At 67.1% G+C, this 112,672-nt stretch carries 109 protein-coding genes and 1 tRNA gene (2 of these 110 cut by a window edge); 46 read left to right on the forward strand and 64 right to left on the reverse strand.

The window, feature by feature from the left end; translation table 11 throughout:
- Window positions 1-46, reverse strand: partial view of a hypothetical protein gene (locus PQ455_RS07515; protein WP_273690575.1) — the 5' portion only. 299 nt of this gene lie to the left of the window's left edge; 46 of the gene's 345 nt are visible here — the first part of the coding sequence; its start codon is at window positions 44-46; its stop codon lies beyond the left edge, outside the window.
- Window positions 47-118: 72 nt separating this feature from the next.
- A complete protein-coding gene (locus PQ455_RS07520; RefSeq protein WP_273690577.1) occupies window positions 119-514 on the reverse strand; it encodes a helix-turn-helix domain-containing protein in 396 nt (131 codons plus the stop codon).
- A 160-nt stretch (window positions 515-674) separates the two neighbouring features.
- Here PQ455_RS07520 and PQ455_RS07525 point away from each other — a divergent pair, with 160 nt between their 5' ends.
- Window positions 675-956 (forward strand): hypothetical protein, encoded by a 282-nt coding sequence (locus PQ455_RS07525; RefSeq protein WP_273690578.1) that lies wholly within the window; start codon window positions 675-677, stop codon window positions 954-956.
- 58 nt (window positions 957-1,014) lie between these two features.
- On the opposite strand, the gene PQ455_RS07530 is transcribed toward PQ455_RS07525, so the two are convergent.
- Together PQ455_RS07530 and PQ455_RS07535 are read right to left on the reverse strand one after the other, a co-directional pair.
- On the reverse strand, window positions 1,015-1,293 hold the full coding sequence (locus tag PQ455_RS07530; RefSeq protein ID WP_273690580.1) for a BrnA antitoxin family protein: 279 nt from the start codon (window positions 1,291-1,293) through the stop codon (window positions 1,015-1,017).
- The gene (locus PQ455_RS07535) at window positions 1,283-1,546 is read right to left on the reverse strand and encodes a BrnT family toxin (protein ID WP_273690583.1); all 264 of its coding nucleotides are present in this window, start codon (window positions 1,544-1,546) and stop codon (window positions 1,283-1,285) included. Before PQ455_RS07535 ends, PQ455_RS07530 begins: the two co-directional genes overlap by 11 nt.
- Window positions 1,547-1,753: 207 nt before the next feature.
- Here PQ455_RS07535 and PQ455_RS07540 point away from each other — a divergent pair, with 207 nt between their 5' ends.
- Window positions 1,754-2,518, forward strand: coding sequence for a Mom family adenine methylcarbamoylation protein (locus PQ455_RS07540; RefSeq protein ID WP_273690585.1), 765 nt, complete (start codon window positions 1,754-1,756; stop codon window positions 2,516-2,518).
- Between the two features lie 447 nt (window positions 2,519-2,965).
- Here the strand turns inward: PQ455_RS07540 and PQ455_RS07545 are convergent, their stop codons facing one another.
- From PQ455_RS07545 to PQ455_RS07560, 4 genes are all read right to left on the reverse strand, one after another.
- Entirely contained in the window at window positions 2,966-3,262 is a 297-nt protein-coding gene (locus PQ455_RS07545; RefSeq protein WP_273690587.1) for an STAS-like domain-containing protein, read from the reverse strand.
- On the reverse strand, window positions 3,256-4,134 hold the full coding sequence (locus tag PQ455_RS07550) for a hypothetical protein (protein WP_273690589.1): 879 nt from the start codon (window positions 4,132-4,134) through the stop codon (window positions 3,256-3,258). Before PQ455_RS07550 ends, PQ455_RS07545 begins: the two co-directional genes overlap by 7 nt.
- 69 nt (window positions 4,135-4,203) lie before the next feature.
- Window positions 4,204-4,497: a hypothetical protein gene (locus PQ455_RS07555; protein WP_273690590.1), complete on the reverse strand. Its 294-nt coding sequence runs from the start codon at window positions 4,495-4,497 to the stop codon at window positions 4,204-4,206.
- A gap of 323 nt (window positions 4,498-4,820) precedes the next feature.
- The gene (locus PQ455_RS07560) at window positions 4,821-5,108 is read right to left on the reverse strand and encodes a YozE family protein (protein ID WP_273690592.1); all 288 of its coding nucleotides are present in this window, start codon (window positions 5,106-5,108) and stop codon (window positions 4,821-4,823) included.
- A 149-nt stretch (window positions 5,109-5,257) separates the two neighbouring features.
- On the opposite strand from PQ455_RS07560, the gene PQ455_RS07565 reads away from it, so the two are divergent.
- Window positions 5,258-5,701, forward strand: a complete 444-nt coding sequence (locus tag PQ455_RS07565; RefSeq protein WP_273690594.1) for an HIRAN domain-containing protein — start codon at window positions 5,258-5,260, stop codon at window positions 5,699-5,701.
- A 235-nt stretch (window positions 5,702-5,936) separates the two neighbouring features.
- Here PQ455_RS07565 and PQ455_RS07570 read toward each other — a convergent pair whose 3' ends face one another.
- Both PQ455_RS07570 and katG read right to left on the reverse strand, forming a co-directional pair.
- Window positions 5,937-6,368 carry a DUF5990 family protein gene (locus PQ455_RS07570; RefSeq protein ID WP_273690596.1) on the reverse strand — a complete coding sequence of 144 codons (432 nt, stop codon included), beginning with the start codon at window positions 6,366-6,368 and terminating at the stop codon, window positions 5,937-5,939.
- A gap of 79 nt (window positions 6,369-6,447) precedes the next feature.
- A complete protein-coding gene (gene katG / locus PQ455_RS07575) occupies window positions 6,448-8,640 on the reverse strand; it encodes a catalase/peroxidase HPI (protein WP_273690599.1) in 2,193 nt (730 codons plus the stop codon).
- Window positions 8,641-8,856: 216 nt separating this feature from the next.
- Here katG and PQ455_RS07580 point away from each other — a divergent pair, with 216 nt between their 5' ends.
- Window positions 8,857-9,186 carry a hypothetical protein gene (locus PQ455_RS07580; RefSeq protein ID WP_273690601.1) on the forward strand — a complete coding sequence of 110 codons (330 nt, stop codon included), beginning with the start codon at window positions 8,857-8,859 and terminating at the stop codon, window positions 9,184-9,186.
- Window positions 9,187-9,314: 128 nt separating this feature from the next.
- On the opposite strand, the gene PQ455_RS07585 is transcribed toward PQ455_RS07580, so the two are convergent.
- The gene (locus PQ455_RS07585) at window positions 9,315-9,683 is read right to left on the reverse strand and encodes a VanZ family protein (RefSeq protein WP_273690603.1); all 369 of its coding nucleotides are present in this window, start codon (window positions 9,681-9,683) and stop codon (window positions 9,315-9,317) included.
- A 73-nt stretch (window positions 9,684-9,756) separates the two neighbouring features.
- Between PQ455_RS07585 and PQ455_RS07590 the strand changes: the two genes are divergently transcribed.
- Window positions 9,757-10,698, forward strand: a complete 942-nt coding sequence (locus tag PQ455_RS07590) for an XdhC family protein (protein WP_273690604.1) — start codon at window positions 9,757-9,759, stop codon at window positions 10,696-10,698.
- Between the two features lie 175 nt (window positions 10,699-10,873).
- On the opposite strand, the gene rpmE is transcribed toward PQ455_RS07590, so the two are convergent.
- From rpmE to rpsB, 12 genes are all read right to left on the reverse strand, one after another.
- Window positions 10,874-11,104 carry a 50S ribosomal protein L31 gene (rpmE, locus tag PQ455_RS07595; RefSeq protein WP_273690605.1) on the reverse strand — a complete coding sequence of 77 codons (231 nt, stop codon included), beginning with the start codon at window positions 11,102-11,104 and terminating at the stop codon, window positions 10,874-10,876.
- A 127-nt stretch (window positions 11,105-11,231) separates the two neighbouring features.
- Window positions 11,232-11,627 carry a 3-hydroxyacyl-ACP dehydratase FabZ gene (gene fabZ, locus PQ455_RS07600; RefSeq protein ID WP_273691302.1) on the reverse strand — a complete coding sequence of 132 codons (396 nt, stop codon included), beginning with the start codon at window positions 11,625-11,627 and terminating at the stop codon, window positions 11,232-11,234.
- Between the two features lie 77 nt (window positions 11,628-11,704).
- Window positions 11,705-12,328: an OmpH family outer membrane protein gene (locus PQ455_RS07605; protein ID WP_273690607.1), complete on the reverse strand. Its 624-nt coding sequence runs from the start codon at window positions 12,326-12,328 to the stop codon at window positions 11,705-11,707.
- Window positions 12,328-14,952 (reverse strand): outer membrane protein assembly factor BamA, encoded by a 2,625-nt coding sequence (gene bamA / locus PQ455_RS07610; RefSeq protein ID WP_273691304.1) that lies wholly within the window; start codon window positions 14,950-14,952, stop codon window positions 12,328-12,330. The genes PQ455_RS07605 and bamA overlap by 1 nt, the downstream gene beginning before the upstream one ends.
- Before the next feature lie 134 nt (window positions 14,953-15,086).
- On the reverse strand, window positions 15,087-16,214 hold the full coding sequence (gene rseP / locus PQ455_RS07615) for an RIP metalloprotease RseP (RefSeq protein ID WP_273690609.1): 1,128 nt from the start codon (window positions 16,212-16,214) through the stop codon (window positions 15,087-15,089).
- Window positions 16,214-17,368, reverse strand: a complete 1,155-nt coding sequence (locus PQ455_RS07620; protein WP_273691306.1) for a 1-deoxy-D-xylulose-5-phosphate reductoisomerase — start codon at window positions 17,366-17,368, stop codon at window positions 16,214-16,216. Before PQ455_RS07620 ends, rseP begins: the two co-directional genes overlap by 1 nt.
- A 2-nt stretch (window positions 17,369-17,370) precedes the next feature.
- Window positions 17,371-18,153, reverse strand: coding sequence for a phosphatidate cytidylyltransferase (locus tag PQ455_RS07625; protein WP_273690611.1), 783 nt, complete (start codon window positions 18,151-18,153; stop codon window positions 17,371-17,373).
- A 1-nt stretch (window position 18,154) separates the two neighbouring features.
- On the reverse strand, window positions 18,155-18,823 hold the full coding sequence (locus PQ455_RS07630; protein ID WP_273691308.1) for an isoprenyl transferase: 669 nt from the start codon (window positions 18,821-18,823) through the stop codon (window positions 18,155-18,157).
- A gap of 86 nt (window positions 18,824-18,909) precedes the next feature.
- Entirely contained in the window at window positions 18,910-19,467 is a 558-nt protein-coding gene (gene frr, locus PQ455_RS07635) for a ribosome recycling factor (RefSeq protein WP_273690612.1), read from the reverse strand.
- Between the two features lie 26 nt (window positions 19,468-19,493).
- Window positions 19,494-20,216: a UMP kinase gene (pyrH, locus tag PQ455_RS07640; protein WP_273690615.1), complete on the reverse strand. Its 723-nt coding sequence runs from the start codon at window positions 20,214-20,216 to the stop codon at window positions 19,494-19,496.
- A 138-nt stretch (window positions 20,217-20,354) separates the two neighbouring features.
- Complete coding sequence (tsf, locus tag PQ455_RS07645; RefSeq protein WP_273690617.1) at window positions 20,355-21,278, reverse strand: translation elongation factor Ts; 924 nt, start codon at window positions 21,276-21,278, stop codon at window positions 20,355-20,357.
- Between the two features lie 115 nt (window positions 21,279-21,393).
- A complete protein-coding gene (gene rpsB, locus PQ455_RS07650; RefSeq protein ID WP_273690619.1) occupies window positions 21,394-22,146 on the reverse strand; it encodes a 30S ribosomal protein S2 in 753 nt (250 codons plus the stop codon).
- Window positions 22,147-22,388: 242 nt separating this feature from the next.
- Here rpsB and PQ455_RS07655 point away from each other — a divergent pair, with 242 nt between their 5' ends.
- A complete protein-coding gene (locus PQ455_RS07655) occupies window positions 22,389-22,619 on the forward strand; it encodes a hypothetical protein (RefSeq protein WP_273690621.1) in 231 nt (76 codons plus the stop codon).
- Here PQ455_RS07655 and PQ455_RS07660 read toward each other — a convergent pair.
- Both PQ455_RS07660 and PQ455_RS07665 read right to left on the reverse strand, forming a co-directional pair.
- Window positions 22,561-23,388: a CDP-alcohol phosphatidyltransferase family protein gene (locus tag PQ455_RS07660; protein WP_273690623.1), complete on the reverse strand. Its 828-nt coding sequence runs from the start codon at window positions 23,386-23,388 to the stop codon at window positions 22,561-22,563. The genes PQ455_RS07655 and PQ455_RS07660 overlap by 59 nt on opposite strands.
- A gap of 13 nt (window positions 23,389-23,401) precedes the next feature.
- Entirely contained in the window at window positions 23,402-24,136 is a 735-nt protein-coding gene (locus PQ455_RS07665; RefSeq protein ID WP_273690625.1) for a phosphatidylserine decarboxylase, read from the reverse strand.
- 143 nt (window positions 24,137-24,279) lie between these two features.
- Between PQ455_RS07665 and PQ455_RS07670 the strand changes: the two genes are divergently transcribed.
- A complete protein-coding gene (locus tag PQ455_RS07670) occupies window positions 24,280-25,500 on the forward strand; it encodes an NADP-dependent isocitrate dehydrogenase (RefSeq protein ID WP_273690627.1) in 1,221 nt (406 codons plus the stop codon).
- A gap of 58 nt (window positions 25,501-25,558) precedes the next feature.
- Here the strand turns inward: PQ455_RS07670 and PQ455_RS07675 are convergent, their stop codons facing one another.
- Window positions 25,559-26,191, reverse strand: coding sequence for a ribonuclease HII (locus PQ455_RS07675; protein WP_273690629.1), 633 nt, complete (start codon window positions 26,189-26,191; stop codon window positions 25,559-25,561).
- A 191-nt stretch (window positions 26,192-26,382) separates the two neighbouring features.
- Between PQ455_RS07675 and PQ455_RS07680 the strand changes: the two genes are divergently transcribed.
- Window positions 26,383-27,765, forward strand: a complete 1,383-nt coding sequence (locus tag PQ455_RS07680; protein ID WP_273690631.1) for a sugar transferase — start codon at window positions 26,383-26,385, stop codon at window positions 27,763-27,765.
- A 68-nt stretch (window positions 27,766-27,833) separates the two neighbouring features.
- Here PQ455_RS07680 and PQ455_RS07685 read toward each other — a convergent pair whose 3' ends face one another.
- A complete protein-coding gene (locus PQ455_RS07685) occupies window positions 27,834-28,181 on the reverse strand; it encodes a hypothetical protein (protein ID WP_273690632.1) in 348 nt (115 codons plus the stop codon).
- A gap of 178 nt (window positions 28,182-28,359) precedes the next feature.
- A complete protein-coding gene (locus PQ455_RS07690; protein ID WP_273690634.1) occupies window positions 28,360-31,182 on the reverse strand; it encodes a M16 family metallopeptidase in 2,823 nt (940 codons plus the stop codon).
- 240 nt (window positions 31,183-31,422) lie between these two features.
- On the opposite strand from PQ455_RS07690, the gene PQ455_RS07695 reads away from it, so the two are divergent.
- The gene (locus PQ455_RS07695; RefSeq protein WP_273690636.1) at window positions 31,423-32,976 is read left to right on the forward strand and encodes a GMC oxidoreductase; all 1,554 of its coding nucleotides are present in this window, start codon (window positions 31,423-31,425) and stop codon (window positions 32,974-32,976) included.
- A 15-nt stretch (window positions 32,977-32,991) separates the two neighbouring features.
- Here the strand turns inward: PQ455_RS07695 and tgt are convergent, their stop codons facing one another.
- The 3 genes from tgt to PQ455_RS07710 form a co-directional block, all read right to left on the reverse strand.
- Window positions 32,992-34,110, reverse strand: coding sequence for a tRNA guanosine(34) transglycosylase Tgt (gene tgt / locus PQ455_RS07700; RefSeq protein WP_273690638.1), 1,119 nt, complete (start codon window positions 34,108-34,110; stop codon window positions 32,992-32,994).
- 122 nt (window positions 34,111-34,232) lie between these two features.
- Window positions 34,233-35,339, reverse strand: a complete 1,107-nt coding sequence (locus PQ455_RS07705) for a sphingomyelin phosphodiesterase (RefSeq protein ID WP_273690640.1) — start codon at window positions 35,337-35,339, stop codon at window positions 34,233-34,235.
- A gap of 297 nt (window positions 35,340-35,636) precedes the next feature.
- Entirely contained in the window at window positions 35,637-36,647 is a 1,011-nt protein-coding gene (locus PQ455_RS07710; protein WP_273690642.1) for an NAD(P)H-dependent flavin oxidoreductase, read from the reverse strand.
- Between the two features lie 164 nt (window positions 36,648-36,811).
- On the opposite strand from PQ455_RS07710, the gene PQ455_RS07715 reads away from it, so the two are divergent.
- The 4 genes from PQ455_RS07715 (at window position 36,812) to PQ455_RS07730 (ending at window position 41,896) form a co-directional block, all read left to right on the forward strand.
- Entirely contained in the window at window positions 36,812-37,279 is a 468-nt protein-coding gene (locus tag PQ455_RS07715) for a MarR family winged helix-turn-helix transcriptional regulator (protein ID WP_273690644.1), read from the forward strand.
- A gap of 142 nt (window positions 37,280-37,421) precedes the next feature.
- On the forward strand, window positions 37,422-38,861 hold the full coding sequence (locus tag PQ455_RS07720; protein WP_273690646.1) for an aldehyde dehydrogenase: 1,440 nt from the start codon (window positions 37,422-37,424) through the stop codon (window positions 38,859-38,861).
- Between the two features lie 48 nt (window positions 38,862-38,909).
- Complete coding sequence (locus PQ455_RS07725; protein WP_273690647.1) at window positions 38,910-39,746, forward strand: p-hydroxycinnamoyl CoA hydratase/lyase; 837 nt, start codon at window positions 38,910-38,912, stop codon at window positions 39,744-39,746.
- Between the two features lie 14 nt (window positions 39,747-39,760).
- On the forward strand, window positions 39,761-41,896 hold the full coding sequence (locus tag PQ455_RS07730; RefSeq protein ID WP_273690648.1) for an acetate--CoA ligase family protein: 2,136 nt from the start codon (window positions 39,761-39,763) through the stop codon (window positions 41,894-41,896).
- A gap of 47 nt (window positions 41,897-41,943) precedes the next feature.
- Here the strand turns inward: PQ455_RS07730 and pobA are convergent, their stop codons facing one another.
- Window positions 41,944-43,119: a 4-hydroxybenzoate 3-monooxygenase gene (gene pobA, locus PQ455_RS07735; RefSeq protein ID WP_273690650.1), complete on the reverse strand. Its 1,176-nt coding sequence runs from the start codon at window positions 43,117-43,119 to the stop codon at window positions 41,944-41,946.
- Window positions 43,120-43,229: 110 nt separating this feature from the next.
- Between pobA and PQ455_RS07740 the strand changes: the two genes are divergently transcribed.
- Window positions 43,230-44,114 carry a helix-turn-helix domain-containing protein gene (locus PQ455_RS07740; protein ID WP_273690651.1) on the forward strand — a complete coding sequence of 295 codons (885 nt, stop codon included), beginning with the start codon at window positions 43,230-43,232 and terminating at the stop codon, window positions 44,112-44,114.
- A 3-nt stretch (window positions 44,115-44,117) separates the two neighbouring features.
- Here the strand turns inward: PQ455_RS07740 and PQ455_RS07745 are convergent, their stop codons facing one another.
- A complete protein-coding gene (locus PQ455_RS07745; RefSeq protein WP_273690654.1) occupies window positions 44,118-45,761 on the reverse strand; it encodes a Na+/H+ antiporter in 1,644 nt (547 codons plus the stop codon).
- A 151-nt stretch (window positions 45,762-45,912) separates the two neighbouring features.
- On the opposite strand from PQ455_RS07745, the gene PQ455_RS07750 reads away from it, so the two are divergent.
- The gene (locus PQ455_RS07750; RefSeq protein ID WP_273690657.1) at window positions 45,913-47,379 is read left to right on the forward strand and encodes a serine hydrolase domain-containing protein; all 1,467 of its coding nucleotides are present in this window, start codon (window positions 45,913-45,915) and stop codon (window positions 47,377-47,379) included.
- Between the two features lie 83 nt (window positions 47,380-47,462).
- On the forward strand, window positions 47,463-48,536 hold the full coding sequence (locus PQ455_RS07755) for a sensor histidine kinase (protein ID WP_273690659.1): 1,074 nt from the start codon (window positions 47,463-47,465) through the stop codon (window positions 48,534-48,536).
- Here PQ455_RS07755 and PQ455_RS07760 read toward each other — a convergent pair.
- Window positions 48,523-49,083, reverse strand: coding sequence for a hypothetical protein (locus PQ455_RS07760; RefSeq protein WP_273690660.1), 561 nt, complete (start codon window positions 49,081-49,083; stop codon window positions 48,523-48,525). The two genes, PQ455_RS07755 and PQ455_RS07760, sit on opposite strands and share 14 nt — an antisense overlap.
- Before the next feature lie 192 nt (window positions 49,084-49,275).
- Here PQ455_RS07760 and PQ455_RS07765 point away from each other — a divergent pair, with 192 nt between their 5' ends.
- From PQ455_RS07765 to PQ455_RS07775, 3 genes are all read left to right on the forward strand, one after another.
- Complete coding sequence (locus tag PQ455_RS07765; RefSeq protein WP_273690662.1) at window positions 49,276-50,346, forward strand: sensor histidine kinase; 1,071 nt, start codon at window positions 49,276-49,278, stop codon at window positions 50,344-50,346.
- A 68-nt stretch (window positions 50,347-50,414) separates the two neighbouring features.
- Window positions 50,415-51,182 (forward strand): LytR/AlgR family response regulator transcription factor, encoded by a 768-nt coding sequence (locus PQ455_RS07770; RefSeq protein WP_273690664.1) that lies wholly within the window; start codon window positions 50,415-50,417, stop codon window positions 51,180-51,182.
- A gap of 371 nt (window positions 51,183-51,553) precedes the next feature.
- On the forward strand, window positions 51,554-52,111 hold the full coding sequence (locus PQ455_RS07775) for an outer membrane protein (RefSeq protein ID WP_273690666.1): 558 nt from the start codon (window positions 51,554-51,556) through the stop codon (window positions 52,109-52,111).
- Window positions 52,112-52,162: 51 nt separating this feature from the next.
- On the opposite strand, the gene PQ455_RS07780 is transcribed toward PQ455_RS07775, so the two are convergent.
- Window positions 52,163-52,960, reverse strand: a complete 798-nt coding sequence (locus PQ455_RS07780) for a PAS domain-containing protein (protein WP_273690667.1) — start codon at window positions 52,958-52,960, stop codon at window positions 52,163-52,165.
- Window positions 52,961-53,251: 291 nt separating this feature from the next.
- Between PQ455_RS07780 and PQ455_RS07785 the strand changes: the two genes are divergently transcribed.
- The 5 genes from PQ455_RS07785 to PQ455_RS07805 all read left to right on the forward strand — a co-directional run bounded on the left by PQ455_RS07785 (window position 53,252) and on the right by PQ455_RS07805 (window position 59,864).
- Entirely contained in the window at window positions 53,252-53,704 is a 453-nt protein-coding gene (locus PQ455_RS07785) for a TadE/TadG family type IV pilus assembly protein (RefSeq protein WP_273690668.1), read from the forward strand.
- A gap of 3 nt (window positions 53,705-53,707) precedes the next feature.
- Window positions 53,708-55,360 carry a TadG family pilus assembly protein gene (locus tag PQ455_RS07790; RefSeq protein ID WP_273690669.1) on the forward strand — a complete coding sequence of 551 codons (1,653 nt, stop codon included), beginning with the start codon at window positions 53,708-53,710 and terminating at the stop codon, window positions 55,358-55,360.
- Between the two features lie 175 nt (window positions 55,361-55,535).
- Window positions 55,536-56,447 carry a non-homologous end joining protein Ku gene (gene ku / locus PQ455_RS07795; protein WP_273690670.1) on the forward strand — a complete coding sequence of 304 codons (912 nt, stop codon included), beginning with the start codon at window positions 55,536-55,538 and terminating at the stop codon, window positions 56,445-56,447.
- A gap of 2 nt (window positions 56,448-56,449) precedes the next feature.
- A complete protein-coding gene (gene ligD / locus PQ455_RS07800; RefSeq protein ID WP_273690672.1) occupies window positions 56,450-58,948 on the forward strand; it encodes a DNA ligase D in 2,499 nt (832 codons plus the stop codon).
- A 46-nt stretch (window positions 58,949-58,994) separates the two neighbouring features.
- The gene (locus tag PQ455_RS07805) at window positions 58,995-59,864 is read left to right on the forward strand and encodes a TraB/GumN family protein (RefSeq protein ID WP_273690674.1); all 870 of its coding nucleotides are present in this window, start codon (window positions 58,995-58,997) and stop codon (window positions 59,862-59,864) included.
- A gap of 24 nt (window positions 59,865-59,888) precedes the next feature.
- Here the strand turns inward: PQ455_RS07805 and PQ455_RS07810 are convergent, their stop codons facing one another.
- Window positions 59,889-60,578 (reverse strand): cytochrome b, encoded by a 690-nt coding sequence (locus PQ455_RS07810; RefSeq protein WP_273690676.1) that lies wholly within the window; start codon window positions 60,576-60,578, stop codon window positions 59,889-59,891.
- A gap of 150 nt (window positions 60,579-60,728) precedes the next feature.
- Here PQ455_RS07810 and PQ455_RS07815 point away from each other — a divergent pair.
- Window positions 60,729-60,804: transfer RNA gene (locus tag PQ455_RS07815), tRNA-Glu, on the forward strand.
- 541 nt (window positions 60,805-61,345) lie between these two features.
- Here PQ455_RS07815 and PQ455_RS07820 read toward each other — a convergent pair.
- Window positions 61,346-61,744 (reverse strand): VOC family protein, encoded by a 399-nt coding sequence (locus tag PQ455_RS07820; RefSeq protein ID WP_056422467.1) that lies wholly within the window; start codon window positions 61,742-61,744, stop codon window positions 61,346-61,348.
- A 327-nt stretch (window positions 61,745-62,071) separates the two neighbouring features.
- Window positions 62,072-62,467 carry a MerR family transcriptional regulator gene (locus PQ455_RS07825; RefSeq protein WP_273690678.1) on the reverse strand — a complete coding sequence of 132 codons (396 nt, stop codon included), beginning with the start codon at window positions 62,465-62,467 and terminating at the stop codon, window positions 62,072-62,074.
- Between the two features lie 154 nt (window positions 62,468-62,621).
- Here PQ455_RS07825 and PQ455_RS07830 point away from each other — a divergent pair, with 154 nt between their 5' ends.
- The 5 genes from PQ455_RS07830 to PQ455_RS07850 all read left to right on the forward strand — a co-directional run bounded on the left by PQ455_RS07830 (window position 62,622) and on the right by PQ455_RS07850 (window position 65,693).
- Window positions 62,622-63,524, forward strand: coding sequence for an aldo/keto reductase (locus PQ455_RS07830; protein ID WP_273690679.1), 903 nt, complete (start codon window positions 62,622-62,624; stop codon window positions 63,522-63,524).
- A 70-nt stretch (window positions 63,525-63,594) separates the two neighbouring features.
- The gene (locus PQ455_RS07835; protein ID WP_273690680.1) at window positions 63,595-64,032 is read left to right on the forward strand and encodes a GFA family protein; all 438 of its coding nucleotides are present in this window, start codon (window positions 63,595-63,597) and stop codon (window positions 64,030-64,032) included.
- 472 nt (window positions 64,033-64,504) lie between these two features.
- A complete protein-coding gene (locus PQ455_RS07840; RefSeq protein WP_273690682.1) occupies window positions 64,505-65,026 on the forward strand; it encodes a DUF2975 domain-containing protein in 522 nt (173 codons plus the stop codon).
- A 2-nt stretch (window positions 65,027-65,028) separates the two neighbouring features.
- Window positions 65,029-65,250 (forward strand): helix-turn-helix domain-containing protein, encoded by a 222-nt coding sequence (locus PQ455_RS07845; protein WP_273690683.1) that lies wholly within the window; start codon window positions 65,029-65,031, stop codon window positions 65,248-65,250.
- Between the two features lie 38 nt (window positions 65,251-65,288).
- Window positions 65,289-65,693, forward strand: coding sequence for a hypothetical protein (locus PQ455_RS07850; protein ID WP_273690685.1), 405 nt, complete (start codon window positions 65,289-65,291; stop codon window positions 65,691-65,693).
- Window positions 65,694-66,059: 366 nt separating this feature from the next.
- Here the strand turns inward: PQ455_RS07850 and PQ455_RS07855 are convergent, their stop codons facing one another.
- The 9 genes from PQ455_RS07855 to PQ455_RS07895 all read right to left on the reverse strand — a co-directional run bounded on the left by PQ455_RS07855 (window position 66,060) and on the right by PQ455_RS07895 (window position 74,790).
- On the reverse strand, window positions 66,060-67,127 hold the full coding sequence (locus PQ455_RS07855) for a potassium channel family protein (RefSeq protein WP_273690686.1): 1,068 nt from the start codon (window positions 67,125-67,127) through the stop codon (window positions 66,060-66,062).
- 354 nt (window positions 67,128-67,481) lie between these two features.
- Window positions 67,482-68,711 (reverse strand): NAD(P)/FAD-dependent oxidoreductase, encoded by a 1,230-nt coding sequence (locus tag PQ455_RS07860; RefSeq protein ID WP_273690687.1) that lies wholly within the window; start codon window positions 68,709-68,711, stop codon window positions 67,482-67,484.
- 4 nt (window positions 68,712-68,715) lie between these two features.
- Complete coding sequence (locus PQ455_RS07865) at window positions 68,716-69,036, reverse strand: 2Fe-2S iron-sulfur cluster-binding protein (protein ID WP_273690689.1); 321 nt, start codon at window positions 69,034-69,036, stop codon at window positions 68,716-68,718.
- On the reverse strand, window positions 69,036-70,022 hold the full coding sequence (locus PQ455_RS07870; RefSeq protein WP_273690692.1) for a VOC family protein: 987 nt from the start codon (window positions 70,020-70,022) through the stop codon (window positions 69,036-69,038). Before PQ455_RS07870 ends, PQ455_RS07865 begins: the two co-directional genes overlap by 1 nt.
- A 30-nt stretch (window positions 70,023-70,052) precedes the next feature.
- Window positions 70,053-70,844: an SDR family NAD(P)-dependent oxidoreductase gene (locus PQ455_RS07875; RefSeq protein WP_273690694.1), complete on the reverse strand. Its 792-nt coding sequence runs from the start codon at window positions 70,842-70,844 to the stop codon at window positions 70,053-70,055.
- On the reverse strand, window positions 70,841-71,878 hold the full coding sequence (locus PQ455_RS07880; RefSeq protein ID WP_273690696.1) for an SMP-30/gluconolactonase/LRE family protein: 1,038 nt from the start codon (window positions 71,876-71,878) through the stop codon (window positions 70,841-70,843). The genes PQ455_RS07875 and PQ455_RS07880 overlap by 4 nt, the downstream gene beginning before the upstream one ends.
- Complete coding sequence (locus tag PQ455_RS07885; RefSeq protein WP_273690698.1) at window positions 71,875-73,026, reverse strand: alpha/beta hydrolase family protein; 1,152 nt, start codon at window positions 73,024-73,026, stop codon at window positions 71,875-71,877. The genes PQ455_RS07880 and PQ455_RS07885 overlap by 4 nt, the downstream gene beginning before the upstream one ends.
- 23 nt (window positions 73,027-73,049) lie before the next feature.
- The gene (gene kce / locus PQ455_RS07890) at window positions 73,050-73,976 is read right to left on the reverse strand and encodes a 3,5-dioxohexanoate:acetyl-CoA acetone transferase (RefSeq protein ID WP_273690700.1); all 927 of its coding nucleotides are present in this window, start codon (window positions 73,974-73,976) and stop codon (window positions 73,050-73,052) included.
- A 1-nt stretch (window position 73,977) separates the two neighbouring features.
- Window positions 73,978-74,790 carry an NAD(P)-dependent oxidoreductase gene (locus PQ455_RS07895; protein WP_273690702.1) on the reverse strand — a complete coding sequence of 271 codons (813 nt, stop codon included), beginning with the start codon at window positions 74,788-74,790 and terminating at the stop codon, window positions 73,978-73,980.
- Between the two features lie 246 nt (window positions 74,791-75,036).
- Here PQ455_RS07895 and PQ455_RS07900 point away from each other — a divergent pair, with 246 nt between their 5' ends.
- The gene (locus PQ455_RS07900) at window positions 75,037-76,410 is read left to right on the forward strand and encodes a spinster family MFS transporter (protein WP_273690704.1); all 1,374 of its coding nucleotides are present in this window, start codon (window positions 75,037-75,039) and stop codon (window positions 76,408-76,410) included.
- The gene (locus PQ455_RS07905; protein WP_273690705.1) at window positions 76,407-77,114 is read left to right on the forward strand and encodes a glutathione S-transferase family protein; all 708 of its coding nucleotides are present in this window, start codon (window positions 76,407-76,409) and stop codon (window positions 77,112-77,114) included. The genes PQ455_RS07900 and PQ455_RS07905 overlap by 4 nt, the downstream gene beginning before the upstream one ends.
- A gap of 1 nt (window position 77,115) precedes the next feature.
- Here the strand turns inward: PQ455_RS07905 and PQ455_RS07910 are convergent, their stop codons facing one another.
- The 4 genes from PQ455_RS07910 to PQ455_RS07925 all read right to left on the reverse strand — a co-directional run bounded on the left by PQ455_RS07910 (window position 77,116) and on the right by PQ455_RS07925 (window position 82,306).
- The gene (locus tag PQ455_RS07910) at window positions 77,116-78,165 is read right to left on the reverse strand and encodes an aromatic ring-hydroxylating oxygenase subunit alpha (RefSeq protein ID WP_273690707.1); all 1,050 of its coding nucleotides are present in this window, start codon (window positions 78,163-78,165) and stop codon (window positions 77,116-77,118) included.
- A 20-nt stretch (window positions 78,166-78,185) separates the two neighbouring features.
- A complete protein-coding gene (locus tag PQ455_RS07915) occupies window positions 78,186-80,375 on the reverse strand; it encodes a TonB-dependent receptor (protein WP_273690709.1) in 2,190 nt (729 codons plus the stop codon).
- Window positions 80,376-80,468: 93 nt separating this feature from the next.
- A complete protein-coding gene (locus tag PQ455_RS07920) occupies window positions 80,469-81,020 on the reverse strand; it encodes an aromatic-ring-hydroxylating dioxygenase subunit beta (RefSeq protein WP_273690711.1) in 552 nt (183 codons plus the stop codon).
- A gap of 17 nt (window positions 81,021-81,037) precedes the next feature.
- Window positions 81,038-82,306 carry an aromatic ring-hydroxylating oxygenase subunit alpha gene (locus tag PQ455_RS07925; RefSeq protein WP_273690712.1) on the reverse strand — a complete coding sequence of 423 codons (1,269 nt, stop codon included), beginning with the start codon at window positions 82,304-82,306 and terminating at the stop codon, window positions 81,038-81,040.
- Between the two features lie 307 nt (window positions 82,307-82,613).
- Between PQ455_RS07925 and PQ455_RS07930 the strand changes: the two genes are divergently transcribed.
- Window positions 82,614-83,543, forward strand: coding sequence for a LysR family transcriptional regulator (locus PQ455_RS07930; RefSeq protein ID WP_273690714.1), 930 nt, complete (start codon window positions 82,614-82,616; stop codon window positions 83,541-83,543).
- A 96-nt stretch (window positions 83,544-83,639) separates the two neighbouring features.
- Here PQ455_RS07930 and PQ455_RS07935 read toward each other — a convergent pair.
- From PQ455_RS07935 to PQ455_RS07950, 4 genes are all read right to left on the reverse strand, one after another.
- Window positions 83,640-84,760, reverse strand: a protein-coding gene (locus PQ455_RS07935) for an IS3 family transposase (RefSeq protein ID WP_273686543.1) whose coding sequence is annotated in 2 segments (ribosomal slippage) — window positions 83,640-84,511 and window positions 84,511-84,760 — 1,122 coding nt in all. Because the reading frame shifts where the segments join, the coding sequence is not laid out codon by codon here.
- Between the two features lie 153 nt (window positions 84,761-84,913).
- Window positions 84,914-85,321 (reverse strand): hypothetical protein, encoded by a 408-nt coding sequence (locus tag PQ455_RS07940; RefSeq protein ID WP_273690715.1) that lies wholly within the window; start codon window positions 85,319-85,321, stop codon window positions 84,914-84,916.
- A gap of 285 nt (window positions 85,322-85,606) precedes the next feature.
- Window positions 85,607-86,662 carry a ribonucleotide-diphosphate reductase subunit beta gene (locus PQ455_RS07945; protein ID WP_273690716.1) on the reverse strand — a complete coding sequence of 352 codons (1,056 nt, stop codon included), beginning with the start codon at window positions 86,660-86,662 and terminating at the stop codon, window positions 85,607-85,609.
- A gap of 188 nt (window positions 86,663-86,850) precedes the next feature.
- Complete coding sequence (locus PQ455_RS07950) at window positions 86,851-87,066, reverse strand: hypothetical protein (RefSeq protein ID WP_273690717.1); 216 nt, start codon at window positions 87,064-87,066, stop codon at window positions 86,851-86,853.
- A 68-nt stretch (window positions 87,067-87,134) separates the two neighbouring features.
- On the opposite strand from PQ455_RS07950, the gene PQ455_RS07955 reads away from it, so the two are divergent.
- Window positions 87,135-87,386, forward strand: coding sequence for a DUF2171 domain-containing protein (locus tag PQ455_RS07955; RefSeq protein ID WP_273690719.1), 252 nt, complete (start codon window positions 87,135-87,137; stop codon window positions 87,384-87,386).
- A gap of 177 nt (window positions 87,387-87,563) precedes the next feature.
- On the opposite strand, the gene PQ455_RS07960 is transcribed toward PQ455_RS07955, so the two are convergent.
- The gene (locus tag PQ455_RS07960) at window positions 87,564-87,728 is read right to left on the reverse strand and encodes a hypothetical protein (protein WP_273690721.1); all 165 of its coding nucleotides are present in this window, start codon (window positions 87,726-87,728) and stop codon (window positions 87,564-87,566) included.
- Window positions 87,729-87,762: 34 nt separating this feature from the next.
- Window positions 87,763-89,652 carry a ribonucleoside-diphosphate reductase subunit alpha gene (locus PQ455_RS07965; protein WP_420542861.1) on the reverse strand — a complete coding sequence of 630 codons (1,890 nt, stop codon included), beginning with the start codon at window positions 89,650-89,652 and terminating at the stop codon, window positions 87,763-87,765.
- A 501-nt stretch (window positions 89,653-90,153) separates the two neighbouring features.
- Here PQ455_RS07965 and hemW point away from each other — a divergent pair.
- Window positions 90,154-91,305: a radical SAM family heme chaperone HemW gene (gene hemW, locus PQ455_RS07970; RefSeq protein WP_420542862.1), complete on the forward strand. Its 1,152-nt coding sequence runs from the start codon at window positions 90,154-90,156 to the stop codon at window positions 91,303-91,305.
- A 130-nt stretch (window positions 91,306-91,435) separates the two neighbouring features.
- On the opposite strand, the gene PQ455_RS07975 is transcribed toward hemW, so the two are convergent.
- Window positions 91,436-91,729, reverse strand: coding sequence for a chorismate mutase (locus PQ455_RS07975; RefSeq protein ID WP_273690727.1), 294 nt, complete (start codon window positions 91,727-91,729; stop codon window positions 91,436-91,438).
- On the reverse strand, window positions 91,726-92,898 hold the full coding sequence (locus tag PQ455_RS07980) for a penicillin-binding protein activator (protein WP_273690728.1): 1,173 nt from the start codon (window positions 92,896-92,898) through the stop codon (window positions 91,726-91,728). Before PQ455_RS07980 ends, PQ455_RS07975 begins: the two co-directional genes overlap by 4 nt.
- A 10-nt stretch (window positions 92,899-92,908) precedes the next feature.
- Between PQ455_RS07980 and rsmI the strand changes: the two genes are divergently transcribed.
- The 6 genes from rsmI (at window position 92,909) to PQ455_RS08010 (ending at window position 101,186) form a co-directional block, all read left to right on the forward strand.
- Window positions 92,909-93,757, forward strand: coding sequence for a 16S rRNA (cytidine(1402)-2'-O)-methyltransferase (gene rsmI / locus PQ455_RS07985; protein WP_273690730.1), 849 nt, complete (start codon window positions 92,909-92,911; stop codon window positions 93,755-93,757).
- Window positions 93,754-94,107, forward strand: coding sequence for a YraN family protein (locus PQ455_RS07990; protein WP_273690733.1), 354 nt, complete (start codon window positions 93,754-93,756; stop codon window positions 94,105-94,107). The genes rsmI and PQ455_RS07990 overlap by 4 nt, the downstream gene beginning before the upstream one ends.
- A 99-nt stretch (window positions 94,108-94,206) precedes the next feature.
- Complete coding sequence (gene gshB, locus PQ455_RS07995; RefSeq protein ID WP_273690735.1) at window positions 94,207-95,154, forward strand: glutathione synthase; 948 nt, start codon at window positions 94,207-94,209, stop codon at window positions 95,152-95,154.
- 92 nt (window positions 95,155-95,246) lie between these two features.
- On the forward strand, window positions 95,247-96,008 hold the full coding sequence (locus PQ455_RS08000; protein ID WP_273690737.1) for an ImuA family protein: 762 nt from the start codon (window positions 95,247-95,249) through the stop codon (window positions 96,006-96,008).
- Entirely contained in the window at window positions 95,920-97,449 is a 1,530-nt protein-coding gene (locus PQ455_RS08005) for a Y-family DNA polymerase (protein ID WP_273690740.1), read from the forward strand. The genes PQ455_RS08000 and PQ455_RS08005 overlap by 89 nt, the downstream gene beginning before the upstream one ends.
- The gene (locus tag PQ455_RS08010; protein ID WP_273690742.1) at window positions 97,446-101,186 is read left to right on the forward strand and encodes an error-prone DNA polymerase; all 3,741 of its coding nucleotides are present in this window, start codon (window positions 97,446-97,448) and stop codon (window positions 101,184-101,186) included. Before PQ455_RS08005 ends, PQ455_RS08010 begins: the two co-directional genes overlap by 4 nt.
- Before the next feature lie 59 nt (window positions 101,187-101,245).
- Here PQ455_RS08010 and PQ455_RS08015 read toward each other — a convergent pair whose 3' ends face one another.
- Window positions 101,246-101,422, reverse strand: coding sequence for a hypothetical protein (locus tag PQ455_RS08015; protein WP_273690744.1), 177 nt, complete (start codon window positions 101,420-101,422; stop codon window positions 101,246-101,248).
- Between the two features lie 222 nt (window positions 101,423-101,644).
- A complete protein-coding gene (locus PQ455_RS08020) occupies window positions 101,645-102,454 on the reverse strand; it encodes an ABC transporter substrate-binding protein (protein WP_420542845.1) in 810 nt (269 codons plus the stop codon).
- A gap of 173 nt (window positions 102,455-102,627) precedes the next feature.
- Here PQ455_RS08020 and PQ455_RS08025 point away from each other — a divergent pair, with 173 nt between their 5' ends.
- The 5 genes from PQ455_RS08025 (at window position 102,628) to PQ455_RS08045 (ending at window position 108,642) form a co-directional block, all read left to right on the forward strand.
- Window positions 102,628-103,614 carry a FecCD family ABC transporter permease gene (locus tag PQ455_RS08025; RefSeq protein WP_273690748.1) on the forward strand — a complete coding sequence of 329 codons (987 nt, stop codon included), beginning with the start codon at window positions 102,628-102,630 and terminating at the stop codon, window positions 103,612-103,614.
- Window positions 103,608-104,384, forward strand: coding sequence for an ABC transporter ATP-binding protein (locus tag PQ455_RS08030; protein WP_273690749.1), 777 nt, complete (start codon window positions 103,608-103,610; stop codon window positions 104,382-104,384). The genes PQ455_RS08025 and PQ455_RS08030 overlap by 7 nt, the downstream gene beginning before the upstream one ends.
- 276 nt (window positions 104,385-104,660) lie before the next feature.
- Entirely contained in the window at window positions 104,661-106,829 is a 2,169-nt protein-coding gene (locus tag PQ455_RS08035) for a primosomal protein N' (RefSeq protein WP_273690750.1), read from the forward strand.
- Window positions 106,826-107,002: a DUF1289 domain-containing protein gene (locus tag PQ455_RS08040; protein ID WP_273690751.1), complete on the forward strand. Its 177-nt coding sequence runs from the start codon at window positions 106,826-106,828 to the stop codon at window positions 107,000-107,002. The genes PQ455_RS08035 and PQ455_RS08040 overlap by 4 nt, the downstream gene beginning before the upstream one ends.
- A 56-nt stretch (window positions 107,003-107,058) precedes the next feature.
- The gene (locus tag PQ455_RS08045) at window positions 107,059-108,642 is read left to right on the forward strand and encodes a hypothetical protein (RefSeq protein ID WP_273690753.1); all 1,584 of its coding nucleotides are present in this window, start codon (window positions 107,059-107,061) and stop codon (window positions 108,640-108,642) included.
- 19 nt (window positions 108,643-108,661) lie between these two features.
- On the opposite strand, the gene PQ455_RS08050 is transcribed toward PQ455_RS08045, so the two are convergent.
- From PQ455_RS08050 to PQ455_RS08060, 3 genes are all read right to left on the reverse strand, one after another.
- Window positions 108,662-109,357 (reverse strand): hypothetical protein, encoded by a 696-nt coding sequence (locus tag PQ455_RS08050; RefSeq protein ID WP_273690754.1) that lies wholly within the window; start codon window positions 109,355-109,357, stop codon window positions 108,662-108,664.
- A gap of 165 nt (window positions 109,358-109,522) precedes the next feature.
- On the reverse strand, window positions 109,523-112,261 hold the full coding sequence (gene secA / locus PQ455_RS08055) for a preprotein translocase subunit SecA (RefSeq protein WP_273690756.1): 2,739 nt from the start codon (window positions 112,259-112,261) through the stop codon (window positions 109,523-109,525).
- A 101-nt stretch (window positions 112,262-112,362) separates the two neighbouring features.
- Window positions 112,363-112,672 carry the 3' portion of a hypothetical protein gene (locus PQ455_RS08060; RefSeq protein ID WP_273690758.1) on the reverse strand. The gene runs 8 nt beyond the window's last position, so the window shows 310 of its 318 coding nt (coding positions 9-318); its start codon lies beyond the right edge, outside the window; the stop codon is at window positions 112,363-112,365.

The raw sequence follows: 112,672 nt of genomic DNA on the forward strand, positions 1-112,672 counted from the left end.
GAATGCCGCGTGCCAGGGCGATATCGGTACGGATGAAATCGGACATAGCTTCCCCCTCGCGGCCAGCGAGGTGACCGCGTCGTCGTGTTCGTCAGAATTTGATGGCGTGGACGGGCGCCTAGCCGCCCCAAACCCACATTAGGCTGACCGCGACGGCGCCGAGCAGGGCCGTGCGGAAGATAATGATCGAGATACGCTCTATCGCGTCATGCCGGTTATGCCTCCCGTCTGGGGGAGCAAGCGGCCCGCCGATATTAGGGTCGGGCTGCGGCTCCATGGTGCTGGGAGCCGCATCTGGCGGGGGCGGTGGGGCAGTGGGGAGGGTGATTTTGCGAGGGGGGTTTTTATCCCCCCATCCCTCAGCGTCAGCGAGTATCTGAGCGGCGTGGCGGCGAGCGACGTTGCCCAGTTTTTCACGCGCCGAATCGATCCGCTTGTTCACCGAACCTTCGGAAATGTCCTCAAGATACGCGATCTCGATGCTCGTTCGGCCAAGATAGACGTGACGCAGCATCGCCTTCTCGCGCGGCGTCAGCCTGTCAACTCGATCATCCGCCACGCGGCTTGTGCACCCGAATATCCGTCCCGATCACGAACCTAATCCATATTGGAGCGCGTTCGTCCATTGCGGAGTTCGTCTTGCAGATTCTATGTAATCGAGCGAATGGACCGCGGTGACCATTACCGACGCCATCGACTGGGCTGCGCCGTCCGAATTTTTCGAGGCGGCGAGGGTGGGTTCTTCCCAGATGCTGCACCGCAGGCGCATGACGCTGAAAGCCGCCATATCCCGCTTCATGGCTCTGCCTGCCGATTTGCAGCCGGGAGCAGGGGTGGGCCTGATCGAGCCGATCGAGATTTCGGACGGCGTCACGCTGGGCTGGCTGGCTGCGGAACAGTGCCGCGAGCTGGGCAACCTTATGGCGGACAGTGAGCAGCCCGACCAACAGCGTTGATCAGCCCGGGCGCTGACTGAGCCATCGGCAGCGCTGGCGCGCCGCCGCGCCTGTTAGGTCAAAGGCCGGCGGCTTTCCGCACCGCGTCGTTGATGCGCGTCTGCCAGCCAGGTCCGTCCGCGCGGAACCGCTCCAGCGCATCCTTGTCCAGCCGGAGGCTCACCCGTTCCTTGTTCGACGTGGCGGAGCCGACCGGGCGACCGCGCCCACGCTTGCCGAAGGCGGCGAGAACCTCCGGCGACAGCACCTCGGCGGCGGGCCGGGCGCGGGCGAAATCCTCTTCCGTCCACTCGGGGTTGTCCTCGTCGAATACGATGGGGGGCTTATCAGAGGCCATAGCGGCTCATCTCCTTTTCGTGGGCGCGACGGTAGCTGATCGCGCGGACTGCGGTAGCGGTGACGGTGAACACGAGGCAGCGGCCCTCGCCATCGACCCGCGCGAAAGCGCGCTGGCGATCCTCACCGTACTCGCGGCGATCGTCAGCAACGACGACGGCGGAGGAAATCGGGAAGAGCCCCGCGTCGGCGAGCGACAGGCCATGCTTGGCGATGTTCGCTTCGTTTTTGGCGGGGTCAAATTCGATGTCCATGAATTATCTGTAGTGACGGATAATTCAGCGGTCAACGATTTATTTGTCATGACAGAAAATAGAACACGTCCGTTCGGCTCCGGCCGGACGGGGGTTCCGGGCTGGCACCCGGAAACCGACGGACCAGAGATCCGTCACGCGCGGCTGGCCTAGCCGCAACGCCCCGCACCCGCGCAACGGGCGGGGCATGTGTGAGCATATTTCCCCATGGAGTCTCGATTCGCGTTCAACACCCCGTCGGCTTTCGTCGGCGGCGCTGCCGGCGAACCTGCCGGATACCTCTTCGACCCCGCCGATTTGACCGGCCGCCGCGAGGCGATCGGCTTTGGCGAGGCCGACTTTCACGTCCGTCTGCTCGATCGCGAGATCGCCAACGGCATCGTGATCGCCCACCACTACAGCCGGCGCGTCTATCGCGCGTCCACCCTGCACCTTGGCGTCTGGATCGGCGGGCATCTGCTCGGCGTGCTGCAATACGGCTATGCCATGAACCCGGCATCGGCTGGCAGCGTCGTCACCGGCACGGCCATGAACGAATACCTCGAACTCAACCGCATGTGGCTGGCGGACGAGGCGCCTCGCAACAGCGAGAGCCGGGCGTTGGCCTATTCGATCCGGTTCATTCGCCGCGCCCGGCCGGCGGTGAAGTGGCTGCAATCGTTCGCTGACGAGCGGTGCGGGCTATTCGGCACCGTGTACCAGGCGGCCGGCTTCACCTTCCATGGCGAGCATCTCGGGCGCTTCTGGGAGCTGGATGGCGAATGGTATCACGACAGCCTGATGACGAACGGCCGGACGGCGACCAGCCCGCGCGCGGCGCACCTGCGGGCGAACCGCGATCGGGCGACGAAGCACCTGCTGCGCCAGTTCCGCTATCTGCGCTTCCTGAAGCCCCGCTTTGCCAAGGGGTGCCGGTATCCGGTGAAGCCATTCCCGAAGCCCGACTATCGGGGTGCCGAACCGATGACATAAATCGGGACGGCGGATCAGCGACTTAGCCGCGTCGCGGACGAACGAAGCATATAACCCATCGCCTGTTGACGGCAGGCCGATGAGCAGTAGCAGGAAGGCGCGGCCCGTCCAGACGACGAGCCCCCGCCCAGGGGGTGCGAGGACGGTGGGAGCCCGTCGGGCCGCTCCACTCTAATGCGAGATCGCCGATCGTGGGCCAGAGCCAATGGGATCGGGAAGTTGCGCTGATCTAGTTGCCGGTCGTGCAGCTTCGCCCTTGGCGCGAGCGTATAACATTGCGGGCAGGGCGCTGGAAGCGTTCAGCGCCCTGCCCGCGCCGGTTGAGGACGCGGCCGGCATCGGCGTGATCGATCCAATACCGGCTATGATCGACAGTCGGCCAGCACTGCTTGGCTAGGACACCGCTAAGGCATGTCGCAGGCTAGCGAGCGCGATGCCAGCCCCTGATTAAGCTGCTTGAGGAACGCGTAAGGCGTTGCGAAAGCAACGCCCAATCATGTCGTTGATCTGCCGCGTACCTCGAACGATGCGGAGCTTGGCCCTGATATCGTCAAACGACATTGTCTCAAGCAACGGCACTAATCCCGAATTTACAAAAGACGAGGTTACATCGCCCACCCCGTGGAAAGAGAGTGTCACCGTCCCTTTCCCTGCTAGGTGCCTTTGCAGGATAGCGAGGATAATGTCGCCATCTTCGCCTGTATAGCAGCGCGCGACGTGATCGAGCGCCGTGATGGTTACCACTGCATGTCCTCCTCTTCGTCATCATCGCCCACAAATGCGTGCGTTGGCAGTGCGATATCGACCAACGTACCAGGATAGCTTCCGTTGCCGAGATGTGCCTGACGCTCCTGATAGGGAGCCGCGAGCAAGGAACCCGAAAACGAGTAGATACCAACCCGACCGCCGTTCGATAGCACGGTTGTAATCAGATAATCCAGACCCACCCCTCGGTTGTTCGGCGTCGTCTTCGCAGTCACACCCTCCTGCGCCGCCTTCCAGATCGCAACATCGTCGCGCAAATCGCCATAGCGCGATCTCATGCTTGACGGTATTCCGCGACCGAAATCAGATATCGTTATACCGATTTGCTTTATGTTCGGATAATGCTGAACATGGACACAACCGATGTCCTCTGTTGAATGATCTCGAATGTTATTAAAAATCTCCTTGACACAAACCTTTAAGCTATACAACTTTCTATCCGGTACATTAACTATTGGACATAGCCAAGGAGATAGTTTGAAATCTAGCCATCCCGGCCCCTCACTGTGCCTAACACGAGAGCATGGAATGGTTGTAGACTTAACGCGGCTAAATATGCTCACCTTCTGTCCAAGATAATTTTCAAAAAAACCACAAGAATCAAGATAAAATATCGCGTTAGATCGATTTACATTATGATTACTAAAAAAACATTTTACTGATCGGTTAAACAACCAATCCAATGTATTAGTTAAAACCGTCAAACCGACGCCATCTATAAAATTCAAATACCCAAAATCGAAGGTTATCTCGCCATCTTTCGGCTCACCCTCCGGAGTCACGAACTGATCGCAAAAGTGATAGAGCGCGCCAATCTTGAACGTGCTGGGGAGGATGATTGTTATAGCCATCTGACGCCCTTATCGGTTCAGTGGCCTAATTTCATCCCCGTTTGCACCCTACCGCGCAGTGGTAATCTGCTAAGCCGCTTCCCGCTCCTTCACCTGTTCCGGCTCGATCAGGCATCCCAGCCGCCAGCCGTTGCCGCCGAACCATTCGTTCGCGGCGGCATCGACAGCGGCCTGAGGATCTCCATCGGCCATCCCCTCCCGCACCCGCGCCATCACGTCGAACGGCATCCCCAGCCTGGGGAACAGCGGGTCGCGCTCGGCCGCTCGCGCGAGGTCGCCGATCCATCCCGGCCGGCGCCGCTGGTCGAGCAGCCATAGGCCGAACGGCTTGGTCGGGCGGCATGACTTCGCTTGCAATGTCATTTCACCTCCAACTATGCATATGATAATATTGCATTTATTTTCTGCGTCATGGGGCCATTACGCCCAGCCACCTGTTCTCTAAATTCAGCGCAACAGGTGACACATTTTGAACAACTCCGACTTTTGGTCGGTGACGGCTATCGCCTTAAGCGCCGTTTCCATGACATCCACGCTCACCATCAGGCGCGACATCGCGAGAGTAACTCAGAGCACAAGCGTCGATATTCGACACGCGGCCACTACAACCGAGACTAAGGCGCGCGACTATGATCTCGACCATCCGAACCGCATTGAGATCGGTTAAAGCGTTATCGGTGGGTGCGTCATAGCCGCTCCCATTCGCGCTCGGCATCGTCGATCGCCTCGAACACATCGCCGTCGGCGCCCCGGCCGGACAGGTACTTGCGCACTTCCTCGGGATCACCCGCCTTGGGAAAGCCCGGATCGGCCTTGGCCGCCTTGGCGAGGTTGGCGATCCATTCGCTGCGATGCGTGACCTGCTTCACCAGCCAGCCGCCGAACGGCTGGCGGTGGATAGCGGGTTCCTCCGCATAGAATGTCGGGAGGCTGTCTGTAACGGGCTGCGCGATGGCCGGCGCCGACGGGTACACCCTGACAGGGCCATCGCCGGTTGGCATCTCCATTTGCATGGCGGCTGATGTCGCTCGCTTAGCTGCGCGGGGCATGGCGTTTCCTCTTGCACGACTCGACTGCCAGCCATCATATATGTTCCACGTTTGTTCTACAATCGGAGGGCCTGATGGGCTGGATCGAGTTCACGCTTCCCGCGACCGGCCGTCTGGGGAAGCGGCGGAAGGCGGCGGCGATCAAGGATGCGCAGGCAGCCGCTCAGGGTCGGCGCATCTGTCATGCCCCGCCCTCACCCGCTGGCGTGCGCCTCAACGTGGTCGGCGGGTTCTACGATAACGAGGATGGCACCAGTCGGCAGAAGGAGACCCGTAAGCTGCGACCGGGCGATCCCGTTCAGCTACGGCGCGAACCGGAAAACCGCTTCGACCCTTCGGCTGTTGGCGTGTATCCGGCGGCCGGCGTGCGCATCGGCTACATCGGCGAACAACGCACCGCCTGGATCGGATCGAAGATCGATCGGGGTATGGTGACTGGCGCGACGGTCGAGCGGATCATCGGCAAGGTACGCGAGGGCAATTTGAAGCCCGTGCTGCGGATAGAGATCGAACCCTGATCCCCCCTCTCCCCACCCTTGGCCGAGTTCGACGGACGGCAGAAAATGTTGGAGCTATCGCGCATTCGAATTTCCGAACACCCGAGTCGGCGCCGCGCCATCCTTGTTCAAGTGGGGGCCTATTTGGGGGCCTTGCCGGAAACGGCCGATATAGGATCGGCGATAATTAGCCAAAAACGCGACCTTATGGGACGGACACCCCATCCGCCATTTGCCGTCGCTCCAGTGGCCGGTCTCAATCTTTCGCGATCCCACGCCGGATCGGCTTGGCCGTGGCGCATGTCGGCGTGCCGTCCTTCGCGGTGCCGATGATCACCAGTTCGATCGGCTTGCCGGTCAGCGGAGCACGTTGCAGCAGATCGTCGTCGAGATCGTGGATGTCGATCTTGATCCGGCGCGACCAGGGCGAGGCGGGGTCGCCGGCCAGTTGGCCGACGCGAACATAGACGAACCGCCGCACCGGGCCTTCGCGCCGCACCTGCTCGCCGAAGAATTTCGGACCCGGGGCGATGCGGATCGGCATGTCGAAGGAGAGTGGCTCGCCACCCCGCGACCATTTCGGATCGAGCGGCGCGTCATCCTTTGCCTGAAGGCTATGCAGCACGCCGATCACCGGCTGCTCGATCACGATCCGCAGAGTGATCCCGATCTGATCCGCCTTGGCCATGTACCCTGAGATATCATGATCGCCCAGGTCGGGGAAAGGCAGGGCAAGCGCATCTTGGAGCCGCCCTGCCCTTGCCCCTTCAGGCCAGATCGAACCGATCGAGGTTCATCACCTTCACCCAGGCGTTCACGAAGGCCGCGACGAAGGCGCTCTCGGCGTCGTCGGTAGCATAGGCTTCGGCCAGTGCGCGCAGTTGCGAGTTGGAGCCGAAGATCAGGTCGACGCGGGTGCCGGTGAACGTCGCCGCGCCGGTCTTGCGGTCCTTCGCGACGAACACGCCGTCCGCGTCGGCCGAGGCTTCCCACTTCATGCTCGTGCTGGTGCGGAGCAGGTTGCGGAGAAAGTCGTTCGACAGCGTCTCAGGGCGATCGGTGAACACGCCGTGCGCCACGCCGCCGACATTGGCGCCCAGCACGCGCAAGCCGGCGACCAGCACCGTCATCTCGGGCGCGGTGAGCGTGAGCAGATGGGCGCGGTCGATCAGCAGTTCCTCGACGGAATAGACCGAGGGTTCGCCGGCATAGTTGCGGAAGCCGTCGGTCTTGGGCTCCAGCGGCTCGAAGGATTCGGCGTCGGTATCCTCCGCCGTGGCATCGACCCGGCCGGGGGCGAAGGGCACGATGATGGCATGACCGGCCTTCTTTGCCGCCGCTTCGATCGCGGCCGACCCGCCCAGCACGATCAGATCGGCGAGGCTGACCGATTTGCCGCCCGCCGCGACATCGCGCTGGATACCCTCCAGCACCGCCAGCGCCTTGGCCAGCTCGGCCGGCTCGTTGACCGCCCAATCCCTTTGCGGGGCCAGCCGGATGCGCGCGCCATTGGCGCCGCCGCGCTTGTCCGATCCCCGGAAGGTCGAGGCCGAGGCCCAGGCGGTCGCGACCAGCCGGCCGATCGACAGGCCCGAGGCGAGGATCCTGGCCTTCAGATCGGCGACGTCGACATCGGACAGCGGCGCGCCGGTCGCGGCGGGCAGCGGATCCTGCCAGATGCGCGGTTCGGCAGGCACTTCCTTGCCCAGCAGCAGCCGATGCGGCCCCATGTCGCGGTGGGTGAGCTTGTACCAGGCCTCGGCGAAGGCCTTGGCGAACGCGCCATGATCCTCGTGGAAGCGCCGCGAAATCGGCCCGTAGATGGGGTCGAAACGCAGCGCGAGATCGGTCGTCAGCATCGTCGGGCGGTGCGTTTTGGCGGGATCGTGCGCGTCGGGCAAGTCGGCCGCCGCGTCCTTCGCGACCCACTGGTGTGCGCCGGCGGGGCTGGTCGTCAACTCCCACTCATGCCCGAACAGGTTCTGGAAGAACAAATTGGTCCACTTGGTCGGCTCCTGCGTCCAGATGACTTCCAGGCCGCTGGTGATCGTATAGCCAGCATTGCCGCTGCCGAGACTGTTCGACCAGCCGAGCGCCTGCATCTCGATCGGCGCGCCCTCGGGCTCGGGGCCGACATGGTCATCGGGCACGCCCGCGCCGTGGGTTTTGCCGAACGTATGGCCGCCCGCGATCAGCGCGACCGTTTCCTCATCGTTCATCGCCATCCGGGCGAAGGTGGCGCGGATGTCGTGCGCCGCCAGCAGCGGATCGGGATTGCCGTTCGGCCCCTCGGGATTGACGTAGATCAGGCCCATCTGGACGGCGGCCAGCGGGTGGGCCAGATCGCGCTCGCCCGAATAACGCTCGTCGCCCAGCCATTCGCGCTCCGGCCCCCAATAGGTGTCCCTCTCGGGTTCCCACACGTCCACCCGGCCGCCGCCGAAGCCGGCGGTTTCCAGCCCCATCGATTCCAGCGCGCAATTGCCGGTCAGCACCAGCAGGTCGGCCCAGCTGAGCTTGCGGCCATATTTCTCCTTCACCGGCCACAGCAGCATGCGCGCCTTGTCGAGATTGGCATTGTCGGGCCAGCTGTTGAGCGGGGCGAACCTTTGCTGACCTGTGCCCGCGCCGCCGCGCCCGTCACCGATGCGATAGGTTCCGGCGGCGTGCCACGCCATGCGGATGAAGAGCGGGCCGTAATGGCCGAAATCCGCCGGCCACCAATCCTGCGACTGCGTCATCAGCGCCTTGATGTCGGCCTTCACCGCATCCAGATCGAGGCTGGCGAAGGCGGCGGCATAATCGAAATCACCGCCCATCGGGTCGCCCGCCGGCGGATTCTGGTGCAGCACCGTCAGGTCAAGCTGGTTGGGCCACCACAGGCGGTTGCTCATCTCGAACAGGACGGCGTTTCCGTCCACCTTGCCGCCATGCATGGGACATTTCGATTCCGCGTTCATATGTTTCTCGCCTTTGTTTCAGCCGATCCCTTGTTGCGGACGAAAATTGCGCGAATGGCGCCGAAGGTCCAACATTGAAAATTGCTGACACTGATCGACGCACGGTTCGTCGATTTCACCGGGCACCGTCACGGCTTGCCGGACAGATTGTGCGCTTGGCAAAGCCGCCGCCCCCGTGCATGGGTCGATCATTCGGCGAGAGGGGGGCTGGCTCGGATGGTGGCGTTGCCAAGGATTACCGAGGTCAAACGCTATGCCGAGCCGGGCGAGATCCTGCTTTCCGTGACGTTGCGCAACGAGGGCGACGCGAAACTCGCGCGCGGCGTGCTGGCGGCGACGGTGATCCGCCCCGGCCACAGCGATTCCCTCTCCTCCGCGATCAACAGCACCGAACTGGCGGCCGGCCAGTACATCCGCCTGTTCGTGAGCCTGCCCGAAGGGGCCAGGGAGGGCCGCGACTGGGTGTATATCGAGGATGAGGGCGGCGAGGAATTCAAGGTCGCCGGGGTGCTGAAGAAGAAGCTGTTCGGCTGGGCGATCGGTTAAAAATCCTCCCCCGGAGGGGGGCGGCAGCCCGCAGCGCTGACGGAGGGGTATCCGCCTATCGAGCGTGGATTACTCCTCCACCACCGGCTTCGCCGGCGGTCCCCCTCCCCCCGCTACGCAGGGGAGGATTATGTTCGCGGCGGATAGACCCCGCGCAACCCCGCCAGCAGCAGCGAGGCGATCGCCAGCGCCACCGCCGACGCCAGCATGTCGGCACCGAGATCGGCCCAGCTCGCGTCGCGATGGAGCGCCGGGATCGCCTGGGTCAGCTCGATCAGCGCGCCGAAGCCGGTGAAGACGAGGAATTGCTTCCACGCCGCCACATGCGGCCAGGCGAAGCGCGCCAGGAAGGAGATCGTCGCGAAGGCCAGCATATGCTGCCACTTGTCATGCCCCTCGAACGGCATTCGGGGCGGGCGCGGCAGGCAGGCCAGCACATAGGCGAACAGAGCGGCCGCCCAGCAGGCGGCGGCGAACAGGCGCGGCAGGAGCTTCATGGGCGCCTTCATGCACGTTCGCAGGCGCAGCATCAACATTGCCCCACAGCCGCCACGATGGCAGAGGCGTCGTATGACGACGGACATAACCACCCGCCCCGAACTCGATCGGCTGATCGACACCGCCCGCGCCTGGGCCGGCGCCCCGCTGGCCTTGGCGACGGTGACCGACACCTGGGGTTCGGCCCCCCGCCCGCGCGGCAGCCATATGCTGGTCCATGCCGATGGCCGGTTCGAGGGGTCGGTCTCGGGCGGCTGCGTGGAGGGCGAGGTGCTGGCGGCGGCGGCCGAGACGATCGCCGACGGCCGCCCGCGCAGCCTGCGCTACGGCGTGGCGGACGCCTCGGCCTGGGAGGTCGGCCTGCCCTGCGGCGGCGAGATCGCGCTGGTGGTGCAGCAGGTGGCGCCAGGGGCGTTCGACCCCGCCCTGTTCGACGCGATCGCCGAGGCGCGGGCCGATGGCCGCTCGCTCGCCATCGCGACGGATATCGACAGTGGCGAGAGCCGGGTCGGCGAGGCGAGCGACCGCTTCGTCAACCGCTACGCCCCGCCGCGCCGCCTGCTGGTGATCGGCGCGGTGCAGATCGCGCAATCGCTCGTCCGCCTCGCCAGCGCGGTGGATTTCACGCCGACGGTGATCGATCCTCGCGCGCGCTTCCTCACCGCCGAGCGGTTTCCCGGCGTGGCGCTCGACGATCGCTGGCCGGATGAGGCGGTGGCGGCGCTACGCCCCGATCCGGCGACGGCGGTGGTAACGCTCAGCCACGACCCCAAGATCGACGATCCCGCCTTGATCGCCGCCCTCGCCTCCTCCGCCGGCTATGTCGCCGCGCTGGGATCGAAACGCAGCCATGCCGCGCGGGTGGCGCGGTTGCAGGCGGCGGGGGTGCGCGACGAGGCGATCGCGCGGATCGAGGCGCCGGCGGGACTTTCGATCGGCGCGATCGGGCCGGCGGAGATCGCGCTATCGGTGACGGCGGGGATGGTGAAAGCGTTGCGGGGTGTACCTAACTGACGCCTTATCCCTTTCGTCCCGAGCGCAGTCGAGGGACGTGCCCCGCGCGCCAAGTGTCTCGACTTCGCTCGACACGAACGGTTCGGGGTAAAGCGATAGACCTAGACAAACAAAAGGCCCCGCTCCCTTGCGGAAGCGAGGCCCTTCGATGCAGCGCAGCCCCGCAGGGCGCGGCTTACTTCTTGCCGAGCGAGAGACCGCCGAAACGCTTGTTGAAGCGCGCCACCTGACCGCCGGCGTCGAGCATCTGGCCACGGCCACCGGTCCAGGCCGGGTGGACGGTGGGGTCGATGTCGAGTTGCAGCGTGTCACCCTCGTTGCCCCAGGTGGTCTTGGTCTGGAAGGTGGTGCCATCCGTCATCTGGACGGTGATCATGTGATAGGCCGGGTGGATGTTCTTCTTCATGGATGTCGCTCCGTGCGGCTGGTTCCGACCAGCCCGAAAGGGAAGCGCGGCCCGTAGCGAGCCGCGCCCCGAAATGCAAGTGTTGCCCATCCTTATCCTCCCCCGCCAGGGGGGAGGATCTGTGGCGTCACGCCTTGGGCGGGTCGGCGATCATCGCGGTGAAATTGGCTTCGGCGGCCAACTGCCCGTCCACCAGCGCGCGGCCGGCGAACTTGCAGACGCTGGCGCGCTTCTGGACGAATTCCACCTCGAGCCGCAGCAGCACGCCCGGCTCGACCGGCTTGCGGAACTTCGCGTTCTCGATCGCCATGAAATAGACGAGCTTGCCCGATCCGGCGAGACCGAGGCTCTCGACCGCGAGGACGCCGGCGGCCTGCGCCAGCGCCTCGACGATCAGAACGCCCGGCATGATCGGCCGACCGGGGAAATGGCCCTGAAAGAAGCCCTCGTTGAACGACACCGCCTTGATCGCCGCGATCGACCGGTCGGGGATGATCTCCTCGACGCGATCGACCAGCAGCATCGGATAGCGATGCGGCAGCGCCGCCAGGACCGCCCGAATGTCGAGCGGCCCCCGCGCTACCGGGGTTTCGGCGTCGCTCACCGGCCGGCGGCGGGCTTCGCGGTGCCGGCAGCGGCAGGCGCCGGCGCGGCGGCCTGCTGCGACTGGCCGGGCTGCCAGTTGGCCGGAACGGCGATCGAGGCGGTCTTGACGAGCGCGTCGAGCTGGGTGGTGATGTCACCGGTCAGGTCGCCGGCGGGTGCGGCGGCGAGCACCGATTCCGGCTGCACGAGCAGCACGACATTCTTGGCGGTCATCGCCTGGCGCACGGCCTGGTCGAGCTTGGCCGCGACCTGCTCCTGCGCATAAGCGTTGGGGCGGGCGAACGGCAGCGACAGAGTCTGCAACTCGCGCTGGGCCGACTGGATGCGCGTCTGATACGCGGTCGTCTTGGCCTGAAGCGTCGCAGGCGGGGTGTTGCCGGCGGCCTGCAGAGTCTGCAACTCGCTCGCGAGCGGCTGGATTTCCTTCTGGAGAGCCTGCTCGCGCGCCGCCGAAGCGTCGATCTGCGCCTTGTACTGGGTCTGGATCTGGGTGCGCGCCGCCTTCATCGCGGCCGAATTGGCGACGGCGGCGTCCAGATTGGCGGTCGCGACCTGCGCGAACGCGGGCACCGCCATGAGAGCGACGGCGGCGATGGCCGCCTTGAACATGATCTTCATCAGAATTGCGTCCCTACGTTGAAGCTGAACAATTTGGTGTTGTCGCCGGGCGACTTCAGCAGCGCCTTGGCGAGATCGATCCGGAGGGGACCGAAGGGGGAATTCCAGTTGACGCCGATACCCACCGAGAGACGCGGCTTCGGCGTGTTGCCGAAATATTCCTCACGGAACGGCGTGATCGTGTTGCCGACGGCGGTGGTGGTGGCGGTGGGCACGGTGACATAGGTGCCATCCGCTTCCAGATACAACGGGTTACCGGCATTGTCTCGAACCGGAATGAAGGTGCCCGTGCAGGGGTTGGTGGCCGACGACCCCGCGCAATTATCCAGCAGCTGCGGCTTGCGGACGTTGAACACCGCACCCGCGTCGGCGAAGATCGAGGGACGCAGGCCCAGTTCGCGCGCGCCGTTGCCGAGCGGCAGTTCCAGTTCGAGGCGGCCGAGATAGTAAGCGTTACCGCCCAGCGCGTCGTCGGTATATTGCTGGCGATCGGCCACCAGCACGGGGTTCGCCGGATCGCTGATGTCATACGGCTTGCGGATCACGCGCGGGCCGACGCCACGGATGTTGAAGCCGCGGATCTGCGGCTCGCCCAGCTGGAAACGATCGATCAGGCGGACCTGCTGGCCGATGCCCTTGATGTAGCCGCCCTCGACGCTGGTCGAGAAGATGAAGCCCGAGCCGATGTTGAAATATTTCTTCGCGCTCGCCGTCGTCCGCAGATAGCGCACGTCACCGCCGACACCGGCGAAATCCTGGCTGAACAGCAGGCGGTTGCCGCGCGTCGGCCGGATGCGGTTGTCGAGATTGTCATAGGCCAGCGAATAGCCGACCGACGACGTGAAGCGATTGCCGATCGAGTCGCACAGATAGCGGCCGGCCAGCAGCGGCGAACATTCCCCGTTGAGATAGAAGGAATTCCGATCGAGCGTGACCTGATCGTAGCTCAGGCCGTAGCGCAGCGCGAGGCTCCAATATTCCGTCAGCGGCACGCCCGCGCGGAGCTGGAAGCCGGTCGTCGTCTGCTGATAGGTCGTATTACGTTCATTATCATTGATATAGTTGAAGCTGTTGTAATCGCGGCGGAAGATATCGCCACCGACCGCGATGTTCTTGTCGAACACGTAAGGCTCGGTGAAGCCGACGCTGACCGACTTGGAGTAGCGCGACCAGTCGGCCGAGGCGCGCAGTTCCTGGCCCTTGCCCATGAAGTTGCGCTGCGTGACCGAAAGGTTGACGATGAAGCGTTCGAGGCTGGAATAGCCGGCCGACACCTGAAGTTCGCCGGTCGACTTCTCTTCGACGTTCGCCTCCAGGATGACTTTGTCGGGCGCGGAGCCCTGCTTCTGCTCGATCTCCAGCTTGTCCTGGAAATAACCAAGCGATTGAATGCGATCGCGCGAACGCTTCACACGGAATCCGTTGAACGCATCGCCTTCCGCCAGGCGAAATTCGCGGCGGACGACCTTGTCGCGCGTGATCGTGTTGCCGTTGATATCGACCCGCTCGACATAGACGCGCGGGGATTCGGCGATGCGGAAGGTGACCGACATGGTCAGCTTCTCGGGATCGCGATCGAAGTCCGGCCGCACGTCGGCGAAGGCATAGCCCAGCAGGCCGGCGGTCTCGTTGATCGCGTCGACCGTGTCTTCCACCAGCTTGGCGTTGTACCAGGCACCGTCCTGCGCCTTCACGAACGCCTTGGCGACCTCAGGCTTCAGATCATGAATGTCGCTTTCGACATTGATATTGCCGAATTTATACCTTTTGCCCTCTTCCACCACATAGGTGATGATGAAGTTGCGCTTGTCGGGCGTCAGCTCCGCCACGGCCGAAACCACGCGGAAATCGGCATAGCCCTGCGTCAGGTAGAATTGGCGCATCTTCTGCTGATCGTAGGACATGCGATCGGGATCGTAGCTGGTGCCCGACGAGAAGATCTTGGTGAGGCCGGTCTGCTTGGTGGCCATCTCGCCGCGCAGGCGGCCGTCCGAAAATTCCTTGTTGCCGATGATGTTGATGCGCCGGACCTTGGACTTGGCGCCCTCGCTGATCTCGAACACGATATCGACGCGGTTCTGATCGAGCTGCACCATCTTTGGCTCGACGGTAGCGGCATAGCGCCCCTGCCGCTGATAGAGCTGGATGATGCGCGCGACATCGGCGCGGGCCTTGGAACGGGTGAAGATCTGGCGCGGCGAGAGCTTGATCTCGGGCCGGATCTTGTCTTCCTTCAGCCGCTTGTTGCCTTCCAGCACGATGCGGTTGACGACCGGATTCTCGCGCACCTGGATGATGAGGTTGCCGGTATCCGCGCCGGCGATCTGCACGTCGGCGAACAATTCAGTGGCGTAGAGATCCTTGAGCGCCTGATCGAGCGACTCGCGGGTATAGGGCTCGCCCGCACGCAGCTTCACATAGGAGCGCACCGTATCGGCCTCGAGCCGCTGGGCACCGCTCACGCCGATCGACCGGATCGTGCCGGAGCCCGGCAGCGGCGCGGCGGCCGGCTGCGACGAGGTGTCGGCCGGCGGCTTGACCGCGAGCTTCGGCGCGGCCTGGCCCCAAACCGGCGCGCCGCCGAGGGCGGTGCCGGCGAGGAACAGCGCGCTCGCTGCCGCCATACGCCTGTTGTGGACCTTCAAGGCCCCGATGCTGCTCAGGCTCACCAATCCCCGCCCTTTACTCAGAAACACGAAGGCCATGCGCATCATCGCGATGGCCAGAAACAGTAGCGAAACGCCCTGCCCGATCCGCCTCAACCGATCAAGCCGGCAAGCCGCTGCCACAGGCCGAACGAGCCCAGATCGTTGAACGTCACGAACAGCATGAAGCCCAGCAGCACGAGCAGGCCGGACCGGAAGGCCCATTCCTGCGCGATCGCCGGCAGCGGCCGGCGACGGATCGCCTCGAAAACATAGAAGATCAAATGTCCGCCATCCAGCATGGGGATTGGCAAGAGATTGATGAACCCCAGATTTATCGAGATCATCGCCATCAGCATGATGACGTTGACGAGGCCCAGCGACGCCTGCTGGCCGGAGATCTGCGCGATCTTCAGCGGCCCGCCCAGTTCCTGCACCGAACGGCGGCCGGTGATGATCTGGACGATGGTATCGACCATCGAGCGCAGCATGGAAAAGGTCTGCGCGGTGGCGCGCGGCAGCACGTTGACGACGCTGACGGGCACCACCACCTGCGGCGCCGACATCACGCCGATCGCGCCCATGCGATAGCGATTGCCGAAGCGATCGACCTCCTCGATGGTGGCGGGGGTGACGATCGTATGGCGCGCCTGCCCGGCCCGCTCGTAATCGACGCTGAGCGCCTCACCGGGGCGCAGGCGGACCATTTCCACCACGTCGCCGAACGTATCGACCGACCGGCCGGCGATGCGGGTGAAGCGGTCGCCGGGCTGGAGGCCGGCCTGGCGCGCGACCGACACCTCGGTCAGCGCCTCGATCACCGGCGGGGTGCGCAATTCGCCATAGCTCAGCAGCAATCCGGCGACGATCGCGATGGCGACGAGGAAATTGGCGATCGGCCCGGCGGCGACGATGATGAAGCGCTGCCACACCGGCTTGGCCTGAAAGGTCCGCGCGCGCTCCTCGGGCGGCAGCGAAAGCCATTCGTCGGTGGGCTGGCTCGCCGGGTTCATGTCGCCGGCGAACTTCACATAGCCGCCCATCGGCATCCAGCCGACCTTCCAGCGCGTGCCGCGCCGGTCGCTCCAGCCGAATACCTCGCGGCCGAAGCCGATCGAGAAGGTCTCGGCATGGACGCCGAAGGCGCGGCCGGCGGCATAATGGCCGAGTTCGTGCAAGAAGATCAGCGGGCCGATGACCGCGAGGAAACTCAAGGCTGCCAGCAACACACCCGATCCCATCACGCCACCCGCCTCATCGCAGCCGCAGCTACGTCCCGGGCGCCTGTATCCACGCTGAATACATCATCCAGGTTAACGGGCGCGGGGGGATCATAGCCGTCCAGCACGCGCGCGACCATGTCGGCGATGGCGAGGAAGCCGATCCGCCCGTCGAGGAAGGCGGCGACCGCGATCTCGTTGGCGGCGTTCAGCACCGCTGGGCGCGCGCCGCCCGCCGCCAGCGCCGCCTTGGCCAGCGCCAGCGCGGGGAAGGCCGAAAGGTCGGGCTCCTCGAAATCGAGCCGGCCGACCTTGGCCAGATCGAGCGGCGCGCACGGCGTCGCCATCCGGTCGGGCCAGGCCAGGGTATGCGCGATCGGGGTGCGCATGTCGGGCGTGCCCATCTGCGCCAGCACCGATCCATCGACATATTCGACCATCGAATGGACGACCGACTGCGGGTGGACCAGCACGTCGAGCCGATCCGCGCCTACCGGGAACAGATGATGCGCCTCGATCAGTTCCAGCCCCTTGTTCATCAGGGTGGCGCTATCGACCGAGATCTTGGCGCCCATCGACCAGTTCGGGTGCCGCACCGCCTGCGCCGGGGTGACAGACATCATCTCGGCGCGGCTGCGACCCCGGAACGGCCCGCCGCTGGCGGTCAGGATGATCCGCCGCACCCGCTCGGGCGCGTCGTGCGGATAGCATTGGAAGATGGCATTATGTTCGGAATCGACCGGGAGGAGCGTCGCGCCGGTTGCGCGGGCGGCGGCCATCATCAGCGCGCCAGCCGAAACGAGCGATTCCTTGTTGGCCAGTGCCACCGTCCGGCCCCGCTTGAGCGCGGCGAGGACGGGGCGGAGACCGGCGGTGCCGACGATCGCGGCCATCGTCCAGTCGGCCTCCATCGCGGCGGCCTCGACGATCGCGTCCAGCCCGGCGGCGACGGTGGTTGTGGTGCCGGCGAGCAAGGCGCGTACCTCGCCGAGCTTCGCGGGATCGGCGATGGCGACATGCGCGGCACGGGTGCGGCGGGCGGCGGCGGCCAGCCCTTCGGCATCGCGGGCGGCGGTCAGCGCCACGACGCGATAGAGATCGGGATGGCGCTCGATCAGGTCGAGGGTCGAGGTGCCGATCGATCCGGTCGCGCCTAGGATAGTGACGCTGCGCAGGCTCACAGCGCCCCGCCCGCGAACAAGGCCGCGATCAGGGTGGCGACCGGCACCACGCCGTCGAGCCGATCGAGCGCGCCGCCGTGGCCCGGCAGGAAGCGCCCGGAATCCTTCACGCCCGCGCGGCGCTTGAGCCAGCTTTCGAACAGGTCGCCCGATTGCGCCAGAAGCGCCATCGGCGCGCCCAGCCAGCGCAGCGGCGCGGGCAGGCCCGCCAGCGCGGCGATCAGCAGGCCGACGAGCCCCGCCGCGACCACGCCGCCGCCCAGCCCCGCCCAGGTCTTGCTGGGCGAGACGCGCGGCGCCAGCTTCGGCCCGCCGATCGCGCGGCCGGCGAAATAGGCGCCCGTATCGGTCGCCCACACGATCGCCAGCGCCCACAGGGTGAGCAACGCACCGTTGGGTAGCCCGCGCAGATACATCAGGCCGATCGTCGGGAGCCCCGCGAACAGCAGGCCGAGGCCGAGACGCCCCTGCCCCGTCACGATCGCCACCATGATGCCGGCGATGCCCAGCACCGCCACCGTGTCGCGCTCCGCCCCCCACAGCAGGGGGCAGGCCAGCGCGATCGGCAGGATCATCGCCGCCACCGACAGGCGGATGCGCCCCTGCGAGGCATGGGCCAGCCCGGCCCATTCGGCCACCATCAACATCGCGGCGACGCTTGCCAGCAGCCAGAACACCACGCCGCCCAGCCACAGCGCCGCTACGGCCACCACGATCAGGGCGACGCCGGTGACGAGACGGGCGTTGAGATCGGAACTGCGCGCCAATGCGGCGGTCATGTCAGACGCCGCCGTAGCGCCGTTCGCGCGCGGAAAAGCTCTCGATGGCGCGGGCCAGCGGCTCGGCGCCGAAATCGGGCCAGAGAATGTCGGTGAACACCAGTTCGGCATAGGCCGCCTGCCACAGCAGGAAGTTCGACAGGCGCTGCTCGCCCGAGGTGCGGATCAGCAGGTCGAGCGGCGGCAGATCGGCGGTATCGAGCCGGGCTTCGATCGCGGCGGCGTCGATCGCCTGCGGATCGAGCGTGCCGGCGGCGACTTCGCTGGCCAAGGCGCGGGTGGCGCGGACCAGCTCGTCCTGCGCGCCGTAATTGAGCGCCAGCACGAAATCCATGCGGCGGTTGCCGGCGGTCAGCGCGATCGCTTCGTCCAGGCTCGCCACCAGATCGGGCTCCAGCCGCCGCCAGTCGCCGATCAGCTTGAGGCGGATGCCGTTGGAATGGATTTCGGCCAGTTCGCGGCGCAGATAATGGCGCAGCAGCCCCATCAAATCGGTGACTTCGTCGGCCGGACGGCGCCAGTTTTCCGACGAGAAAGCGTAGAGCGTCAGTGCGCCGATGCCCATGCGGGCGGCGGCCTTCAGCGTCTCGCGCAGCGCCTCGGCGCCCCGGCGATGGCCGGCGACACGCGGCAGGTGGCGCGCCTTGGCCCAGCGGCCATTGCCGTCCATGATGATCGCGACATGACGCGGCACGGCGGGGCCGCCGCCCGAACCGCCGGCCAAGTCCGCTGGAGCGGGGCTGGCCGAAGCCGGCGTCACTTGGTCAGGATTTCCTTTTCCTTCGACAGCGTGGCAGCGTCGATATCGGCGATCGTCGTGTCGGTGATCTTCTGAAGCTCGGTCTCGCGGCGCTTGCGCTCGTCCTCGCCGAACTCGCCCTTCTTCTCGTCGGTCTTGAGCGCGTCCATGCCGTCGCGGCGCACGTTGCGCGCGGCGATCTTGGCCTTCTCCGAATATTGGTTGGCGAGCTTCGCCAGTTCCTTGCGACGCTCCTCGGTCAGATCGGGGATCGGCAGGCGCAGCGTCTGGCCATCGACGATCGGGTTGAGGCCGAGGCCGGCCGAGCGGATCGCCTTGTCGACCGGGCCGACGTTCGACTTGTCCCACACCTGCACCGACAGCAGGCGCGGTTCCGGCGCGGAGACGGTGGCGACCTGCACGATCGGCATCATCGCGCCATAGACTTCCACCTTGACCGGATCGAGGAGGGTGACAGAGGCGCGGCCGGTCCGCAGGCCCTGGAGATCGTGCTTGAGCGAATCCACCGCGCCGGTCATGCGGCGTTCGATATCGGCCTTGTCATAGGCGGGCATGGGAATTTCCTCGGTCTGTCCTTGGCTTACGCGGCCGCCTGGACGGTCGTCGCGGTGGCTTCGCCCGCCAACACACGCACCAGATTGCCGCGTTCGCGGATGTTGAATACCACGATCGGGATGTTGTTGTCGCGGCAAAGTGCCACGGCGCTCGCGTCCATCACCTTCAGATTGGCCGCGAGAACCGTATCGTAAGTCACGGTTTCATAACGCTTCGCGCCCGGCACGGTCTTGGGATCGGCATCATAGACGCCATCGACCGACGTGCCCTTGAACAAGGCGTCGCACTTCATCTCGGCGGCGCGCAGCGCGGCACCGGAATCGGTGGTGAAGAAGGGGCTGCCGACACCGGCGGCGAAGATCACCACGCGGCCTTTTTCCAGGTGGCGATCGGCCCGGCGGCGGATGAAGGGCTCGCACACCGACGCCATCGGAATGGCCGACTGGACGCGCGTTTCGATACCGATCTGCTCCAGCGCGTTCTGCACCGCCAGCGCGTTCATCACCGTCGCCAGCATGCCCATATAATCGGCGGTGGCGCGCTCGAAGCCCTTGGCGGCGGCGGCCAGGCCCCGGAAGATATTGCCCCCGCCCACGACGATGCACAGTTCGTAGCCCATCGCCTTGGCATCGGCGATCTCGCCCGCGACGCGGCCGGTGACGGCGGGATCGATCGACAGACCGCCCTCCCCCATCAACACTTCGCCCGACAGCTTCAGCAGGATCCGTTTGAAGCGCGGGGCTGTCATGCGGGGGTCTGTGTCCGTTTCGTCTGGAGGAAGTGCCACCTTAGGGCGGCGCTCGGAGGGGGGAAACCCCAAACATGACGATCCCGCCGCCCATCCGTCGCAATGCTGCGGCGGACGGACGGCGGGACGGTCAGGCGATCAGACGCCGGCGGCCGCGGCCACTTCGGCGGCGAAGTCGCTCGTTTCCTTCTCGATGCCTTCGCCGAGCTGGAAGCGGACATAGTCCGTCAGCACGATCGTGCCACCGGCGGCCTTGGCGGCGGCGGCGATGACGTCGGCGATCTTCGACTTGTTATCCATGACGAAGATCTGGCTGAGGAGTGCCGCTTCCTTGCGGAACTTGGCGACCGCGCCCTCGATCATCTTCTCGATGATGTTGGCGGGCTTGCCCGATTCGGCGGCCTTTTCGGACGCGATCGCGCGCTCGCGCTCGACCAGCGCCTCGTCGAGGCCCTCTTCGTGCAGCGCCAGCGGGCTGGCGGCGGCGATGTGCATCGCCAGTTGCTTGCCGAGCGCCTCGATGTCGGCGAGCGGGGCATCACCCTCGAGCGCGACCAGCACGCCGATCTTGCCGAGGCCCGGGCCGGCGGCGTTGTGGACGTAAGGCACCACGGCGCCCTGCTTCACTTCGACGACCTTCGCGCGGCGCAGCGTCTGGTTCTCGCCGATGGTGGCGATGTTGGCGGTCAGCTTCTCGGAGACCGTGCCGCCGCCCGGATAGGTGGCGTTGGCCAGCGCCTCGATGCTGCCGTCGCCGGCGAGCGCCAGCTGGGTGACGGTGCGCACGAAATCCTGGAACTGGTCGTTCTTCGACACGAAGTCGGTCTCGGAATTGACCTCGACGGCCGCGCCCTTGGTGCCCTGCACGGCGACGCCGACGAGGCCCTCGGCCGCGACGCGGCCCGACTTCTTGGCGGCGGTGGCCAGGCCCTTGGCGCGCAGCCAGTCGACCGCGGCTTCCATGTCGCCGTTGTTCTCGACCAGCGCCTTCTTGCAATCCATCATGCCGGCGCCCGAGCGCTCGCGCAGATCCTTGACGGCCGCAGCGGTGATATCCGCCATGTCCTTGTCCTTTCTTTGGGTGCGGGGAGGATGAAGCTGCTCCACCCTCAACCCGTTACAGGCTGATGACTTGGCCGGGCGCCCGCCGCGAAAAGCGGGCGCCCGGTATCAGGGTTCAGGCCAGCGCTTCTTCGGCCGGCGCGTCTACGGCGGCGCCGAGATCCTCGCCACGGGCGATGCGGCCACCGGTGTTGCCACGGGTCGCGGCGGCGGCGATCGCGTCGCAATACAGGCGGATGGCCCGCGAGGCGTCATCGTTGGCCGGGATCGGGAAGGCGATACCGTCGGGCGAGACGTTCGAATCGAGGATCGCCACGACCGGGATGCCCAGCGTGTTGGCTTCCTTGATCGCCAACTCTTCCTTGTTGGCGTCGATCACGAACATCACGTCGGGGATGCCGCCCATGTCGCGGATGCCGCCCAGCGACAGCTCGAACTTGTCGCGCTGGCGGGTGAGCTGAAGGATTTCCTTCTTGGTCAGGCCGTGAATGTCGCCGGCGAGCTGCTCTTCCATCGCCTTGAAGCGCTTGATCGAGCCCGAGATCGTCTTCCAGTTGGTGAGCATCCCGCCCAGCCAGCGATGGTTGACGAAATGCTGGCCCGAAGCGCGCGCGGCCTCGGCAATCGGCTCCTGCGCCTGGCGCTTGGTGCCGACGAACAACACCTTGCCGCCGCTCGCGACGGTCTGGCTGATGAAGTCGAGCGCGCGCGCGAACAGCGGCACGGTCTGCGACAGATCGATGATGTGGATACCGTTACGATCGCCGAAGATGTAGGGCTTCATCTTCGGGTTCCAGCGGTGCGTCTGGTGACCGAAATGCGCGCCCGATTCGAGCAGCGCCTGCATGGAGACGGTAGGGACCGCCATGATATTTCTCCTTACCCGGTTAACCGCTGCGGAACAGTGACTTCGGCGTCTCGCGACGTCTGAAGCACCGGTATGTGCGTCCCGCATGTGGAATGGCAGCGCGCTTAATCGCGTTTTTCGCACAGATCAAGTGTTGACTTGAGGAACATATCATGAACATAAGGAACAACGACAGGGCGTGACGGTTTCGTGACCAAGCGATTACCGCCCGCCCCGAAAGGGAGGTTCTTCCGATGCTTCAAATGGTTGCGACCCTGTTTTATGCCACGACCGGCCTGCTGGCCCTGGCCGTGATCGCGCAGGCCCTGCTTGATTATCGCGACGAGATCCGCGTGGCGCTTACCGGGCGCAATGCGCCAGCGGCCAATGTGGCGCGGGTGCGTCTGGTGGGCCGGCCGCGCCGGACCCGGTCGATCAGGATGCGTCCGAACTCGCTGGCGGAAGGCTCCGCCCCGCTGCGCGCTGCCGCCTGATGCGGCCATAGCTGCGGGCCGAGAAAGGGATCGTCGCCGCATAGACGATCATCAACCCGCTCGCCGTGACCCACGGCGCGGTCAGCAGCGATCCACCGACCAGCGCCACCACCACCAGCAAGGCCAGTCGCCACTCGCGGCGCAGGCGGATCGATCCCCAACTGTAGGTTGCCACGCTCGACACCATCAGGAAGGCGCACAGTAGGGTCCACGGCGCCACGACGTAGAGCGAGCGGATGCTGTCTTCGCCGGTCGCCAGCCACAGGATGATCGGCAACAAGGTCATGCCCGCGCCGGTGGGGGCCGGGACGCCGGTGAGGAAGCCGGCCGACTTCATCGGCTGCTCCTCGGCATCCAGGCTGGAATTGAAGCGGGCCAGGCGCAGCGCGCAGCACACCGCATGGCTCAGCGCCACGATCCAGCCGAATTTGGGCCAGGTTTGGAGGATCCACAGATAGAGGATCACCGCCGGCGACACGCCGAAGGCGATCACGTCGGACAGCGAATCGAGTTCTGCGCCGAAGCGGCTCTGGCCGTTGAGCAGGCGGGCGATGCGCCCGTCGAGCCCGTCCAGCACACCGGCGCCGGCGATCATCGCCACCGCCAGCATCCAGTGGGTCACGTCCCCGCTCTGCGCGGCGGCTATGGCGAAGCGCACGCCGGTCAGGCCGAAGCACAAAGCGAGCGCGGTCACCGCATTGGGCGGCAACGCCCGCAACGGGATACCGCGACGCTCGCTCGGGCGGGCTCGGGAAAGCGGGGGACGCATCGATCGCGCCGCCCTAGAGCGGCTGCCCCTCGACGAGGGTGGTTTCCCCGAAGCGGCCCAGCACCGTCTCGCCGGCGATGCACCGCTGGCCGAGCGCAACGCGGGGCGCGGTGCCTTCGGGCAGGAACACGTCGACCCGGCTGCCGAAGCGGATCAGGCCGATGCGCTGGCCCTTGGCGACGATATCGCCGTCCTTCACGAAGGGCACGATGCGGCGGGCGACGAGGCCGGCGATCTGGGTGAAGCCGATGCGGCGCCCCTCCCCGTCCTCGACCAATATGTGCTGGCGCTCATTCTCCTCGCTGGCCTTGTCGAGGCTGGCGTTGAGGAACTTGCCCGAAATATAGACCACGCGGCGGACGATGCCGGCCACCGGCGCGCGATTGATGTGCACGTCGAACACCGACATGAAGATCGACACGCGCACCATCGGCAGGTCGCCCAGCGCGTCCGGCCCGGCCAGCTCGCGCGGCACGGGCACGCGCTGGATCATCGTCACCAGCCCGTCGGCGGGCGAAATGATCAGTTCCTTGTCCTTCGGCACCGAGCGGATCGGATCGCGGAAGAAGGCGGCGACCCACAGGGTCACGCCTGCCATCGGCCAGGCGAGGGTTTCCCATGCGCACCAGGCGAGGATCAAAGTGATCGCGGCGGCGATCACGACATATTTGCGGCCTTCGGGGTGGATCGCGGGCCAGCGCCATTCGGCACTGGGGGTTCCGGCGCCGGTCGGTTCGATCGAGCTCATGATGCGCGTTGTAGGTGGATGGGACACCCATGACAATCGCAACCGGCAGGTGGTGAGCGCGCAACCGGCGGTTGATCCCGGCGGATCATCACCCTACAGCCGCGCGCAACCCACACTTTGGCAGTATGAGGAAGCGGCGCGATATGGCGAAGATCAAGGTAAACACCCCGATCGTCGAGATGGACGGCGACGAGATGACCCGCATCATCTGGAAGTGGATCCGCGAGCGGCTGATCCTGCCGTATCTGGATGTGGACCTGAAATATTACGACCTGTCGATCGAGAATCGCGACGCGACCGACGACAAGGTGACGGTCGACAGCGCCAAGGCGACCCAGCAGTACGGCGTCGCCGTGAAGTGCGCGACGATCACGCCGGACGAGGCGCGCGTCGAGGAATTCAAGCTCAAGAAGATGTGGAAGTCGCCCAACGGCACGATCCGCAACATCCTGGGCGGCGTGGTCTTCCGCGAGCCGATCGTGATGTCGAACGTGCCGAAGCTGATCCCCGGCTGGACGGACCCGATCGTCGTCGGCCGCCATGCCTTCGGCGACCAGTATCGCGCCACCGACTTCCGCGTGCCCGGCCCCGGCAAGCTGAAGATGATCTGGACCGGCGAGGATGGCTCCTCGATCGAGGAAGAGGTGTTCGATTTCCCCTCGTCCGGCGTGACGATGGGCATGTACAACCTCGACGACAGCATCCGCGATTTCGCGCGCGCCTCGATGAACTATGCGCTCGATCGCAAGTGGCCGCTGTACCTGTCGACCAAGAACACGATCCTGAAGGCCTATGACGGCCAGTTCAAGGATCTGTTCCAGGAGGTTTTCGACGCGGAATTCAAGGACAAGTATCGCGACGCGAACATCTCCTACGAACACCGCCTGATCGACGACATGGTCGCCTCGGCGCTCAAGTGGTCGGGCAAGTTCGTGTGGGCCTGCAAGAATTACGATGGCGACGTGCAATCGGATCAGGTGGCGCAGGGCTTCGGCTCGCTGGGCCTGATGACCTCGGTGCTGATGACGCCGGACGGCAAGACGATCGAGGCCGAGGCGGCGCATGGCACCGTCACCCGCCACTATCGCATGCACCAGCAGGGCAAGCAGACCTCGACCAACCCGATCGCGTCGATCTTCGCCTGGACCGGCGGCCTCAAGTTCCGCGGCAAGTTCGACGGCACGCCCGACGTGACCAAGTTCGCCGAGACGCTGGAGAAGGTCTGCATCGACACCGTCGAGAGCGGCAAGATGACCAAGGATCTCGCGATCCTCATCGGCCCGGACCAGCCCTGGATGACCACCGAGCAATTCTTCGAGGCGGTCGTGGTGAACCTGGAAGCCGAAATGAAGAACTGGGGCTAAGCTCCAGAAATTCGGAGGGCGCTGGTGCGGCGGCCTCCGCGCTCGAGGGGCGGGTTGCTCAGGCAGCCCGCCCCTTTTCGTTGAGGCCGGCGAACAGATCGCCGAAGGACGTGCGATGGTGCCGGGTGTGGCCTGCCGCCACGATCGCCGCGCGATGCGCCGCCGTGCCGTAGCCGGAATTCTGCCCCCAGCCATAGACAGGGTGCCGCTCCGCCAGCCGCGCCATCATCCGGTCGCGCGCAACCTTGGCGAGGATCGAGGCGGCGGCGATCTGGGGGACGATGCTGTCGCCGCGCACCACCGCGCGGCAGTCGCCGGCCAGGCCCGGTGGCACGTCCACGCCATCGAACCGCACCGGCGCGTCCACGCCGAGCCGCGTCACCGCCGCGCGCATCGCCGACAGGGTCATATTGCGGATGCCATACAGGTCGATCGCACGCGCCGACCGCGCGGCGAAGGCGAAGCGGACGCATTCGCCGAGCTTCGCATGGAGCAGCTCGCGTTCCGCCCTGGCGATCCGCTTCGAATCGTCGAGCAATGCCAGCAGGCCGCGCGGCAGGCAGTCCGGCTCGAACCACACGGCGGCCACCACCACCGGCCCGCACAGGGCGCCGCGCCCCACCTCATCGCAGCCGATCACCGCCGGCAGCCGTTTCGCGGCCCGCCCCGCGAACGGGCGGACGCCCCGCATTCCCGTCTTTGTTCCTGTTTTCGACGCCATATCGTCAGGATAGTTCAATCCGATACCGATCGAAACACGCAATCTGTCTTCGCAGGTGGAACAAAGCTGGTAACGGGCTTGAGCATTTCGTAATGAAATGCAGATATTGCTGTCGCCTTGGTTGGGGAATCAAGGTGGGGCCGGCGGGGACAATGAACGTCATGAGCAACCGGTACGAGCTGGCGGTCGAAATGGCCGAGCGGCACGGCCAGGCACAGCCCAAATCGTGGCGGCGGGCACAGATCTACATGGCGATGGCTGCGGCCGATCTGCTGATGATCTCGCTTGGCTTCATGATCGCGTCGGTCCTCTGGGCCGGCTATGTCGAAAAGAATGTCAGCACCATGCTGGCCTTCATCCTGCCGATCCAGATGCTGGCGGGCCTCAACGCCCAATCCTATGGCATGGCGACGCTGATCAGCCCGGCGCGCAGCGTGACCCGCGCGGTCCAGTCCTTCCTGTGGACGATGCTCGCGGTGATCTGCATGGGCTTCCTGCTGAAGGTGGGCGCCGAATATTCGCGCGCCATCGCGGCGATCGGCGCGGCGCTCTCCGTGGCTTTGCTGATCGCGGGCCGGATGGGTGTGTTCTGGCTGGGCACCCGCGTGTTGATCGACGGGCCGATCAGCAAGGTCATCCTGTGCGATGGCACGATGCTGCTGCCCGGGCCGGGCGAGACGATCATCAATACCGCCGCCGCCGGCCTCGCGCCGATGCTGCACGATCCGATGATGCTCGATCGCATCGGCCGCGCGGTGCGCCATGCCGATCGCGTCATCGTCGCCTGCGCACCCGATCGCCGCGTCGCCTGGGCGACCGCCCTGAAGGGCGCGGGCGTCGACACGGAATTGCTGATGCCCGAGTTCGAGGAGCTGGGCGTGCTGGGCACCGATTCGTACGGCGACGCCATCACCGCGATCGTCGCGCGCGGCCCGCTGGGCCTGCGCAACCGCGCGATCAAGCGGTGCTTCGATCTTTTCATCGTGGCGTGGCTGCTGCCCGTGCTGCTGGGCGTCACCGGGCTGGTGGCCTTGCTCATCAAGCTCGACGACGGCGGGCCGGTCTTCTTCGTCCAGCGCCGCATCGGCCAGGGTAACCGCCTGTTCCCGATGTACAAGTTTCGCAGCATGAAGGCGGCGCAGCTCGACGCGGGTGGCGTCCAATCCACCCAGCGCGGCGATTCCCGCATCACCCGCGTCGGCCGCATCCTGCGCAGCACCAGCATCGACGAACTGCCGCAGCTGTTCAATGTCCTCAAGGGCGACATGAGCATCGTCGGCCCCCGCCCCCACGCGCTGGCCTCCACCGCCGGCGACGCGCTATTCTGGGAGGTGGACCAGCGCTACTGGGGCCGCCACGCCGCCAAGCCCGGCCTCACCGGCCTCGCCCAGGTACGCGGCTTCCGGGGTGCGACCGAAACGGCGAGCGATCTGACGAACCGCGTGCAGGCCGATCTGGAATATCTCGCCAACTGGACGATCTGGCGCGACATGCGCATCGTCGCCGCCACCTTCGGCGTGCTGTTGCACCATAACGCTTACTGATCCCACACGCCAAACGACCCGCCCGGCTGTGCCGAGCGGGTCGCGAAGCCTGTGCTGTCAGGCCGGGATCAGTAAGGACGAGCGGGCGGGGCCGACGAGGCCGGCGCCGGGCCGACCGGGCTTTGCACCGACGTGGCTGCCGGAGCATTGCTGTACGCGCTGATCATAGCACCACGGGTCGATCCCGCCGGATCGCCGGCATTGCCGATCAGATCCGCCGCCGTGCCCGTGGTGAGCAGCGGGCGAGCCTGCGCCGGGGCACTGGCCGACTGCTCGGGGCTTGCCGGCGGAGTCGGCTTGGCCATCGCTTCGGCCTCGGAAACGGTGGGCGACGGAGCCGCCTGCGGCGCGGCGAAAACAGCGGTCGACGAGGCGAGGATCAGCGCCAGGGCGCCGGTGCGGAATGTGGCGTTCATCGTGCATCTCCTGATTGGGAACCTGCATGGCTGAACGTCGCGGATCGCAATTTGGTCCGTTGACAGAATGAATTTTCGCGGAATCGCCCGATCAGCGATCAAAACGAATCCGAAACGAACGGACTTTTCGGTTGTCCTGAGGGCATCCCCCTCCCGCAAGCGAGAGGGGGCCGCGCTCCTACTTCAACGTCGGGCTATCCAGATTCAGCCCCGCCGCCGGGATCACCTCGGGCGTGATCCCCTTGGCCTGCATCGCCGGCAGGAACTGCTTGGCATCCCCCACGATCACGATGCTCGCCGCCGCCGGATCGAGCAGCGCCGCGCCGGTCTCCTTCACTGTCTCCGGCGTCACCGCCTCCACCGACGCGACATAGCTGCCGAGCGTGGCGAGCGGCACGCCCTGGCTCACCAGCGATCCGATCTCGCCCGCCAGCCCCGACGTCGTCTCGATAGTGCGGCCGAACCCGCCGGTCAGCACCGCCTTGCGCGTGTCGAGTTCGGCCACCGCGACAGGCTCCTGCCCCAGCTTGCGCATCTCCGCCACAATCAGATCGGCCACCTCGGGCGCGCTGGCGTTCTTGGTCTGCGCCGTCGCCACGATCGGCCCGATGGTGCGCCGCGCGCCGACCGAGCTGCCCGCGCCATAGGAAAGCCCCCGCTTCACCCGGATTTCCCAGTTCAGCCGCGAGGAATAGCCCGTGCCCAGAACGCTGTTGGTCACCTGCGCCGCATAATAACGCGCATCCTTTCGCGCGATGCCCTGCCGCGCGACCAGCACCGCCGCCTGCCCCGCCTCGGGCAGATCGACGACGATCACGCGCGGCGCGAGCGGTGTCGCGGCGGCGGGCAGCGGCGGGATCGGCGTGGCGGGCGCCTTCCACGATCCGAAGAGCTTCTTCGCCAGCGCCTCGGCCCGATCGACCGAAATATCGCCGACGAGAATGAGCGTCGCCGCATCCGGCCGGAAGCGTGCGCGATAGGTGCCCGCCACATCGGCCTGGGTGATCGCCTTGAGCGCCGTCGTCGTGCCGCCGGCCGGATGGCCATAGGCGCTGCCCCCGAACACCGCGCGCGCCGCGACCAGCTTGCCCAGCTCGCCCGGCTGCTTGAGGGACACGTTGAGCGCGTCGAGCGTCAGCCCACGCTGGCGATCCAGCTCCTCCTGCGAGAAGATCGGGTTGAGCGCGGAATCGGCGAAGATCGCCATCGCCGGCTCCAGCACATCGGACTTCACCGTCAGGCCCAGGGTCGAGCCGTCCCAGCTCGATCCCGCGCCGATCGAACCGCCCAGCGCCTCGATCCCGTCGGCCACCTGCGTCGCCGAGCGCGTCTTGGTGCCCTTGGTCAGCAGATCGGCGGTGATCGAGGCGAGGCCCGATCGCGCCGCCGGGTCGGTCGCCGAACCACCACCCACCAGCAGCTGCGCCGATACGATCGGCACGTCATGCTTTTCCATCACCACCAGCTTGAGGCCGTTGGCGAGCGTCCGCTCGACCGGCACTGGCACCTTCGCGGCCAGCGGCTCGGCGGCCGTTGGCGGCTGCACCCGTTGCGCCTCGGCGGCGGCGGTCACCACCTCGACACCCGGCGGCACGGGCAGCGGCGCGACCTTCACGGTCGGCGCGATGGCGAAGGTCTCGGGCGCGGCGCCGGGCTCCGCCGGCAGATAGCGCACCACCGTCCGCACCTTGTCGGTCAGATACTGCTTGGCCACTCGCTGCACGTCGGCCGGCGTCACCGCCGCGATCTCGGCGAGTTGGCGGTCGGCGGCGGCCGCATCGCCATCGATGATGATGGCGGCGGCGATCGCATTGGCCTTGCCCGATGCGGTTTCGCGCGCGCGGATCTGGCTGGTCAGGATGCCGTTCTTGGCCTTCTCCATCTCGGCCGCGCTCGGCGGGGCGTCGCGCAGCGCGGCGATCTGCGCCAGCAGCGCCGCCTCGCCCTGATCCACCGTCTTGCCGGTCGAGAGGATCGCATAGGCCGCGAAAATGCCCGTGCCCTGCTTGCTGTCGATATCGGTGCCGGCCTGCACCGCCGTCCCCTGCCGCACCAGCGCCTCGTAGATGCGCGAGCTTTCGCCGCCCGACAGGATCGAATCCAGCACCGTCAGCGCGGCATTGTCCTTGTCGCGATCCGGCGGGATCAGGTAACTGATGAGCACCGCGGGCAGCGGCACGTTGGGCGCGTGCACCGTCACGCTCTTGGGCGCGGTGCGGGCCGGCTCCTGCGCGGTCACCCTCGGCACCTTGAAGGCGCGGTTTTTCAGCGGCCCGAAATAGCCGTCGACCCACTTGTCCAGATCGGCCGGATCGAAATTGCCCGCGACCACCAGCACCGCATTGTCGGGCCGATAATAAGTCGCGTGGAAGGCGCGGATGTCGTCGACCGTCGCGGCATCGAGATCCTCGATGCTGCCGATGCCCGGCCGGGCGTAAGGATGAACGCTGTACGACGCCATCGGGAAGTAGAGCGCGAACAGCCGCCCATAGGGCGCGGCCAGCACACGCAGGCGCAGTTCCTCCTTCACCACCTCCCGCTCGGACTTGAACGACGCCTCGTCCACCACCAGCGATCCCATCCGCTCGGCCTCGGCCCACAACAGGCGGCGCAGGTGGTTGGCGGGCACCACCTCGTAATAATTGGTGTAATCGTCGTTGGTGGAGGCGTTGTTGAAGCCGCCGACATCCTCGGTCAGCCGGTCCATCGTCTCGGCCGGCATGTTGCGCGTCGCCTTGAACATCAGATGCTCGAACATGTGCGCGAAGCCCGAGCGGCCGGCCGGATCGTCCTTCGACCCGACATCATACCATACGTTGACCGACACATTGGTCGTCGCCGTATCGCGGATGGCGAACACGCGCAGGCCGTTGGGCAAGGTGCGGCTGGTGTAGGCGATCGGCTGGACGGTGGCGGCGGCGGGCGCGTCGGCGGCGATCGCGGGGAGCGAGGCGCCGAGCAGGCAGCCGGCGGCGATCGAACGCAACAGCAAAGAACGCATGGATATTCCTTCAGAAACGATGCGTAACTTGTAGGCGTGGCCGTGAAGCGCCGCCAAGCGGTTTCGCGTGCGGGCGTCGGCATATACGCGCGAGCCGCCTGCGTTCATCCGCCGTTCACCACGTTTTGGCCTGCGCGGCGGAAAACCGCCGTTGCGCGCGGATCGTTTCGCCCGCACCATGCTGGCGGGGGCGTGACATCACCCGACGCTCCGCGCCTGTCGATCCGGAGCATGTGCCGAATGATCCTCGACGCAGACGGCCTCGGCGAGAGCGGGATGGTGCAGGGGGATATCGCGATCGTCGGCGGAGGCGCCGCCGGCATCACCATCGCCCAGGCGCTCGCCGGATCGGGACTGACGGTGATCCTGATCGAAAGCGGCACCAAGCGACGCGGCGAGCCCGGCGCGGACGGCTTTCGCGGGGAATCGATCGGCACGGCGATGGACCCGGCCGGCGGCCGCTTCCAGGGCCTGGGCGGCAGCACCAACCGCTGGACCGGCCGCTGCGCCCCGCTCGACCCGATCGATCTCGCGCCGCGCGACTGGGTGCCCCATTCCGGCTGGCCGATCGGCTGGGACGAGCTGGCGCGCTGGTACGGCCCGGCCGAGGCGGTTTGCGGCCTCTCCGATGCCGCCCCGGTGCCGCCCGCTACCGATGGCGATACGGTCGCCCCGTTCGGCTGGCGCTTCGCCGCGACCGGCTGGAAGACCTACCAGAGCTGGGGCGACCGCTATCACGATCTGCTCCGGCTCGATCCGAACATCCGCGTCGTCACCGGCGCGCTGGCCGCGGGCATCGCCATCGACGGCGGCGACATCACCCACGCCCGCTGGCTGACGCTGCGCACCCACAGATTGCGCGAAGTCCGCGTGATCGCCCGCCACTTCGTCCTGAGCGCCGGAGGGATAGAGAATGCCCGGCTGCTGCTCGACGTGATCGCCAGCCAGCCCGGCACCCTGCCCGCCGTCGCCGACAGTGTCGGCCGCTATTTCATGCAGCACCCCCGCGTCACCACCGCCACCATCGCCTGCACCCGCGCGCAGGCCGCCCGCCTCCAACAGAGCTTCAACAATTTCCCCTCGTCGCGCGGCCACCACCACGAGATCGGCTTCGCGCTGACACCCGAGACGCAGGCGCGCGAGAGGCTGCTCAACGCCAGCGCGGTCCTGCGCTACGATGCCGCCCCCAGCGCCGCCCGGCGCGGCTGGGCGGCGCTGCGATCGGGCATGACGCCCTACCCCCGTGAATGGCTGGCGCTCGCCGGCTATGCCCTCCGCCCCGACCGCCTCCTGCCCCGCGCCGCCACCCGCATGGCGGGCCGCCTCGCGCTCCGCACCGATCCAATCGTGTCGCTCGTCGTCGATATCGAGCAGGCCCCCCAGCCCGACAGCCGCATCACCTTGGCCAACAGCCTCGACCGCTACGGCCGCCGCCGCGCCCGCGTCGACTGGCGCATCGCCGAGCAGGATCGCAGCACGGTGCGGCATATGACGGAGGGCATCGCCACCTTCCTCGCCACCCGCGATCTCGGCCGGCTCGTCCCCGAGGCGGTGGACGACATCCTCGATCCCGCGCGGATGCAGCACAGCTTCCACCACATCGGCAGCACCCGCATGAGCGACAGCCCGCGCGACGGCGTGGTGGACCGCGACGGCCGCGTCCACGGCACCGCCAACCTCTACGCCTGCGGTTCGTCGGTCATGCCCACCGGCGGCCACGCCAACCCGACCTTCACGATCGTCGCGCTGGCGTTGCGACTGGCGGATCACCTGAAAGCGGTGGCAACGGCCTAACCCGGCCCTTCCCGCTTACTTCCGCCCGTATCGCGCCCGGAAATCGTTGGCGAAACCGGTCAGCCGCCCCTCCGCGATCGCCGAACGCAGCCCCGCCATAAGCTGTTGATAGAACCACAGATTATGTTCGGTCATCAGCATGGCGCCCAGCATCTCGCCCGATCGGATGAGGTGGTGGAGATAGGCGCGGCTCCAGCCAGCGGTCGGCGAATCGGGATCGAGCGGGGACGTATCCTCGGCCCACTTCGCGTTGCGGATATTGACCGGGCCATCCCAGGTGAAGGCCTGGCCGTTGCGGCCGCTGCGCGTCGGCAGCACGCAATCGAACATGTCGATGCCGCGCTCGACCGCGCCGACGATGTCGTCGGGCTTGCCCACGCCCATCAGATAGCGCGGCTTGGCCGGATCGAGCTGGCCGGGGGCGTAATCGAGGCAGGCGAACATCGCCTCCTGCCCCTCCCCCACCGCGAGGCCGCCGACCGCATAGCCATCGAAGCCAATGCCGAGCAAAGCATCCGCCGACGCCTTGCGCAGTCCCTCGTCGAGCGCGCCCTGCTGGATGCCGAACAGAGCCGCCCCCTCGGCATGGGTGCCGCCGCGATCGAATTCGTCGCGCGAACGCTGCGCCCAGCGCATCGATCGCGCCATGGCGGCGGCCTGCACCTCGCGGGTCGAAGTGGTCGGCACCAGCTCGTCGAACGCCATCACGATATCCGATCCGAGCAGCCGCTGGATCTCGATCGAGCGTTCGGGCGTGATGAGGTGGCGCGATCCGTCGAGGTGGCTGGCGAAGGCCACGCCCTCCTCGCTGCGCTTGGTGAGTTCGGAGAGGCTCATCACCTGATAGCCGCCGCTGTCCGTCAGGATCGGCCGGTCCCAGCCCATGAAATGGTGCAGGCCACCCAGACGCGCCACCCGCTCGGCGCCGGGGCGGAGCATGAGGTGGTAGGTGTTGCCGAGGATGATGTCGGCGCCGGCCGCGCGCACGTCGGTGGGCTTCATTGCCTTCACCGTGGCGGCGGTGCCGACCGGCATGAAGGCGGGGGTGCGGATTTCGCCCCGGCGCATCGTGATGGTGCCGGTGCGTGCGCGGCCATCGGTGGCGCGGATGTCGAACTGGAAACGGGGTGTCATCCCGCCGCCCTTAATGTCCCCCGATCGTCATTGCGAGCGCAAGCGAAGCAATCCAGTCCCGAGGATCGTATCCGGTCGAGAGACTGGATCGCGTCGCTCCGCTCGCGATGACGAATGAAAGATCAGGCCCGGCGCGCCACCGGCGCCGCCGCCGCGATCGTGACCGGGCTGGTCAGGCGGTAGGTGGCGACATAGCCGACATGGTCGGACAGCATCGTGCCGTCGCGCTCGCGGCCGAAGGGGACGCTGATCGAGACCGGCTCGATGCCGACGCCGAGGCCGCCGGCATAAACCTGAAGATCCTTGCCCTTGCGGAAGGCGGTGCGGGCATCCGCGTCGCGCGGGGTGAGGCATGGGGTCAGCGGATCGAAGCAGGTGGCGAGCGCCGTCTGCGGGGCGGCGGCCATGCCGATGCTGCGCGGCAGGCGGGCCAGCATCGCGTTGAAATAGCTGCGGCGCACGGTCGACTTGCCGATATTGGTGTCGCCCGCCAGCACATAGGGCGTGCCCGCCGGCAGGTTGGCGCGCAGGAAAGCGCCGATCGTATCGACCTGGCGGGTGAAGGCATAGGTGAAGCGCGCCTTCGACACGCCCGACGCCGCCTTGGAATTGAGGTGGGTGGCGATCACCGCGACCGGCGTGGCCGAACCCGGCACGCGCACCATCGCCATCACCACGCCCTTGTTGGCGAGGCAATCGAAACCGGCGCAGGCATAGGCCGGGAAGGCCGCGCGCTTGACCGCGACGATCGGATAATCGGAGAGGATGGCGACGCCGCTGTCGAGCCACTTGCCCGACCGCTCGCCCGCCAGCCACGAGGCGCCGCGCGCGAACGCCCGGTCGGCATCGCTCTCGGGCGCGCCGCCGGCCATGTCGCGATCGGGGCCGTTGGCGACGTAGCGATAGCCCGCCGCCTTCGCGATCGTCCTGTCGGCGCCGGAGAAGGCCTCCTGAAGCACGACGACATGCGGCTGGGCGCCCTGCACGCGCAGACCGGCGAGGCGGCCGGCGATGCGCTGCGCGGCATCGGCGCGGCCGAAGCGCACCGGGAAGGGCAGCCCCTCCACATTGTAGGTCAGCACGGACAGCGACGGGCCATCCACCTGCACCGGGCCACCCACCGGCATCTGCACCGTTGCGATGGGCGTCAGGCTGGTCGGCGCGGGCGCCGCCAGCAGCACGGCGGAGACGACGACGGTGGCGACAGTGGCAAAAGTCCGCAGGTTCATTCCGACCTCAGCAACAGGGCTTTGGTGGGATGACGGCACCGCGCGGCAAGGTCCGCACCTGTTCGCGGAACTTTTTGTGATCGGGAGATTTCGTTACGTTGCCGCTATTTCGCCGCCATCGGCCGCGGGTGCGGGCGGGTCTTTGCGACGGCTATCGCACGATGGCGTTCAAGCTCTTGGAAAGGCCCCTCTTCGTCATTGCGAGCATAGCGAAGCAATCCAGCCTCCCGACCGGATGCCGGCGTTGAAACTGGATTGCTTCGCTTCGCTCGCAATGAAGAATGGCAACCGGGAGGGTCAGCCCCGCTTGGCCAGGGCCGTCTCGGCCTCGGCCATCAGGGTCGCCAGGATGTCCGCCACCGGCTCCTCCTTCTTGACCATGCCCACGGATTGCCCGGCCATCACCGATCCATTCTCCACATCGCCGTCGATCACCGCGCGGCGCAGCGCGCCCGCCCAATAATGTTCGATCTGGAGCTGCGCCTCGCCCATCGCCACCGCGCCCTCGTCGAGCTGCTGGGCCACTTCGCGCTGCTTGGCTGTGAACAGCTCGCTCGACGCATTCTTCAGCGCGCGGACCGGGATGACCGGCAGACGCGGATCGATCTGCACCGAGGCGATGGCGTCGCGGGCGGAAGCGCGGATGAAGGCCTTCTTGAAATTCGGGTGGGCGACACATTCCGTGGCGCACACGAAGCGCGTGCCGAGCTGCACGCCAGCCGCGCCCATCTCCAGATAGCCCGCGATCGCGTCCCCCCGGCCGATGCCGCCCGCCACGAAGACCGGAAGCTGGTCGGCGATCTCGGGAAGCATCTCCTGCGCCAGCACCGAAGTGGAAACCGGGCCGATATGGCCGCCCGCCTCCGATCCCTCGATCACCAGCGCGTCCACGCCCGATCGGATCAGCTTCTTGGCGAGCGCCAGCGCCGGGGCGAAGCAGATCAGCTTGGCGCCCGACGCCTTGATCCGCTCCAGCGAACCCGCCGGCGGCAGGCCGCCCGCCAGCACGACATGGCCGACGTCATGCTTCGCGCAGACATCGATCAGCTCGGACAGCGCCGGGTGCATCGTGATGAGGTTCACGCCGAACGGCTTGTCCGTCAGCGCCTTGGTCGCGGCGATCTCGGTATCGAGCAGCGCCGGGGTCATCGCCCCGCAGGCGATCACGCCGAAGCCGCCCGCGTTGGAGATGGCGGCGACGAGGTGGCGCTCGCTCACCCACGACATCGCCCCCGCCATGATCGCGGTCCGCGTCCCCAGAAAGGCCGCCCCGCGCGCCATCAGCGCGCTCACGCGATCGTTGCTCATCGAAACCCTCGTTTGTAATTCTTGTCGCCCGACCCTTAGACAGCGTGGCGCCCCGGCGAAACCCTCGTCCCGTGGATAGGGGCGAAGAAGGCGAATAGGCGGCGGACATGCTTGAGATCGGGCGAACCGCCGTCTACGCAAAGCCATGATCGTGCGGAGGGCGGATGGACGGCGAAACGGGTGACGGCATTGGCCTGGGCGAGCTGGACGGGCTGATCGGCTATCATATCCGCCGGGCTTCTTCGGTGTTCGGCGGCACTTTCGTCCGCGCCGTGACCGGCACGGGGCTGCGCCAGGTGCCGTTCGGCATCCTTTCGGTCGTCGCCGCCAATCCCGGCATCAAGCAGGGTGCGGCCGGCCGCGCGCTCGGCATCCAGCGCGCCAACATGGTGGCACTCATCAACGAACTGGTCGATGCCGGCCTCGTCGACCGCCGCGCCGCCGACGACGATCGCCGCGCCTTCGCCCTTTCTGTAACCCCCCGCGGCGCGGCGCTGCTGGAGGATTGCACCCGGCGCATCAAGGAGCAGGAGGCCGAACTGCTCGCCGATTTCGACGAGACCGAGCGCATCCTGCTGATCGATCTCGTCCGCCGTATCGAAGCGCGCGAGGCGCCGACCTCCGCCGACTGAACAGGCCGATTCGCGGCCTACACCGCGATAGATTTTCGCATTTTTCCGCCATTCTCGCGCACCGCTCGTCGGCGCAGCGGAAGCCTCTTGCCGCGCGTCCTCGATATGGTTATGCCTAATAACAATAACGAAGGAGAGATCAGTGGCGACGTCCCTTTCCGCGCCCGTCGGCGCACTTTCCCCGGCTACGTTCGATCGTCTGAACCCCGTGACGGGCGCCGTCGCGACGACCGCGCCGGCCGCGACCGTCGCCGACGCCAACGCTGCGGCCGATGCGGCGGCGGCGGCCTTCCCGGCCTGGTCGGCGCTCGGCCCCAATGCCCGCCGCGCCGTGCTGATGAAGGCGGCGGACGCGCTCGCCGCCAAGGCCGATGCCTTTGTCGATGCGATGATGGGCGAGATCGGCGCGACCGAGGGCTGGGCGCGCTTCAACCTGATGCTGGCGGTCGGCATGGTCCGCGAGGCGGCCGCCCTCACCACCCAGATTTCGGGCGAGGTGATCCCCTCCGACAAGCCCGGCTGCATCGCCATGGCTCTGCGCGAGCCGGTCGGCGTGATCCTCGGCATCGCGCCGTGGAACGCGCCGATCATCCTGGGCGTGCGCGCGATCGTCGTGCCGCTCGCCTGCGGAAATACGGTGGTGCTGAAGGCCTCCGAGCAATGCCCGCGCACCCACAGCCTAATCGTCGAGGCCTTCGCCGAGGCCGGCTTCCCGCAGGGCGCGGTCAACATCGTCACCAACGCGCCGGCCGATGCCGCCGAGATCGTCGGCGCGCTGGTCGATCACCCGGATGTGCGCCGCATCAACTTCACCGGCTCCACCACCGTCGGCCGGATCATCGCGAAGCGCGCGGCCGAGCATCTCAAACCCGTCCTGCTCGAACTGGGCGGCAAGGCGCCGCTGATCGTGCTGGAGGATGCCGATCTGGACGAGGCGGTGAAGGCGGCCGCCTTCGGCGCCTTCATGAATTCCGGCCAGATCTGCATGTCGACCGAGCGGATCATCGTGGTCGATGCCATCGCCGACGCCTTCGCCGAGAAGTTCCGCGCCAAGGTCTCGACCATGCCGGTCGGCGATCCGCGTGAGGGCAAGACCCCGCTCGGCGCCGTGGTCGATCAGAAGACGGTCGATCACGTGAAGGGCCTGATCGACGATGCCGTCGCCTCGGGCGCGACGATGCTCGTCGGCGGCGACGCCGATGGCGTGCTGATGCCCGCGCATGTGATCGACAGGGTCACGCCTACGATGAAGCTGTTCCGCGACGAGAGCTTCGGCCCCGTCGTCGGCATCATCCGCGCCCGAGACGAGGCGGAGGCGATCGCGCTCGCCAACGACACCGAATATGGCCTCTCTGCCGCCGTCTTCACCCGCGACACCGCGCGCGGCCTGCGGGTGGCGCGCCAGATCAAGTCCGGCATCTGCCACGTCAACGGGCCGACCGTGCACGACGAGGCGCAGATGCCCTTCGGCGGGGTCAAATCCTCCGGCTACGGCCGCTTCGGCGGCAAGGCCGGCATCGACAGCTTCACCGAGCTGCGCTGGATCACGATCGAAACCCAGCCCGGCCATTTCCCGATCTGATCGGTCCCGCCCGATCCCCCCGACATCCACCGTTCCGAGGACATTGCCATGACCGATCGTGCCGAAGCCGATACCGTTGCTTTTGAAATCATCGACCGCGTCGCCTGGGTAAGCTTCAACCGCCCCGAAAAGCGCAATTGCATGAGCCCCAAGCTCAACCGCCGCATGATGGAGGTGCTCGACGAACTGGAGCACAGCCCGGACGTCGGCGTGCTGGTGCTGACCGGCGAGGGCACCGCCTGGACCGCCGGCATGGACCTGAAGGAATATTTCCGCGACACCGAGGCACAGGGCCTGGGCGGCAGCCGCAAGGCGCAGCGCGAAAGCTATGGCTGGTGGCGGCGCCTGCGCTGGTATCAGAAGCCGACGATCGCGATGGTCAACGGCTGGTGCTTCGGCGGCGGCTATGGCCCGTTGTTCGCCTGCGACCTGGCCTTCGCCGCCGAGGACGCGCAATTCGGCCTGTCCGAGATCAACTGGGGCATCCTGCCGGGCGGCGGCGCCGCCAAGGTCGCGACCGAGCTGACCTCGTTCCGCCGCGCCATGTATCATTCGCTGATGGGCGAGAATATCGACGGCAAGACGGCGGTCGAATGGGGCTTCGTCAACGAGGCGCTGCCGCTCGACCAGCTCAAGGCGCGCGTGTCGGAGGTGGCGAACGTGCTGCTCAAGAAGAACCCTGTCGCGCTCAAGGCCACCAAGGACGCCATCCGCCGCGTGCGCGAGATGACCTACGACAATGCCGAGGATTATCTGCTGCGCGCGCAGGAAGCGGCCAACAGCTACGACAATGAGGGCCGCAAGGAAGGCATCAAGCAGTTCATCGACGACAAGACCTACAAGCCCGGTCTTGGCGCCTATGATCTCAGCAAGCAGAACGCCTGAGGCCCGGCCCCGCCATGACCCTCGAAACCCTCGCCCGCCCGGCGGTCCGCTCGCTGGACCGCCTGCTCCGCGCCCGCTCCGTCGCGATCGTCGGCGCCTCCGAGAAGCCGGGCGCGCTCGGTAACGCGGTGTTGCGTAACCTGGAGCGGCACGGCTATGCGGGCGCGATCCACCTCATCAACCCCAAGCGGCCGGTGATCGCCGGCCGCCAGGCGCTGGGCGGGATCGCGGAACTGCCCGAGGGGGTCGATGCGGCGGTGCTGGCGATCCCCGGCGCGGCGGTGCTGGATACGGTGCGGCAATTGGCGGCGCGCGGCGTGGGCGCGGCGGTAATCTTCTCGGCGGGCTTCGCCGAGGGCGGCGAGGAGGGCCTCGCCGCGCAGGCCGAAGTCGCCCGCATCGCCGCCAAGCATGGCATGGTGATCGAGGGGCCGAACTGCCTCGGCATGACCAATTATGTCGAGGGCATCCCCCTCACCTTCGTCGAGACCCCGCCGCTCGTGATCGACCGGCCGGGCGTCGGCATCGTATCCCAGTCGGGCGCGATGGCGGTGGTGCTGGGCACGACCCTGATGGCCAAGGGGCTGGGCATCACCATCTCCGTCTCGACCGGCAACGAGGCCGCCTCGGGCGTCGAGGATTATGTCGACTATCTGCTCGACGAGCCCAACACGGCCGCGATCGGCATGATCGTCGAGCAATTCCGCAAGCCCCGCCGCTTCCTGGCCCTCGCCGAAAAGGCGCGCGCGGCGGGCAAGCGCATCGTCCTCCTCCACCCCGGCACGTCGAGCGCGGCGCGCGAATCCGCCGCCACCCATACCGGCGCGATGGCGGGCGATTGGCAGGTGATGAAGACGCTCGTCGAGCGCGCCGGCGTCATACTGGTCGAGGGGCTGGAGGAATTGGGCGACGTGCTCGATCTCGCCATCCGCTCCGGCCATGTCACGACAGGCGGGATCGGCGCGGGCGGCACGGCGGTGCTGACCGAATCCGGCGCCTTCAAGGCGCTGACGCTCGACCTATGCGAGAAGCTCGGCCTCGCTCTGCCCCTAATGGAAGCGGAGACCCGCGCGGCGCTCAAGGCGGCGGTGCCCGATTTCATCCCCGTCTCCAATCCGATGGACCTGACCGCGCAATCCTTGGTCGATCCCGATCTCTATCGCCGCGCGCTGATGCCGCTGCTGGCCGACACCACCATCGCCAGTATCGTCCTCGGCATCATCCAGACCGACGCCCACACCTGCCGCCTGAAGTTCGAGCCGATCATCGCCGCGATCCGCGCGCTGACGCCCGCCAAGCCGGTGATCTTCGCCGGCCTCGACGATGGCGCGCCGGTGCAGCCGGAATATGTCGCGGCGCTGCGCGATCTGGGCGTCACCTATTTCCCCTCGCCCGACCGCGCCTTCCGCGCGCTGGCCCGGCTGACGGCCGCCGCCGCGCGCGATCCCGCCGCCACCACCGATGCGCCCGTCACGGCCACCCTGCCCCACGGCGGCGTCATCCCCGAATATCGCGCCAAGGCGGTGCTGGCGCCGATCGGCATCCCCTTCCCCATGGGCGGCTTCGCGGCCACCATCGACGAGGCGAAGGCCGTCGCCGCGTCGGTCGGCTATCCCGTCGTCCTCAAGGCGCAGGCGCAGGCGCTCAGCCACAAGAGCGATGCCGGCGGCGTGATCCTCAACCTCGGCGACGAGGCCGCGCTGGCCGAAGGCTGGGCGCGCCTGTTCGCCAATGTCGCGCGCCATGCGCCCGGCGTGCTGCTCGACGGCGCACTGGTCGAGGCGATGGGCGCGCGCGGCACCGAGCTGATCGTCGGCGCGCGCAACGATCCCGAATGGGGGCCGGTGATCCTCGTCGGCTTCGGCGGCGTACAGGCCGAAGTCTTGCAGGACGTGCGCCTGCTCCCGCCCGACCTGACCCACGATGCGATCGTCGCCGAACTGCGCAAGCTGAAAAGCGGCGTCCTGCTCGACCGCTGGCGCGGCGCCCCCGCGCTGGATGTCGATGCCGTCGCCGACATCATCGCCGGCGTCGGCCGCCTGCTGCGCGGCACGCCCGCCATCCGCGAGATCGATCTCAACCCGGTGGTGGCCTATCCCAAAGGCCAGGGCGCGGTGGCGCTGGATGCGCTGATGCTGGTCGAAGGCTGAAGCCCCTCGTCACCCCGGCACGGGGCCGGGGTGACGCCAGTCCACCCTCACGCCTTGAACGGCAGCCCCACATAATTTTCCGCGATCGAGGTCTGCGCGATCGTCGAGCCGCGGATGTAGGCCAGTTCCGCCAGCTGGATCTTGCGGTCGATCGCGTTGGCGGTCGGGAAGCGGTGGGTCAGCCCGGTGAACCACCAGGAAAAGCGCACCGCCTTCCACACCCGCGACAGCGCGCGGGCCGAATATTCGTCGATCCCCGTCGTCGTGCCGCCGCGATAGTGATCGACCAGCGCCTCGGCCAGAAACGCCACGTCGGAGGCGGCCAGGTTGAGGCCCTTGGCGCCGGTGGGCGGCACGATATGCGCGGCATCCCCCGCCAGAAACAGCCGGCCCCAGCGCAGCGGCTCCGCCACGAACGAGCGCAGCGGCGCGATCGATTTCTCCAGCGCCGGCCCGCGCGTGATGCGCGCCGCCGTCTCGGCGCCCAGCCGCAGGCCCAGCTCGTCCCACAGCCGATCGTCGGGCCAGTCCTCCAGTTTCTCGTCGGCCGGCACCTGCACATAATAGCGGCTGCGCGTCTCCGATCGCATCGAGGCGAGCGCGAAACCGCGCTGGTGGCTGGCGTAGATCAGCTCATGGTCGCACGGCGGCACATCGGCGAGGATGCCGAGCCAGCCGAAGGGATAGACCTTCTCGAAGGCGGTGATCCTGTCCGCCGGTATCGCGCGGCGGCTGGCGCCATGGAAGCCGTCGCAGCCGGCGATGAAATCACACTCCAGCCGCTGCGCCTGCCCCTTGTGGACGAAGGTTACGCTCGGCCGATCGCTGGTCACCTCGTGCAGCGCCACGTCGGTCGCCTCGAACAGGATCGGGATGCCGCGTTCCTCGGCCGCCTCGTTGAGATCGCGCGTCACTTCGGTCTGGCCGTAGACGGTGACGGTCTTTCCGGTCAGCCCCTTCAGGTCGATCCGCAGCGGCACGCCGTCGATCGAGAGGGCGAAACCGTCGTGGACGATGCCCTCCGCGTCCAGCCGGCGATCGACGCCGATCTCGTGGAGCAGATCGACCGTCGTCTGCTCGAGCACGCCCGCACGGATGCGCGCCTCGACATAGTCCCGGCTGCGCGCCTCCAGCACGACGCAATCGACGCCCTGCTTCGTCAGCATGTGCGCCAGCAACAGCCCTGCCGGGCCGCCGCCGATGATGGCCACTTTGGTCCGCATGATCCTCTCCCTCTTTGTTCAATGGCATAACAAAAAGGGTGTCACCGGACGCGGCCGCCGCCGCCGAATTGCTTGCACTTTTCGCTTGGTCGCAGCATCCTGCGCGGACGATGGCCCATCCCGCCCTCCCCCGCTTCGCGCTCTACGGCGAGCCCGACCGGACGGTGTCCGATCACTTCATCCATATCGAGACGATCGAGCGGCGCAGCGCCGCCTATGACTGGACAATTCGCCCACATTCGCACGCCCTGCTCGATCACCTTTTCCTGATCCGCGCGGGCGGCGGGGAAATGCTGGCCGAGGGCGAGCGGCACAATTTCGGCCCGGCGATCTTGGTCATACCGGCCGGCCTCGCCCACGGCTTCGCCTTCGTGCCGGGCACGATCGGCCATGTCGTGACGGTCGCCAGCGCGCTGATGCGGCACATCGCGGGCGAGGTCGCGCCGATCGCCCGACTGCGCGAGGCCGCGACGGTGCTGCCGATCGCCGCATCCCCGCAAATCGATGCGCTGCTGGCCGGCCTGATGGCCGAGACCGTCAGCGAAGCGCCCCTCGCCGCCAGCGCCAGCGAAGCGCTGCTCCGTTTGCTGCTAGTCGCCGCCTGCCGTGCCCTGCCCGCGCCGGGCGTAACGGGTGATGCGACACCACCCCGCCGCGCGGCGCTGCTGGTCGGCCGCTATGCCGAACAGGTCGAGCGGCATCTGCGCGACAATTGGACGATCGCCGATCATGCCAAAGCGCTCGGCACGTCGGTCGCGCGGCTGCGTGCCTGTTGCGTCGAGGTGACCGGCCACCCGCCGATCCACCTCGCCCACGACCGCCTCTTCGCCGAAGCCCGCCGCCAACTCGCCTATACCGATCGCACCATCGCCGAGATCGGCTACGACCTCGGCTTCACCGACCCGGCCTATTTCTCGCGTTTCTTCCGCCACATGGCGGGCGTTGCGCCGTCCCGCTGGCGCGACGACACGATAGGCCCGCCCGTCGCGGCCTGAGCCTCAGCCGCGATAGCGCGCTTCGAGGAGATCGAGTTCGCGGATGATCTTTTGCGCGACGCTGCTGCCGACCTGCCGTTCGCGGGCGAGCTGGAAGAGGGCGTCGCGCTCGGCCTTGAGGCCGACGAGGCGGAGATCGCGTTCGAGACGGTCCTGGAGGCGGGCCTCGGCCGAGGCTTCGGCGCCCTGGCTGCGGCTTTCGATGCGGTCGCGATAGAGATCCATGATGCGGCTGCCCGCCGCCGCGTAGAAATCGGCGTTGCCGTTGCGCTCGGCCAGTTCGTGCTGCGTCCGCTCGATCTCGCGGATGGCCGCCTTGGAGACGGTAACGCGGGCGGCATCCTCCTCGGCCTGAAGCGAGGGTTCGGCGGGCATCGTCAGCCCCTTGAGCAGCAGCGGCAGGGCGATGCTGGCGATCACCAGCGAGACGATGATGACCCCGGCGGCGAGGAAGATCGCCAGGTCGCGCGCCGGAAAGGGCGTGCCGTCGGTGAGCGTCAGCGGCAGGGTGAGCACACCCGCCAGAGTGATCGCGCCACGCACGCCGGCGAAGGACATGGCCGCGATCAGCCGCCAGTCCGGGCTGTGGAGCGGTGCCGCCCCCTCGGTCTTGCGCCGGCGCAGCAGGGTAAGCTTCAGCGACACCCACACCCAGGCGAAGCGCACGGCGGCCAGCCCGGCGACGATCGCGACGACATAGACGCCCAGCCAGATCGGGCGGACATGCCCCGTCACCTGCACCGTCTCGACGGCGCCCGACAGGATCGCGGGAAGCTGCTCGCCCAGCAGCACGAAGATGATGCCGTTCAGCGCGAACTGGATCGTGTCCCACACCGAATTGCGGCGCATCCGGGTGCTGGCCATCGCCTGCCGCGAGATTTCCGCGAAGGTCATCGTCACGCCCGCGGCGACGGCGGCGAGGATGCCAGAAGCGTGGATATGCTCGGCGATCAGGTAGGAGCCGAACGGGATGAGCAGGCTGACGAGGATCTGCGAACCCGCCTCCTCGCCGTAGCGGCCCGACACCCATGCCTTGGCGCGCGTCGCGATCAGGGTGGTCAGCACGCCGACGACGATGCCGGCGCCCGCGACCCACAGGAAATCGAACGCTGCGGCCGAGGCGGAGAAGGTGCCCGTCAGCGCGGCGGCGATGGCGAAGCGCAGGCAGACGAGGCCCGACGCATCGTTGAGGAGCGATTCGCCCTCCAATATGTGCATCATCCGGCGCGGGATCGGCACGCGCGCGGCTATGGCGGACACCGCGATCGGATCGGTCGGCGACACCACCGCCGCCAGCGCGAAGGCCACCGCCAGCGGCATCGCCGGCACCATCCAGTGGATGAACAGCCCCATGCCGATCACGGTGATGAGGACGAGGCCCAGCGCCAGCTCGACGACGGTGGAGACGTCCTTGAGCAGTTCGTCCTTGGGGATGCGCCACCCGTCGAGGAACAGCAGGGGAGGCAGGAAGAGGAGGAGGAACAGCTCGGGATCGAGATCGACCCGGTGCGAGGTCGACAGGCCGATGATCGCCCCGAAGAGGATCTGCACGAGCGGCGTCGGCAAGGACACCGGCAGCATCCGCGACAAGGCCCCGCTGACGACGACCGCCAGCAGCAGGAAGAGGACGATCGACACTGACTCCAAACCTGATCTCCGAATAGGTGCGTGGGCGCCCCTTTCTAGGGAGGACGGCCCGGCGGGCAACCCGTGACGGCAGGTTCGTCGCGCGGGACAGCATGGTCGTCGACAGTCGCTCGCCCGGCGGCGGGCGGCGCGGCAGCGGGCGGGAATGAATATGCCCCCGCCCCTCCGCCTGATCGATCGCCGCAGCCTGCTCGTCGCGGGCGGCGCGGCCCTGCTGTTTTCCGGGGCGGCGGCACAGGCGGAAGCCGGTGGGTTGCTCGATGCGATGAACAGCGGCGATCCGGCGGCGATCGCGCGCTGGGCCGAGGGGACGATGTCGCCAGCCGGGCTGCGCCGGCGATCGGCCGAGGCGTGGGGCAGGCTGCTGGCGGACGCGGCGCAGCGGGCGGGGCGGCTTTCGCTGGAGGGCAGCGACAGCCAGCGCGGCGCGACCCGGCTGCGGCTGCGCGCGGCACGGCTGACGGGCGTGCGATTCCTCGACCTGCGCGCCGACCGGGACGATCCGGCGAAGATCTACGATATCCGGCAGGTCGCGCAGCCGGTGGCCTATGCCGGGCCGCTGGCGCCGACCACGAGCCGCACGGCGCTGGCCGCAGCGATCCGCCGGCGGCTGGCCTTCGCCCTCGCGCACGACGATTTCTCGGGCACGATCCAGGTGACCGCGCCCGACGGCACGGCGCTGGTGCGCGACACGACCGGCTGGGCGGATCGCGTGGCGCGGCGGGCGATGACGGCGGAGACGCCGGTGAATATCGGATCGGCCGACAAGAGCTTCACCGCGATCCTGATCGGCCAGCTGGTGGAGGCGGGCCGGATCGGCTTTGATACTGCCCTGCTGTCGGTGCTGCCCGATTATCCTCGCCCCGAGGCGCTCGCGGGCGTGACGATCCGCCACCTGCTCGCGCACCGTGCCGGGCTGGGCGAGCCCGAGGGCGGGATCCTCGCTTATTCGCAGCAACCCTATGATCGGGTGGCGGACCTGCTCCCCGCCATCGCCGCGATGCCGCCGGCCTTCGCGCCCGGCACGCGCGCCGCCTATAGCAACGAGGGTTATGTGATCCTCGGCGCGGTGATCGAGCGCCTGACCGGGCGCCCCTATTGGGACGTGCTGGCCGAGCGGCTCTATCGCCCCGCCGGCATGACGGGCAGCGCGCATCTCACCCGGCCCGAGGCGATGGCCCGCGCGGCGCGTGGCTATCTGTATGCGGCGGACGATCTGCTGCTGGCGGACGGGCGGATCGTGAGCGAGCGCCAGATGCCGTGGCGGGGCAATTCCTGCGGCGGCGGCTATTCCACCGCCGGCGACATCGCGCGCTACTTCGCGGCCCTGCGCGCCGGCCGGCTGCTCCGGCCCGGCACGCTCGCCGCGATGACGGCGCCGGCCAGCGAGCCCTATCCGGGCGTGCATTTCGGCATGGGTTTCGCGATTGACACCATCGAGGGGCGCACGCTGATCGGCCATTCGGGCGGCGGATCGGCGATCGGGGTGGGTGTGGGGCTGAGGACGATGCTCGACAGCGGCTGGTCGATCGCGGTGATGGGCAATTACGACCTGCAATATGCCCAGGCGCTGACGACCGACCTGGCGACGCTGCTCGCGCGGACCAGCGCCGCATAAGTCCCATCTTGTCTCGGTTCGCGTTTGACCACAGACTTGGGGCCATGGGGGGACGCCAGCGATATCGGTCGATCCGGGCGGCCGTGACCAGCGAGGCCGGGCAGGCGCTCGTGCTGACGCTCTCGGTGTGGTTCCTGTTCGTCTACGGCAGCTATATCGTGTCGGAACTGATCGCGGGCCGTACCGGCTTCGTGATGGAGCTGCCGCTCGACGTGCCGGCGGTGCTGCTGGTCGCGCTGCTCGCGCACATCCTCTATCCGGTCGCGGTGCATGTCGTCGGCAAGCCGCCGGCCTATCGCTGGCTGGTGATGTTCGGCGCCTCCGCGCTGGTGTCGTTGCCGCAATCGGCGATCAACATCGTCGAGAATTGGATGCTGGGCGTGATCCCGGCGCTCGACGACCGCTATATCGCCATGATCCGCCATCGCTTCGGTCGATCCTTCCTGTCGCATCTCTACATGAGCTTCGCCAACGGGGCGCTGCTGATGTTCCTGATCGAAGCGCGCCGGCGGCAGGAGCAGGGCGTGGTGCTGGCGCGGGCCGAACTGCTCGCCGCGCGCGAGCGGGCCAATGCGCTCCGGCTCCAGCTCAACCCGCATTTCCTGTTCAACACGCTCAATTCGATCTCCAGCCTGATCGTGACGCGGCGGCCCGACGATGCCGACGAGATGATCTCGCGCCTGTCCGATTTCCTGCGGCTGTCGCTGAACGGCGATCCGTCCGAACTGGTGGCGCTCACAGAGGAATTTGCCGCGCTGGAAACCTATCTGGCGATCGAGACGGTGCGATTCGGATCGCGCATGGCGGTGGAGATGGAGCTGCCGCGCGCTTTGGAGGGCGCGCCGGTGCCGAGCTTCATCCTCCAGCCGCTCGTCGAGAATGCGGTGAAATATGGCGTGGCGCGATCGAAGGGCGAGGTGACGGTGCGGATCGCCGCCACCGAGGAGGCAGGCCTACTGGTGCTGACCATCGCCGACGACGGCAATGCCGCGCCCGACGCCAAGGCGGCGCAGGGCTTCGGCATCGGGCTGGAGAATATCCGCGAGCGGCTGGCCAGCCGCTATGGCGCGGCGGCCGGGCTGGCGCTGGAGCAACGGCCGGACGGCTTCACCTCGACGGTGACGATCCCGCTTACGCCCTCCGTCATTCCAGCGTGAGGCAGGCGAGCGGGGCGAGGATCACGAACAGCACCGCCGCCGCCACGATGCCGATCAATTCGCTGTCGAGCCGCGCGCCGGTCAGCATCGTCACCGGCACCATGGCGAGGCCGAGCGCCGCCAGCTTGAGTGCGGCGTGGCGGTTGCGACGCAGCTTATAGGCCCGCACCGGATTGCGCACGCCGCACAGAGCATGGATCGTCTCGGCCAGCATCGGATCGTAACCGGCGGCGCGGAAGCGGGCGGTCTCGGCCTCGCTCGCCTGGCCCCGGCCGATGCGGATCAGGATGGCGAAGCGGCGCAGCGCCTCCAGCTTCGGATCGGCGAGGTCGGTCGCGGGCTCGATGCCGAACAGCCAGTGCGCGGCGCGGGCGAGGCCGGCCATCACCGGCCCGCGCGGCGCCGGATCGAGGCGCGACAGCAGGATCACCTTGCGCTCGATCCGCGACAGCGCGGGGGTCGCCTCGGCGGCGACGAGCACGGGGCGCGGGCGGGCGGCGGGGGCCGGATCGCCGAAGCGGCGGGCGGGGGCGGGAGCGAGGGACATCAGCGGCTTTCCTATGGTCCTGGGTGGATGCCGCCCCCTGCCCTGCGGCCGCGCGCCGCGCAGCCGCGCCGCGTCCAACCCGACCGGCGATGCGATCGGGCAAATTGGTCGCACGATCCGCCACCTTCGTCCGATCCCGGTCGCGCCCGACCCGCCTGTGCGGACAGGAAGGCGCCTTCCACGAACGCCTGCATGGGGTTTCCCATCGACCGTCCCCTTCTCCCGCCCGCCAGCCCGTCGACCGCCCTCGCGCGGTGGAGCGATGCGCTGCGGATCACCGTCGGCCTGTGGCTGCTGGTGCTGCTCATCTATCTGCCGCTGATCGTCGCGCGTTACCCGCCCTCGGCCTGGGCCAGCGTCGTGCTGGACAGCCTGACGGTCACCGTATCGATGGCGCTGGCGATGCCCCTGTTCGCGCTGTTCCGGATGACGGCGGCGCGCAACGCCGCGCTGCGCATCGCGCTGCTGGTGCCGGCGATCCTCTCGACCGCTCTGTCGCAGGCGCTGTTCGACGCGGCCTATACGGGCTGGCTGGCCGATCGCGCGGTATGGGTGGCCGCACCCGCCAGCCTCGCCCACAGCTATGGCGCGGCGTTCAACTATGCCTGCGTGTTCGCGGTGAACGTCGCGCTGTTCCAGCTCGCGCTGATGCGGCGGCGTTCCTGGGCCGATCAGCGGCGGATCGAGGCGATCCGGGCGGGCGCGCAGGCGGCGCAGATCGAGGCGATGCGCCGGCAGATCGACCCGCATTTCCTGTTCAACAGCCTCAACGCCTTGTCCGCCCTGATCGTCGGCCAGCGCAACGGCGAGGCGGAGGAGCTGACCGACCGGCTCAGCCGCTATCTGCGCACCACCAGCGCGCTCGACCTGGCCGGGCTGGTGAGCGTGGAGGACGAGCTGGACGCGATCGGCGACTATCTCGCGATCGAGCAGATTCGCTTCGGCGGCCGGCTGACCGTCACGATCGACTGCGATCCGCGCGCCGCGCCGCGCCGGGTGCCCGCCTTCCTCCTCCAGCCGATCGTGGCGGATGCCATTGAGGCGACCGTTTCGCCCTTCGGCGCGGCGACGGTGGGGATCGAGGCGGCGATGCGCGAGGCGATCTTGGTGCTGACGCTGCGCCACGGCGCCGCCCACCCGCTGCACGCCGCCACAATGGCCGACACGCGCGAGCGGCTGGGCGCGATGTTCGGCGACCGAGCCCGAGTGATGGCCGAGGACGACGGTATCGTCCGCATCCTGATCGCGGAGGACGCGCGATGATCGACATGCTCACACGAACGATTGAGGCCGCCCCGGCGCGGAGCTACGATGAAGCGGGAGGGACGGAGATGCGCGTTCTGCTGGTGGACGACGAAACGCTGGCGATCGACCGGCTGCGCACCTTGCTGGCCGATGTGGAGGGCGTCACCATCGTCGGCGAGGCAGGCGACGGCGAGAGCGCGCTGGCGCTGATCGGCGAGACGCTGCCCGATCTGGTCATCCTCGACGTGCAGATGCCGGGCCGCAACGGGCTGCGCACGGCGGGCGCGATCACCGTCGATCCCGCGCCCGAGATCGTCTTCATCACCGCGCACGAACATTATGCGCCCGACGCCTTCGATCTGGACGCGGCGGATTATATCCTGAAGCCCGTCCGCTTCGAGCGGCTGCGCCAGGCGATCGATCGCGCGCGCAAGCGGCGGATGCTCAACCGGACGGCGGATCGGGTGGAGGCGCTGGAGAGCCAGCTGGCGGCGCTGCGCGGCGGTGCGGTGGCCGGGGGCGGCGATCCGGAGTTCTGGGTGCCCAGCCGCCATGGCCAGGTGCGGGTGCCGCTGGAATCGATCGACTGGATCGAGGCGGCGCGCGATTACGTGCTGCTCCACACCGCGCTGCGCAGCTTCATGCTGCGGACGACGATGACGGCGCTGGAGGAGAAATTGACGGGCACGCCGCTGGTGCGGGTGCATCGCTCGGCCTTCGTGCGGCCGGCGCGGGTGAGCGAGGTGCGGCGCGACGGCCGCTCGGTCACCCTGATGCTGGCGGACGGCGCCAGCGTGCAGGTCGGGCCGAGCTATGTCTCGACGATCGAGACGGTGCTCGGCCTTTCCCGGTAGAGACCACGCGCGATCAGGCTGGGAGCGAGACCGAGGCGTTGATGAGCATGGCGGCGAAGAAGAGGGCGGCGATCACGCTCATGGCGCGGCTGATGATGGTGTCGGTCATTATCGTTTCCTTTTTAAGATGCGGCGCGTCGCTGCGCCGGCCGCTCCCTAGAGGTGCCGCCCCGTCGATGAGCGGGCGCGCCGACCGGGGTGGCGATCGCTGCGACGGGGTGGCTTCGTCGAGCCGGGATGCAGCTTCGTCGCACCGTCCCGCCGCGCGTCATGCCGGTCGCGGCGCGATGTCGGCGGCGGCCCGCCACGCCTAGATCGACCCCAGCACCCGGAAAGCGGGTGTCGTTTCACGAATATCAAAGGGGTTGCTTATGCATATTCTTCTTCTCGTCCCGGCCGCTGCGGCGGCCGCTTTCCTCGCCGCCGCGCCGGCCTCGGCCCAGGGCGTGCGCGCCGAAATTCACGGCGGCTGGGATCGGGTGTCCGGCGGCGGGCATGACGACGGCATCGTCTATGGCGTCGGCCTCGGCTACGATCATGCGATCGGCCGGAAGCTGACCCTCGGGATCGAGGCCAATGCCGACGAGAGCAGTGTCAAGGAATGCCAGTCGGCCGGCACCGTGCGCGCCTGCGCCAAGGCCGGCCGCGATCTCTCGGTGGCGGCGCGGCTGGGCCACAAGGTGAGCGAGACCGGCACGCTCTACGCGCTGGCGGGCTATACTAACGCCCGCGTCACCGGCTCGTTGATCGCCGGCATCGTGCCGACCGCGACGCGCTTTTCGGACACTCTGGACGGCGTACGGGTCGGCGTCGGCTATGAGCAGGCGATCTCGGGCAAGCTCTACGCCAAGGCGGAATATCGCTATTCCAACTATGAGGGCGGCACCGAGCGCCACCAGTTGCTGACCGGCATCGGCGTCCGCTTCTGAAACCTCGGGCGGCCGGTCGCGCGGGCGACCGGCCGATCCGTCAAGGAACGATCATTCCGGCGTGACGATCACCACCGCGCCGTCGCTGGCATGTTCCCCGCGCAATTCGGCCAGCGCGATCCGCACCGGGCGCTCGCCACCGCCATTGACCGTCAGAGCGGTCGTGAAGCTCTGCGCCGCGCCGCCGCCCAGGACCGCTTCGATCCGGTGGGCGGCATCGACCCGGCGGGCGAGCGGCAGGATATCGGTCAGGCGGGCGCGGTAGAGCGCCTCGGGCTCGAAACCCGCCAGCCGCGCCAGCGTGGCATCGACCGACACGAAGGTGCCGCGCGGCGACAGCCGGCCCCGGCCGACCCCGCTGTGCGCGGCGGCCGCCGCCGCCATCGCCGTTTCCTCCTCGGCCCGCGCCCTCTGCGCCTTCTCCTCGGTCACGTCACGGAAGAGGATCGCCGCCCCGTCGAGATAGGGCATCGTCTCGAAGCGCAGCCAGCGCCCCTCGAAGGTGAGCGAGGGCTGGTCGAACACCGCACTCTCGCCCGATTGCACCGCACGGACGATGAAGGTGTTGAGCAGGGTCCGGCCAAAATCGGTGAACAGATCGGCCAGGGTCGAGCCGACCACCTTCTGGCGTGCCAGCTTGAGATAAGAGGCACCGGCAGGATTGAGTTCGGTCACCACCAGATTGCGATCGACGGCCATGAACCCCTGCACCAGCCGATCGAGAACGCTGCCGAGGCGGATCGAAGATGGCTCCACAATGGCACGATCGGCCTGAACCGCCCGCTGGCTCAGCTGGCTATAGTTGGAAACGGACAGGATCACGAGACGTTCGCGCCCGTGATGGGTCACGAAAATCGGCCCCGTCGCGGCTCGATCCTGCCACATCCCGAAATGCCGAACGAATTCCGCGGACGTCACACTGGTCCGCAATGGTTCCATTTTCACGATAGCTCGCCCTCCCGCTGCCGTAGATTGAGAGGTGTCGGGAAATGCTGTGAAAATGAAATATGCGGATCATCCAAATCGGACTTTTAACCGCGTAACCCGCTCGACAACGGTGTTGTTTACGTAAATGGCGGCAGAATTTGCCAACATTACGCAAATTACATCATTTTGCCGCCACCATTAGGTAGGTTTGACATGATTACACGCGGCCTGTGGAAAACGTCCCTTGAACGCCAGGTTAACCGTGGCTCGCTTCGGCGAAACACGACTGGCGCGGCCGTTGTCGAATTCGCCCTCGTTCTGCCCCTGCTGCTCACGATCCTGTTCGCGATCGTCGTCTACGGCACCTATTTCTGGCGCGCCCATGGCCTGCAACAGGTGGCGAACGATGCCGCGCGCGTGGCGATCGGGGGCGTGACCAAGGCGGAGCGCAAGTCGCTGGTGGACGCCACCATCGCCAGCGAACTCCCTTCGCTCGGCGGGATCAGCACCACAACGGTTACCACCAATGTGGCGGATACCGGCGCCGTGCTGACCGTGACGCTGGCCTATAACGCGCAGGCCGATCTGGCGACGGCGGCGGGGTTCATTCCCCTGCCCTCGGCGATGATCCAGCGCGTCGCCGTGGTCCGCCTGGCCGGCCTCTGATCGATGCGTTCGCTTTGGCGGGACCGGCGTGGCGCGGTCACGATCCTCGTCGCGGTCATGCTGGTCGCCAGCATGGCGAGCCTGGCCTTCGCGGTCGATGCCGCAACCGTCTTCGCCGATGGGCGGCGCTTGCAGGGCATCGCCGACGCCTCGGCCCTGTCCGCCGCCGCGAACATTTCGGCGCCCACCAGCGCCGTCACCAGCACGATCAGCGACAATGGCTGGGCCAGCCGCGCGACCGCCAGCGAAGTCACCACCGGCAGCTATGACGTCAGCGCCGCCATGGCCTCGCGCTTCACCGCCGGCGGCAGCACGCCCAATGCGGTGCGGGTAACGCTCCAGTCGGATTCTCCCCTGTTCTTCGGCAAGATCTTCGGCCGCAACAGCTTTCGTGTGTCACGCACCGCCACCGCTACCAAGGTCGATCTCGCCTCCTTCTCGCTCGGCTCGCGCCTGGCCTCGCTCGACGGGGGTATCGCCAACGCCTTGTTGAGCGGGCTGACCGGCACCACCGTCAACCTCACCCTGATGGATTATCAGGCGCTGGTCGATGCCGACATCGATCTGCTCGCTTTCAGCAAGATCCTCCAGACGCAGCTGTCCGCGCAGGCGATGACGTTCGAACAGACGCTGGCGATCAGCAACAGTGTCGGCAACACGCTGGGCGCCATCGCCAGCACGCTCGATGCGCAGGGCTCGACGACCGCCGCCGCCGCCGTCCGCAAGATCGTGCCCTCCACCATCGGCATGAGCGCCACCTCGCTCTCGGCGCTCATCTCGCTCGGGCCGATCGGCAAGCAGGATCATGCCGCCCCCGGCGCGCCGATCAATGCCAACAGCTGGGATCTGATCCAGGCGCTGCTGCAAACCTCGGGCGGGCCGCGCCAGATCACCGCCAATCTCGGCACCGGCATCCCCGGCCTCGCCAATGTGAAGCTGTATATCGCGATCGGCGACCGGATGGTGAATTCGCCCTGGCTCACCGTCACCAACAGCGGCACCACCGTGATCCGCACCAGCCAGACGCGCATCTATCTCGACACCAACGTGCTGTCGGTCGGCCTGCTGTCGTCGCTCTACAATGTCGCCAGCATCCGCCTGCCGCTCTATGTCGAGCTGGCCGAGGCGCAGGCCAAGCTCTCCACCCTGAGCTGCGTCAGCGGCTCCAAGACGGCGGCCTTGCTGGTCAAGCCTGGCATCGGCCACGCCTCGATCGCCGAAGTGCCGACCACCCCGGCATCGACCTTCACCAACCAGACCGTCGCCTTGCCCGAAACGCCGGCGGCCGCGATCAACCTGCTGCTGCTGACCGTCACGATCAATGCCCGCACCGATCTGTCCTCGCAGAACTGGCAGACCGTGCCCTTCACCAACGCCGAGATCAGCGCCCAGACGGTCAAGACCGTTACCGCCACCGGCGCCATCACCGCGCTCGCCACATCGCTCACCAAGAGCCTGTCGATCGGCGTGCAACTGGGCGCGCTCAAGCTGCCGAGCCTCACGGTCGGCGCTCTGGTCGGCGACCTGCTGGAGGCCGCCGGGCCGCCGCTCGACGCGGTGCTGGGCTCGGTCACCAATTTGCTGGGCATCCGGCTGGGGCAGGCGGACGTGCGGATCAACGGGGTGCGCTGCGGGGTGCCTTCGCTGGTGGCGTAACCCCTGGAGCCCGCCTCAAAACGCCCGTTCGTCCCGAGCGAAGTCGAGGGGCGTGCCCCGCGCGCTGCGCCCAGCCTCCCGTCCCTCGACTTCGCTCGGGACGAACGGACGGGGGGTGGGGGAACCCTCCCCCCTCTCGCGCTTTGAATCGCCTTCGCAACGAAGGATGGCGATCATGGCGGCACGACCCTATTGGCAAGGCCAGATCCGCCTCGCGCTGGTCTCGATCCCGGTGCAGATCTATTCCGCCACCAAGAGCGGCGCGACGGTCGCCTTCCACCAGATCCACGAACCCTCCGGCAAGCGGATCAAATATGAGAAGGTCGTGCCCGGCATCGGCCCGGTCGACCCTGACGAAATCCTGAAGGGCTATGAGTTCGAGAAGGGTCATTACGTCCTGCTCGACGAGGACGAGATCGCGGCGGTCAAGCTGGAGAGCAAGAAGACGCTCGAGCTGACCCAGTTCGTCGATTATGATTCGATCGACCCGATCTATTACGACAAGCCTTATTATGTCGTGCCGGCCGACGATCTGGCCGAGGAGGCGTTCGTCGTGCTGCGCGAGGCGCTGCGCAAGACGCGCAAGATCGGCATGGGCCAGCTGGCGCTGCGCGGCCGCGAATATGTCGTCAGCCTGAAACCCTGCGGGCGCGGGCTGGTGCTGGAGACGTTGCGCTATTCGGACGAGGTCCACCGCGCTTCCGGCTATTTCCGCGACATCGGCGACACCAAGCCCGAGGAGGATCTGCTCGATCTGGCAACGACGCTGATCGACAAGAAGGCCGGCAAGTTCGACGCCGCCCATTTCCACGATCGCTATATCGACGCGCTCAAGGAGCTGATCGAGCGCAAGCGCAAGGGCCGCACGATCGAGACCGACGAGGAGGATGCCAAGCCGGCGGCGCGCGGCGGCAACGTCGTCGACCTGATGGCGGCGCTCAAGAAGTCGCTCGAGAAGGGCAACGCCAAGGAGGCGCCCGCCGCCAAGGCCCCGGCCAGGAAGGCCGCGCCGAAGAAGCCCGCCAATGACACGACCACCACCCGTAAGGCGCCCGCCAAGAAGGCGCCGGCGCGCAAGCGGGCCTGATCGTGGCGAAGGCGGCGGCCCCGGCGGGCGACGATCCGCTGGCGCGCTACAATGCCAAGCGCGATTTCAGCCGCACGAAGGAGCCGGCGGGACAGCGCGGCGAGACGCCCGACAGCCACCTCTTCATGGTGCAGAAGCATGACGCGACCCGGCTGCACTGGGACTTCCGGCTCGAGCTGGAGGGCGTGCTCAAGAGCTGGGCGGTGACGCGCGGGCCGAGCCTCGATCCCGACGACAAGCGCCTTGCCGTCCGCACCGAGGATCACCCCCTCTCCTACGCCACCTTCGAGGGGACGATCCCCAAGGGCGAATATGGCGGCGGCACGGTGATGCTGTGGGATCGCGGCACCTGGACGCCTTTGCCCGGCAAGGACCCCATCAAGACGCTCGCCGAGGGCCACCTCCACTTCACGCTCGATGGCGAGCGGATGAAGGGCGAATGGATCATGGTCCGCCTGAAACCGCGCGGGCGCGAGAAGGCCGAGAACTGGCTGCTGCGGAAGGTTGCGGACGATTTCGCCGGCGGGTCGGACGATCTGGTAGGCCAGGCCATCACCAGCGTCGAAACCGGTCGTACGATGGCCGAGATCGCGGGGGGCGAAGAACCCAAGGTCGCGAAGCGCAGGCCGGCCGCCGCGAAGAAGGCCGCCCCTGCCAAGGCGTCCAGGGGCAAGCTCCCCACCTTCCGCGAACCGCAACTGGCCACCTTGGTCGATGCCGTCCCCGCCGGATCGGGCTGGATCCACGAGGTGAAGTATGACGGCTATCGCACCCTGATCGGCGTCGGCGGCGGCAAGGCCAAGGCGTGGACGCGCACCGGGCTCGACTGGTCGGATCGCTTCGCCGGCGTGGTCGAGGCGGCGGCCGCCCTCCCCGGATCGGCGCTGATCGATGGCGAAGTGGTGGCAATGGACGCCAACGGCCACCCCAGCTTCCAGCGATTGCAGGCCGCGCTGAAGGATGGCGGCACCGGCGCGCTCCACTATTTCGCCTTCGACCTGCTGGAGCAGGACGGTGAGGATCTGACGTCGCTGCCCAACACCGAGCGCAAGGCGCGGCTGGCGGCGCTGCTGCACGACGCCCCCGAACCACTCCATTATGCCGAGCATGTCACCGGATCGGGCGAGGCGATGTTTTCGGGAATCTGCGCCGAGGGGCTGGAAGGCATCATCTCCAAGCGCGCCGACGCCCCCTATCGCACCGGCCGCCGCAGCCCGGCCTGGGTGAAGGTGAAATGCACCCGCCGGCAGGAATTCGTGATCGTCGGCTGGACGCCCTCCGACAAGGCGCGCGGCTTCCGCAGCCTGCTGCTTGGGCTGCATGAGGATGGCCGGCTGCGCTACGCCGGCAAGGTCGGCACCGGTTTCAACGCGGCGCTGATGGACGATCTGCTCGCCCGGATGAAGCCGCTCGAGCGCAAGACCGCCCCGGTCGAGGCCCCCCGCGCGGCGGTGCGCGGGGCGCATTGGGTAACGCCGAAGCTCGTCGCCGAGGTCGCCTTCGCCGAATTCACCGAAGAGGGCGTGCTGCGCCACGCCAGCTTCCTCGGTCTGCGCGAGGACAAGCCCGCAGGCGACGTCACCGAGGAGAAAGCCGCCCCCGCCGCCAAGGCCACCAAACGCGCCAAGGCCGCCACGCAGGCCCCAGCCGGCATCACCAGCCCCGATCGGGTGATCGACCCCGACAGCGGCATCACCAAGGGCCAGCTCGCGGCTTATTATGCCGAGGTCGCCGAGCCGCTGTTGGCATGGCTCTCCCGCCGCCCTGTCAGCCTCGTCCGCTGCCCCCAGGGCCGCGCCAAACATTGCTTCTTCCAGAAGCATGACAGCGGCAGCTTTGGCGATCATGTCCACCACGTCCCCATCCGCGAGAAGGACGGATCGACCGAACCCTATCTCTACGTCGACGATGCCGAAGGGATGATGGCCTGCGTGCAGATGGGCACGATCGAATTTCACGGCTGGGGATCGATGATCGAGGCTGTAGAGGCCCCCGACCGGATGGTCTTCGATCTCGATCCCGATGAGGGGCTGGGCTTCGAGGCGGTGAAGCACGCCGCCTTCCTGCTGCGCGACGAACTCGCCGGGCTCGGCCTGAAGAGCTGGCCGCTGCTGTCGGGCGGCAAGGGCGTGCATGTCGTGGTGCCGCTGGATGCGTCGGCCGAATGGCCGGCGGTGAAGGATTTCGCCAGCCGCTTCTCCCGCGCGCTGGCCGCGGCCCACCCCGATCGCTTCACCGCCAACATGAAGAAGGTGGAGCGCAAGGGCCGCATCTTCCTCGACTGGCTCCGCAACCAGCGCGGCGCCACCGCCGTCCTGCCCTACTCCGCCCGCGCCCGCGCCAACACCCCGGTCGCGGCGCCGGTGACATGGGAGGAGTTGCGCGACGTGGAGACGCCCGCGCGCTGGTCGGTGCTGGACGGCGCCGAACTGGTGAAGCGGGCTGGCAGCAAGGCGCTCAGGGGCTGGGCCGTCGCCAGACAGGCCCTGCCCGCCGCGTGATGGCAAACGGGATGATCTTCAGGAAGGATCGGTTAGTAGGGGCGCCATGATCCGTATCGCTGCCCTTGCCGCCCTCCTCCTCGCCACCACCGCTCCGGCCGCCCCCCCTGCCCCCGCCAAACCCGCGCTGTGGCAGGTGAAGGACGCCGACACGACCATCTATCTGTTCGGCACGGTCCACGTCCTGCCGGCGGGCGAGCGCTGGTTCGAGGGGCCGGTGAAGGCCGCGTTCGACAAAGCCGACGCGCTCGTGATCGAGACGGTCGCCCCGCCCCCGGCCGAGGCGGCGCGGGTGATGATGGCGCGCGCGATCGATCCCGCCGGCCGCAGCCTCACCGCGATCGTCGGGCCGGAGAGTGCCGCCAAACTCGGCAAGGCGCTGGTGGCGGAAGGCCGCCCGGCGGACATGCTCGACCGGTTCGAGCCATGGTATGCCGCCACCCTCCTCACTTTCCTCGCGCTCGACCGGATAGGGATCAAGGCCGGGTCGGGCGTCGAGCCGCAATTGCAGGCGGCGGCGGGTGCCGCGGCCAAGCCGGTCGAGGGGCTGGAGGGGTTCGACGCGCAACTGGCGCTGCTCGACGGACTCTCTGCGGCGGACCAGAAGAAATTGCTCGACGAGAGCGTCGAGGAAATGGCCGAGGCCGACGGCAAGCTGCGCCCGATGATCGCCGCCTGGGAAAAAGGCGACGCCCCCGCCCTCGCCCGACTGATGAACGAGGGGCTGAAGGACGCGCCCGAAATCCGTCGCCTCCTGCTCGACGACCGCAACGCCCGCTTCGCCGACTGGATCGCGGCGCGGATGGCGCGGCCCGGCACGGTGTTCCTGGCGGTCGGCGCGGGCCATCTGGGCGGCGAGGCCAGCGTACAGGCGTTCCTCGCGAAGAAGGGCCTGAAGGCGACGCGGGTGCAATAAGGCCCCCGCGACGTCCGCCCCCGATCAGCGCGGCGCGCGCCGCCCCCGGCCGATCCCCATCCGCGCGAATTCCGCCTGCCCATCGACGAACTGGTGCTTCAGCGCGCCGCCGACATGGAGGACGAGCAGCGCGATGATGATCCACGCGATCTGCATGTGCCGCTCCACCAGCGTGTCGTGGAGCAACTTCTGCTCCGCGATGCCCTGGGGCGTGGTGCCCATCCGCTGGATCGGGCCGATCTTGGGCCAGGGGATGACCCACCACAATTTGGTCGGCCCGCCACGGCGCGCCTTGGGCGCGGCGGCGGCGGGGGCAGCGCCGCCGGGCACGGGTGCCGGCGCGGCCTCGATCTGGCCGGGCGGCGGGGGCGGCGGATTGGCCGAGATCAGAGCCCAGCCGGACAGCGGCATCAGCACCATCGCCACATAGAGCAGGAAATGGACGAGATGGGCGAGGCCCTTCTCCCATCCCCTGGTGCCCGGCGCGAACGGCGGCGGGCGATGCGTCAGCCGCCACACGATCCGCACGATGCTGAGCAGCAGCACGGTGATGCCAGAGGAGATATGGGTCTGGATCACGAAGCCGCGCAGGGGCTGCTCGAACCCCTCCATGAAGAAGCCCAGCGCCAGATTGCACAGGATCAGCGCCGCGATCGCCCAATGCAGCGCGATCGCGACCTTCGTATAGCGGGTATCGGTCGTCATGAGCGCCATGCCTATCCCCTCGATGGGTTGTCGCCCGATCCTGCGGCGGGGCGCGGCCGCCCGCAATAGCCTGGGGGGAGGAGGAAAAGCACCCCGCCGTTGCCCACACCCCGCTTGACTCGCCCGCCCCACCCCCTTAGGGGCCGCGTCTCCGCGAACGGCCCCTTCGTCTAGCGGTCTAGGACGTCGCCCTCTCACGGCGAAAACACGGGTTCGAGTCCCGTAGGGGTCACCATCGTCAAGCCCTAAATGGCTGACGCGCGGACGAAATGCCGGATAGCGGCATTGATGAGGCGCCATTTCGTCCCACACTTTGATTGGGCTTCCGCGCGCTTCAGCGCGCGTGCTTGAACTGCCGTGAGACGGCAGCCGATGTCGCTTGGTGGGCGCATCTGACCCAATCCCGGCCATTCAAGCAGACTTTCCTGCTTTCCGAAACCGGCCGCTCATTCATGTGAACGGTCCGATTGCATTCGCGAGCACCACCTCCCGCTCGAAATGGCTTAATTTGGGACAAATCCGTCATTCCCAACAACCTGCGGCAACGGCAGATTCTGCTGGAAGCGGTCATTGCCACCCCGATCGAATGCCGGCGCGGAACGCGTAATTGTGGGGCGATTCCGCCCCGACCCTTTACCTCGCCACCAACCGGGCAGCTATCGGGAAAGTGCGCTGGCTTTTGGGTCGGGAACGCGGACGATTGGTGGAAAGCGGACATTCGCGGGATCGCATGATCGAGGTCCGGTAGGGTCAGAAGCGGACTGGTGCCGGACGGATCAGGCAGGAAAATGAATACCGCACAGTTTGTTACCGTCGGGATCACGAAAATAGGCCAGTTCGATGGTGCCCATGGAGGCAGTTTCGCGCGGTCCGGGCGGAGCTTCGATCGAGGTCCCGCCAGCGGCAACGGCGGTATCGTGAAGCTGCTTCACCTGCTCGGGCGAGTCGCAGGAAAAGGCGACGGTGCTGCCGTTGGCGACGCTTGCCGGTTCGTCGTTGATCGGCTGGCTGACGATGAAATTGGTCCCGTTGCCGTTATTGTAGATCAGACGTGTATGGCCGCTGTCGGCGATGTTCCTCGTCCCTTCCCCTGCACCCAAGGTGCCGAGCACCGTGTCGTAGAAGCGCTTAGACCGTTCAATGTCGTTCGATCCGACCATGGTGTGAAAAAGCACGCATACTCTCCTGAAGGCTGATCGACTTCCGATCGCCATTGGCGATCTCACCTAACAGGCACATGATCCGCGGTCACCCCCGAGTCCTCGGAATGTCCGCTACTGGGGCGGCTGCCGACCGGCGGTTTCATGAGGATCGATCGGCAGCTCCCGTCAAATCCGGACGTTCGCGTCCCGTTTAGCGAACGGCGAAATCTGGACTGCAGCCGGGAGCTACGGCCGGATCTTGGGACTTAGCCGTCGTTCGCGAGCCATCCGGCGAATGACGGCTTTCGGCGCGAGCGGACATTCGGTGATCAGTGATGGAATAAGATCGAAGCCAACTGTTCAGCAAATAAAGTCTTGCCAATTTGGCCCGTCCGCAGGCTGGCCCGCTTCCACCCATGCGAGCTTCCTGCCTAGAAATTGGAGGGCGGACTCGAGCTCGGAGCGTCGCACCTCGAGTTTCGCCATCTGCATCCTCAAGACTTCGGCGGTTCGTGCAGGCGAGTCCGCACCCGCACGGTACTCGGCACCCAGTGCCGCGATTTCCCTTAGCGAATAGCCCAGTGATTGTTGCAGCCGGATCATCCGCGCCGCCGTGACGTCCTGCGGGCCGAAGACCTGATAGGGGTTGGCGCCGCCCTTGCCGTTCCGCCCCGGGCTCAGCAGCCCCTTGCGGACGTAGAACCGGATCGTGTCGAGCGACAGGCCGGTCGCTTTGGAAAACTGGGAAATCAGCATCACGGAAGCGCTCTTGACCATGGACTAAGGTCCACGGTTATAGGGCTGGCCTGTCAGAAACTGGAGACACAAAATGACCGGCCTTTCCTCTCCAATCCCGCAGGTTCCACTCGGTCAGGACGGCCCCCTCATCGGCGTCCAGGGTCTCGGCTGCATGGGCATGAGCGAATTCTACGGCGCGACCGACGAGGCCGAATCGCGCGCCACGCTGGAGCGCGCCCTGGAATTGGGCGTCACCCTGTTCGACACCGCCGACATGTACGGCATGGGGGCCAACGAGACGTTTCTTTCGCCTTTCGTGCGGGCGCACCGGGACCGCGTGCTGATCGCCACCAAGTTCGGCTACGCCCGCTCGCCCGAGCGTCCCGACGACTGGAGTCTCAACAACCGGCCCGAATTCATGCGCGCAGCGGCAGAGCGTTCGCTCCGGCGGCTCGGCGTCGACACCATCGACCTTTACTATATGCACCGGCGTGACCCCGCCGTGCCGCTGGAGGACAGCATCGGCGCGATGGCCGACCTCGTCGCCGAAGGAAAGATCCGCTGGCTGGGACTGTGTGCAGTGGATGCGGCCGAATTGCGAGCGGCGCATGCCCTGCATCCGATCGCGGCGCTGCAATCGGAATGGTCGATATTCACGCGCGACATCGAACGCGAGGTGATCCCGGCGGCGGCGGAACTCGGAGTGACGGTGGTGCCCTATTCACCGCTGGGACGCGGGATGCTGACCGGGCGGCCCTTCGGCGCCACATTGGGGGCGGACGATGCGCGCCAGAATTTCCCGCGCTTCTCGGCGGAGAATGTCGATGCGAATGCCCGGCTCGTCGAACGGATCGAGGGGATTGCCACCGACATGGGGGCCACCCCGGCGCAACTCGCGCTGGCGTGGCTCTATGCACAGGCGGCTGAACTCGGCGTCGCCTGCGTGCCGATCCCGGGCACCCGCAAGCGCGCGCGTCTCGAGGAAAATCTGGCCGCAGCCCTGCTGCGCCCGAGTGAAGCGGCGATACAGGCGCTCGAACCGCTCGCCGCTGCCGTTCAGGGCATCGCGGTTTGATGGGACGTACATTGCCCGGTAATCGGGCAGGCAACCGCCTGCCACTCACCCTTCGGAACAGGGAATGCTCATGCCGATCACGGGAGGGTGCCGTTGCGGCACGATCCGTTACGATATCGCCCTCGACGCCCTGCCGCTCATCTATGCCTGTCATTGCCGGGACTGCCAGACATGGAGCGGAAGCGCCTTCGCGCTCCACGCGATGCTGCCCGAAGCAATCCTTTCGCTGGACCCGGGCGCGCATCGCTTCCGGGTGGACGATGTGGAGCAGATGCCGTCCGAGCATCTTGGATGCGCACGCTGCATGACACGCATCGCCAACCGCAACAGCGCGGTTCCGGGCATGATCATCCTGCGCGCGGGAACGCTCGACCGCAGCGACGAGGTTGTGCCTGCGGTCCATATCTGGACCAGCAGCGCCCAGCCTTGGGTGACTCTGCCCGAAAAGGCTCCCGCCTTCGAGAAAACGCCGACGCCTGCGCAGTTCGAGGCCGCGCTTGGCAAGTAAGGGTCTGCAAGCGTCGAGCGATGAGCTTCGCAGTTCCACATTCTAGCGAGCTTCTGCTCGGGACAAATGATGCCAGGTGTATGACTGGTTTTGGCGCAAGCCGACTCTCTTGCCGTGGTGATGGAACGGCTTGAGTTGGTCGCGTGCTGCCTTAAGCCGGCCGCCGGGTCGTGGGACAAAACCGTCGTTCCCGGCGACCGCGGATTCTGCTGGAAGCGGTCATTGCCACCTCGATCAATTGTCGGCGCGGAACGCGCAGCTGTGGTGGTTAGCGGGCCGACCGCTTTCGGGAAGGCAGATGGCGATAACCGACATGCTCGGCGCAGCCGCCTTTCCCAATAAGGATCGAAGTTTGGGATAGGACATGTAGGCTCCCAAAGCTGGCAATCCATCCCGAGACATCGTTTTTCGATAAACTGGATTGACTCATGTAGCAGCGCTCTCTTATTGAATATCAATAAGGGAGGCGTCGATGCGGCAGCAGGATCAGTTGGTACGAGGTGCGGCAGCGATCGTCCGCATCGGCCGTGCTGTGAACGGACTGCTCTTCGTCGCCATCGCGGCCGGGCTGGCCGGGACATGGGTTTCACCCGGCTTCCACCGCGACATGCTGGTCAGAGCCGACCCGGCGGTTGACGTGGCCGCTGCCCTCACCGGCATCCGGTTCCTCATGCTGATCGGTGTCGCCATGACGATCGCTACCGACCGGCTGCTGGCTCCCTTGGCAGGCGTCATAGCGAGCGCCCGGTACGGCGATCCCTTCGTTCCGACCAACGCCGACCGACTGCGGCGGATCGGTTCGGCGCTGCTCGCCCTGCAACTGCTCGATCTCCCCTGCACGCTGCTGGCGAGATACTGGCCGAGCCTCGGTTCGGCAGCACCCGCCGGCGGTATCTCGGTAGGCGGATGGCTGGCTACGTTGATGGTGTTCATGTTGGCTCGTGTGTTCGCCACCGGATCGCTCATGCGCGATGATCTGTCGGGCACCGTCTGACGATGCCGATCACCGTGCATCTGGACGACGTGCTGGCACGACGGCGCATGTCGCTTACCGACTTGTCGCAGGCGGTCGATATCACCCTTGCTAATCTGTCGATCCTCAAAACTGGCAAGGCGAAGGCGATCCGCTTCTCCACCCTGGAGGCGATCTGCGCCGTGCTGGACTGCCAGCCGGGCGACCTCCTCTCATTCCAGCCTGACGAACCACCCGGCCGCTGACGGCAACGCGGCGGTCCCTTATACCGGAGCGATCCACCATGCCCGAACTCGCCCCTTGGCGCGCCAACCTGCTGCGCGCCGGCTACCTCCTGCTGATCGTCGGCCTTGGCCTGACCGTCTGGCCCTCCATCATCAATCCGGCGAAGACGTGGGCACCGGATCGCGGTGTCATCGTCGCCATGCTGGGCGCGCTGTCGCTACTCGCTCTCGTGGGCCTGCGTCATCCCGTGAGGATGCTGCCGCTGCTGTTCTGGGAAGTCACATGGAAGGCGCTCTGGCTGCTGCGCGTCGCCTTGCCGCTGTGGTCAGCCGGTCGCCTCAATCCGGCTGCGGCCGAGACGGCGATGGAGTGCCTGATGGCGGTACTGGTCGCGCTGGTCATTCCGTGGGACCATGCGCTGCGCGCCTACATTCTTGCACCAGCGGAGCGGTGGCGTCGGTAGGACAGCTTTCTTGATTGCGAACCCAAAGCGGGACAATCGCCTAGGCGGTCGCGGCGAGAGCCGTCCGGGGCACACCTTTTCCCAAAATCTGTTCCCGATTGCTCTCTCCCGAAATAACCTAGCGGAGACGGAGAAACGGGAAAGATTGCGCTCAACAAATGGCCGTTATCGGGAGCGCGGATCGGTGGCCTGAACGTCCAAGCGTGGGGCGCTTGCTGTCTGGCAGCTTCATGACGCTCGGCAGGCGGCTTCTGCCACATACGAACGTTCGCATCCCACAGGGGAACGGCGATATTTGGGTCGCAACCTGCCGTTCTAAGTCCGATGGCCCAACGGCCGTCCTTCGTCGCTTTGACAGCCAAACTATCATCTGTTTCGATGCCGGAACGGAGGCGGTGCTTGGTCGGTCTTGCTTGGTACGACCTCGATGATCCGGTCCCCCGTTTCCAGCACGTGTACTTCCGGTTGCCAGAAACCGTAACGCACCTCGTTCCGGTACACGCGCAACCCCATGCCGGTGGTGATCGCCGATAGCGGCTTGCCGATCTCGTGCGGCGCGACGGCGCGTTCGTGGAGCGACACCGCGCCGTGAAGCCCGGCCAGATCCATCATGTAATCGGCCAGATGCGGCCCGCTGGTCGATCCGGCGAGCAACAGACCGGCAAAGCTCGCCGGATTGATCACGGTGTTGGCACCGGCCTGCGTCGCCAGCGCTTCGTTGTCCTCCGACCGGATCACGACGCTGATCGGCAGGGTTGCCGCCAGCCGTCGCGCCGTCAGGACGATCAGGATCGAGGTGTCGTCGCGCCCCGCCGCAACGATCATCGCGCTCGCGCGGGCCACGTGCACCGCCTCCAGCGTGGTGTTGCGCGTGGCATCGCCGGCCAGCACGACGACGCCTTCGCCCTCGGCCTTGTCCAGGGCGTCGGCACGCGGGTCGATCACGACGATCTTGTCGCGGTAGTTGCCGCGACGGATCAACTCCGCGACCGCCTCGGTGCCGCTCGTGCCGTGGCCCGCCACGATGATATGGCCGTGAAGATCGTTCTGCAGGACGCGCATGCGCCACCTCTCCCAAACGCGTTTCAACAGGAAGTCGTAGGCCGTCCCAAGAAAGATCAGCCAGACGAACAGCCGCACCGGCGTCACCACGAAAGTATCGAACATGCGCGCGCGGTCGGTGACGGGGACGATGTCGCCATAACCGACCGTCGTCACCGTGATCATCGTGAAATACACGACGTCGACGAAGCTGACGCTGCCGTCGACATTGTCGCGCAATCCCGTCCGGTCGAACCAGTGCCCGGCCAGCGCGACGCCGATCAGCGCGAGCGCCAGGCCGATCCGCCACGACAACGCCAGCCATATTGGTGTGCGGCCGCGCTGGCGCAGGACGGGTGAGCGCTCGACGGGGGGCGGGTCCGGGCGAAGCATGATGGTGCCTTAGCGCGGATCGGCGCGTTGGACAGCCGTGGGCGAAGTAACCGGCATCAGAAACGTCCGCCGGGAGAGCGACTTGCAGCACAAACTGACGACGATCATGACCGCCTATCAAGCCGCTCTGGACTGGTGTTCGTATTCGCGCTGATAATCTCGCTCGGCGGGCTGACGCCCGCCTCGCACCGGTCCGGGCGATGGCCTGGAGATCATTCTCGAAAGCAGGTTCGGCCGCATGATGGCTTATTCGCCCATCACACAGGATCGGTCACCGTGCGGTGAAAATATCCGATGCTCCGAAGGTTGTCGGTTCGTCGAGGGGTTTGGCCGGAAGCGACGGGAGAGCGTCGTTCAGTTGGCCGCCAATTCCTTGAGAACCACGCTCGTGTCGGCGAGCCGCTCGGCCGGCAATGCTACGGCGCCGACGACCAGCGCCTTGCCCTGGACGTAATCCTTGGTGGCGTTGACGCAGTCGAGCGCGATGACCTTGCCGTCCTTCAGATAGACGATCGAGAAGCTGCGGGTCGCCGGATCCCCGCGTAGCACCGCCTCGTCATGGCCGGTCGACAGGCCCACCGTCTGGAGGCGCAGATCATATTGGTTGGACCAGAACCACGGCACGGCGTGATAGGCCACCTCCTGCCCGAGAATGGTCTTGGCCGCGACGGTCGCCTGATCGTTGGCGTTCTGGACCGATTCCAGGCGGATCGGCATGTCGCCGGCGAAGGGATTGGCGTGGAGCGCGCAGTCGCCGATGGCGTAGATGTGCGGCAGGCTGGTGCGGCATTGCGCATCGACCGCGACGCCATTGCCGCCCTCGGCGCCCGCCGCCAGCAGCGGCTCGACGGCGGGGATGATGCCGATGCCGACGATCACCATCTCGCAGGCCGGGATCTCGCCATCGGCCAGCCGCACGCCGATGACCCGGCCCTCGGCCTCCTCGATACATTCGACCTTCGCGCCCAGCCGCACATCGACGCCATGGGCGCGATGCTCGGCCTCGTAGAAGCGCGACAGCGGCTCGCCGGCGACGCGGGCCAGCACCCGGTCGAGCGCCTCCAATACCGTCACCTTCTTGCCGAACTTGGCCAGCACGGCGGCCGCCTCCAGCCCGATATAGCCGCCGCCGATCACGACGACGCGGGTGGTGCCGGCCAGTTCTCCGGTCATCCGATCGACATCGGCGCGGGTGCGCACGCCGTGGACGCCGATCAGGTCGTGGCCCGAGCAGGTCAGCTTGCGGGGTGAGCCGCCGGTGGCCCAGATCAGGTCGCCATAGCCGATCGTCTCGCCGTCCGCCGTCGTGATGCTCCGCGCCTCGGGATCCACCGACACGACCTTGCGGCCGAGCAGCATCGCCACCTGCCGCTCCTCCCAGAAGGCGGGCGGTCGGATCAGGATGCGCTCGAACGCCTTCTCGCCCGAGAAATAATCCTTCGACAGCGGGGGCCGCTCATAGGGCAGCTCCGGCTCGTCGCCGACGATCGCGATCGTCCCCGCGAACTTGGCCTGCCGCAGCGCCACCGCCGCTTGCGCCCCGCCATGCCCGCCACCCACGATCACCACGTCGTATTGCGTCATATCCTCAATCCTCGGGGGCGATGCGGACCACCAGAGCGTTCAATGCCGCATCAAGCAAGATCTGGCATGACAGTCGTGAATTGGGCTGACGATGCTCCGAACTGTCGAGCAGATCATCCTCGTCGCCACCGGCAGCTGAGTCTAGCCCGGCCGGGGCTTGTTCGATGAAGACATGGCAGGTCGCGCAGGAACAGGAGCCGCCGCACAGCGCGACCAGTTCGTAGATTCCGGCGGCGCGGATCGCCTCCATCAGGGAGACACCGGGATCGGCGGACACGGCGACGGAGACATTTTCCCGCGTGATGACGGTCAGATCGATCGCCATCAATGATGCCCGGCCGCCGGCTCGATGCCGGTCATGTAGCGGAAGTTCCAGTCGGGTTCGCGCATCAGGAAGGGCGGCAGATTGTGGACGAAATGGGCGTAAGCGAAGAGCGGGTTGAGCCATTCGCGCGGCACCCAATTGTCGTCCACCGCATCGGCATCGGCGCCGAACTCGGCCTCGCCGCCGGCGGGGCACGGGAAATAATAGAAGAGGGCTGAATCGACCCGGTGGCGCCCCAGGCCCTGATCGGAGGGCGCCCATCCTTTTCGCACCATGGCGTTCACCGCGATCATGATCTCGTCGACATCCTCCAGCGCGAAATTGGCGTGGTGGAAGCGCAGCTTGCCATCGACGCCGGGGAAGGGCGCGTCAGCGTTGAGGAACAGGATATTGTGGTGGTTGGTGGTGCCGTCGGCGCGGAGGTAATTGCCGAAGCCGGTCTGGCGATCGGTAAGGCGGAAGTTCAGCACGTCGACCATGAAGCGATAGACCTCGTCATAGTTCGGCACTGCGAACACGACATGGGTGATGAGGCGCGGGGTCGCCTGGAGGCGCCAGCGACGCGGGCGATTGAGGCGGCCGACGAGGCCCGGCGCATTGGCCGCATCGGGCGCGGCCGTGAGCGGACGGGGCACCCACAGGCGCAGCGCCATAGGCACGCCGAACGGAGTGCCGAAGCGCACCAGATCGCCTTCGCGGGACAACGGCACGACGGCCTCCAGCCGATCGCACAGCGCGGCAAGCGCCTCGGGGCGATCGACCCCCCAGACGACCTCCTGCACCCCCTGCCCGACCACGCCGGTCGTCTGCGGCAAGGCCGGTGAGCCGAGCGGATGGATCTCCACCTCCGCGCCGTTGACGAGGCCGAAGCGCGAGGAGGCCACGTCGGCATGCAATTCCTTCAGCCCGAAATCGCGGAAGAAGCGGGTCGATTCCGCCAGATCCTCGACCCCATATACCAGCCGCTCGATGCCGATGATGGCCATCCTCTTTCTCCGATCGATCCGTTTTATGGTTCAGGCAGTGGCGACGTCGCCCGGCCCGCCGTAAGCGAGCCAGCCACCGTCCACCGGCAGGTTGGCGCCGCTGATATAGGCGCTGAGATCGGACAGGAGGTAGGCGGCGGCATGGGCCACGTCCTCCACCCGGCCGATCCGCCCCATCGGCGTGCGCCGCTCCAGTCGCGCGATGTCAATCTTGCCCTCCGCCGCCAGCCGCTCGATCATGGGCGTGGCGATGTAGGTGGGCGCGATGGCGTTGACCCGCACACCGCGCGCGGCCCACTCGCAGGTAAGCGTGCGCGCGAGATGGGCTATCGCGGCCTTGGCCGGGCCGTAGGCATGACGGCGCGGGATACCGCCGACGCCGTTGACCGACGACACCAGCACGATTGAGCCCGCCCCCTGCGCCACCATCGCCCGCCCCGCCGCCCGCGCGACGAGGAAGCTGCCGCGCAGATGCACGTCCACCGTCCGTTGCCAGGCGTCGATCGGAACATCGAGTGCGAGCTGGACCGGATCGGCGATGCCCGCCGAGTTGAACACGCCATCGATCCCGCCAAGCGCGGCCACCATGCGATCGACGCTAGCGTCGCATTGCGCCTCATCGACCACGTCGAGCCCGGCGCGGCGCTCTTCGGTCAGATCGGGCCATGCGGCGGCGAGCGCGTCGGCATCGCGATCGGTGACGAAGACCGAAGCGCCGAAATCCACGAAGGCCCGCGCCGCGCCGAGGCCGATGCCGCTTGCGGCCCCGGTGACCAGAATGCGCTTGCCGGCGAGCAGGGGCAGGGTGGCGAGGCCGCTCACCAATGCACCATGGGCAGGCCAGCGACGGGGCTGGCGAAGGCCGGGATGCGGGTTGCGCGGAGGCCGCCAAGATAGGCGGTGCACAGGTCCGGTCCGCCGAAGGTGACGCTGGCGAGCCAGGGACAGATTGTGCCGCCGGAGAGCATCAGCGTGTCGAACGGCACCGGCGCGCCGGTGGCGAATGCCGCCTCCAGAGCCGTCGTGCCCGCCGGATCGCCGTCGTCGAGCAGGGTCAGCACGTCGCCCTCAGGCGTGAGCGCGATCAGGCGATCGGCGAAGATCATCGTCGCCCAGAGGTTGCCATAGGCATCGAAGGTGATGCCATCGATCATGCCGGTGCCGAGCGAGGCCGGGCCGTAGATTTCGCGATCGATGAGCGCGCCGTCCGCTGCGACCCGGAAGCGGGTCACCCGGCGTGCGGTCGTCTCGGCGACGTAGAGCCATTCCTCCGCTGCGTCGAAACGGATCTCGTTGGCGAAGTGCAGCCCGTCCGCCACGATACGCGGGCCGCGTTCGTCGAGCAAGATGATGCAGCCGTCCGCCAGCCCCTGCCGGATCGCGTCGCTCCACGGGTTCACCATCGTCGAAACGGTGATCCAGATGCGGTCACGGCGATCGCGCAGGACGAAATTCACCTTGCCCATCGGCCGGCCTTCGATCCGGTCGAGGATCACCCGCGTCTCGCCGCTGCGGGTCATCCGCTCCAGCCGATCGGTGCCGAAATTGGAAATGAGGATGTCGCCGTTCGCGGCGAAGGCGAGACCGTTGGGGAGCGTGCCGGTCAGCAGGCTGTCCGCCGCCGAGGCCGACAGGTCGAAATGCGGGTCCGGCGCCTGAGTGACGAGCGTCTGCGTGTCGTCCGGGTCAATCCGCACCACCCCGCCGCGCGCGTCGGCGCTCCACAGCGTCCCGTCACGCTCGGCGAGGATGCATTCGGGGCGTTGCAGATCGATGCCGACCATGCGGATCGCGGCGGGATCGACCTGGAAGCCGGCCAGCGGGTTCGGCCCCCGCCCTTCGCGCAGGAGGGTCATGCCGCCATTCGGGCGAAGCGATCGGCCAGCCAGTCGCCGATGAAATTCTGGACCGGCTCCATATTGTCGGCGCCGCAATGCTCGATACCACCCTCGGCGGGGGTGAAGACCTTCAGCTCGCGATCGGGGCTGTTGACCGCCTGCTCATAGCTCTGCTCGGCATATTTGAGCGGGATCTGGCGATCGTTGCCACCATGCGTCACAAGGAAGGGTACGCGGATGTTCTGGAGGTGGCCGTTGAGGTTCACCTTGTCCATCAGCGCCATGAAGCTCGCCATGTCGGGCTGGCCCCAGACCCACATCACATGGTCCCAATAATGGGGCACCGGCATGTCGCCCTCGCGCTGGAGCCGGGCCTTCTGGTGCCCGCCCCAATCGTGGTTGCCGCCCCAGACCGCGCCGATCGCGAAGCGGGGTTCGTAGGCGAGCGCGCGCGGGGCGTAATAGCCGCCCATCGACCAGCCCATCATGCCGATCCGCTTGCAGTCGACGTCGGCGCGGGTTTCGAGATAATCGACGGCCGCGCCCGCCCAGCGTTCGGTATCGTGGATCGCGGTGAGGCCATCGAGGCGCAGCGCCTCGCCGACGCCGGGCTGGTCGATCAGCAGGGTCGAAATGCCGCGTTTGGCGAAGCGGTCGCGCAGCGCCAGCAGTACCATCTCCTTGGTGCTGTCGAGCCCGTTGCAGAAGATCATGCAGGGGCGCGGGCCGTCTCCACGGCCGGGCACGAAGGTGGCCGCGAGGTGCGCGCCCTCATAGGGAAAGGTCACGCGGGCAGCGCCGAGATCGCTCGTCCGGTAGAAGGCTTCGACCGTGTCGAGCATCGTCCGGTACATCGCCTTGCGCGGGCCGAAGTCACGGCTCTGCATCCGTTCGGCGGTGATATAATAAGCGGCGGCGCGGGCATATTTTTCGGCGGCGCTGATCGGATGGCCGGCAGCCTCATCGGCCTCGGCCAGCCCGCGCACCCGATCGGCGAGCGCGCCCCAGGCGTCGAAGAAGGCTTCGGTGCCCTCATCGGGGTTGGCGCTGGCGACGGCGCGGACCTTGTCGTTGGCGGGATCGATCTCGCCCATCACCCCGCCCATGTTGAGGCAGATGTTGACCGAGAGATTCCAGACGTAATTGCCGGGGAAGGGTTCGTACATGGTGGGGCCGCTCCTCTTGGCGGTCAGAATTCGACGCGGTCGCCGCCCTTGAGGCCGAGCATGCCGCGCGCTTCGTCCGGGGTGGCGGGCTCGTGGCCCATCTCCTTCAGGATGCGGACGATCTTGGCGACCTGCTCGGCGTTGGAGGCAGCGAGCTTGCCGCGCTCGATGAACAGGCTGTCCTCGAGCCCGACCCGGACATGGCCGCCGAGCAGCGCCGCCTGCGTCAAGAACGGCATCTGGTGCCGCCCGGCCGCCAGCACCGACCACTGATATGCGCCGCGCCCGAACAGCCGGTCGGCCGTCTCCTTCATCACGAAGAGATTTTCGAGATCGGCGCCGATGCCGCCCAGGATACCGAAGATCATCTGGACAAAGAAGGGCGGCTTCACGAGGCCGCGATCGACGAAATGGGCGAGGTTGTAGAGGTGGCCCAGATCGTAGCATTCATGCTCGAACTTAGTGCCGCTCTGCGACATCACGGTCAGGATCGTATTGATGTCGCGGAAAGTGTTGCGGAAGATGTAATCGTCAGAATTGACGACATAATCCTTCTCCCAATCATGCTTCCACGTCCCGATCCGCTTGGCGGCGGGGAAGAAGGCGAAGTTGAGCGAACCCATGTTGAGCGAGCATAGCTCCGGCGCGAACTGCTTCGCGGCGGCAAGCCGCTCGGTGACGGTCATCGTCGCGCTGCCGCCGGTGGTGATGTTGACGACGGCGTCGGTGCGCTGACGGATCACCGGCAGGAACCGGCCGTAGATGTCGGGATCGCCGGTCGGGCGCCCGTCCTCGGGCATACGGGCGTGGAGGTGGAGGATGGCGGCGCCCGCTTCGGCGGCGTCGATCGACTGTTCAGTAATCTCCTCCGGCGTGATAGGCAGCGCATCCGACATGGTGGGCGTGTGCGCCGATCCGGTGACGGCGCAGCTGATGATGACCTTGGCCATGTCAGGCGGCTCCACCGATGCGGGGGAGGATATCGGGCAACATCTGCTGGGTGAGCGCCGCCGCCGGGATCGCCACCCCGACATCGTGGCCGAGCGTGATGGCGGCCTTCAGATCCTTGTAGAAGATCGGCGTGGCGCGGGGATGGAGATCGAGTTCGGGCCACATATCCCCGGCGCGGCTCTGCGCGAAGCCGGCGCTGAACACCGCCAGCAAAGCCTCCCGCGAAACGCCCGCCGCCTCGCCCAGCCGCAGACCTTCCGAGACGGCGATCATGTTGACGCAGCAGACGAGCTGGTGGGCGATCTTGGCGGCGGTAGCGGTGCCGACGGCGCCAGTCAGCGTGATCGACTGGCCGGAGGTGCGGAACACGGGCAGGCAGGCCGCGACCGCCGCCTCGTCGCCGCCGACCATATAGGCCATCGTCTTTTCCTCGGCGCCCTTAGCGCTGCCGCTGACCGGCGCATCGACCAGCACGGCGCCGTGGCGGCCGGCGAGGTCGGCGGCGGCGGCGATCGTGTCGGGCAGGACGGTGCTGTGGATGACGACGATCTTGCCGCTGCAGTCGCAGGGGAACACGCCTCCCTCCCCGCCCAGCACGTCGAGCACCTGTGCGTCGTTCACCACGCAGAGGATGACGAGGTCGCTGGCGGCGGCCACTTCGGCAGGCGTCGCAGCGGCGGTGGCGCCGGCCCCGGCCAGCTCGGTCATCGGCTCGGGGCGGACATCGTACACGGTCAGCGGATAGCCGGCCTCGACGATGTTGCGCGCCAGCGGCTTTCCCTGGAACCCAAGCCCGATGAACCCCACTCTCATACGCCCTGCTCCCGTCTCTTTCTTGCGGCTGTTTCGCCGGAGATGGAGGAGAGCTAACGAGGGGGCGGATGGCCCGGAAATCTTTTGGGCTGATACCAGCGATCCGCAGCTCGGATGACGCCGTCGATCCCGACCAGCTATCCAAACCATCACGACAAATGATTACGCCGCCCCGCCGGCCGCCATTAGCCTCCCCTCACGCCCTCCGCGCCGCGATGGAGGCGCCAGAGAATGAGAGAGGGTGACTTGCAGACACAGCCCGCGACGGACGTCGGCACACGGACCAGCCTGTGGGTGCTGCTCCTGATGACGCTCACCTACACATCGAGCTTCATGGATCGCACGATCCTCTCGATCATACAGAATCCGATCAAGGAGGAACTGGGCCTCAGCGACACACAACTCGGCCTGCTCGGCGGGTTTGCGTTCGCCATCTTCTATTCGACCCTCGGCATTCCCATCGCGCGGTTGGCGGAGCAGGTCGACCGGCGCTGGCTCATCAGCGTGTCGCTCACGATCTGGTCGGCAGCGACGGCGATGAGCGGGCTGGCACGCGGCTTCGCGAGCCTCTTCCTGCTGCGGGTCGCGGTCGGCGTGGGCGAAGCCGGGGCCAGCCCGCCGGCCCATTCGCTCATCACCGATTTCTTCCCGCCCCACCGGCGCGGCACAGCCTTTTCCATCTATTCGCTGGGCGTGTCGGCGGGCGTGCTGATCGGCGCGACCGGGGGTGGCTATGTCGCGCAGACCTATGGCTGGCGGATGACCTTCGCGGTGTTCGGCATTCCCGGGCTGCTGCTCGCCATCCTGATCCCGCTCACCATCCGCGAGCCCGCGCGCGGCAGGCTCGATCCTGGCCAACCGGTCGAGGCGGCGCCGCCCAGCTTCGCGGCGGTGCTGCGGCAGTTCCGGGCGAAACGCGCGCTGTTCCACTGTGTCGCGGGGGCCAGCATCGCCGCCTTCGGCTCCTATTCGATCCTGACCTTCGCGGCGCCCTTCTTCATCCGCGTCTACGGCGCCACTTTGTCCGAAGCGGGGCTGTTCCTGGGGCTGACGAGCGGCGTGTCGGCGGGCATCGGCATCTTCCTGTCAGGCATCGTTACCGACCGGCTGGGCTCGCGCGACCGGCGCTGGGCGGTATGGGTGCCCGCGATCGGCCTGCTGCTGGCGACGCCGGGCTACATCATGGGCTTCCTTGCGCCCACCCAAGCCCTCGCGATGACAATCCTGCTCGTACCGCCGGCACTGCAATATCTCTACATGGGGCCTACCTTCGGGCTGATGCATAATATGGTGACGCCCCGGATGCGGGCGACGGCGACAGCGCTGCTCTATCTCGCGGTCAACCTGTTCGGCATGGGCCTGGGGCCGACCCTGACGGGATTCCTCAGCGACCGGCTGGCGGCGGCCCACTTCACGGGCGGCGACTATGCCGTGCAATGCGCGGGCGGCAAGGCGACGCAAGCGGCGCTCGACACGCTCTGCCGCGCCGCCTCGGCGGAGGGGGTGCGCTGGTCGCTGATCCTGGCGACGAGCGCCTTCCTTTGGGCCGCCATCCACTATCTGATCGCCGCCCGCACCTTGAGGGCGGATCTCGGCCAAACGGACCCCGCGCGCCAATGACGATCACCCTGTTCGCCTACCCGACGCGCTTCGACTTGCCGAGTTCGAGCCCGTTCGTGATGAAGACCGAAATCCAGCTCCGCATGATGGGGCTGGCGTATCGCAAGGCCTTCGACGGGATCGATCGCGCGCCGAGAGGCAAGCTGCCGTATATCGATGACGGCGGGACGATCGTGCCGGATTCCACCGCGATCCGCCGCTATCTCGAAGGTGCCTACCATCGCGATCTCGACGCGGGTTTCGATGAAGCGCAGCGCGCGGTGGCCTGGACGGCCGAGCGGCTCGCCGAGGACAATCTGTTCTGGCTGATGGTCCATGCCCGCTGGGCGATCGACGACAATTTCGAGGCCGGGCCGGCGCGCAATTTCGATGCCCTCCCGGACGCCGTGCGCGACACCGCGCGGCAACGGCAGCGAGCGAAGGTGATCGCCTATCTCGATGGCCAGGGCACGGGACGCCTGTCCGACGACGAGCGCCGCGTGATGGCGGATCGCGGCTATGACGCGCTGTCACGCCTAATCGGCGACAAGCCTTTTCTGCTGGGCGACACGCCCTGCGGAGCGGACGCGAGCCTGTTCGCGCAGATCGCGGCCGCGCTGATCCCACCCTTTCCAAGCCACACGCAAAACGCGGCGGCGCGGCACGACAATCTCGTCCGCTATGTGGATCGGATGATGGCGCTCTACTATCCCGACTTCGCCTAGATCACGCCGGCTGGGGGGCCTCGACTTCGACCGGCTCGCTGTCCTGCTCGGCGGCGATCATCGCGGCGAGCTGGCGGCGGACGCGGATGGCGGCGCTGTCGATGGGGAGTAGGAGCGGCTTCAAGCCGAGCAGGTCGTCCGTCCCCATCCGCGCCTGCTGCATCTCCAGCATCGGCTTGTCCTCCAGCGCGAAGGCCTTGAAGATGTTCGCGCCCAGTGCCGCGTGGAAGGTCGCATCGTCGACGCGGAAGTAGCGGACATTGTTGTAGAAATAGTGGGTGGTGAAGCGCGTCTCGGGCGTCATGCTGTGGACGGTGGCGGTGAGGTCGCCTTCCCGCCATGCCACCCCGGCCGCCGTGGTGGCGGTGCGCAGCACGAGGATCGCGGGCGCCGTCCAGGCGACCTCGATCCATTTGTCGGCGCGTGCCCCCCCCGGCAGCAGCGCCCGATAGGCGGCAGACGGCTCACGGTCGGCCGCGAACCACTCGATCGCGACCCGCCCCGGCGCCTCCTGCACGGTCGTCCTCGCCCCCGTCATCATGCCGCCGAGCGTGTCCGGGTGGAGATAATCGGTGTGGCTGAGATCGAGGATATTGTCGGTGAGCAGCTGATAGTTGCAGGCCGTCGGCATATGACCGCGGATGCTCGTCTGCGGCGGGGCGCGATCGAGGAAGGCGAGATCGGGCACGAGGGCGGGATCGGCCGCGTCGGCCTCCCCCAGCCACACCCATATCGCGCCGTGGCGCTCGACGACGGGATAGGCCGTCGTCCGCATCCGGCCGGTGACCGGCCCATGCGGATTATGGACGCAGCGCCCGTCGCTGCCGAAGACCAGGCCGTGGTAATTGCAGCGCACCACCCCGCCCGCCACCCGCCCGGCCGACAGCGGCGCGAACCGGTGTGGGCAGGTATCGCGCAGGATTGCGGGCGCGCCTCCGGCATCGCGAAAGAGCAGCAGCGGCGTGTCGAGCACGGTGCGCGCGAGCGAGGCGCTGTCGGACAGCTCCTCGCCCCATGCCACCTGATACCAGCAGTTCTTCAACCACGGCATCGGCATGCTCCCCGCCCCGCTCAGAAATTATAGCCCACGGTCCCGCCCCACAGGCGCGGCGGGACATATTGGCCCGAGATGAAGCGGCCACTGGCGATGACATATTTGGTCGTCGCGACCCGCTCGTTGGTGAGGTTGCGGACCCAGAGGCTGGCGAACCAGCGCTTGCCATCGGCATCGTAGCGGATGCTGGTGTCGAAGCGGGTGACCGGCTTCTGGCTGGTCTGTGCCTGGGCGAAGGGCGTGAAGAACACGCGGCTCTGATATTGCGCCTGCGCCGAGGTGGTGACGGTGCCGCTGCCGACATCCGCTTTATATTCGGCGCTGACGGTCGAGGACCATTCGGGCGTCTGCACCAGGCGATTGCCGGCCTGATCGCGGACGACGCCGGTGGGGCCGTCGAGCGGGTTGATCGTCAGGAAGCGGGTGAATGTCGCATCCGAATAGCCACCGATCGCGGAAAGCTGGAAGGCGCGGGTCGGCCGCCATACCAGTTCCAGTTCGACGCCCTGCGCGCGTGCGTCTGCGGCGTTCTCGAATACCGAGACGAAGCTGCCCGCCGTCGTGCCCGGAAGGGTGCGCGAAACCTGGAGATCCGAGATATCATAGCGGTAGATCGACAGGTTGGCGCGCAGCGTGCGGTTGAAGAGGGTCGATTTGACGCCCGCCTCATAGGCCTTGACCCGCTCGGGCCGCAGGATCGGCGTGGTCGAGCCCGAGGCGATGACGCCGCTCTTCAGCCCCTCCGCATAGGAAGCGTAGATCAGCACGTCCGACGTCGGCTTGAATTCCAGCCCAACGCGGGGCGTGAAATCCTTGACCGAACCGGCGGTCTGATAGGGGAAGAGCGTACCGCCGCGCGTGAAGCGGGCATCGCCCTCACGCCGCTCCCAGCTCCAGCGCCCGCCGAGATCGAGGCTCAGCTGATTGGTGAGATTGTAGCTGACGTTGGCGAAGCCGGCGACGGATTCGGTACCCACCGTGCCAAATTGGCTGATGGTGAGCGCATTGGTCGGCCCGTAAGGGTTGGCTCCGATGCGAATGTCGCTCTGGAGATTTTCCTTATAGTAATAGGCACCCACCACGGCCTTGATCCGGTCGGTGGTGACGAGCGCCTGGAACTCCTGCGTATATTGATCGGTCTCGACCGGGATGACGACATTGGCAAGCGCCGCCGCGGTGCCGTCGAAATCGCGGGCGCCGATATTCTTGAAGCGGCGATAGCCCGAGATCGACTTGAACGTGAGTGCCGAACTCGCCTCGTAGCTGACCGTGCCAGTGAAGCTGTAGGTATGGCGATCGTTGCGCGGGTCGATATCGGTGTTGATGTCGCGCGGGTTGCTGGCGAAGAAGCTGCTGGCAAGGCCCGGCGGGCGAAGCGCGGCGTTGCCGGGGAAGGAATCCGACAGATATTTGATCTGGTAATTGGCGTCCTTTTCGCTGGTATATTCGCCGGACAGCAGGATTTCGAGCTTCTCGCTTGGGAGGAACAGCAGCGTGCCACGCACCGCCCGACGGCTGGCATCGTCAATGTCCTTGCCGGTGCGGACATTCTTTCCCCAGCCGTCATGATCCTCGGTCTTGAAGGCGATGCGGGCACGGATGGTGTCGCTGATCGGCCCGCTTACCGCGCCTTCGAGAACGAGATTGTTGTAATTGCCGTAGGAGATGCGGCCATAGCCCGACAGATCGGCGGTTGGCTTGTTGGTGACGAGGTTGATCGCGCCGCCGGTCGTATTGCGGCCGTAGAGCGTGCCCTGCGGCCCGCGCACGACCTCGACCCGCTCAAGATCGAAGAAGGCGCCCAGCTGCGCGCCCGGCTGCGACACGACCACGCCATCGACGTTGAGGCCGACCGACGGATCGGAGCCGGCCGCGAAATTGTCGTTGCCAAGGCCGCGGCTGGTGATCTGTGCGGTGCCATTCACTTCGCCGATGGCGATGCTGGGGAGCTGGCCCTGAAGGGCTTGCACGTTGACGATGCCGCGCTCGGTAAGTTCCGCGCCGCCCAGCACGCTGATCGCCAGCGGCACCGACTGGGCCGTCTCGGTCACCTTGCGCGCCGTCACGACGATCTCGCCGACGCCGGCGGACTGCTCTTCCGCCTCGGCCGGCGCGCTCACGGCCGGCTGGGTCTGCGCCCAGGCCGGCGGGGCGAAAGCGGCCAGCGCAACGCCGGCGCACAGAATCGAAACCCGCTTGGTCGTCATAGGAATCCTCCCTCTGTTCTTATATTTGTCCGGTCCCGGCACGGATTGCGGCCCGCGCCGGCCCGTATGATGTCTCCGGCCGTCCGACGATTGTCAGAGGAAGAAGGACAGGTTCTTCACATGCAGCGTGGCCTGATCGATCAGGATCTTGCGCCAGAAAATCTTGAGGCCCGCGTCGGTGCGGCGGATCTTGTCGATCCGCTTGGCGACCAGCATCTCGCCCGCCTCCTCCATCCGCGAGCGGTGGCAGATCAGCTTGCTGCGGACGGTGATGACCTGCCCGTCCGGCGTCTCCTCCACCCCATCGACATAGATGTTGGCGACGATGTGCGACACGCGCGACAGCGGCTCCTCCGCCCAGTGGATCTTGGTCATCACCTGATAGACGCGCGCCTGGAGCGTCGCCCGCGTATCGTCGATCCAGGCGGATTCATGCTCGTCGGTCGCGTCGTCGAACCGGTGCTTGAACTGGAGGTTCTTGCGGATCGGCACCCAATAGCGGATGTCCTCGGCGAAATAATCGAGCCATTCCTCGAAATGGCGGGAGTCGATCATGTCGGCCTCGCGATAGAGGAATTCCTCGATCTCGCGCGTCAGCAGCAATTCGTCGACCGCGCTCATGCGGCCGGTGGTTTCGGTCAGCATCGCCTCGTCCCCTCCGCTCACAGGCCCATCGCGTCGGACCAGGCGCGATAGAAGGCCATGTTGTTGCGCTCGGTCATCCACCATTTGCTGACGTCGCCGGGAATGTAGGGATCGCGGTAGCTGCCCGAATCCGCGACGTAGCTGAACGGGGCGTGCTGCGCGCCGCGCACCGTCGAGCCCTCGGACGCATAGTTCCAATTCTCCATGTCATCCTGCTCGGTCATGCCGCCGGGGCCGCTGTAGGAGATGTAATAGCGGCGCAGGAAATCCTTGGCCTCCTGCGGCGCGTCCTTGTCGACGAAGAACATGCGCCACGCCTGACAGGATTGCGGCCCGTTGGGGTGCGCCATCAGGAACACGCGCGGCTGTTGCGTATGGAAGCCCGCGTTGGGGAAGATGTTGGCCAGCACCATTGGCGATCCCGCCCGCTCGCCGAGCCGGTCCACCCGGCGGCGCCAGCAATCCTCGAAATATTCGGAGGTGATCTTCGACATCTGATAATGATCGCGCGGCCTGTCGGTCGGCACCTTCTCGAAGATCAGGCCGTGGCCGTTGTCGGTCGCGGTCAGGAACAGCTCGCCGAACGGATCGCGCCGACCGATCCCCTCGCGCGGACCGATCTTGCTCATGTCGGTCGACTGGTGGCTGATGTTGTGGAGCGGATCGCCGCCCGAATTTTCCGAGACGAACTTCCAGTTGCACGGGATATTCCATTTCTGGACCCCGCCATAGACCTCGACCTCGCCGTCGCCGCCGTCCCACGGACCCAGCCCGATCCACAGCCCCTCCTTCGCGTCGCCGAGGTATGTCTCGAAATCGGGCGCGTCGGGATTCCACGTCGCCCAGATCGTGCCCCGGAAGCTCGCCACCTTGGCGACCTTGATGAGCCCCCAATCCTTGCGATTGAAGCTGGCGGGGAAATTCTCCTTCTCCGGCACGCCCTTCAGATCGCCGTTCAGATCGTAGGACCAGGCGTGATAGGGGCAGTAGAACAGCTTTGTGTTGCCCTCGTCGTAGCGGCAGATGCGCATGCCCTTGTGGCGGCAGGTGTTGAGGAAGACGTTGGGCTTGCCGTCCTTGCTACGCGACAGGATCACCTGATCCTCGCCCATCCGCGAAAGGAAGAAGTCGCCGACCCTGGGGATCTGGCTCTCGTGGCCGACCAGCAGCCATTTCTGGCGGAAGATCCGGTCCAGCTCCATTTCGTAGATTTCGCGATCATGGAAAATCTTGCGGCTGACGACGTCCCTCGTCGTATCGACGAGGCGGTTGGGGATCATGTCCATATGCGTATCCGATGGCGGTGCGGGATCAGGAAAGGCGACGGCGGCAACGAACGGCGGCACGGCGCGCGAGAAGCGGTTCCGCGGCCCATTCGGCAGACGATCTCATGCAAACCCTCCTCGTTTTCTTTCCGCCATGGTCGGGTGCCGGGCGCCGATTGAAAAATCATTTGTCGGGATAGGTGCCATTCGCGCGGCATATCTCCCCATCGGCGCCGCCCTGCCCTATCGTTCCGAAAGGTCGTATCGTCCGCGAACTACGGGGCATCGCCGGACCGCTGACGTACGACACCACGGGAAGGGGATCGGAATGCATCTGCAAGGGCTGGATCTTAATCTGCTTGTGGCCCTGGACGCGCTCCTGTCCGAAAAGAATGTCACGCGCGCGGCCGAGCGGATCAACATCTCGCAGCCCGGCATGAGCGCAGCACTACAGAAGCTGCGGTATTTCTTCGACGATCCGCTGCTTGAGCGGGTCGGGCGGAACATGGAGCTTACAAATCGCGGACGAATGCTCGCCGAACCGACAAAGCTGATCCTCTCCCAGATCCGCGATCTCAATGAAGAGGCGCGGCGCTTCGAACCTTCCGAAGCCAGTCGTATATTCCGTATCGCCGCGACGACATTCTGCGCCGAAATTCTCGCCACGCCACTGATCCGCAAGCTTCAGGAATTGGCCCCCAGGATCAGCGTCCAGTTTGAAGACCTGTCGAATGACACGGTGCGTCGAATCTCCGATGGGCAGATCGACTTCGCCATCACCATTTCAGCGCGCATCATCGAGAGTTTCGACAATCTGAGCGAATCTCTGGCGTCGGAGAAGCTCTTCACTGACCGCTTCGTCGTCGCCATCTCACGCGACCATCGGTTCAGCGGCGATGCGATCAGTTTCGACGAGTTCTGCGACATGCCCTATATCGAGACGCGATTTGCCGGCGTGATCGCGGGTGTCAGCGAACAATTACTGCGCCAGCAGCCACGCCAGCCCCATGTGTGTGCTTGGCTCCCCAATTTTCAGCTGACACTCGATGCGATCGGCCAAACGAACATGGTGACTTTACTGCCATCGCTCCTCGTTGAGTTGAAAGGCGACCGATACAATGTCCGCACGCTTCCAGTGCCATTCGCCATGCCGGACCTGGAAGAGCGCCTTTTTTGGCACACCCGCAACAACAGTGATCCGGGGCATAGCTGGATGTCCAGCCTGTTACGAAATGTCATTACCGAGCTTATGATTTGAATGGGCCTGTCAAAGCAATCCGGCAGCGTATCGGTCAGGTTGCTAGAACGGCGATATGAGCCGGAAATCGAGAGCGAAGTGACCTGCTCCCCGTTTTCATGCCGCTGATAAGTTAGCTTCGGTGTCCTCATGCCCCTGGCGGGGGCGGTTGGTAAACTCGGCGGGCGCCATGCCGCCGAGGCTGCTGTGCGGACGCACGGTGTTATAGTCTGTCCGCCATGCCTCGATGATCCGTCTCGCCGCAGCCAGCGAGGAGAACAGGTGCTCGTTCAGGCACTCGTCGCGCAAGCGACCATTGAAGCTCTCGACAAAGCCGTTCTGCTGCGGCTTGCCCGGCGCGATGTAATGCCACTCCACGCCCGTGTCCTGGCACCAGGCGAGGACGGCGTGACTGGTCAGTTCGGTCCCGTTGTCGCTGACCACCATGCATGGCAGCCCACGACGCTCGGCGATGGCCGTCAGCTCCCGCACGACACGCCGCCCTGACAGCGAGGTATCGACGATGCAGGCCAGGCACTCCCGGCTGTAGTCGTCGATGACATTGAGCAGGCGGAACCGCCGGCCGCAGGCCAATGCATCCGACACGAAGTCGAGCGACCAGCGCTGGTTGGGTTCCTGCGGAATCGCCATCGGCGCCCGCGTGCCCAACGCTCGTTTTCGGCCGCCGCGCTTTCGCACCGTCAGCCGCTCCTCGCGATACAGCCGGTACATCTTCTTCAGGTTCATGCCCTTGCCTTCACGCCGGAGCAGGACCGCCAGCCGGCGATAACCGAACCGACGACGCTCGTTGGCGATCTCGCGCATCCGTTCGCGCACAGCGTCGTCCTTCCCGCGAAGCGGCTCATATTGCCATGCCGACCGGTTGACCCCGATCAGTCTGCAAGCGCGACGCTCGGAGAAGCCGTGGTCGGCCATCAGCTTCTCCACCGCAGCGTAGCGATCCACAGACCGGGTCAGTTTTTTCCCAGCAGATCCTTCAGCGCCGACACGTCCAGCATCGACTCCGCCAGCAGCTTCTTCAGCCGACGGTTCTCATCCTCGAGCGTGCGCAACCGCGCCGCCTCCGACACGGTCATGCCGCCGTACTTCGCCTTCCAGTTGTAGAACGTCGCATCGCTGATGCCATGCTTCCGGCATAGCTCGGCGGTCTTCACGCCCGCCTCGTGCTCACGCAGCACGCCAATAATCTGGTCCTCGGTAAAACGGCCTCGACGCATCGCTCGTCTCCATCTGACGAGCTAACCTACCAATGGCATGATTTCCGGGGAGCAGGTCAGCAGCCGGCCACGCGCGGGCGGATCGACGTCTAACCAGATCAATTGCTACGCTTCTTCCGCCAGATCATCCGTGACTTGAACTTGACAGCGACATCAGCCTTCAAATTCAAATCGGCCGGCGTTGCTTCCGGGCAGTGGATTGGGTTCGGGTAGATCGAACTGCCCAATTGTCGCAACGTCGGCCTTGGTCACCCTTGAGAATTTTAACGTTTGTAGCCAACGTTTCACGGTTTCGGCGGCACTTGGTCGATCGTCGCCAGCATCCACTATCACGCCCAAACATCCTGGGTCGGTTGCCCCTGCTTCCCTCACAGGAAACCAATAGTCCGGCGCGATTATTTCATATTCCTCTGTGTCGGTATTAACGGATTTCGGCCTCTGATTGTCATCCAGAGTCGAAGTCATATATTTTAATGGCACTTTAAACGTCTGCCACGGCGTTCCGATATACGCATGATTTTGACAGGTCTCGGATGACGGTCTATTGGTCGTGATCGACAAATGTACCCACTTGTCTCGTAGGTTGAAGGGTATCGTTGCGTGCCAGCCTGACCAACGATATCGACCTAGGTCGTCATTTTGCTCGATCGGGAAGAAGCCGAATCTGTCCGGCTGGGGGATGCCAGATACATCTGCGCAGCCTAAGGCTGAGAAGCCGTTCCGGCAGGCCGACCTGGCGCAGCGGCGTAGAGCCATTGCCGCCTGGGCTATCGACGTGCCCTTACCTCCCACCGCCTGCGGCGGCGGGTCCCTCCCCTCTCCCTGAACGGGAGAGGGGCACGATATTCACTCCGCCGCCACGCCCGAATGGCCGAACATATCCCGCTCGGCGACATCCTCGTTCGCGACCAGCGTGGCCGTGTTGGCGGCCTTGCGGCGGTCGAAGGCGTCCCATACTTCGTTCCAGTTGCCCCGCGTGGCGGCCTTGGAATATTCGGTGGCGCGCTGTTCGAAGAAATTGGCGTGTTCGACGCCGTTGAGCATCGGCGCGAGCCAGGGCAGCGGGTGCTCGTCGATCATGTAGATGGGCTTCAGGCCGAGCTGGCCGAGCCGCCAATCGGCGATGTAGCGGACGTATTTCTTGATGTCCTTGGGCGTCATGCCGCTGACCGGCCCCATTTCGAACACCAGATCGATGAAGGCATCCTCGATCCGCACCGTTTTCTGGCACATGTCCATGATGTCGTCGCGCACCGACGGGGTCATGCAGTTCCGCTCCTTCACGAAGGCGTGGAACAGCTTGATGATGCCCTCGCAATGGAGCGTCTCGTCGCGGATCGACCAGGTGACGATCTGGCCCATGCCCTTCATCTTGTTGAAGCGCGGGAAGTTCATCAGCATGGCGAAGCTGGCGAAGAGCTGGAGCCCCTCGGTAAAGCCGCCGAACATCGCCAGCGTCTTGGCGATATCCTCGTCGGTATCGACGCCGAAGGTGCTGAGGTAATCGTGCTTGTCCTTCATCTCCTTATATTGGAGGAAGGCCGAATATTCGGTCTCGGGCATACCGATCGTGTCGAGCAGATGGCTGTAGGCGGCGATGTGGACCGTTTCCATGTTGCTGAACGCGGTCAGCATCATCTTCACTTCGGTCGGCTTGAACACGCGGCCGTATTTCTCGTGATAGCAATCCTGCACCTCGACGTCCGCCTGGGTGAAGAAGCGGAAGATCTGGGTGAGCAGATTGCGCTCGTGATCGGTCAGCTTCTGCGCCCAATCGCGGCAATCCTCGCCCAGCGGCACCTCCTCCGGCAGCCAGTGGAGCTGCTGCTGGCGCTTCCAATATTCGAACGCCCAGGGGTATTCGAACGGCTTGTAGGTGCGGGAGGCCTGGAGAAGGGGCATCGCGAAAGCTCCATGGAAACGATAAGGCGGACGCGACCGGGGATTCGGACATCCTCCACGGCCAAGAACAGGAAACTACCTCATCTTGGGGGCCGGTGCGAGCGTGAAACCCCATATGGTGAGGATTGCGCTGTGGAAAAGGTGGGCGACGTGCCGTTCCTCCCTGAGCTTGCTCGGGGAGGAGCTTTTTACCCCGTCGCCCACCAGAACAATGTCGTGAACGTCGCTAGGATCAGGCCGAGCGCCGTCAGCATCATGCCGGCGATGCGCAGGATATAGACCGATTGCGGCGTGCGCCCCCAGCCGAAGGCGCGGCGCACGATCGCGGGGGCGGTCAGCATCGGCAGGCCCAGCGTGGCGGCGAGCGCGGCGACGGCCAGCAGGAGGAGTTGGGGCAGCGTCATCGGCGGGTGCGACCATATCACGCGCGGCGCGTTCTACACCCGAATTCCCCCGCACAGGAGACGCTATCATGGTCGATGTCAGCCAGATCAAGGAACATGCCGAAGTGATCGGCGCGGACGGCGTGCATGTCGGCACGGTCGACAAGGTCGATGGCGACCGCATCAAGCTGACCAAGAAGGACAGCGGCGAAGGCAGCCACGAAGGCCACCACCATTTCATCTCGGTCGGGCTGGTCGCCAGCATCGAGGGCGATACGGTGCGCCTGTCCGCCACAGGCGCCAATGCGGTGACGTTCGAGGAGGAAGAGAGCGAGGCGTAAGCCGCGCGGATCTTCCGAGGTTCTGGAGCGCGCGTCGGGATAGTCCCCGGCGCGCGTTTTTATTTGTGCCGCCTCATCCAACATCGCGCCGTGCTCCTGCGAAGGCAGGAGCCCAGGGCCACACGCGCTGCGCTTCGATAACCCTGTGCTCCTGCCTTCGCAGGAGCATGGTGTGGATCAGGATAGGGCGCCGGCCAGATACACTGCGCTCGCCAGCAGCAGGACCACGCCGATCGCGCGGGTGATACCGGGGGCGAGGCGGAAGGTGCGCGGGCGGACCAGCATCACCAGCGCGAGGCCCCACAGGATCAGCAGGCCGAGGATCATCGGCAGCGGGTTCATGCCGCCCCTCCCCCGGCCTGCCTGTCCCCGTGCCTCACTGGCAGGCCAGACACTCGTCGTAATCGGTGCTTTCCACGTCGATCTTGCGCAGGTCGATCGTGTTGTCCGTCTCGACCCCGCCGGCGAAGCCCGCGCGCTGGATCGATTTGGAGCGGAGGTAGTAGAGCGACTTGATGCCCAATTCCCACGCGCGGAAGTGGAGCATCAGCAGATCCCACTTGTCCACGTCGGCCGGGATGAACAGGTTCAGCGACGAAGACTGATCGATGTAGGGCGTGCGATCGGCCTGAAGCTCGATCAGCCAGCGCTGGTCGATCTCGAAGCTGGTCTTGTAGCAATCCTTCTCGTCCTGGCTCAGGAAATCGAGGTGCTGGACCGAGCCGCCCTTTTCGAGGATCGTGTTCCACACCGCATCCGAATTCTTGGACTTCGCCGCCAGCAGCTTTTCCAGATAGGGATTGCGGATCGAGAAGCTGCCCGACAGCGTCTTGTGCGTGTAGATGTTGGCCGGGATCGGCTCGATGCAGGCCGAGGTGCCGCCGCAGATGATGCTGATCGACGCGGTCGGCGCGATCGCCATCTTGCACGAGAAACGCTGCATCACGCCCTGATCGGCGGCGTCGGGGCACGGGCCCCGCTCGATCGCGAGCTGCATCGAGGCTTCGTCGGCCTGCGCCGAGATGTGCTTGAAGATGCGCATGTTCCAGCTCTTGGCCATGGCGCCTTCCATCGGCAGGCCGCGCGCCTGGAGGAAGCTGTGGAAGCCCATCACGCCGAGGCCGACCGACCGCTCGCGGCCGGCGCTGTACTTGGCGCGCTCCATGCCGGGCTCGGACCGCTCGATATAATCGGTCAGCACATTGTCGAGGAAGCGCATCACGTCCTCGATGAACTGCTTGTCGCCGTTCCACGCATCCCACATCTCGAGGTTGAGCGAGGACAGGCAGCAGACGGCGGTGCGCTCCTTGCCGAACTGGTCGCGGCCCGTCGGCAGCGTGATTTCCGAGCAGAGGTTGGAGGTGGAGACCTTCAGCCCCACGTCGCGCTGGAACTTGGGCATGGCGCGGTTCACCGTATCGGCGAACACCAGATAGGGCTCGCCGGTGGCGAGGCGCACCTCGACCAGCTTCTGGAACAGGGCGCGGGCGTTGACCGAGCCGCGCTTGGAGCCGTCCTTGGGGCTCTTCAGCTCGAAATCGGTGCCGTCGCGCACGGCCTCCATGAATTCGTCGGTGATGAGCACGCCGTGGTGCAGGTTGAGCGCCTTGCGGTTGAAGTCTCCACTCGTCTTGCGAATTTCGAGGAACTCCTCGATCTCCGGGTGGCACACGTCGAGATAGACCGCCGCCGATCCGCGCCGCAGCGAGCCCTGCGAAATCGCGAGGGTCAGCGAATCCATCACGCGGACGAAGGGGATGATGCCGCTGGTCTTGCCGTTCAGGCCGACCGGCTCGCCGATGCCGCGCACATTGCCCCAATAGGTGCCGATGCCGCCGCCGCGCGAGGCCAGCCACACATTCTCGTTCCAGGTGTCGACGATGCCGTTCAGGCTGTCGGGCACCGAATTGAGGTAGCAGGAAATCGGCAGGCCGCGCCCGGTGCCGCCGTTCGACAGGACGGGCGTGGAGGGCATGAACCAGAGGCGCGAGATATAATCGTACAGGCGCTGGGCGTGGGCGGCATCGTCGGCATAGGCCGATGCGACGCGGACGAAGAGATCCTGGAAGCTCTCGCCGGGCAGCAGATAGCGGTCCTTCAGCGTCTCCTTGCCGAAATCGGTGAGGAGCGCGTCGCGGCTGTGATCGACCTCGACGGAATAGAGCTTGCGCGCGGGGGCGGAGGGCTGATCGGACGCCCGCGCCTCGGCGGGGCTCGCCTCGGCGGCGGATTTGGTCGCCGAAGCCGGGGCGATCGTCTCAAACAGCGATTCAACGTCGGTCGCGCTCACTTCACTATCCCTTGAAAGGTCCATCGTGCCTGCCCCCACCGTTCTCGATCCGTTCGACTCGGGGGCGCTCCCCCGAGACTACACCCGGGGGCCGGCAGCGAACATCCGCGAAACATCGCACGCCCCGGCATGATATGCCGAACCGGCCCGCCACCCCCATATGGGAATGGTCTCGCGAAACTCAATCTGGTGTGCAGCCCCCTGGCGGCGACACCAGTGATAGTGTCATCGCCCCCCAACCGACACAAGCCGAAAATTCGACCACACGCCAGATTTGCGGGATTGACGACGGCTTTTCATGGGCCTGCCAAGCAGTTGCGGCCCGGCATGCCAAACCCATCACAGCAGAAGATGGCTCGACCAGCTTCTCCTTGCAGGCAGAGGATATCGACATGAGATCAACATCGGCGCAGGGGCGAGAGATCTGCCGGGGCCTACCCGCCACCCCTCATGCGAATCCGCAATATCATGACCGACATGCCCCGCAGCGAAACGCCCCTCGCGCTCTACATCCACTGGCCGTTCTGCGTCTCCAAATGCCCCTATTGCGACTTCAACAGCCATGTGCGGGAGTCGGTGGATCAGGATCGGTGGCGGCGGGCGTTGCTGGCGGATCTGGCGCATGAGGCGGCGCTGACGCCGGGGCGGACCCTGGGGTCGATCTTCTTCGGCGGGGGAACGCCCTCGCTGATGGAGCCGGCCACCGCCGCCGCGCTGATCGACGCCGCCGCCGGATATTGGCGGGTGACGCCCGGTATCGAGATCACGCTGGAGGCCAATCCCTCCTCGGTGGAGGCGGCGCGGTTCGCCGATCTGGCGGCGGCGGGGGTCAATCGCGTGTCGCTGGGGTTGCAGGCACTCGACGATCGGGCGCTGGCGTTCCTGGGCCGGGCGCATGACGTGGCCGAGGGGCTGGGCGCGCTGGAAACGGCGCAGCGCCATTTCGGGCGGGTGAATTTCGACCTGATCTATGCCCGGCCCGGCCAGAGCGAGGCGGACTGGCGCGCCGAACTGGCCCGCGCGCTGGGCTTCGGCACGGGGCATCTGTCGCTCTACCAGCTGACGATCGAGCCGGGCACACGCTTCGCGGCGCTGGCGGCGAAGGGGGAACTGCCCGAGGTCGATCCCGACGAGGCCGCCACCCTGTTCGAGATGACGGCGGAGATGACGGCGGCGGCCGGCTTGCCGCGCTACGAAATCTCCAACCACGCCCGGCCCGCCGAACAGAGTTGCCACAATCTCGCTTACTGGCGGTATCGCGACTATCTCGGCATCGGGCCGGGGGCGCACGGGCGGCGGCTGGGCCAGGCGAGCGTGCGGCGCAGGAAGCCGGAAAACTGGCTGTCGCGCGTGGATGCCAACGGCCACGGGATCGAGAGCGAGGAAGACCTCGCCCCCCGCACCCGCGCGACCGAGGCGATGCTGATGGGGCTGCGGCTGGGCGAGGGTGTCGATCTGGCACGGGTCGCGCGGGAGACGGGGCTGGCGGTGGATGCCATCGTCGATCCGGGCGCGGTGGCGCGGCTGGCGGGACATGGGTTGATCGGCCGGCAGGGCGAAGTGCTGACGGTTACGCCGGCGGGTATGCTGTTGCTGGACCGGATCTTGGCCGAGGTGGTCATCGCCTGACCCTCTCCGGTACGGGGAGGTGGCGGCCCGTCAGGGCTGACGGAGGGGGCTCTCCATTTGCGCTGCGCTTCGGGGATAGCCCCCTCCACCATCGCTTTGCGATGGTCCCCCTCCCCGTGCCGGGGAGGAATTATTTCGCGTCGAACTTGACCATTTCATAGTCGATCGAGGCTTCGACCAGCTGTTCCCACAGCGCGCCGATCACCGCGACCGGCGCACCCACCCGCTCCGCGACCGCGCAGGCGTTGGCGATCACCTGCGCCTTGCGGGGTTCGTCGCGGACTTGGCCGCGCTCGCCCTTGATGCGGGCGGCGGCGTCCATGTAACCGAAGCGGGTCGCCAGCAGCGCCACGATTTCGGCGTCGAGCGCGTCGACGCCGGCGCGGACGTCGACCATCGTGCGGCAATCGGCCGGCGCGATCATTCGGCGAAGCTCCGCGAGGCGGGGGAGACGGTGCGGGCGCCCTGCCCCACTTCGTGCACTTCCAGCGCGCGCTCGGCGATGCCGTCGCGGCCGAAGCGGAAGGCGCCGTCGATGCCCGAAAAGCCGCCCGCGTCAGTGAGCTTGCCGACCGGGAAGCGATCGCCCACCTTCCAGTCGCTCGCCACCCGCACCGTCAGCAGCACCGAATCATAGCCGAGGCTGGCGAGGCGATAGGGCGCGCGGCCGTAGCGGGCGCGGAATTTGGCGGCGAGCTGATCGTACAGGCCGTCCGAGAAGCTGGCATACCAGGCGCCGGCCAGTGCGGGCGAGGCGTTGATCGTGCGATCGGTGCTCCACAGATCGGGGCCGAGCAGTTGCGCACTCGGGTTGGCCTTGCGGACGAGCGGGGCGGCCTGGATGGCGATGCGGCCGACGTCGGCGATCAGCACCGCGTCATAGTCGCCCTTGATGCCGGCCACCGCCGTGGCGAGCGACTTGACCGAGCGATCGTAGGTCTGGAGCGAGACGACGCTGCCGCCGGCCTCCTCCGCCGCCCTGATGAGGATGCCCTGCGCGTTGCGGCCGTAGAGGCCGGCCGGCACCAGCCCGGCGAAGCGGGTCAGGCCGCGCGACTTGGCGTAGCGCACGACGCGGTTGATCGACTGGGCCGGGGAAAGCCCCAGCACATAGACGCCGTCGCCGGCGATGCTGGCATCGTTGGAGAAAGCGATGACCGGCACGCCGGCCCCGCGCGCGGCCGAGGCGATGGCGCGCACGTCGTCGGCCAGAAGCGGCCCCAGGAACAGGCGATTGCCCTCGATCAGCGCGCGCTGCGCCGCCGCGAGCGCGCCGCCGCCGGTGTCGTAGGTGGTCACCCGCACGCCCTTGCCGCCGGTATCGGCGACGGCAAGCATCGCGGCATCGGCGATCGACTGGCCGACCGCCGCATTGGGGCCGGTGAGCGGAACCAGCAGCGCCACCCGGTTGCGCGCGGCATCCTGCGGCAGATTGCCCTGCGGCGCGGTGGGCTTGGCGATCGGCGCGGTCGTGGCGGGCGGCGCACCGCGCGGCACCACCGTGGAGCAGGCCGCCAGCAGCAGGGTCAAACCGGCGACGGCGAGACGCTTCGGCCACGCGATCGATTGGCGCGGAAGCCCGCGCTCTGCCATGACGTGTTCCATGTCCTCGCCTTCACCTGAGAAATTGTCGCCCGGCCTCTATATCGTCGCGACCCCGATCGGCAATCTCGGCGATCTCTCGCCGCGCGCCGCCGACATTCTTTCGCGCGCCGACGCCATCGCGGTGGAGGACAGCCGGGTCACCGCCAAGCTGATGCACCATATCGGCGCCAGGCGGCCGATGCTGCCCTATCACGATCATAATGCCGATCGGGTGCGGCCGGGGCTGATCGAGCGGATGGCGCATGAGGCAGTGGCCTTGGTGTCGGACGCGGGAACGCCGCTGATCTCCGATCCGGGCTTCAAGCTGGTGCGCGACGCGCGGGCGGCGGGGCATGTGGTGGTGACGATCCCCGGCCCCTGCGCGGCGATCGCGGCGCTGACATTGGCGGGGTTGCCGACCGACCGCTTCTTCTTCCTGGGCTTCCTGCCGCCGAAGGAGAAGGCGCGGGCGGAAGCGATCGCCGAGGTGGCGGCGATCCGCGCGACATTGATCCTGTACGAGAGCGGACCGCGTCTGGGCGCGACCCTGGCGGCGCTGGCGGCAGGCTTGGGCGAGCGCGAGGCGGGTGTCGCGCGCGAGATCAGCAAGGCTTATGAGGAATGCGTGACGGGCACGCTGGAGACGCTGGCGGCGCGCTATGCCGAGGCGGGGCCGAAGGGCGAGATCGTGATCGTCGTCGGCCCGCCGGGCGAGGTGAAGCCGGCCGATCTGGATGCCGATACCCTCTTGGCCGAGGCGCTGACCCGCCTGCCCGCCGCCAAGGCCGCCAAGGAGGTGGCGCAGGCGACCGGCCTCCAGCGGGCCGACCTGTACGCCAAGGCGCTGGCGTTGAAGGACAAGGCGTGAGGGATCGGGCCGCCGCCGAACGCCGGGGCCGTACCGCCGAGCGGGCGGCGGGCTGGTGGTTGCGGCTGAAAGGCTTCCGCATCCTCGACCGGCGCGTGCGGACGCCGGTGGGCGAGATCGACCTGATCGCCAAGCGCGGCGCCCTCGTCGCCTTCGTCGAGGTGAAATCGCGCGCGACCGATGCCGAACTGGATTTCGCGATCGATCACCGCCGGATGAAGCGGGTCGCGGCGGCCGCCGAGGCGGTGGCGCATCGCTACGCCGGACCGGCGGACGATATCCGCATCGACGTGATCCTGCTCGCGCCGGGGTGCCGGCCGCGCCATCTGGAGAATGTGTGGCATGGGTGAGGATCCTCCCCTCCAAGGGGAGGATCATTAAGATCGTGACGAGGGTGACATGAAGCCCCCGCCTCCCTATCTCCCGCACACCTCATCGGGAGTATCGGAATGGCCCTGAAGATCGCGGTTCAGATGGATCCGCTCGAGACGATCAACATCGCGGGCGATTCCACCTTCGCGATCATGCTCGCCGCGCAGGCGCGCGGGCACCAGCTGTGGCATTATGCGGCGGGCGACCTCACCTATCGCGACGGGCGACTGAAGGCGCCGGCGCGCGCGGTGACGGTGCGGCGGATCGCGGGCGACCATGTCGATTTCGGGGGGTGGGAAACGCTCGATCTGGGCGCCGACGTGGATGTCGTGCTGATGCGGCAGGATCCGCCGTTCGACCTGGCCTATATCACCGCGACCCACCTGCTGGAGCGCATCCAGCACGAGACTTTGGTGGTGAACGACCCCGCCGCCGTGCGCAACGCGCCCGAGAAACTGTTCGTGCTGGATTACGCGCAGTTCATGCCGCCGACGATCATCACCCGCCATCTGGAGGAAACCCGCGCCTTCCATGCCGAGCATGGCGAGGTGGTGGTGAAGCCGCTGTACGGCAATGCGGGATCGGCGGTGTTCCATGTCGGGCGGGCGGACGCCAATCTGGCGGCGCTGACCGAATTGTTCGGCCAGGTGTGGCGCGAACCCTTCATGGTGCAGGCGTTCCTGCCCGACGTGTCGAAGGGCGACAAGCGCATCGTGCTGATCGACGGCAAGCCGGCCGGCGCGATCAACCGCCTGCCCAAGGCCGGCGAAATCCGATCCAACCTGGCCGCCGGCGGCCGCGCCGACGCCACCGACCTGACCCCGCGCGAGCAGGAGATCTGCGCGGCTCTTGGGCCCGAGCTGGCCAAGCGCGGGCTGCTGTTCGTGGGGATCGACGTGATCGCGGGATATCTGACCGAAATCAACGTGACCTCGCCGACGGGGATCGTGGCGATCGACAAGTTCAACGGGACGGATACCGCCGGGCTGATCGTGGAGACGATCGAGGCGAAGGCGCGGGGGTGACTTGGCTCAGCCGCCCCCAATCCCGCCCATTGAAATCATCTAGGATGGGATAGCCTCTTCAATCCCTTCCGCATAGAACATATAGTGAACATGTGGATGATTCGGCGCTCTCCTTCGCTGCCCTCAAGCGGCGCTTCGCCCGTAATGGGGAGGAACAGGCGCGGGCCGATCGCTTCGCGCTGGGGGATGCGGCGATCGATCGGGCGCTGGGCGGCGGGCTGGCGCGCGGGCGGCTGCACGAATTGGTGCCCGCCGCCGAGGACGACGGGCCGAGCGCGATGGGGTTCGCGATCATGCTGGCGTTGCGCGCGACCCCGGCCGCTCTGTTCTGGATCGGCGAGGACAAGGCCGGCCGGCCCCGGCTCCACCCGCCCGGCCTCGCCGAACTGGGCGCGGACCCCGGCCGCTTCCTCTTCGCCGATGCCGCCGACGAGGCCGGGCTGCTGCGCGCCGCCGCCGACGCGGTACGATCGGGCGCGGTCGGCGCGGTGCTGCTGGCGCCGGCGGGCAAGGCCAAGCTCTACGATCTCACCGCCAGCCGCCGGCTGAGTCTCGCCGCCGAGGGATCGGGCGTCACCATCCTGCTGCTGCGCGTGGCGGGGGACGACGGGCCGTCCGCCGCCGCGACGCGCTGGCGGATCGCCGCCGCCCCCTCCCGTCCGCTGGAGGCCGGCGCCCCCGGCCAGCCGACCTTCACCGCCGAACTGCTCCGCCATCGCGGCGGCATCACCCTGCCCGCCTGGCGCCTCGAATGGAACCGCGACGATGCCCTCTTCCGCCTCGCCCCGCCGCTATCTGGCGATCCATCTGCCCTTCCTGGCGATGCACGCCTGGGAGGAGGCTGGGCTGGGTGAGAACCGCTCCCCTCAAGGGGAGGGAATCATTACGGTCTTCACCGAAAAACACGCCAACGCGATGCGCCTCACCGCGCTCAGCCCGCGAGCGCAGGCGATCGGGCTCACCGTCGGCCTCACCCTCGCCGACGCCCGCGCGCGCGAACCGGGCATCGCCGCCGTCGATCGCGATCATGCCGCCGAGGCGCGGCTGCTCGGGCGGCTGCTGGCGGGGCTGGTGCGCTACACGCCGATGGCGGCCGCCGAGCCGCCCGACGGGCTGATGCTCGACATCACCGGCTGCACCCATTTCTATCGCGGCGAGATGGGCCTGCGCGCCGATGTCGATCGGCGCCTCGCCGCCGCGCGGGTGATCGCGCGCACCGCGATCGGGCACACGCCGCAGGCCGCCCGCGCGCTCGCCCGCTTCGGCGGACGCAATCTGATGGCGCTGCCCGTCGCCGCACTGGAGGCCCCGCCCGAGGTGGAACTGGCGCTGCGCCGCGCCGGCCTCAAGACGATCGCCGATCTCGCCGGGCGTCCGCGTGGGCCGCTGGCGGCGCGCTTCGGCGATCTGCCGCTGCGCCTCGCCCGGCTGCTCGGCGAGGAGGACAAGCGCATCACGCCGCACCGTGTGCCGCCCCCCGTCGCCGCCGTCCGCCGCTTCGCCGAGCCGGTCGCCAGGACCGAGCATGCGCTGGCGGTGCTGGCCGAACTCGTCGCCGAGGCGGGCGCCGAACTGGAGCGGCGCGGGCAAGGCGGGCGGCGGTTCGAGGCGCGCTTCTTCCGCAGCGACGGGGCCATCGCCGCGCTGGCGGTCGAGACCGGCCGCCCGGCGCGCGACCCCGCGATCCTCGACCGGCTGTTCCGCGAACGGCTGGAGGCGCTCTCCGACCCGCTCGATCCGGGCTTCGGCTATGATCTGATCCGCCTCGACGTGCCGCGCGCCGAGCCGATGGGCGTCACCCAGCCTGGACTCGACGCGCCGGTAGAGGAGGCGAAGGAGGATATGGTCGCGCTGGTCGATCGACTTTCGGCGCGGATGGGCCGGCGGCGGCTGTCGCGCGCGCAACCCCATGCCAGCCACATCCCCGAACGCGCCGTCGCGCCCCTGCCGCCCGAGGCCGCGCCCGCCGCCTGGGGGGCAACCGAGCCGGGCGAGCCCCCGCTGCGCCCCCTGCTCCTCTTCGATCCGCCCCAGCCGGTCGAGGTGGTCGCCGGCACGCCCGATGGCCCGCCGAAGCGCTTCACCTGGCGCCGCACCGCCTATCAGGTCGCGACGGCCGAGGGGCCGGAGCGGATCGCTCCCGAATGGTGGCGGCGCCTCACCAGCACGGGCCGCACGCGCGATTATTACCGGATCGAGGATGGCGCTGGCCACCGCTTCTGGCTGTTCCGATCGGGCCTGTTCGGCGACGAGGGCGATCCCCCGCGCTGGTACATCCACGGCCGCTTCGCGTGAGCGAGGCGGCGGCGCCCGGCCCGGCCTATGCCGAACTGGCATGCGCCTCGAACTTCTCCTTTTTGCGCGGGGCGAGCCATGGGTCGGACCTCGTTGGCCAGGCCATCAAGCTTGGCCACAAGGGTCTGGGGATCGCCGATCGCAATACGGTGGCCGGGGTGGTGCGCGCGTGGAAGGCGCTGAAGGAAATAGGCGAGAGGGCCGAGGTGGCGGGATCGCCCTTCGCCGATTTCAAGCTGGCGACCGGCGCGCGGCTGGTGTTCGCGGACGGGACGCCGGACGTGATCGCCTACCCCGCGACCCGCCATGGCTGGGGGCGGCTGTGCCGGTTGCTGACCGAGGGGAACATGCGCGCGCAGAAGGGCAGTTGTATCCTCAGCATCGACGATCTGATCGCCTTTGCCGACGATCTGCTGCTGATCGTGCTGCCGACGAGCAGCGCCGATCCGGCCGAGCAGGTGCCGCATGGCAAGCCGATCGCGCTGCCGGGGGATGCGGTGGAGGCCATCGCCACCAACGTCCTGCCCTTCCCGTCGCCTCATAAGACCCCGTTCGTCCCGAGCGTAGTCGAGGGATGGGCCCCAGGCGGTGCGCCCTGCCTCACGTCCCTCGACTACGCTCGGGACGAACGGATGGGGGATAGTCCACCGAAGATCGCCACCATCCACCCCCTGCCCACCCCCGTCCCCCGCCGCGACCTGATCGCCACGCTCGCCCGGCTGAAGGCCATCGCCCCCGATCGCGTCTGGCTGGGGGTGGCGATGCCGCGCAAGGGGCCGGACCGCCGCCGCCTCGCCCGCTTCGCGCGGATCGCGACGGCCGCTGGCGTGCCGCCCATCGCGATCAACGATGTCCTCTACGCCACGCCCGAGGAACGCCCGCTTCAGGACGTGCTGACCTGCATCCGCGAGGGGACAACCATCCAGTCCGCCGGCCTCCGGCTGGAGGCCAATGCCGAGCGCCACCTGAAAGACGCCACGGAAATGGCCCGCCTGTTCGGCGACGCGCCCGAAGCCATCGCCGAAACCACCCGGCTGCTCGCCCGGATCGATTTCGACCTGCGCCAGATATCCTACGAATATCCGCATGAGCCCGTGCCCGAGGGTTGGCATCCGCAGAAATGGCTCCAGCATCTCGTGATCGCCGCCGCCCGCCGCAAATGGCCCGACGGCACCAGCGCCAAGGTCCGCAAATTGCTGCGCGAGGAGTTTCGGCTGATCCGGGTCGAGGGCTATGCTTATTACTTCCTCACCGTCCACGACGTGGTGAAGTTTGCCCGCGATCAGACGCCCCCGATCCTGTGTCAGGGGCGCGGGTCGGCCGCCAATTCGATGGTCTGCTATCTGCTGGGCGTCACCTCGGTCGATCCCGCCGCGCACGACCTGCTCTTCTCGCGCTTCCTGTCCACCGACCGCAAGGAGCCGCCCGACATCGATGTCGATTTCGAGCATGAGCGGCGCGAGGAGGTGATGCAATATATCTACCGCCGCTATGGCCGTCATCGCGCGGGCATCGTCTCGACCGTGATCCACTTCCGTTCGCGCTCCGCCGTGCGCGAAGTGGGCAAGGCGCTGGGGCTGACCGAGGACGTCACCACCCGCCTCACCAGCACCGTCTGGGGCAGCTATTCGACGAAGATGGAGGAAAGCCGCTTCAAGGAAACCGGCTTCGATCTCGACAATCCCGAAATCGCGCGCCTCAACCATTTCGTCGCGCAGCTACTGACGGGGCCGGATGCCGATACCGACGAGCCCGTCGCTTTCCCGCGCCACCTGTCACAGCATGTCGGCGGCTTCGTGCTGACCGAGGGGCGGCTGGACGAGACCGTGCCGCTTCACCATGCGGCGATGGACGACCGCACCTTCATCGAATGGGACAAGGACGATATCGATGCGCTGAAGCTGATGAAGGTGGATGTGCTGGCGCTGGGGATGCTGACGTGCATCCGCAAGGCGTTCGTTCTGATGCGCGAGTCAGGCGGGCCGGAGTATCTGCTGGAAACGGTGCCTTCCGAGCAGCCCGACGTCTACGACATGCTCTGCAAGGGCGACAGCATCGGCGTGTTCCAGGTGGAGAGCCGGGCGCAGATGAACATGCTGCCGCGCCTCAAGCCGCGCGTGCTGTACGATCTGGTGGTGCAGGTCGCGATCGTGCGGCCGGGGCCGATCCAGGGCGACATGGTCCATCCTTATCTGCGGCGGCGCGAGGGGACCGAGCCGACCGAATATCCCTCTCCCGGCCCACCGCACCCGCCGAACGAACTGGAGGAGTTGCTGGGCAACACCTTCGGCGTGCCGCTGTTTCAGGAACAGGCCATGAAGCTGGCGATCGTCGCCGCCGGCTTTTCGGGGGCGGATGCAAATCGCTTCCGGCGGGCGATGGCGACGTTCCGTAACGTCGGCACCATGCCGCAGTTCGAGACGAAGCTGGTCGAGGGGATGGTCGGGCGGGGCTATGCCCGCGATTTCGCCGAGCGGTGCTATCAGCAGATCAAGGGCTTCGGCAGCTACGGTTTTCCCGAGAGCCATGCCCAGTCGTTCGCGCGGCTGGTCTATGTGTCGTCGCTGCTCAAATGCCGCCACCCGGCCGCTTTCTGCGCGGCGATCCTCAATTCGCAGCCGATGGGTTTCTATGCACCGGCGCAGCTCGTGCGTGATGCGATCGAGCATGGGGTGGAGGTGCGGCGGATCGATGTGCTGGCGAGCGGGTGGGACAATGGGCTGGAGCCCGCCGATCCGCTGCGGGGCGATCCGCCGCGCGAAGGGCTGGAGTCGGGGTGGGACGGGCCGGCGGTGCGGCTGGGGTTTCGGCAGATCGATGGATTCAGGGAGGATTGGGCGAAGGTGATCGGGGAGATCGTCAGCGGCGCCCCAGCCCCAAATCGTCACCCCAGCGAAAGCTGGGGTCTCCCACCACAGGCGCTACGCCCAGTCGGGAAAGACCCCAGCTTTCGCTGGGGTGACGAGAAAGGGGGCTGGGGTGATGATAGAAAAGGGGGTGACACCCTCGTCCAGCGCCTCGCCCATGCCCTCCCCGCCCGCGCGCTGCGCCTCCTCGCCGATGCGGATGCCTTCCGCTCGATCGGCCTCGATCGGCGGCAGGCGTTGTGGGAGGTGCGGCGCCAGCCCGATACGCCGCTGCCGCTGTTCGCCGCCGCCGAGGCGCGCGAGCTGGGGGACGAGGCGGATGCGCGCCTGCCCGCGATGCCGCTCTCCGAACAGGTCGCGGCCGATTATCAGATGACGCGCATGTCGCTGAAGGAGCATCCGATGACCTTCCTGCGCGATCTCTTCCGATCCGAAGGGGTGCGCAGCTGCCGCGAGATCGGCACCGTCAAGGACGGGCGGCGCGCGCGGGTGGCCGGGGTGGTGCTGGTCCGCCAGCGGCCGGGCAAGGGCAATGCCATCTTCGTCACGCTGGAGGACGAGACGGGCGTGACCAACCTGGTGATGTGGGCGCGCGTGTTCGAACAATTCCGCCGCGACGTGATGGCCTCCCGCCTGATCCTGGCCGAAGGGGTCGTGCAGAACAGCAAGGAGGGGATCGTTCATCTGATGGTCGATCGGGTCGAGGATCGCACCGCCGAGCTGGGCCGCTTGTCGAGCGATCACCCCACCCGCGTCACGCTCAGCCGCGCCGACGAGTTCGAGCATCCCCAGCATCCGCGCTACAAGGTCCATCGCGGCAGCCACCCGCGCGAGGTACGCATCCTGCCGCCCTCCCGCGATTTCCATTGAAAAGGCCCGCCCGCACCATCGTGCGAGCGGGCCTCGAAAAACACCTAAATGGCCGCCGGTCAGCCGGTCGCGGTGCGACGTCCCTTGCCCGGACGCGGCTCTTCGGGCGCGGGCTTGGGCTCCTCGTGCGGCACCGCGACCATCAGGTTGAACAGGCCATAGAGAAACATCAGTCCAAGGCCGACCGCGAACACCGAAAAGATGATCGAGAAAATCCGCATCGCTTCCGATACCATCGGGTTATTCCTTCGCATGTCCTGGCCGTAGCCATGTGACCCCTGTGGAAGCATTAACGGCGCACGCGTGTGTTCGATCCGTAATGGATGATTTCGGGATGTTTCTTATCCCGTTGATGGCACGTCTCATGGTTAATCCCGCGTGCGGCCGATGCCCCTTGGCCGCCGCCCGCGCATGCCATAGGGCGCGATGCGATGCCGCCCCGCCCCCGCCCCGTCCGCCTATCGCCGACGCGCCAGTTGCGCCGCGAGGCTGCGCGCGGCCAGCACATAGGCCGGGCCGCCGCATACGGTCCACGCCTCGGGAATGCGCAGGCGCGGGATGGCGGCGAGGATCGGGTGGTGGAGCATTTCCGTCCCCTGATCGGTCACGCGATCGGTGGCGCTCTCGACGATCAGGAAATCGGGGCGGGCGGCGATCATCTCTTCCAGCGAGAGCTGCGACAGCGGTGGCTTGCCGAGCCTTGCCGCCAGATTGACGAGGCCGACGCGCGCCATCAGATCATCGACCAGGGTGCCCGTGCCCGTCATGAAGCCGCGCCGCTGGTAATAAGCCGCGACCCGCCCGCGACCGGGCCGGGGCAGCGCGGCGAGTTCACGGTCCATCCGCGCGACCAGCGCCGCGCCGCGCGCCGGATGGCCGACCGCCGCCGCCACCGTGCGGACCTGCTCGACGATCGCGGCATAGCTTTCGGCGGGCGGCAGCGGCAGCACGGGCACGCGCGGATCGGCGGTCGCGGTCAGCCCCCACGTCTTGCCGAGGATCAGATCGGGATCGAGCGCCAGCCGCTCCTCGGCGGATTTGCGCATGATGTGGTGCCCGCGCGCCTGCGCGGCGGCGGCCGACATGTCGGGATCGGCGGCGTTCGAGGTGAGGCCGGCGATCTGCGCGGGATCGGCCAGCGCGAGCAGATATTGATCGGCGCACAGATTGACCGAAACGATGCGTTTCGGCGGCGCGGGCGCGGCGCCGAGCAGGGCGAGGGCCGCGAGGGCGATCGGGAGCGGGGGACGCGGCACGACGCGATCCATAAAGGGGGCGAGCGGTTTTGCCAGCCTCCCTCCATCTTCGTCACCCCGGACTTGTTCCGGGGTCCACGGCACCCCGATCGCGGCGCCGAATCACAGCCGATATCGCCTGCGGCCCGGTGGACCCCGGAACAGGTCCGGGGTGACGGCCGGGGGTATGGCATGGCTATCCGCTCTTGACCCGCCCCGCCCTCCTCGCCCTCCTCACCGGGCTCGCCCTCCTCACCGCCATCGCCTCGCTCGGCCTCGGCGCGGTGCCGATCTCGCCCGCGCGCATCTGGGCGGCGTTCGCGGGCCATGGCGACCGGATCGCCAGCGCCATCCTGTTCGACCTGCGCATCCCCCGCACCCTGCTCGGCCTGCTCGTCGGCGCGATGCTCGGGCTCGCCGGGGCGGCGTTGCAGGGGTATCTGCGCAACCCGCTGGCCGAGCCGGCGGTGCTGGGCGCCTCCAACGCCGCCGCGCTGGGCGCCGTGGGTGCGCTGTATTTCGGGCTGGCGGAGATCAACACGCTCCTGTTGCCGGCCCTGGCCATCGTCGCCGGGCTGCTGGCGCTGGCGTTGCTGTTCCTGCTCGCCGGTCGATCGGAAAGTCCGCTCGGCCTGATTCTCGCCGGCATCGCCGTCTCGACCTTGGCGGGCGCCGGCATCAGCCTCGCCCTCAACCTGTCGCCCAATCCGTTCGCGGCGATGGAGATCATGAGCTGGCTGATGGGGTCGATCGAGAATCGCGCCTATAGCCATGTCTGGATCGCCTTGCCCTGCATCCTTGTCGGCGGCGGGCTGCTGCTGTTCGACGGCCGCGCGCTGGACGCGCTGACCCTGGGCGAGGACGCCGCGCAGGCGCTGGGGGCCGATCTGCGCGCGGTGCGGCTGCGGATGCTGCTGGGGGTCGCGATCGGCGTCGGCGGGGCGGTGGCGGTATCGGGGGCGATCGGCTTCGTCGGGCTGATCGTGCCGCATCTGGTGCGCCCGCTCACCGATCGCAGCCCTTCGGCCATCCTCCTCCCCTCCGCGCTGGCCGGCGCCGCGCTGCTGACGGCGGCCGACATCGGCGTGCGGCTGATGCCGACCAGCGCCGAACTCAAGCTGGGCGTCGTCACCGCCTTCCTCGGCGTGCCGGTGTTCCTGGCGCACCTGACGCGGGCGCGGCGCTTATGGTGACGATCGCGCTCGATCGCGTCTCGGTGCGCCTCGGCCGGCGGGCGGTGGTGGAGCAGGTCTCCGCCACCCTCACGCCGGGATCGCTCGTCGGCATCATCGGCCCCAATGGCGCGGGCAAATCCACGCTCGTCCGCGCCATGCTCGGGTTGCTCCCAACCACCGCCGGCACGATCGCGATCGATGGCGATCCGGTCGCACGGATGCCCCGCGCCGCCATCGCCCGCCGCATCGCCTATCTGCCGCAGGGGCAGGCCCTGCACTGGCCGCTGGAGGTGCGCCGCGTCGTGGCGCTCGGCCGGCTACCGCACATGGCCCCGCTCTCGGGCCTCGCCCCCGCCGACGCCGCCGCGATCGACCGCGCCATCGCCCGCGCCGACATCGCCCACCTCGCCGGCCGCACCGCCACCGAACTTTCGGGGGGCGAGCGCGCGCGGGTGCTGCTGGCGCGCGCGCTGGCGGTCGAGGCCCCCGCCCTCGTCGCCGACGAACCCCTCGCCGCCCTCGACCCCGGCCACCAGATCGACGTGATGCGCCTGCTCGCGGACGAGGCGCGCGGCGGCGCGCTGGTGGTCGCCGTGCTGCACGATCTCACCATGGCGGCGCGCTATTGCGACCGGCTGCTGCTGATGGATGGCGGCCGGCTGATGGCGGACGGCGCGCCGATGGAGGTGCTGAGCGCGGATCGGCTGCGCGCAGTCTATGGCATCCGTGCGATGGTCACCGAGAGCGAGGCCGGGCCGATGATCGTGCCGCTGGGGCGGGCGGAATAAAGCGATAATCGCCCCTCCCGCTTGCGGGAGGGGCCGGGGGTGGGCCGCGACACCAGCGTCGGAGCGCGACCCTAGCGGGCCGCGCACCCACCCCTAGCCCCTCCCGCGAGCAGGAGGGGAATATTGTCGCAATTTTCCGCTGTCCTACAGCCCCCGCCCCGGTCCAAAAGCCCGCCCGACTCACCCGCTGCGCCGCCGCCCGATGGGCCATCGAAACCGCCGTGTAGGATGCGAACTTCGTGAACTTCCGCGCCGCACCCCCTATCTGCTGAGCGCATGTCCCGCGCCCGCGTCCTCCTCCTCAATGCCGCGCTCGGCCCGCTCGACTATCGCGTGCCCTATGGCATGGCGGTCGAGCCCGGCTCGATCGTCCTCGCGCCGCTCGGCCCCCGCCAGCTGGCCGGTGTCGTGTGGGAGCCGGAGCGGATGCCGTCCGATGCCGAGGTCGGCGACAATCGCCTGCGCAACCTCGTCAGCGTCTACGACGTGCCGCCGCTGGCCGCGCCGCTGCGTCGCCTGATCGAGTGGACCGCGAACTATTATCTCGCCCCGCCCGCCGCCGTGCTGCGGATGGCGCTGGCCTCCGCCTCGGCGCTGGATGGTGCGCGCAGCGTCACCGAATATCGCCTGACCGGCCATGTGCCCGATCGCCTCACCCCGCAGCGCGCGCAGGCCCTGGAGCGGATCGGCGAGCGGCAGGGGCTGGTGCGCGAGCTGGCGACGATCGCCGACGTGTCGGACGGGGTGATCCGCGGCCTCGTCAAGATCGGCGCGATCGAGCCCGTCGAGGTCACCATCGACGACCCCTACCCCATTCCCGACCCCGCCTTCGGCGCGCCCGATCTCTCGCCCGACCAGACCGCAGCCGCCGATCGCCTGCGCGAAGCCGTCAAGGCGGAGGCCTTCGCCCCGATCCTGCTCGATGGCGTCACGGGCTCCGGCAAGACCGAAGTCTATTTCGAGGCCGTGGCCGAGGCGATCCGCGCCGGCCGCCAGACGCTCGTCCTGCTGCCCGAAATCGCGCTGACCGAGCCTTTCCTCAAGCGCTTCGCCGCGCGCTTCGGCCATGTGCCGGTCGCCTGGCATTCCGATCTGCGCCAGTCGCAGCGCCGCCGCGCGTGGCGGGCGATCGCCAGTGGCGAGGCGCTGGTCACGGTCGGCGCTCGCTCGGCGCTGTTCCTGCCCTATCGCAACCTCGGGCTGATCGTGGTCGACGAAGCGCACGAGACCAGCTTCAAGCAGGAAGACGGCGTGATGTATCACGCCCGCGACGTGGCGGTGATGCGCGGCCAGTTCGAGCAGGTGCCCGTCATCCTCGCCTCGGCCACCCCGGCGATCGAGACGCGGCAGATGGTGGCGCAGGGCCGCTACGAGGAACTGAAGCTCGCCGCCCGCCACGGTGGCGCGACCATGCCCGAGATCACGCCGATCGACCTGCTCGCCGATCCCCCCCCGCGCGGCCGCTGGCTGGCGCCCACATTGGTGGCGGCGCTCACCGAGACGCTGGAGCGCAAGGAGCAGGCTCTCCTGTTCCTCAACCGGCGCGGCTATGCCCCGCTCACGCTGTGCCGCACCTGCGGTCACCGCTTCCAATGCCCCAATTGCACGGCGTGGATGGTCGAGCATCGCCTCGTCCGCCGGCTGCAATGCCATCATTGCGGCCACCTGATGCCGCCGCCGCGCGCCTGCCCCGAATGCAACGAGGAGGACAGCCTCGTCGCCTGCGGCCCCGGCGTGGAGCGCATCGCCGACGAGGTGGCGGCGCTCTTCCCCGATGCCGCCACCGCCATCGTCACCTCGGACACGCTGTGGAGCCCGGCCAAGGCGGCCGAGTTCGTCGGCAAGATGGAGGCGCGCGAGATCGACATCGTCATCGGCACGCAGCTCGTCACGAAGGGCTATCACTTCCCCAATCTGACGCTGGTGGGGGTGATCGATTCCGACCTCGGTCTGTCGGGCGGCGACCTGCGTGCGGCAGAGCGCAGCTTCCAGCAGATCGCGCAGGTGGCGGGGCGCGCCGGGCGCGGCGAGAAGCCCGGCCACGTCTTCGTCCAGACGCGCGAGACCAAGGCGCCGGTGATCGAGGCGCTGGTCTCGGGCGACGCCGCCAGCTTCTACGCCGCCGAAACCGAGAGCCGCCGCCACGCCGGCGCCCCGCCCTTCGGCCGCTATGCCGGGATCATCGTCTCGTCGGAACAGCTCGACGAGGCGGTCACGACGGCGCGCGCGATCGGCCGCAGCGCGCCACGGGTGGAGGGGATGGAGGTCTACGGCCCCGCCCCCGCCCCGCTCGCCATGCTGCGCGGCCGCCACCGCCAGCGCCTCCTCGTCCATGCCCGCCGCGCGCTCGACGTGCAGGATGTGATCCGCAAATGGCTGGGCGGGCTGGAATGGCCGCGCGGCGTGCGGGTGGCGGTCGATGTCGATCCCTACAGCTTCCTGTGACCCCGCCCTCGCCCTGCATCCGCATTTGCACGCTCGACGCGGCGGACGAATGTCTCGGCTGCGGGCGCACCCTGGCGGAGATCACCGGCTGGCTCGCCGCCACCGATGCCGAGAGGCGACGCATCGCCGGGGCGGCGGCCATCCGCCGCGATCGGCGGCGAGGCGCCTTGTAGGCGCCGGCCCGGCCCGGTAATCTTTCGTCACAGAATCGTTGTTGGGGGACAACAAGTTGAAGACGCGCTTTAAAATCCTCGCCACGCTTGGCGCCTCGCTCCTCGGCCTCGCCGCGCCCGCGCAGGCGGAGTGGCAGGTGGCGACCGCGAAGCATTTCACGGTCTATTCGAATGACACGCCGGCCAATGTGCAAGCCTACGCCAACAGTCTGGCGCGGTTCGACAAGGCTGTGCGGGTGCTGCGTGGCATGAACGACGCAGAAACGCCCGACTGGCAGCGCGTGCGCATCTACGTCTTGAAGGATGGCGATGAATTGCACCGCATGATGGGCGAGGGGTCCGAGAACATCGGTGGCTTTTATCGGCCGTTGGCGAGGGGACCGCACGCCTTCATGTATCGCGAAGGCGGCGAAAGCGGTCAGCAGAAGTTGGTCCTGCAGCACGAATATACGCACCACATCCAGTTGACCACCTGGACGGGCGCTCTCTTCCCGCGATGGTTCACCGAAGGCTTCGCCGAGTTCCACGCGACGGCCTACGCTCAGCCTGACGGCAGCATCGTATTCGGCGCGGTCCCGAAGGGCCGCCGTTACGGGGTGGGTGAACTCAACCTCATGCCGCTCGAGCGGGTCATGGCCCTAAATCCCGGCTATAAAGACGGCCGTTCCGGTGACGCTTTTTATGCCCGCGCGTGGTTGCTGATGGATTACCTCACCTTCGATGCCGAGCGGCGCAAGGATCTTGCCGCTTATGTCGGCGCGATCAACAACGGCAAATCGTTTGACGAAGCTGCCAAGCTTATCCAGCCGGGCTCGCTGTCCGATCTCAGGCTGAACAGTTGGGGCAAGCGTCCCCGTCTTCCGTCGGCGGTGGTTCCAGCCGATAAACTTACTGCCAGCCAAGTGAATCTTCGCGCCGCCACCCCCGGCGAGATTGCGATCCTGCCAAGTTTGATCCAGTCGACCATTGGAGTAAACAAGAAAACTGCCCCGGCCTTGGTAATCAAGGCGCGTGCCGCTGCGGCCGCCTTCCCGAATGACGCCTTCGTTCAGAACGAGCTTGCCGAGGCGGAATATGATGCGGGCAACTTCGAAGCGGCAGGCGCTGCGGCGGAGCGCGCTGTGGCGGCCGATCCGAAATCGATCCATGCGTTGATCTACAAAGGCATGGCGCAAACGGCTGCGCTCAAGAAAGCCAAAGTGACGGACGCTGCGAAATGGCAAGCTGCGCGCCGCTCCTTCCTTGCCGCCAACAAGGTGGAATCGGAGAACCCCTGGCCACTGCAGGCCTATTATGAGAGCTTCGAGGAGGCTGGCGAAAAGCCGTCAGCCAACGCCGACAACGCAATCCTTTATGCTCAGGCACTGGCGCCGTTCGACGACAGTCTGCGTATTCCCTCGACCAAGGCGTTGTTGCGTCAGGGCAAGGTCGCTCAGGCAAAATCGATGCTCGCCCCCGTTGCGTATCAGATCGAAGAAAAGGATAGCGACAGCGACGCTTTGTATCTGCGTAAGGCGCTGGCCTCCATTGAGGCTGGCGATGGTCCGGCTGCGCTGAAGATCATCGATGAGGCGGAGGAAAAAGCAAAAAAGAAGGCCGACGACGAAAAGGCCAAGACGGACGCCAAGGCCAAGGCCTGATCCGCCCGCCCTTCGTGGCCTACCGCGCCATGCTGTAGGCCACGAACGGCTCGGTCAGCTCCACCTTGCCGCCGCGCGTTACCGTCAGGGTGCCGCCGGCGGTCCCGTGGCCGGCGACGAGGCGATAGTCGTAGCCCTTGTTGGTGAAGCGATAGGCGATGCCGTTGCCCGCAGGCACCGCCTCGCCGCGCGCGAGGCGGATCGCAGGCGTGGTCTTGCCGGGCTCGAAGGCGCGGTAGACCAGTCCGCCACGCTCGCGTGAGACGATCAGGCTGCGTTTCGTGGTCATAGCCAGCAGAATCGCGCCGTCGGCCATGCGGCATTGGGTGCGGTGGTTGTCGAGCGTCACGCTGGATATGCTCGGCAGGCGCGGGTTGGGATCGGCCATTCCGGGGTTGATCCCGTGGATATTGCCCCGCTCGCGGCCCTTGGCGCTCAGCGCGAAATAGATCTGCCCCGCCCCCGGATCGGCGCGGCCGAGGGTGAAGTCGCCCTTCCACGGCAGGCTCGCGTCGCGCTTCATCCGCCACAGCGTCACCCTGGCCTTGCGCGGCTCGCCGGCGACGATCAGGTCGTTTGCGCCGATCGGGTCGCAGGCGAACCAGGCGGCCTGCCAGCCCTTGGGCGCGCGGACGTAGGTCGCGGCGCCCAGGGTGAGCGGGGGCTGGGCGGCGGCGGGGGCCGCCAGGGCGGCGAGGAGGACGGCGAGGCGCATGGCGTCGGAATGAGCGACGGAGGTGTGGGTTCCCCTCCTCCCATCCCACTCAACCGTCACCCCAGCAAAAGCTGGGGTCTCCCGACGCGGCCACAACGGTTGCCCCAAGCCGCAGGAGGCCCCAGCTTTCGCTGGGGCGACGTATTTCTATCGGGCGTGTTTACCTCACAGCGCCCCGTGGCAATGCTTGTACTTCTGCCCCGACCCGCACGGGCACGGCGCGTTGCGGCTGATCTGGCCGCCCCATTCGGCCGGGTCCGCGCCCAGCCCTTCCGGCATCGGGAAGAGCGGCGCGGCGTTGGGCGGGATGCGCGAGGTGATCGTGCCCGCCGCGACGCCGTCATAATCGCGCGTATCGTCACCGCCGGTCAGCGGATCGAAATGGGTGGTGAAGATGTCGGGCATCGCCGGCAGCTCGGGCGGCGCGAAGTTGAGCGTGGCATGGGCCAGCACCCGCGTCACATCCTCGCGGATCAGCACCAGCATCCGCTCGAACAGCGAGAAGGCTTCGGACTTATATTCGTTGATCGGCGTCTTCTGCGCGTAGGAGCGCAGGTGGATCACCTGCCGCAGCGCGTCGAGCGTCGCCAGATGCTCCTTCCAGTGATGGTCGAGGTTCTGGAGCAGGACGTTCTTCTGCACACCCGCCCACGTCTCAGGGCTGGCATCGGCGACCTTGGCGGCGATATGCGCGTCGGCCGCTTCTTGGAGCCGCTCGGTGATGATCTCCGGCTCGATGCCCTCTTCGGCCACCCATTCGTCGATCGGCGGGGTGACGCCGAGCAGGTTGGCGGCGCCTTCCTTGAGGCCCTCCACCTTCCACTGTTCGGGATAGGAATTCGGCGGGCAGGCATCGGCGACGATCGCGTTGACCGTCTCCATCCGCATGTCGGCCACCACATCGTCCAGCGTATCGGCATCCATGATGTCCGAACGCTGCTCGTAGACCACCTTGCGCTGGTCGTTCATCACGTCGTCATATTCGACGACCTGCTTGCGGATGTCGTAATTGCGCGCCTCGACCTTCTTCTGCGCGGTCTGGATCGCCTTGGAGATCCACGGGGAAACGATCGCCTCGCCATCGCCCAGGTTCGATCGCATCATCCGCGCGAAGGCCGTCTGCGGGCCGAAGATACGCAGCAGGTCGTCGTCGAGGCTCAGGTAGAAACGGCTGAGGCCGGGATCGCCCTGGCGGCCCGAACGGCCGCGCAGCTGATTATCGATGCGGCGGCTCTCGTGCCGCTCGGTGCCCAGCACGAACAGGCCGCCGGCGGCCAGCACCGCCTCCTTCTCGACCGCGATCTCCGCCTTGATCCGCGCGGCGGCGGCGTCGAACTCGGGCGTGCCGATCTCCAGATCGGGATGCTCGTCGATCATGCGGAATTCGAGGTTGCCGCCCAGCTGGATGTCGGTGCCGCGCCCGGCCATGTTGGTGGCGATCGTCACCGCTTTCATGCGACCGGCCTGCGCCACGATATGCGCCTCGCTCTCGTGGAAGCGCGCGTTCAGCACCTTGTGCTCGACGCCCTCGCGGGTGAGGAATTCGGACAGCATCTCCGATTTCTCGATCGAGACGGTGCCGACGAGGATCGGCTGGCCGCCGTCCGCCTTCTCGCGGATGCCCTTGGCGATGGCGGCGAACTTGTCCTCGATATTCTTGTAGAATTCATCCTCGTCGTCCTGCCGGCGGATCGGCAGGTTGGTCGGGATGGTGACGACGTTCATCTTGTAGATCTGGTAGAATTCGCCTGCCTCGGTCGCGGCGGTGCCGGTCATGCCGCCGAGCTTGGGGTACATGCGGAAATAATTCTGGAAGGTGATCGAGGCGAGCGTCTGGTTCTCGGGCTCGATATTGACGCCCTCCTTCGCCTCGACCGCCTGGTGCAGGCCATCGGACCAGCGGCGCCCGTCCATCATGCGGCCGGTGAATTCGTCGATGATGACGACCTTGCCGTCCTTCACCAGATAATCGACGTCGCGGCGGAACACGACGTTCGCGCGCATCGCCTGGTTGAGGTGGTGGACGACCTGCGTATTCTCGAAATCGTACAGATTGTCACCCTGGAGGATGCCCGCCGCCTCGAGCATCCGCTCGACCTTCTCGGTGCCGTCCTCGGTCAGGATCACCGAGCGCTGCTTCTCGTCCAGCTCGTAATCGTCGGGCACGATCTGCTTCACGATGGCATCGACCAGCATGTACAGCTCGGACTTGTCGTCGGTCGGCCCGGAGATGATGAGCGGGGTGCGGGCCTCGTCGATCAGGATCGAATCCACCTCGTCGACGATGGCGAAGTTGAAGGGCCGCTGCACCATCTGGGCGCGCTCATACTTCATGTTGTCGCGCAGGTAATCGAAGCCGAGTTCGTTGTTCGTCGCATAGGTGATGTCCGCCTCGTAGGCGGCCTTGCGATCGTGATCCATGATGTTGGGCACGATCACCCCGACCGTAAGGCCGAGGAAGCGATAGACCCGGCCCATCCAGTCGGCATCGCGCGAAGCGAGATAGTCGTTCACGGTGATGACGTGGACGCCCTTGCCGGGCAGCGCGTTGAGATAGGTGGCGAGTGTCGCCACCAGCGTCTTGCCCTCGCCGGTCCGCATCTCGGCGATCTCGCCGCGATGGAGGACGATGCCGCCGATCATCTGCACGTCGTAGTGGCGCTGGCCGAGGACGCGCTTGGCGGCCTCGCGCACCGTGGCGAAGGCTTCGGGCAGCAGGCTGTCGAGGCTGTCGCCCGCCGCGAGCCGCTCGCGGAACTTCACCGTCTGGGCGGCCAGATCCTCGTCGGACAGGGCCGAGATGGTCGGCTCGAAGGCGTTGATCTTGCGGACGATCGGGTCGAGCGACTTCACATACCGGTCGTTGGACGAACCGAAGATGGCCTTGGCGATGCCACCGAACATAAGCGTGATCCTGATATCTGTAGGGCGCGTCGCGGGCACGAACCCACGGGACGCGGAAATGGGGGCGATGGAACGGAGCGGCAAGCCGCCGCCCGGCCGGCTTACTCGCGCCGCCGCTCGTGCCAGAGCGCGACGGCGGGCCGCAGCGCGAAATCGGCGAGCGCGATCGGCTCGACCGGGATGAGCGCGGCGAGCGGGCGTTGCCCGGCGGGAAGGACGGCGCGCACCGCCGTCTGAACCGTGGCGGCATCGGCCACGGCACTGGCGGCCGCCACCTCCTGCGGGGCCACGACACGCCCCGTCACCACGCCGGTAAGCGCGGTCAGGATCGCGGAGAGGAAAAGCAGCAACTGCATCGCGTTGGCCCGGTCCTTACGGGAGGCGGGCGGATGCGTCCAGATGGTTGGGGTG

It is taken from the genome of Sphingomonas naphthae (genome assembly GCF_028607085.1).
GTDB lineage: Bacteria > Pseudomonadota > Alphaproteobacteria > Sphingomonadales > Sphingomonadaceae > Sphingomonas_Q > Sphingomonas_Q naphthae.

Coding starts and splice junctions, on each gene's coding strand:
- PQ455_RS07520 (WP_273690577.1), bottom strand. CDS start 514: ATGCTGCGTCACGTCTATCTTGGCCGAACGAGCATCGAGATCGCGTAT.
- PQ455_RS07530 (WP_273690580.1), bottom strand. CDS start 1,293: ATGGCCTCTGATAAGCCCCCCATCGTATTCGACGAGGACAACCCCGAG.
- PQ455_RS07535 (WP_273690583.1), bottom strand. CDS start 1,546: ATGGACATCGAATTTGACCCCGCCAAAAACGAAGCGAACATCGCCAAG.
- PQ455_RS07540 (WP_273690585.1), top strand. CDS start 1,754: ATGGAGTCTCGATTCGCGTTCAACACCCCGTCGGCTTTCGTCGGCGGC.
- PQ455_RS07550 (WP_273690589.1), bottom strand. CDS start 4,134: ATGGCTATAACAATCATCCTCCCCAGCACGTTCAAGATTGGCGCGCTC.
- PQ455_RS07555 (WP_273690590.1), bottom strand. CDS start 4,497: ATGACATTGCAAGCGAAGTCATGCCGCCCGACCAAGCCGTTCGGCCTA.
- PQ455_RS07565 (WP_273690594.1), top strand. CDS start 5,258: ATGGGCTGGATCGAGTTCACGCTTCCCGCGACCGGCCGTCTGGGGAAG.
- PQ455_RS07570 (WP_273690596.1), bottom strand. CDS start 6,368: ATGGCCAAGGCGGATCAGATCGGGATCACTCTGCGGATCGTGATCGAG.
- katG (WP_273690599.1), bottom strand. CDS start 8,640: ATGAACGCGGAATCGAAATGTCCCATGCATGGCGGCAAGGTGGACGGA.
- PQ455_RS07580 (WP_273690601.1), top strand. CDS start 8,857: ATGGTGGCGTTGCCAAGGATTACCGAGGTCAAACGCTATGCCGAGCCG.
- PQ455_RS07585 (WP_273690603.1), bottom strand. CDS start 9,683: ATGAAGCTCCTGCCGCGCCTGTTCGCCGCCGCCTGCTGGGCGGCCGCT.
- PQ455_RS07590 (WP_273690604.1), top strand. CDS start 9,757: ATGACGACGGACATAACCACCCGCCCCGAACTCGATCGGCTGATCGAC.
- rpmE (WP_273690605.1), bottom strand. CDS start 11,104: ATGAAGAAGAACATCCACCCGGCCTATCACATGATCACCGTCCAGATG.
- fabZ (WP_273691302.1), bottom strand. CDS start 11,627: ATGCTGCTGGTCGATCGCGTCGAGGAGATCATCCCCGACCGGTCGATC.
- PQ455_RS07605 (WP_273690607.1), bottom strand. CDS start 12,328: ATGAAGATCATGTTCAAGGCGGCCATCGCCGCCGTCGCTCTCATGGCG.
- bamA (WP_273691304.1), bottom strand. CDS start 14,952: ATGGCGGCAGCGAGCGCGCTGTTCCTCGCCGGCACCGCCCTCGGCGGC.
- rseP (WP_273690609.1), bottom strand. CDS start 16,214: ATGGGATCGGGTGTGTTGCTGGCAGCCTTGAGTTTCCTCGCGGTCATC.
- PQ455_RS07625 (WP_273690611.1), bottom strand. CDS start 18,153: ATGACCGCCGCATTGGCGCGCAGTTCCGATCTCAACGCCCGTCTCGTC.
- PQ455_RS07630 (WP_273691308.1), bottom strand. CDS start 18,823: ATGGACGGCAATGGCCGCTGGGCCAAGGCGCGCCACCTGCCGCGTGTC.
- frr (WP_273690612.1), bottom strand. CDS start 19,467: ATGCCCGCCTATGACAAGGCCGATATCGAACGCCGCATGACCGGCGCG.
- pyrH (WP_273690615.1), bottom strand. CDS start 20,216: ATGACAGCCCCGCGCTTCAAACGGATCCTGCTGAAGCTGTCGGGCGAA.
- tsf (WP_273690617.1), bottom strand. CDS start 21,278: ATGGCGGATATCACCGCTGCGGCCGTCAAGGATCTGCGCGAGCGCTCG.
- rpsB (WP_273690619.1), bottom strand. CDS start 22,146: ATGGCGGTCCCTACCGTCTCCATGCAGGCGCTGCTCGAATCGGGCGCG.
- PQ455_RS07655 (WP_273690621.1), top strand. CDS start 22,389: ATGGTTGCGACCCTGTTTTATGCCACGACCGGCCTGCTGGCCCTGGCC.
- PQ455_RS07660 (WP_273690623.1), bottom strand. CDS start 23,388: ATGCGTCCCCCGCTTTCCCGAGCCCGCCCGAGCGAGCGTCGCGGTATC.
- PQ455_RS07665 (WP_273690625.1), bottom strand. CDS start 24,136: ATGAGCTCGATCGAACCGACCGGCGCCGGAACCCCCAGTGCCGAATGG.
- PQ455_RS07670 (WP_273690627.1), top strand. CDS start 24,280: ATGGCGAAGATCAAGGTAAACACCCCGATCGTCGAGATGGACGGCGAC.
- PQ455_RS07675 (WP_273690629.1), bottom strand. CDS start 26,191: ATGCGGGGCGTCCGCCCGTTCGCGGGGCGGGCCGCGAAACGGCTGCCG.
- PQ455_RS07680 (WP_273690631.1), top strand. CDS start 26,383: ATGAGCAACCGGTACGAGCTGGCGGTCGAAATGGCCGAGCGGCACGGC.
- PQ455_RS07685 (WP_273690632.1), bottom strand. CDS start 28,181: ATGAACGCCACATTCCGCACCGGCGCCCTGGCGCTGATCCTCGCCTCG.
- PQ455_RS07690 (WP_273690634.1), bottom strand. CDS start 31,182: ATGCGTTCTTTGCTGTTGCGTTCGATCGCCGCCGGCTGCCTGCTCGGC.
- PQ455_RS07695 (WP_273690636.1), top strand. CDS start 31,423: ATGATCCTCGACGCAGACGGCCTCGGCGAGAGCGGGATGGTGCAGGGG.
- tgt (WP_273690638.1), bottom strand. CDS start 34,110: ATGACACCCCGTTTCCAGTTCGACATCCGCGCCACCGATGGCCGCGCA.
- PQ455_RS07705 (WP_273690640.1), bottom strand. CDS start 35,339: ATGAACCTGCGGACTTTTGCCACTGTCGCCACCGTCGTCGTCTCCGCC.
- PQ455_RS07710 (WP_273690642.1), bottom strand. CDS start 36,647: ATGAGCAACGATCGCGTGAGCGCGCTGATGGCGCGCGGGGCGGCCTTT.
- PQ455_RS07715 (WP_273690644.1), top strand. CDS start 36,812: ATGGACGGCGAAACGGGTGACGGCATTGGCCTGGGCGAGCTGGACGGG.
- PQ455_RS07725 (WP_273690647.1), top strand. CDS start 38,910: ATGACCGATCGTGCCGAAGCCGATACCGTTGCTTTTGAAATCATCGAC.
- PQ455_RS07730 (WP_273690648.1), top strand. CDS start 39,761: ATGACCCTCGAAACCCTCGCCCGCCCGGCGGTCCGCTCGCTGGACCGC.
- pobA (WP_273690650.1), bottom strand. CDS start 43,119: ATGCGGACCAAAGTGGCCATCATCGGCGGCGGCCCGGCAGGGCTGTTG.
- PQ455_RS07740 (WP_273690651.1), top strand. CDS start 43,230: ATGGCCCATCCCGCCCTCCCCCGCTTCGCGCTCTACGGCGAGCCCGAC.
- PQ455_RS07750 (WP_273690657.1), top strand. CDS start 45,913: ATGCCCCCGCCCCTCCGCCTGATCGATCGCCGCAGCCTGCTCGTCGCG.
- PQ455_RS07760 (WP_273690660.1), bottom strand. CDS start 49,083: ATGTCCCTCGCTCCCGCCCCCGCCCGCCGCTTCGGCGATCCGGCCCCC.
- PQ455_RS07765 (WP_273690662.1), top strand. CDS start 49,276: ATGGGGTTTCCCATCGACCGTCCCCTTCTCCCGCCCGCCAGCCCGTCG.
- PQ455_RS07770 (WP_273690664.1), top strand. CDS start 50,415: ATGCGCGTTCTGCTGGTGGACGACGAAACGCTGGCGATCGACCGGCTG.
- PQ455_RS07775 (WP_273690666.1), top strand. CDS start 51,554: ATGCATATTCTTCTTCTCGTCCCGGCCGCTGCGGCGGCCGCTTTCCTC.
- PQ455_RS07785 (WP_273690668.1), top strand. CDS start 53,252: ATGATTACACGCGGCCTGTGGAAAACGTCCCTTGAACGCCAGGTTAAC.
- PQ455_RS07790 (WP_273690669.1), top strand. CDS start 53,708: ATGCGTTCGCTTTGGCGGGACCGGCGTGGCGCGGTCACGATCCTCGTC.
- ku (WP_273690670.1), top strand. CDS start 55,536: ATGGCGGCACGACCCTATTGGCAAGGCCAGATCCGCCTCGCGCTGGTC.
- PQ455_RS07805 (WP_273690674.1), top strand. CDS start 58,995: ATGATCCGTATCGCTGCCCTTGCCGCCCTCCTCCTCGCCACCACCGCT.
- PQ455_RS07810 (WP_273690676.1), bottom strand. CDS start 60,578: ATGGCGCTCATGACGACCGATACCCGCTATACGAAGGTCGCGATCGCG.
- PQ455_RS07825 (WP_273690678.1), bottom strand. CDS start 62,467: ATGCTGATTTCCCAGTTTTCCAAAGCGACCGGCCTGTCGCTCGACACG.
- PQ455_RS07830 (WP_273690679.1), top strand. CDS start 62,622: ATGGGCATGAGCGAATTCTACGGCGCGACCGACGAGGCCGAATCGCGC.
- PQ455_RS07835 (WP_273690680.1), top strand. CDS start 63,595: ATGCCGATCACGGGAGGGTGCCGTTGCGGCACGATCCGTTACGATATC.
- PQ455_RS07840 (WP_273690682.1), top strand. CDS start 64,505: ATGCGGCAGCAGGATCAGTTGGTACGAGGTGCGGCAGCGATCGTCCGC.
- PQ455_RS07845 (WP_273690683.1), top strand. CDS start 65,029: ATGCCGATCACCGTGCATCTGGACGACGTGCTGGCACGACGGCGCATG.
- PQ455_RS07850 (WP_273690685.1), top strand. CDS start 65,289: ATGCCCGAACTCGCCCCTTGGCGCGCCAACCTGCTGCGCGCCGGCTAC.
- PQ455_RS07855 (WP_273690686.1), bottom strand. CDS start 67,127: ATGCTTCGCCCGGACCCGCCCCCCGTCGAGCGCTCACCCGTCCTGCGC.
- PQ455_RS07860 (WP_273690687.1), bottom strand. CDS start 68,711: ATGACGCAATACGACGTGGTGATCGTGGGTGGCGGGCATGGCGGGGCG.
- PQ455_RS07865 (WP_273690689.1), bottom strand. CDS start 69,036: ATGGCGATCGATCTGACCGTCATCACGCGGGAAAATGTCTCCGTCGCC.
- PQ455_RS07870 (WP_273690692.1), bottom strand. CDS start 70,022: ATGGCCATCATCGGCATCGAGCGGCTGGTATATGGGGTCGAGGATCTG.
- PQ455_RS07880 (WP_273690696.1), bottom strand. CDS start 71,878: ATGACCCTCCTGCGCGAAGGGCGGGGGCCGAACCCGCTGGCCGGCTTC.
- PQ455_RS07885 (WP_273690698.1), bottom strand. CDS start 73,026: ATGTACGAACCCTTCCCCGGCAATTACGTCTGGAATCTCTCGGTCAAC.
- kce (WP_273690700.1), bottom strand. CDS start 73,976: ATGGCCAAGGTCATCATCAGCTGCGCCGTCACCGGATCGGCGCACACG.
- PQ455_RS07895 (WP_273690702.1), bottom strand. CDS start 74,790: ATGAGAGTGGGGTTCATCGGGCTTGGGTTCCAGGGAAAGCCGCTGGCG.
- PQ455_RS07905 (WP_273690705.1), top strand. CDS start 76,407: ATGACGATCACCCTGTTCGCCTACCCGACGCGCTTCGACTTGCCGAGT.
- PQ455_RS07910 (WP_273690707.1), bottom strand. CDS start 78,165: ATGCCGTGGTTGAAGAACTGCTGGTATCAGGTGGCATGGGGCGAGGAG.
- PQ455_RS07915 (WP_273690709.1), bottom strand. CDS start 80,375: ATGACGACCAAGCGGGTTTCGATTCTGTGCGCCGGCGTTGCGCTGGCC.
- PQ455_RS07920 (WP_273690711.1), bottom strand. CDS start 81,020: ATGCTGACCGAAACCACCGGCCGCATGAGCGCGGTCGACGAATTGCTG.
- PQ455_RS07925 (WP_273690712.1), bottom strand. CDS start 82,306: ATGGACATGATCCCCAACCGCCTCGTCGATACGACGAGGGACGTCGTC.
- PQ455_RS07930 (WP_273690714.1), top strand. CDS start 82,614: ATGCATCTGCAAGGGCTGGATCTTAATCTGCTTGTGGCCCTGGACGCG.
- PQ455_RS07945 (WP_273690716.1), bottom strand. CDS start 86,662: ATGCCCCTTCTCCAGGCCTCCCGCACCTACAAGCCGTTCGAATACCCC.
- PQ455_RS07950 (WP_273690717.1), bottom strand. CDS start 87,066: ATGACGCTGCCCCAACTCCTCCTGCTGGCCGTCGCCGCGCTCGCCGCC.
- PQ455_RS07955 (WP_273690719.1), top strand. CDS start 87,135: ATGGTCGATGTCAGCCAGATCAAGGAACATGCCGAAGTGATCGGCGCG.
- PQ455_RS07960 (WP_273690721.1), bottom strand. CDS start 87,728: ATGAACCCGCTGCCGATGATCCTCGGCCTGCTGATCCTGTGGGGCCTC.
- hemW (WP_420542862.1), top strand. CDS start 90,154: ATGCCCCGCAGCGAAACGCCCCTCGCGCTCTACATCCACTGGCCGTTC.
- PQ455_RS07975 (WP_273690727.1), bottom strand. CDS start 91,729: ATGATCGCGCCGGCCGATTGCCGCACGATGGTCGACGTCCGCGCCGGC.
- PQ455_RS07980 (WP_273690728.1), bottom strand. CDS start 92,898: ATGGCAGAGCGCGGGCTTCCGCGCCAATCGATCGCGTGGCCGAAGCGT.
- rsmI (WP_273690730.1), top strand. CDS start 92,909: ATGTCCTCGCCTTCACCTGAGAAATTGTCGCCCGGCCTCTATATCGTC.
- gshB (WP_273690735.1), top strand. CDS start 94,207: ATGGCCCTGAAGATCGCGGTTCAGATGGATCCGCTCGAGACGATCAAC.
- PQ455_RS08005 (WP_273690740.1), top strand. CDS start 95,920: ATGCCCTCTTCCGCCTCGCCCCGCCGCTATCTGGCGATCCATCTGCCC.
- PQ455_RS08015 (WP_273690744.1), bottom strand. CDS start 101,422: ATGGTATCGGAAGCGATGCGGATTTTCTCGATCATCTTTTCGGTGTTC.
- PQ455_RS08020 (WP_420542845.1), bottom strand. CDS start 102,454: ATGGATCGCGTCGTGCCGCGTCCCCCGCTCCCGATCGCCCTCGCGGCC.
- PQ455_RS08030 (WP_273690749.1), top strand. CDS start 103,608: ATGGTGACGATCGCGCTCGATCGCGTCTCGGTGCGCCTCGGCCGGCGG.
- PQ455_RS08035 (WP_273690750.1), top strand. CDS start 104,661: ATGTCCCGCGCCCGCGTCCTCCTCCTCAATGCCGCGCTCGGCCCGCTC.
- PQ455_RS08050 (WP_273690754.1), bottom strand. CDS start 109,357: ATGCGCCTCGCCGTCCTCCTCGCCGCCCTGGCGGCCCCCGCCGCCGCC.
- secA (WP_273690756.1), bottom strand. CDS start 112,261: ATGTTCGGTGGCATCGCCAAGGCCATCTTCGGTTCGTCCAACGACCGG.